99 protein-coding genes, 1 tRNA gene and 1 other RNA gene (2 of these 101 cut by a window edge) are annotated in these 115,343 nt (G+C 48.4%); 36 read left to right on the forward strand and 65 right to left on the reverse strand.

Features of this window, described 5'->3' with window-relative positions:
- The 8 genes from rlmB to OIR97_RS13365 form a co-directional block, all read left to right on the forward strand.
- On the forward strand, positions 1 to 196 hold the 3' end of the coding sequence (gene rlmB, locus OIR97_RS13330) for a 23S rRNA (guanosine(2251)-2'-O)-methyltransferase RlmB (RefSeq protein ID WP_169542759.1). It extends 656 nt beyond the left edge of the window; 196 of the gene's 852 nt are visible here — the last part of the coding sequence; its start codon lies off the left edge, out of view; its stop codon occupies positions 194 to 196.
- Positions 197 to 289: 93 nt separating this feature from the next.
- A tRNA-Thr gene (locus OIR97_RS13335) sits at positions 290 to 365 on the forward strand.
- A 253-nt stretch (positions 366 to 618) separates the two neighbouring features.
- Positions 619 to 1,137 (forward strand): molybdopterin-dependent oxidoreductase, encoded by a 519-nt coding sequence (locus tag OIR97_RS13340; RefSeq protein ID WP_169542760.1) that lies wholly within the window; start codon positions 619 to 621, stop codon positions 1,135 to 1,137.
- A gap of 22 nt (positions 1,138 to 1,159) precedes the next feature.
- Complete coding sequence (locus tag OIR97_RS13345; protein ID WP_169542761.1) at positions 1,160 to 3,046, forward strand: response regulator; 1,887 nt, start codon at positions 1,160 to 1,162, stop codon at positions 3,044 to 3,046.
- Between the two features lie 83 nt (positions 3,047 to 3,129).
- A complete protein-coding gene (locus tag OIR97_RS13350) occupies positions 3,130 to 5,499 on the forward strand; it encodes a heavy metal translocating P-type ATPase (protein WP_169542762.1) in 2,370 nt (789 codons plus the stop codon).
- On the forward strand, positions 5,496 to 5,894 hold the full coding sequence (cueR, locus tag OIR97_RS13355) for a Cu(I)-responsive transcriptional regulator (RefSeq protein WP_169542763.1): 399 nt from the start codon (positions 5,496 to 5,498) through the stop codon (positions 5,892 to 5,894). The genes OIR97_RS13350 and cueR overlap by 4 nt, the downstream gene beginning before the upstream one ends.
- Before the next feature lie 121 nt (positions 5,895 to 6,015).
- Positions 6,016 to 6,297 carry a hypothetical protein gene (locus OIR97_RS13360; RefSeq protein WP_169542764.1) on the forward strand — a complete coding sequence of 94 codons (282 nt, stop codon included), beginning with the start codon at positions 6,016 to 6,018 and terminating at the stop codon, positions 6,295 to 6,297.
- Between the two features lie 133 nt (positions 6,298 to 6,430).
- Complete coding sequence (locus OIR97_RS13365) at positions 6,431 to 7,339, forward strand: DMT family transporter (RefSeq protein WP_169542765.1); 909 nt, start codon at positions 6,431 to 6,433, stop codon at positions 7,337 to 7,339.
- Here OIR97_RS13365 and OIR97_RS13370 read toward each other — a convergent pair.
- Positions 7,332 to 8,045: a cell wall hydrolase gene (locus OIR97_RS13370; protein WP_169542766.1), complete on the reverse strand. Its 714-nt coding sequence runs from the start codon at positions 8,043 to 8,045 to the stop codon at positions 7,332 to 7,334. The two genes, OIR97_RS13365 and OIR97_RS13370, sit on opposite strands and share 8 nt — an antisense overlap.
- Before the next feature lie 750 nt (positions 8,046 to 8,795).
- Between OIR97_RS13370 and OIR97_RS13375 the strand changes: the two genes are divergently transcribed.
- A complete protein-coding gene (locus OIR97_RS13375) occupies positions 8,796 to 9,116 on the forward strand; it encodes an ArsR/SmtB family transcription factor (protein WP_169542767.1) in 321 nt (106 codons plus the stop codon).
- Between the two features lie 47 nt (positions 9,117 to 9,163).
- Here OIR97_RS13375 and OIR97_RS13380 read toward each other — a convergent pair whose 3' ends face one another.
- Positions 9,164 to 10,168 carry an NADPH:quinone oxidoreductase family protein gene (locus OIR97_RS13380; protein ID WP_169542768.1) on the reverse strand — a complete coding sequence of 335 codons (1,005 nt, stop codon included), beginning with the start codon at positions 10,166 to 10,168 and terminating at the stop codon, positions 9,164 to 9,166.
- Positions 10,169 to 10,313: 145 nt separating this feature from the next.
- On the opposite strand from OIR97_RS13380, the gene OIR97_RS13385 reads away from it, so the two are divergent.
- On the forward strand, positions 10,314 to 11,057 hold the full coding sequence (locus tag OIR97_RS13385; protein WP_169542769.1) for a cytochrome c biogenesis CcdA family protein: 744 nt from the start codon (positions 10,314 to 10,316) through the stop codon (positions 11,055 to 11,057).
- A gap of 6 nt (positions 11,058 to 11,063) precedes the next feature.
- Here the strand turns inward: OIR97_RS13385 and OIR97_RS13390 are convergent, their stop codons facing one another.
- A complete protein-coding gene (locus OIR97_RS13390) occupies positions 11,064 to 11,252 on the reverse strand; it encodes a hypothetical protein (protein ID WP_169542770.1) in 189 nt (62 codons plus the stop codon).
- Between the two features lie 303 nt (positions 11,253 to 11,555).
- Here OIR97_RS13390 and OIR97_RS13395 point away from each other — a divergent pair, with 303 nt between their 5' ends.
- A complete protein-coding gene (locus tag OIR97_RS13395; protein ID WP_169542771.1) occupies positions 11,556 to 12,212 on the forward strand; it encodes an SOS response-associated peptidase in 657 nt (218 codons plus the stop codon).
- A 4-nt stretch (positions 12,213 to 12,216) separates the two neighbouring features.
- Here OIR97_RS13395 and OIR97_RS13400 read toward each other — a convergent pair whose 3' ends face one another.
- A complete protein-coding gene (locus OIR97_RS13400; RefSeq protein ID WP_169542772.1) occupies positions 12,217 to 13,104 on the reverse strand; it encodes an RNA polymerase factor sigma-32 in 888 nt (295 codons plus the stop codon).
- 187 nt (positions 13,105 to 13,291) lie between these two features.
- A complete protein-coding gene (locus tag OIR97_RS13405) occupies positions 13,292 to 14,539 on the reverse strand; it encodes an MFS transporter (protein ID WP_169542773.1) in 1,248 nt (415 codons plus the stop codon).
- 184 nt (positions 14,540 to 14,723) lie between these two features.
- Here OIR97_RS13405 and OIR97_RS13410 point away from each other — a divergent pair, with 184 nt between their 5' ends.
- The 3 genes from OIR97_RS13410 (at position 14,724) to OIR97_RS13420 (ending at position 18,689) form a co-directional block, all read left to right on the forward strand.
- The gene (locus tag OIR97_RS13410) at positions 14,724 to 16,487 is read left to right on the forward strand and encodes a hypothetical protein (RefSeq protein ID WP_169542774.1); all 1,764 of its coding nucleotides are present in this window, start codon (positions 14,724 to 14,726) and stop codon (positions 16,485 to 16,487) included.
- Between the two features lie 162 nt (positions 16,488 to 16,649).
- On the forward strand, positions 16,650 to 17,495 hold the full coding sequence (locus OIR97_RS13415) for an AAA family ATPase (protein WP_169542775.1): 846 nt from the start codon (positions 16,650 to 16,652) through the stop codon (positions 17,493 to 17,495).
- Positions 17,496 to 17,510: 15 nt separating this feature from the next.
- Positions 17,511 to 18,689 (forward strand): vWA domain-containing protein, encoded by a 1,179-nt coding sequence (locus OIR97_RS13420; RefSeq protein ID WP_169542776.1) that lies wholly within the window; start codon positions 17,511 to 17,513, stop codon positions 18,687 to 18,689.
- A gap of 34 nt (positions 18,690 to 18,723) precedes the next feature.
- Here the strand turns inward: OIR97_RS13420 and OIR97_RS13425 are convergent, their stop codons facing one another.
- Together OIR97_RS13425 and OIR97_RS13430 are read right to left on the reverse strand one after the other, a co-directional pair.
- Entirely contained in the window at positions 18,724 to 19,275 is a 552-nt protein-coding gene (locus OIR97_RS13425) for a hypothetical protein (RefSeq protein ID WP_169542777.1), read from the reverse strand.
- A gap of 137 nt (positions 19,276 to 19,412) precedes the next feature.
- Positions 19,413 to 25,076 (reverse strand): RHS repeat-associated core domain-containing protein, encoded by a 5,664-nt coding sequence (locus OIR97_RS13430; protein ID WP_169542778.1) that lies wholly within the window; start codon positions 25,074 to 25,076, stop codon positions 19,413 to 19,415.
- A 251-nt stretch (positions 25,077 to 25,327) separates the two neighbouring features.
- Between OIR97_RS13430 and OIR97_RS13435 the strand changes: the two genes are divergently transcribed.
- The gene (locus OIR97_RS13435) at positions 25,328 to 28,303 is read left to right on the forward strand and encodes a penicillin acylase family protein (protein WP_169542779.1); all 2,976 of its coding nucleotides are present in this window, start codon (positions 25,328 to 25,330) and stop codon (positions 28,301 to 28,303) included.
- Between the two features lie 48 nt (positions 28,304 to 28,351).
- On the opposite strand, the gene OIR97_RS13440 is transcribed toward OIR97_RS13435, so the two are convergent.
- Positions 28,352 to 29,257 (reverse strand): LysR substrate-binding domain-containing protein, encoded by a 906-nt coding sequence (locus tag OIR97_RS13440; protein ID WP_169542780.1) that lies wholly within the window; start codon positions 29,255 to 29,257, stop codon positions 28,352 to 28,354.
- Positions 29,258 to 29,378: 121 nt separating this feature from the next.
- Between OIR97_RS13440 and argE the strand changes: the two genes are divergently transcribed.
- The 5 genes from argE (at position 29,379) to OIR97_RS13465 (ending at position 34,911) form a co-directional block, all read left to right on the forward strand.
- Positions 29,379 to 30,563 (forward strand): acetylornithine deacetylase, encoded by a 1,185-nt coding sequence (gene argE, locus OIR97_RS13445; RefSeq protein ID WP_169542781.1) that lies wholly within the window; start codon positions 29,379 to 29,381, stop codon positions 30,561 to 30,563.
- Entirely contained in the window at positions 30,556 to 31,944 is a 1,389-nt protein-coding gene (locus OIR97_RS13450; RefSeq protein ID WP_169542782.1) for an MmgE/PrpD family protein, read from the forward strand. The genes argE and OIR97_RS13450 overlap by 8 nt, the downstream gene beginning before the upstream one ends.
- A gap of 48 nt (positions 31,945 to 31,992) precedes the next feature.
- Entirely contained in the window at positions 31,993 to 33,018 is a 1,026-nt protein-coding gene (dctP, locus tag OIR97_RS13455) for a TRAP transporter substrate-binding protein DctP (protein ID WP_169542783.1), read from the forward strand.
- A 66-nt stretch (positions 33,019 to 33,084) separates the two neighbouring features.
- Complete coding sequence (locus OIR97_RS13460) at positions 33,085 to 33,609, forward strand: TRAP transporter small permease (RefSeq protein WP_169542784.1); 525 nt, start codon at positions 33,085 to 33,087, stop codon at positions 33,607 to 33,609.
- 21 nt (positions 33,610 to 33,630) lie between these two features.
- Positions 33,631 to 34,911: a TRAP transporter large permease gene (locus OIR97_RS13465; RefSeq protein WP_169542785.1), complete on the forward strand. Its 1,281-nt coding sequence runs from the start codon at positions 33,631 to 33,633 to the stop codon at positions 34,909 to 34,911.
- Positions 34,912 to 34,924: 13 nt separating this feature from the next.
- Here OIR97_RS13465 and OIR97_RS13470 read toward each other — a convergent pair whose 3' ends face one another.
- From OIR97_RS13470 to OIR97_RS13485, 4 genes are read right to left on the reverse strand one after another with little or no spacing between them, the layout of a single operon-like run.
- Complete coding sequence (locus tag OIR97_RS13470; RefSeq protein ID WP_169542786.1) at positions 34,925 to 35,425, reverse strand: hypothetical protein; 501 nt, start codon at positions 35,423 to 35,425, stop codon at positions 34,925 to 34,927.
- 8 nt (positions 35,426 to 35,433) lie between these two features.
- On the reverse strand, positions 35,434 to 35,985 hold the full coding sequence (locus tag OIR97_RS13475) for a response regulator (protein ID WP_169542787.1): 552 nt from the start codon (positions 35,983 to 35,985) through the stop codon (positions 35,434 to 35,436).
- 15 nt (positions 35,986 to 36,000) lie between these two features.
- Positions 36,001 to 36,453, reverse strand: a complete 453-nt coding sequence (locus OIR97_RS13480; protein ID WP_169542788.1) for a MarR family winged helix-turn-helix transcriptional regulator — start codon at positions 36,451 to 36,453, stop codon at positions 36,001 to 36,003.
- A gap of 50 nt (positions 36,454 to 36,503) precedes the next feature.
- A complete protein-coding gene (locus OIR97_RS13485; RefSeq protein ID WP_169542789.1) occupies positions 36,504 to 37,061 on the reverse strand; it encodes a histidine phosphatase family protein in 558 nt (185 codons plus the stop codon).
- Positions 37,062 to 37,314: 253 nt separating this feature from the next.
- Between OIR97_RS13485 and OIR97_RS13490 the strand changes: the two genes are divergently transcribed.
- The gene (locus OIR97_RS13490) at positions 37,315 to 38,202 is read left to right on the forward strand and encodes a LysR family transcriptional regulator (protein ID WP_169542790.1); all 888 of its coding nucleotides are present in this window, start codon (positions 37,315 to 37,317) and stop codon (positions 38,200 to 38,202) included.
- Here the strand turns inward: OIR97_RS13490 and OIR97_RS13495 are convergent.
- The 3 genes from OIR97_RS13495 to OIR97_RS13505 all read right to left on the reverse strand — a co-directional run bounded on the left by OIR97_RS13495 (position 38,199) and on the right by OIR97_RS13505 (position 41,206).
- Complete coding sequence (locus OIR97_RS13495) at positions 38,199 to 39,059, reverse strand: MBL fold metallo-hydrolase (protein WP_169542791.1); 861 nt, start codon at positions 39,057 to 39,059, stop codon at positions 38,199 to 38,201. The genes OIR97_RS13490 and OIR97_RS13495 overlap by 4 nt on opposite strands.
- Positions 39,060 to 39,217: 158 nt before the next feature.
- The gene (locus OIR97_RS13500; RefSeq protein ID WP_169542792.1) at positions 39,218 to 40,393 is read right to left on the reverse strand and encodes a M20 aminoacylase family protein; all 1,176 of its coding nucleotides are present in this window, start codon (positions 40,391 to 40,393) and stop codon (positions 39,218 to 39,220) included.
- Between the two features lie 348 nt (positions 40,394 to 40,741).
- Positions 40,742 to 41,206, reverse strand: a complete 465-nt coding sequence (locus tag OIR97_RS13505; RefSeq protein WP_169542793.1) for an Lrp/AsnC family transcriptional regulator — start codon at positions 41,204 to 41,206, stop codon at positions 40,742 to 40,744.
- 197 nt (positions 41,207 to 41,403) lie between these two features.
- Between OIR97_RS13505 and OIR97_RS13510 the strand changes: the two genes are divergently transcribed.
- On the forward strand, positions 41,404 to 42,897 hold the full coding sequence (locus OIR97_RS13510) for an inorganic phosphate transporter (RefSeq protein WP_219821508.1): 1,494 nt from the start codon (positions 41,404 to 41,406) through the stop codon (positions 42,895 to 42,897).
- A 6-nt stretch (positions 42,898 to 42,903) separates the two neighbouring features.
- Here OIR97_RS13510 and OIR97_RS13515 read toward each other — a convergent pair whose 3' ends face one another.
- On the reverse strand, positions 42,904 to 43,800 hold the full coding sequence (locus tag OIR97_RS13515; protein ID WP_169542795.1) for a LysR family transcriptional regulator: 897 nt from the start codon (positions 43,798 to 43,800) through the stop codon (positions 42,904 to 42,906).
- Between the two features lie 96 nt (positions 43,801 to 43,896).
- Here OIR97_RS13515 and OIR97_RS13520 point away from each other — a divergent pair, with 96 nt between their 5' ends.
- On the forward strand, positions 43,897 to 44,361 hold the full coding sequence (locus OIR97_RS13520) for a PaaI family thioesterase (protein ID WP_169542796.1): 465 nt from the start codon (positions 43,897 to 43,899) through the stop codon (positions 44,359 to 44,361).
- A 17-nt stretch (positions 44,362 to 44,378) separates the two neighbouring features.
- Here OIR97_RS13520 and OIR97_RS13525 read toward each other — a convergent pair whose 3' ends face one another.
- Positions 44,379 to 45,071, reverse strand: coding sequence for an NnrU family protein (locus tag OIR97_RS13525; protein ID WP_169542797.1), 693 nt, complete (start codon positions 45,069 to 45,071; stop codon positions 44,379 to 44,381).
- 101 nt (positions 45,072 to 45,172) lie between these two features.
- Entirely contained in the window at positions 45,173 to 45,424 is a 252-nt protein-coding gene (locus tag OIR97_RS13530) for a hypothetical protein (protein WP_169542798.1), read from the reverse strand.
- A gap of 125 nt (positions 45,425 to 45,549) precedes the next feature.
- On the opposite strand from OIR97_RS13530, the gene gpt reads away from it, so the two are divergent.
- From gpt to OIR97_RS13555, 5 genes are all read left to right on the forward strand, one after another.
- The gene (gene gpt, locus OIR97_RS13535) at positions 45,550 to 46,041 is read left to right on the forward strand and encodes a xanthine phosphoribosyltransferase (RefSeq protein ID WP_169542799.1); all 492 of its coding nucleotides are present in this window, start codon (positions 45,550 to 45,552) and stop codon (positions 46,039 to 46,041) included.
- Between the two features lie 42 nt (positions 46,042 to 46,083).
- Positions 46,084 to 46,845 (forward strand): hydroxypyruvate isomerase family protein, encoded by a 762-nt coding sequence (locus tag OIR97_RS13540; RefSeq protein WP_181017819.1) that lies wholly within the window; start codon positions 46,084 to 46,086, stop codon positions 46,843 to 46,845.
- A gap of 84 nt (positions 46,846 to 46,929) precedes the next feature.
- Positions 46,930 to 48,729: a chloride channel protein gene (locus tag OIR97_RS13545; RefSeq protein WP_169542800.1), complete on the forward strand. Its 1,800-nt coding sequence runs from the start codon at positions 46,930 to 46,932 to the stop codon at positions 48,727 to 48,729.
- A 7-nt stretch (positions 48,730 to 48,736) separates the two neighbouring features.
- Positions 48,737 to 51,034, forward strand: coding sequence for an ATP-dependent helicase (locus OIR97_RS13550; RefSeq protein WP_219821509.1), 2,298 nt, complete (start codon positions 48,737 to 48,739; stop codon positions 51,032 to 51,034).
- Positions 51,018 to 51,878 carry a 50S ribosomal protein L11 methyltransferase gene (locus OIR97_RS13555; RefSeq protein WP_169542801.1) on the forward strand — a complete coding sequence of 287 codons (861 nt, stop codon included), beginning with the start codon at positions 51,018 to 51,020 and terminating at the stop codon, positions 51,876 to 51,878. The genes OIR97_RS13550 and OIR97_RS13555 overlap by 17 nt, the downstream gene beginning before the upstream one ends.
- 54 nt (positions 51,879 to 51,932) lie before the next feature.
- On the opposite strand, the gene OIR97_RS13560 is transcribed toward OIR97_RS13555, so the two are convergent.
- Together OIR97_RS13560 and OIR97_RS13565 are read right to left on the reverse strand one after the other, a co-directional pair.
- Positions 51,933 to 52,454 carry a DUF1127 domain-containing protein gene (locus OIR97_RS13560; RefSeq protein WP_169542802.1) on the reverse strand — a complete coding sequence of 174 codons (522 nt, stop codon included), beginning with the start codon at positions 52,452 to 52,454 and terminating at the stop codon, positions 51,933 to 51,935.
- Positions 52,455 to 52,500: 46 nt separating this feature from the next.
- On the reverse strand, positions 52,501 to 52,785 hold the full coding sequence (locus OIR97_RS13565) for a hypothetical protein (RefSeq protein ID WP_169542803.1): 285 nt from the start codon (positions 52,783 to 52,785) through the stop codon (positions 52,501 to 52,503).
- Between the two features lie 193 nt (positions 52,786 to 52,978).
- On the opposite strand from OIR97_RS13565, the gene OIR97_RS13570 reads away from it, so the two are divergent.
- A complete protein-coding gene (locus tag OIR97_RS13570; RefSeq protein WP_219821510.1) occupies positions 52,979 to 55,000 on the forward strand; it encodes an aminopeptidase P family protein in 2,022 nt (673 codons plus the stop codon).
- An 8-nt stretch (positions 55,001 to 55,008) separates the two neighbouring features.
- Here the strand turns inward: OIR97_RS13570 and ligA are convergent, their stop codons facing one another.
- Genes ligA through OIR97_RS13585 form a run of 3 tightly spaced genes read right to left on the reverse strand, consistent with a single transcriptional unit; the run spans position 55,009 to position 59,621 of the window.
- Entirely contained in the window at positions 55,009 to 57,114 is a 2,106-nt protein-coding gene (gene ligA, locus OIR97_RS13575; RefSeq protein ID WP_169542804.1) for an NAD-dependent DNA ligase LigA, read from the reverse strand.
- 6 nt (positions 57,115 to 57,120) lie between these two features.
- Complete coding sequence (gene recN / locus OIR97_RS13580; protein WP_169542805.1) at positions 57,121 to 58,782, reverse strand: DNA repair protein RecN; 1,662 nt, start codon at positions 58,780 to 58,782, stop codon at positions 57,121 to 57,123.
- An 11-nt stretch (positions 58,783 to 58,793) separates the two neighbouring features.
- Positions 58,794 to 59,621, reverse strand: a complete 828-nt coding sequence (locus OIR97_RS13585; protein ID WP_169542806.1) for an outer membrane protein assembly factor BamD — start codon at positions 59,619 to 59,621, stop codon at positions 58,794 to 58,796.
- 374 nt (positions 59,622 to 59,995) lie between these two features.
- On the opposite strand from OIR97_RS13585, the gene OIR97_RS13590 reads away from it, so the two are divergent.
- Positions 59,996 to 60,382: a helix-turn-helix domain-containing protein gene (locus OIR97_RS13590; RefSeq protein WP_169542807.1), complete on the forward strand. Its 387-nt coding sequence runs from the start codon at positions 59,996 to 59,998 to the stop codon at positions 60,380 to 60,382.
- Between the two features lie 74 nt (positions 60,383 to 60,456).
- Here the strand turns inward: OIR97_RS13590 and lpxC are convergent, their stop codons facing one another.
- From lpxC to OIR97_RS13675, 17 genes are all read right to left on the reverse strand, one after another.
- Positions 60,457 to 61,392, reverse strand: coding sequence for a UDP-3-O-acyl-N-acetylglucosamine deacetylase (gene lpxC, locus OIR97_RS13595; protein WP_219821511.1), 936 nt, complete (start codon positions 61,390 to 61,392; stop codon positions 60,457 to 60,459).
- Between the two features lie 191 nt (positions 61,393 to 61,583).
- Complete coding sequence (ftsZ, locus tag OIR97_RS13600) at positions 61,584 to 63,266, reverse strand: cell division protein FtsZ (RefSeq protein WP_169542808.1); 1,683 nt, start codon at positions 63,264 to 63,266, stop codon at positions 61,584 to 61,586.
- Positions 63,267 to 63,375: 109 nt separating this feature from the next.
- Positions 63,376 to 64,617, reverse strand: coding sequence for a cell division protein FtsA (gene ftsA, locus OIR97_RS13605; protein WP_169542809.1), 1,242 nt, complete (start codon positions 64,615 to 64,617; stop codon positions 63,376 to 63,378).
- A gap of 5 nt (positions 64,618 to 64,622) precedes the next feature.
- Positions 64,623 to 65,663 (reverse strand): cell division protein FtsQ/DivIB, encoded by a 1,041-nt coding sequence (locus OIR97_RS13610; RefSeq protein WP_169542810.1) that lies wholly within the window; start codon positions 65,661 to 65,663, stop codon positions 64,623 to 64,625.
- Positions 65,651 to 66,562, reverse strand: coding sequence for a D-alanine--D-alanine ligase (locus OIR97_RS13615; protein WP_169542811.1), 912 nt, complete (start codon positions 66,560 to 66,562; stop codon positions 65,651 to 65,653). Before OIR97_RS13615 ends, OIR97_RS13610 begins: the two co-directional genes overlap by 13 nt.
- Complete coding sequence (gene murB, locus OIR97_RS13620; RefSeq protein WP_219821513.1) at positions 66,559 to 67,518, reverse strand: UDP-N-acetylmuramate dehydrogenase; 960 nt, start codon at positions 67,516 to 67,518, stop codon at positions 66,559 to 66,561. The genes OIR97_RS13615 and murB overlap by 4 nt, the downstream gene beginning before the upstream one ends.
- Positions 67,515 to 68,939, reverse strand: a complete 1,425-nt coding sequence (gene murC, locus OIR97_RS13625; RefSeq protein ID WP_169542812.1) for a UDP-N-acetylmuramate--L-alanine ligase — start codon at positions 68,937 to 68,939, stop codon at positions 67,515 to 67,517. Before murC ends, murB begins: the two co-directional genes overlap by 4 nt.
- The gene (gene murG / locus OIR97_RS13630; protein WP_169542813.1) at positions 68,936 to 70,081 is read right to left on the reverse strand and encodes an undecaprenyldiphospho-muramoylpentapeptide beta-N-acetylglucosaminyltransferase; all 1,146 of its coding nucleotides are present in this window, start codon (positions 70,079 to 70,081) and stop codon (positions 68,936 to 68,938) included. Before murG ends, murC begins: the two co-directional genes overlap by 4 nt.
- Entirely contained in the window at positions 70,081 to 71,202 is a 1,122-nt protein-coding gene (gene ftsW, locus OIR97_RS13635) for a putative lipid II flippase FtsW (protein ID WP_169542814.1), read from the reverse strand. Before ftsW ends, murG begins: the two co-directional genes overlap by 1 nt.
- Entirely contained in the window at positions 71,199 to 72,572 is a 1,374-nt protein-coding gene (murD, locus tag OIR97_RS13640; RefSeq protein ID WP_169542815.1) for a UDP-N-acetylmuramoyl-L-alanine--D-glutamate ligase, read from the reverse strand. Before murD ends, ftsW begins: the two co-directional genes overlap by 4 nt.
- A gap of 4 nt (positions 72,573 to 72,576) precedes the next feature.
- Positions 72,577 to 73,665 carry a phospho-N-acetylmuramoyl-pentapeptide-transferase gene (gene mraY / locus OIR97_RS13645; protein ID WP_169542816.1) on the reverse strand — a complete coding sequence of 363 codons (1,089 nt, stop codon included), beginning with the start codon at positions 73,663 to 73,665 and terminating at the stop codon, positions 72,577 to 72,579.
- A gap of 2 nt (positions 73,666 to 73,667) precedes the next feature.
- Positions 73,668 to 75,107: a UDP-N-acetylmuramoyl-tripeptide--D-alanyl-D-alanine ligase gene (locus OIR97_RS13650; protein ID WP_169542817.1), complete on the reverse strand. Its 1,440-nt coding sequence runs from the start codon at positions 75,105 to 75,107 to the stop codon at positions 73,668 to 73,670.
- Positions 75,104 to 76,558, reverse strand: a complete 1,455-nt coding sequence (locus tag OIR97_RS13655) for a UDP-N-acetylmuramoyl-L-alanyl-D-glutamate--2,6-diaminopimelate ligase (protein WP_169542818.1) — start codon at positions 76,556 to 76,558, stop codon at positions 75,104 to 75,106. The genes OIR97_RS13650 and OIR97_RS13655 overlap by 4 nt, the downstream gene beginning before the upstream one ends.
- Positions 76,545 to 78,329: a peptidoglycan D,D-transpeptidase FtsI family protein gene (locus OIR97_RS13660; RefSeq protein ID WP_219821514.1), complete on the reverse strand. Its 1,785-nt coding sequence runs from the start codon at positions 78,327 to 78,329 to the stop codon at positions 76,545 to 76,547. Before OIR97_RS13660 ends, OIR97_RS13655 begins: the two co-directional genes overlap by 14 nt.
- The gene (ftsL, locus tag OIR97_RS13665) at positions 78,326 to 78,751 is read right to left on the reverse strand and encodes a cell division protein FtsL (RefSeq protein ID WP_169542819.1); all 426 of its coding nucleotides are present in this window, start codon (positions 78,749 to 78,751) and stop codon (positions 78,326 to 78,328) included. The genes OIR97_RS13660 and ftsL overlap by 4 nt, the downstream gene beginning before the upstream one ends.
- Positions 78,748 to 79,701: a 16S rRNA (cytosine(1402)-N(4))-methyltransferase RsmH gene (gene rsmH, locus OIR97_RS13670; protein ID WP_169542820.1), complete on the reverse strand. Its 954-nt coding sequence runs from the start codon at positions 79,699 to 79,701 to the stop codon at positions 78,748 to 78,750. Before rsmH ends, ftsL begins: the two co-directional genes overlap by 4 nt.
- Positions 79,694 to 80,104, reverse strand: coding sequence for a division/cell wall cluster transcriptional repressor MraZ (locus OIR97_RS13675; protein WP_407696658.1), 411 nt, complete (start codon positions 80,102 to 80,104; stop codon positions 79,694 to 79,696). The genes rsmH and OIR97_RS13675 overlap by 8 nt, the downstream gene beginning before the upstream one ends.
- 476 nt (positions 80,105 to 80,580) lie before the next feature.
- On the opposite strand from OIR97_RS13675, the gene OIR97_RS13680 reads away from it, so the two are divergent.
- Both OIR97_RS13680 and OIR97_RS13685 read left to right on the forward strand, forming a co-directional pair.
- The gene (locus tag OIR97_RS13680; protein WP_169542821.1) at positions 80,581 to 81,051 is read left to right on the forward strand and encodes a Dps family protein; all 471 of its coding nucleotides are present in this window, start codon (positions 80,581 to 80,583) and stop codon (positions 81,049 to 81,051) included.
- Positions 81,052 to 81,120: 69 nt separating this feature from the next.
- Complete coding sequence (locus OIR97_RS13685) at positions 81,121 to 81,585, forward strand: YaiI/YqxD family protein (protein ID WP_169542822.1); 465 nt, start codon at positions 81,121 to 81,123, stop codon at positions 81,583 to 81,585.
- A 12-nt stretch (positions 81,586 to 81,597) separates the two neighbouring features.
- On the opposite strand, the gene OIR97_RS13690 is transcribed toward OIR97_RS13685, so the two are convergent.
- The 4 genes from OIR97_RS13690 to OIR97_RS13705 all read right to left on the reverse strand — a co-directional run bounded on the left by OIR97_RS13690 (position 81,598) and on the right by OIR97_RS13705 (position 85,408).
- Positions 81,598 to 83,472, reverse strand: coding sequence for a cation:proton antiporter (locus OIR97_RS13690; RefSeq protein WP_169542823.1), 1,875 nt, complete (start codon positions 83,470 to 83,472; stop codon positions 81,598 to 81,600).
- A 69-nt stretch (positions 83,473 to 83,541) separates the two neighbouring features.
- Positions 83,542 to 83,924: RNase P RNA component class A (rnpB, locus tag OIR97_RS13695), an RNA gene on the reverse strand.
- Between the two features lie 24 nt (positions 83,925 to 83,948).
- Entirely contained in the window at positions 83,949 to 84,662 is a 714-nt protein-coding gene (locus OIR97_RS13700) for an N-acetylmuramoyl-L-alanine amidase (RefSeq protein WP_169542824.1), read from the reverse strand.
- Positions 84,663 to 84,664: 2 nt separating this feature from the next.
- Positions 84,665 to 85,408, reverse strand: a complete 744-nt coding sequence (locus OIR97_RS13705; protein ID WP_169542825.1) for a TerB family tellurite resistance protein — start codon at positions 85,406 to 85,408, stop codon at positions 84,665 to 84,667.
- Positions 85,409 to 85,620: 212 nt separating this feature from the next.
- Here OIR97_RS13705 and OIR97_RS13710 point away from each other — a divergent pair, with 212 nt between their 5' ends.
- Complete coding sequence (locus OIR97_RS13710; protein WP_169542826.1) at positions 85,621 to 86,829, forward strand: MFS transporter; 1,209 nt, start codon at positions 85,621 to 85,623, stop codon at positions 86,827 to 86,829.
- On the opposite strand, the gene ccoS is transcribed toward OIR97_RS13710, so the two are convergent.
- From ccoS to OIR97_RS13770, 12 genes are all read right to left on the reverse strand, one after another.
- Positions 86,826 to 86,972: a cbb3-type cytochrome oxidase assembly protein CcoS gene (gene ccoS / locus OIR97_RS13715; RefSeq protein ID WP_169542827.1), complete on the reverse strand. Its 147-nt coding sequence runs from the start codon at positions 86,970 to 86,972 to the stop codon at positions 86,826 to 86,828. The genes OIR97_RS13710 and ccoS overlap by 4 nt on opposite strands.
- Entirely contained in the window at positions 86,969 to 89,287 is a 2,319-nt protein-coding gene (locus OIR97_RS13720) for a cation-translocating P-type ATPase (protein ID WP_169542828.1), read from the reverse strand. Before OIR97_RS13720 ends, ccoS begins: the two co-directional genes overlap by 4 nt.
- A complete protein-coding gene (locus OIR97_RS13725) occupies positions 89,275 to 89,769 on the reverse strand; it encodes a FixH family protein (RefSeq protein WP_169542829.1) in 495 nt (164 codons plus the stop codon). The genes OIR97_RS13720 and OIR97_RS13725 overlap by 13 nt, the downstream gene beginning before the upstream one ends.
- A complete protein-coding gene (gene ccoG, locus OIR97_RS13730) occupies positions 89,769 to 91,223 on the reverse strand; it encodes a cytochrome c oxidase accessory protein CcoG (RefSeq protein WP_169544238.1) in 1,455 nt (484 codons plus the stop codon). The genes OIR97_RS13725 and ccoG overlap by 1 nt, the downstream gene beginning before the upstream one ends.
- An 88-nt stretch (positions 91,224 to 91,311) precedes the next feature.
- Positions 91,312 to 92,178, reverse strand: coding sequence for a cytochrome-c oxidase, cbb3-type subunit III (ccoP, locus tag OIR97_RS13735; protein WP_169542830.1), 867 nt, complete (start codon positions 92,176 to 92,178; stop codon positions 91,312 to 91,314).
- Positions 92,179 to 92,180: 2 nt separating this feature from the next.
- The gene (locus OIR97_RS13740) at positions 92,181 to 92,333 is read right to left on the reverse strand and encodes a cbb3-type cytochrome oxidase subunit 3 (RefSeq protein ID WP_169542831.1); all 153 of its coding nucleotides are present in this window, start codon (positions 92,331 to 92,333) and stop codon (positions 92,181 to 92,183) included.
- Positions 92,334 to 92,342: 9 nt separating this feature from the next.
- Positions 92,343 to 93,068, reverse strand: coding sequence for a cytochrome-c oxidase, cbb3-type subunit II (gene ccoO, locus OIR97_RS13745; RefSeq protein WP_169542832.1), 726 nt, complete (start codon positions 93,066 to 93,068; stop codon positions 92,343 to 92,345).
- A gap of 4 nt (positions 93,069 to 93,072) precedes the next feature.
- Complete coding sequence (ccoN, locus tag OIR97_RS13750; RefSeq protein ID WP_246201876.1) at positions 93,073 to 94,695, reverse strand: cytochrome-c oxidase, cbb3-type subunit I; 1,623 nt, start codon at positions 94,693 to 94,695, stop codon at positions 93,073 to 93,075.
- Positions 94,696 to 94,911: 216 nt separating this feature from the next.
- Positions 94,912 to 96,261, reverse strand: coding sequence for an oxygen-independent coproporphyrinogen III oxidase (hemN, locus tag OIR97_RS13755; protein WP_169542834.1), 1,350 nt, complete (start codon positions 96,259 to 96,261; stop codon positions 94,912 to 94,914).
- A 13-nt stretch (positions 96,262 to 96,274) separates the two neighbouring features.
- Positions 96,275 to 97,105, reverse strand: coding sequence for a Crp/Fnr family transcriptional regulator (locus OIR97_RS13760; RefSeq protein ID WP_169542835.1), 831 nt, complete (start codon positions 97,103 to 97,105; stop codon positions 96,275 to 96,277).
- 262 nt (positions 97,106 to 97,367) lie between these two features.
- Positions 97,368 to 99,155, reverse strand: a complete 1,788-nt coding sequence (locus OIR97_RS13765) for an acyl-CoA dehydrogenase family protein (protein ID WP_169542836.1) — start codon at positions 99,153 to 99,155, stop codon at positions 97,368 to 97,370.
- A gap of 25 nt (positions 99,156 to 99,180) precedes the next feature.
- The gene (locus OIR97_RS13770) at positions 99,181 to 100,968 is read right to left on the reverse strand and encodes an acyl-CoA dehydrogenase family protein (RefSeq protein ID WP_169542837.1); all 1,788 of its coding nucleotides are present in this window, start codon (positions 100,966 to 100,968) and stop codon (positions 99,181 to 99,183) included.
- A 118-nt stretch (positions 100,969 to 101,086) separates the two neighbouring features.
- On the opposite strand from OIR97_RS13770, the gene gcvA reads away from it, so the two are divergent.
- On the forward strand, positions 101,087 to 101,974 hold the full coding sequence (gcvA, locus tag OIR97_RS13775; RefSeq protein ID WP_169542838.1) for a transcriptional regulator GcvA: 888 nt from the start codon (positions 101,087 to 101,089) through the stop codon (positions 101,972 to 101,974).
- 60 nt (positions 101,975 to 102,034) lie between these two features.
- Positions 102,035 to 102,679 carry an MBL fold metallo-hydrolase gene (locus tag OIR97_RS13780; RefSeq protein WP_169542839.1) on the forward strand — a complete coding sequence of 215 codons (645 nt, stop codon included), beginning with the start codon at positions 102,035 to 102,037 and terminating at the stop codon, positions 102,677 to 102,679.
- Between the two features lie 4 nt (positions 102,680 to 102,683).
- Here the strand turns inward: OIR97_RS13780 and OIR97_RS13785 are convergent, their stop codons facing one another.
- Positions 102,684 to 104,057, reverse strand: coding sequence for an adenylate/guanylate cyclase domain-containing protein (locus OIR97_RS13785; RefSeq protein WP_169542840.1), 1,374 nt, complete (start codon positions 104,055 to 104,057; stop codon positions 102,684 to 102,686).
- Between the two features lie 101 nt (positions 104,058 to 104,158).
- Positions 104,159 to 107,626: an indolepyruvate ferredoxin oxidoreductase family protein gene (locus tag OIR97_RS13790; protein ID WP_169542841.1), complete on the reverse strand. Its 3,468-nt coding sequence runs from the start codon at positions 107,624 to 107,626 to the stop codon at positions 104,159 to 104,161.
- Between the two features lie 157 nt (positions 107,627 to 107,783).
- Between OIR97_RS13790 and OIR97_RS13795 the strand changes: the two genes are divergently transcribed.
- A complete protein-coding gene (locus OIR97_RS13795; protein ID WP_169544240.1) occupies positions 107,784 to 108,245 on the forward strand; it encodes an Lrp/AsnC ligand binding domain-containing protein in 462 nt (153 codons plus the stop codon).
- On the opposite strand, the gene OIR97_RS13800 is transcribed toward OIR97_RS13795, so the two are convergent.
- The 7 genes from OIR97_RS13800 to OIR97_RS13830 form a co-directional block, all read right to left on the reverse strand.
- Positions 108,235 to 108,690, reverse strand: coding sequence for a D-Ala-D-Ala carboxypeptidase family metallohydrolase (locus tag OIR97_RS13800; protein ID WP_169542842.1), 456 nt, complete (start codon positions 108,688 to 108,690; stop codon positions 108,235 to 108,237). The two genes, OIR97_RS13795 and OIR97_RS13800, sit on opposite strands and share 11 nt — an antisense overlap.
- Before the next feature lie 27 nt (positions 108,691 to 108,717).
- Positions 108,718 to 109,554, reverse strand: a complete 837-nt coding sequence (locus tag OIR97_RS13805; protein WP_169542843.1) for a DUF3108 domain-containing protein — start codon at positions 109,552 to 109,554, stop codon at positions 108,718 to 108,720.
- Positions 109,555 to 109,626: 72 nt separating this feature from the next.
- The gene (locus OIR97_RS13810) at positions 109,627 to 110,430 is read right to left on the reverse strand and encodes an undecaprenyl-diphosphate phosphatase (RefSeq protein WP_169542844.1); all 804 of its coding nucleotides are present in this window, start codon (positions 110,428 to 110,430) and stop codon (positions 109,627 to 109,629) included.
- Between the two features lie 130 nt (positions 110,431 to 110,560).
- Complete coding sequence (locus OIR97_RS13815; protein WP_169542845.1) at positions 110,561 to 111,142, reverse strand: class GN sortase; 582 nt, start codon at positions 111,140 to 111,142, stop codon at positions 110,561 to 110,563.
- 2 nt (positions 111,143 to 111,144) lie between these two features.
- On the reverse strand, positions 111,145 to 113,187 hold the full coding sequence (locus tag OIR97_RS13820; protein ID WP_169542846.1) for a marine proteobacterial sortase target protein: 2,043 nt from the start codon (positions 113,185 to 113,187) through the stop codon (positions 111,145 to 111,147).
- Positions 113,188 to 113,379: 192 nt separating this feature from the next.
- Positions 113,380 to 114,333, reverse strand: a complete 954-nt coding sequence (locus tag OIR97_RS13825) for a helix-turn-helix transcriptional regulator (RefSeq protein ID WP_169542847.1) — start codon at positions 114,331 to 114,333, stop codon at positions 113,380 to 113,382.
- A 5-nt stretch (positions 114,334 to 114,338) separates the two neighbouring features.
- On the reverse strand, positions 114,339 to 115,343 hold the end of the coding sequence (locus OIR97_RS13830; protein WP_169542848.1) for a xanthine dehydrogenase family protein molybdopterin-binding subunit. Its footprint extends 1,155 nt past the window's final position; 1,005 of the gene's 2,160 nt are visible here — the last part of the coding sequence; its start codon lies off the right edge, out of view — the gene reads right to left on this strand; its stop codon occupies positions 114,339 to 114,341.

The raw sequence follows: 115,343 nt of genomic DNA on the forward strand, positions 1-115,343 counted from the left end.
GGAACAAGCGGTAAAAGGAACAGACCGCCTCGCCATTGTTTTGGGATCAGAGGGAAAGGGCCTTCGAAGACTAACGTCAGAAAAATGTGACCTCCTCGGCAAGCTTCCGATGAGCGACTCTATCGAAAGTTTGAATGTCTCGAACGCAGCAGCGATTGCTTTTTACGAAATAAACCGGGCTAATCAAGTCGATTAATGGCAGTTTTCTGCGCTTTAAAAAAAGTTCTGAAAAAAATGAATTTTTTACTTGCCCAATTGTAACAAGCTGACTATTTTCCGGCTCCACAACGCCGCTATAGCTCAGTTGGTAGAGCAGTTGATTTGTAATCATCAGGTCCCGGGTTCGACTCCTGGTGGCGGCACCAGAATTCAAAAAAACCTGCGCTGAAAAGTGCAGGTTTTTTTTGATCTGTTGGCCGAACCCAGTCTTTCTTTTGGGCATATGCCCCTCACGACCGAGGAAGCATCTCATGCAGCGCAGGTTTACAACAGCTCCCGTTCAATTTGCCTCACATTGCCTATTATCCGTTTTTATAATTGTCCCTCAGGCGCCCCTAGTGATAGCTTTCAAATTGATTAGGCGATTCTATGAGCCCCCGCTCAACAAAAAGGATTCACATGGTTCAGTTCGTTAAACCCCTTATTCTTTTGATTTCAGTCCTGACGGCTACTGTATTATTCAGTTCATCCGCCTCGTCTTTGGAAAAACCAGGCACCCCTGTTTTGCTGGAGATCAGCGGGAACATCTCCCAAAGCAACACTGATGGATCAAAAGCGCTTATTGACCGATCCCTGCTGACATCGCTGCCTCGAACAAAAATTGACACCATGACACCATGGACCGATGGGCGAACCGTTTTCGAAGGTGTTCTGGTCAGGGATTTACTTGATTTGGTGGGTGCCGACGGCACGACAGTACAAGCCATTGCCATTAACGATTACATGGTAGAAATTCCAATGGAGGATTTTGTCAAATATGATGTAATCCTTGCCGACCATAAAAACGGGGATACAATGTCTATCCGGGATAAAGGCCCCCTATGGATAATCTACCCGTGGAATACCAACCCCGAACTAGTCAACGAAGTTTATCACTCGCGATCGATCTGGCAGCTGAAAAAACTCATTATTAAGTAATCCCGCTACGTAGGCAGAATTCATGTCCCGTTTTCTCAAATTACTCTATGGATCGCTCATTATAGGAACGATCCTGATGGCGGGTGCAGCCTATTGGATGATTTCCTCTCTTGTTAGCGAGTCAAAACGTATTGAAAACAGCGCACGGGACACGTTGATCGGCATTACCTCGCAAACAGACTACGAGTTACTAAAATTCATCGATACACTTTATCGGATTGAACTAGGCGAGAACAGCGTAACCCGTGAGCAGCTCATCAACCAACAGGACATCTTGTGGAGTCGCCATTCGACCAATACTTCGGGCAAAGCCGGGGCAACCTATCTGGCGCTTCCCGGCGCAAGGAAAGCCATGTCGGACCTTCTAGCGATTCTGGAAGCCACCGAAAAAGAGATTGCGGATGTCCCTTTTACGGACAAAGCGCGCATTAAGCAGCTTATTTCTCAGTATCGACCGCTCATTCCGACCCTCCATAGTGTGACGACGGAAGCGATCCGATACCGCACCAGATCCATCGCCAGTCTTCACGATCACTTGCAACAGGTTGGCTTCTGGGCCCAGATTTTTCTGCCCGGAATGTTGTTGAGTGGCTTTCTTGTCAGTTTGATTCTTAGGCGGGAACACCGCAAACTGAATCGCCTTGCCAAAAATCTGGAAGAGACTATCCAATCCAGAACACAAGATCTGCAGGATGCCAATCAGGCTCTTGTTGAGGAAATTGACCAACGAAAGGAAATTGAACAAAAGCTCGTTCAGGCCCAGAAGATGGAAACAATTGGCCAACTGACCGGTGGTATTGCCCATGACTTCAATAATTTTTTGGCAATCATTCAGGGCAACGCTGAATTGTTGGAAGATGAACTCGATTCTGATCTGAAGAAAATGGTTAAATCCATTCTGAAAGCCACCGAACGAGGAGCAGAATTAACACAGAGGCTTCTGGCTTTTTCCCGGCAACAACCGCTTCGGCCCCAACAATTTAATTACAGCGACCTAATCTCCAATATTCACGTGCTGCTCAAACGTACTGTCGGGGAAACGATTTCTTTAGAAGTCTCGATTGAAGACGGGTTATGGGATGCCGTTGCCGACCCCGGTCAGGTCGAAAACGCCTTGATCAATATGTTGATTAACTCTCGTCACGCCATGCCCAAAGGGGGTAAAATTCGCCTGCAAACCAGAAATTTTGTCGCCGATGAACAGTTTCACAAGGCCAACCCGGAATTACCAGTAGGCGACTATGTCATTCTGTGTGTATCCGATACAGGAGCCGGCATACCCGAAGATATCCAGCCTCATGTTTTCGAACCGTTCTTTACAACCAAGAAAGTTGGGGAAGGCACGGGCCTCGGCTTATCGATGATATATGGTTTCGCACGCCAATCGGGTGGCATTGTCACTTTATATAGTGACGCGGGTAAAGGAACGACTGTTGAATTAATCCTCCCAAAAGGAGACTCCGCAAAAAACAATCAGCCTTTAGACAATAATGGCGAAGAAGCGATCACCGGAGACAATCAGCTTGTCCTTGTTGTTGAGGATGAACCCGATGTTCGTCTTCTGGCTGAAAATATTCTGACCTCTTTAAACTATCGAACACGGTCGGCCAAAGATGCAAATGAGGCAACTCAGATACTTGAAAAAGAAAAGAATATTTCGCTCATTCTGTGTGATGTCGTCCTGCCCGATGGCAAGAACGGACCGGAGTTTTTTGATTCTATTTCCATGATCTATCCGGACGTGAAGGTGGTTTTTATGTCTGGCTACCCCGCAGAAGTTGCCAAACGACGGAAACTGATATCTGCACATCACGATCTTTTATCAAAACCATTTCAACGGCACCGATTGGCGCACGCTATCCATAAAGCCCTAAACAAAGCACGTGTGGAATCACCTGCGGCAAATTAACCGTCGAATGAACAGCCTCTTGACCTTCCAGTGGATGGAAGCTTTATGTAAGAGACATCAGAATACTTAAAGGTAGAAAACCGATGTCTTCGAGTGAAAGTTGCTGTGGTGGCCATTCGGGCCCCACCGATGAAACGAATGTACAAATCGATCCAGTATGCGGGATGTCCGTTGCCGTCAATGCTGGCAAGCCGTTCTTGTCATTTGAGGGCAAGGATTTTCATTTTTGCAGCAATGGATGCCACGATAAATTCGATATTGATCCAGAATTTTACCTCACCGGGCGCCACAAACTAAAAGCGCAATATGCGCCCAAGGCTGCCCAGTACACCTGCCCCATGCACCCTGAAATCATCAGAGATGAATTCACCGACTGCCCGTTATGCGGTATGGCCCTGGAGCCTATTGGCGCACCGGTGGACGGACCTAATCCTGAACTGGTCGACTTTACAAGGCGTTTTCTAATCGCTGTTGCCTTTACTATTCCTATCCTCATTATAGCGATGGGGCCAATGCTCGGCCTGCCCGTCAAAAATCTTTTGGGACCTAAAGTCTCCTCTTGGGCCGAAATGCTGTTTTCGGTTCCGGTTGTGCTTTGGGCAGGACTACCGATCTTCAAACGTGGTTGGAGCTCAATCCAGAACAGAAGCCCGAATATGTGGACGCTGATTGCCATTGGCGTTGGCGCGGCTTTTCTCTATAGCGTGGTCGCCGTTGTTTTACCGAACCTGTTCCCTGTAACCTTGCAAAGCGCAGATGGAACGCTGCCTGTCTATTTTGAATCAGCGGCGGTGATTATTGCGCTTGTCTTTATCGGTCAGATTTTGGAGCTACGAGCCCGAACTCAAACGGGCGCCGCTATCAAAGCACTCGTCGAGCTTGCGCCCAAAACCGCTTGCCGTGTCAACGAAAACGGCACTGAACGGATCGTCCCACTGGACCATATTCTTCCTGATGATCACGTTCGCGTTCGGCCGGGCGAGAAAATTTCTGTCGATGGGGTCGTGATTGAGGGCCAGTCAGAAATTGATGAGAGCATGCTCACTGGCGAAGCAGTTCCCGTTCTCAAACAAGTAGGGGATCCTGTGATCGGTGGCACGCTTAACACCACAGGTACCCTCATCATGCGAACCGAAAAAGTTGGAACTGAAACGGTACTTGCATCCATCATCGATATGGTCTCCGCAGCGCAACGCTCACAGGCTCCCATACAAAAACTGGTTGATAAGGTCGCCGCTTTTTTTGTACCCGCCGTGATCCTGTCCGCCATTCTTGCGTTTGTGATCTGGTTTTTTATCGGCCCGGAACCCACTTTGGCTTTTGCGCTTATTGCCGCAGTTTCTGTTCTGATTATTGCCTGCCCGTGTGCCTTGGGACTAGCGACACCCATGTCGATCATGTCAGCAACCGGTCGCGGTGCGCTTGAGGGCATCCTGATACGAAATGCTGAAGCAATTGAAACTTTGTCAAAAGCCAACATTCTGGTCATTGACAAAACAGGCACGCTAACGGAAGGAAAACCCGTTGTAGAGACCATCGATCTCTATGATGCAGGTTCCGAGGACATATTGCTTGAAAAGGCCGCCAGTCTGGAAATCGGATCAGAGCATCCAATCGCCAAAGCCATCCTGAAAGAGGCCGAGACGCGCAACCTGCCCCTTAAAAAAGCGTCCCAATTTAATGCGGTATCCGGATTAGGTGCAAAAGGGTTCTTGAACGAACAAAAGATCGTTGTTGGAAATCAGACCTTTATGGAACAAGAGAAAATCGATCTTTCTGAATTCCTTAAAAAACTAAGCCAAACCGGGGGACAGAGACCTGCAAAAACGCTTATTTTTGTAGGGATAAATACCCGACTTGCCGGTGTTATTGCCCTTCAGGATCAGGTAAAGCCGCATGCCAAAGCAACCATTAAGCAGTTGCAAAACAATGGTATAAGAGTGCTGATGGCAACCGGAGACAATGAAGGGACAGCTGCTGCCGTCGCCACGACACTGGGGCTGAGCGATTATCGGGCAAATCTATTACCCGAAGACAAACAGACGATCATCTCTGAGCTGCAAAATGAAGGGTATATCGTCGCTATGGCTGGCGATGGCATCAACGATGCCCCGGCCCTTGCGCAAGCCGATATTGGGCTGGCAATGGGCACAGGCGCTGATGTTTCACTTGAAAGCGCGGATATCACACTGATGAAAGGTGATCTTCGGTCGATCAATAAAGCGCGGGCCCTTTCAACGGCAACCGTTGATAATATCAAACAGAATTTGTTCCTCGCCTTCGGCTATAATAGTATCTGTATTCCAATTGCCGCAGGTGTTTTGTACCCCCTGACAGGAACAATGCTGTCGCCCATGCTCGCGGCAGCGGCGATGAGCCTGTCTTCTGTTTCCGTCATTTCCAATGCATTAAGATTAAGGACATTAAACATCAAGGATCAGGAGGCCTCATGAATATCGGAAAAGCAGCGAAAGCATCGGGCCTGTCGCAAAAGACAATCCGCTATTACGAAGACATCAAACTCATAAAACCAGGGCGGGCAGAAAACGGCTACCGGGATTACTCAAACGAAGACGTACATTTTCTGGGCTTCATCAGGCGGGCAAGGGATCTTGGTTTTTCTATTGAAGAATGCAGGGTTTTACTGTCGCTGTATCTGGATAAAAACAGAAGCAGTGCAGAGGTAAAATCTCTGGCAATGAGCAAAATAACATCCATCGAAGAAAAAATTGCTGAACTGGAACTGATGAAAGGGCTTCTGAAACGGGTGGCAAACAATTGCCATGGCGACGCCCGCCCTGACTGTCCGATTTTGGATGAAATCGCTGGCCATTCTGTCGAGGTTTAAAAGCTGTAGATCCCTGAAGCCACTTAGCGAAACACAGAGGCGTGAGTTTGAAACAAGCCCGAAAATGCCAATCGGTGCCAAAGAAGATCCCATATGGCACAAGATCCGACAATTGCCATAAATGACTGCGGTTACAGGGTTGCTCGATCCGCTATTTCCAGCACCTCCAGTCCATGCCTTACCGTTCATAAAAATGGCTGCACCCGTTCCGATCTTTGTTGGTTCAAGAACCGTTTCGATGGCCGGAGGTCCGGATCGGATCCTTAAGCACCCCTTTTTAAACCTCCTGCGCGGCCTCTCTCGCCGCACCGATCAGATTTCCGCGAACAGTGAAATTAAGAGCCGAAACTATATTTCGTGCACCCTGAAACCGTTGATGTGGATGATCGATTTACCGGTCTAGCAAACAAGAGGCATACCTCCCCTGTTTATTGTTCCTTTACAGTGCTCCTCTAAATCAAGTGATCAGCCTTGCTCATGTAGCGGAATTCAGATACATGCGAGGAGTGCCTTCTTCTGAACTAATCGGATCCTTCATGAAAAGCCTGCCTCCTCAAATATTCGGAACACTCCTAACCGTTATTGGTGTTCTTATTCTGACTCCCGACGGGCTCCTGGTTCGATTGGTAAATCTGGACAGCTGGACTTTACTCTTTTGGCGCGGCTTACTTTTCGCCGCGGCGATATTGGGGTTTTATCTTCTTCGCTATCGCAGTCAATTTCCATTTATTCTTAAAAGGATGGGCTGGCGCGGTGGCCAGGCAGCAGCTTTCTTTACATCAAGCACCATCTTTTTTGTGTTGGCCATTCACAATACGACCGTCGCCAACACCCTGGTGATCATTGCGGCGGCGCCTCTTTGTTCTGCTGTTATCTCACGCATCTTTCTAAAAGAAACGGTATTAGGATCCACTTGGCTTGCCATTTTGATCAGTTGCGGTGGGATTAGTATTTTGTTTCTTGGGAACTTGTCGTCCGACAACAGGATTGGAGATTTTTTCGCGTTTTGCTGTGCCCTGTCAATCGCCAGTCAAATAACGACAGTCCGCCTTGCAAAAAATGTTGATATGGTCCCATCGCTCGGAATTAGCGGATTAATGATCGCTGCCATCGCATTACCCCTTGCTGCGACTCCTTTTGATATCACCAGCAGGGATTTTTCAATCCTGTTTCTATTGGCCTTCATTATCCTGCCAATTTCATTTGGGTTGATTACCATCGGGCCGCGCTACATTCCAGCAGCGGAAGTGAGCCTTATCATGCTTTTAGAGACTTTTCTTGGTCCCATCTGGGCTTGGCTCGTCATCGACGAAATGCCCGAAAAGGAAACAATCATCGGCGGAGCGCTGATCATTTCGACGTTGATATGCCATACGCTCTATACGGCGCGACGAGCCAAACAACGGATCAAGAAAAGTGAAGCAGTACCATCAAAAATTAAATGATGCGATCCCGATAGAAAATGTGACGTCCGATTTCACCGACTTTATTCAAACGCAATCGCCAGTTCGGGCTTACATAAGAAGCATGATAGTGTGTTGCCCGTTTCGCAACACCGCTTCTTTCACCTGCCATCACAAGCGCGACAATTTTCAGGGATTTTTCCCATGCGTTTAAATCACTAGGGCGATCTGGTTTGCCATCACAGGCGAACGAGAACTGGCATCGGTTGGGCATATGTTTGTTTTGAAACACAACCTTACAGGCATTATCCGGATATTTGCGATCAGCCACCCGGTTAAGGACAACCTCTGCGATAGCAACTTGCCCGATCAACGGCTCGCCGCGCGCTTCAAAATACACAGCCTGTGTCAAACAGAGTTCATCTTTGCTAAAAACCCGTTCAAACAAATCGACATTTTCCAACGTCGCCTCAACATTCCCAGCGACGGGCATATCCAGATCTTTCAGATATTTATGACCGCTGCCTTGAACCAGGTCCACCTCTGCAAGCTTGCGCTCCAACTCATAATTCGTAGAAGCGCTGTATTTTGCTACCAAATACTTATTCTGGATTTCACGATCGGCTGCGCCGAACTGGAACAAAAGAGAAAAGCTTGTCGCCGTCAAAAGCAGAACGGCCACAATACCAAGTGCCAATCCCGTCCTGTAAGAACGTACTGCTGGCCTCCTGTCAGAAAAATAGCTCATCCGTTTCATCCTGATTCTAAACTTGATACATTCCCATAAGACCGTGCAACGTAAAGTCTGTTCTTAAGGTTTCATTAACATATCAAAATTGAAGACACTCTTTCATCCCCCAAACATGGGGTAAAAAACACCTAATTGTCGTTTCGTGTTAACCAAAGTAACGGCCTGAACGGCTCGCATACTCATACATTTGACGCAGACTGTGTTGTTCAGTCATAAAAAAATCCAACAAATACAGAACCATAACGAAAACGCGGGCTACTTCTCTGTATCTCTTAGACAGTGCTTGGATTATACCGCATATAGGTAAGCAATGTTATCATACAATGGAAATGTGACTGCAAATTGGCAAAAAATGGCAATTTTCATTTCTTAAGATTGTATAAATTTTCCTCCAAATCTATCAGCACGATTTTTCAGAACTCGAATCAAATTTCAGAACACAATTTTGTTTTTTTGGCACTTTTTACGTTCCACTAACCAGTTAATGCCGTAACGGAAACAACATCTCGACGCCTCTGTTTGGACCGATCAAAGACCCCTTTTTCAAAAATAAAACAGTTTTTTAAAATATTAAAATAAACCTATATAAAGAATTCAGTCTGGTTAGAAAAACCTCACAAATCGTTATTCTGTAACGGATATTACGTTTTCTTCACTTTTTTCAATTGTTTTGCTTGCATCAATACGACGATTTGTTATATCAGCGGATAGAAATTTTCACTTATTTATTAGTAATTGGTTGAGTAAATGGACATCACATCACTTCAGGGCAAAGCACTCGAAGCTAGCCGTTTCCTAAAAGCAATGTCTAACAAACATCGGTTGTTGATTCTGTGCAATCTTGTAGACGCAGAGCGTTCTGTTGGCGAGCTCGAAAAAATCGTTGGTTTGAGTCAGTCAGCCTTGTCACAACATCTTGCGCGTCTTCGTAAAGAAGAAATCGTAAAAACTCGGCGTGAAGCACAGACTATCTATTATTCTCTCGACGATGAGAGCGTAATTGATGTTCTGGAAGTTCTGTACGATATCTTTTTAGGCGAAGAAGAGAATCTGGCAGACGTCGCTTAAGGCGTCTCTTCTTCTTACCTTATTTTATGCCAAGATGGGCGTCAGGGTTAATCTCCAGCGTCGCCCATCTTAATGATCTGCTTGCCCGTCACATGACGCTTTTCCATAGCCAGCAACGCCTTCCCCACTTCATTAAAATGCCAACTCCTCCCAATGTAGGGCTTTAGGCCGTGTTTTTCGGTTAGCGCCATCAATTCACTTTGGGCTGATAGACCAGCGGCGGGATTGCGTCGCCCATACTCCCCGGCTCGAACCCCTACAAGGGTCGCCCCTTTTTCGCGCAGCAAATCCAAGGGGACATGCCCAAACGAACCACTTGCAAATCCCACGGTCAACAGACGTCCCTGCCAGGCAAGACTGCGAACGCTTTCCTCTAAAAGATCTCCGCCCACTGGATCGAGGATGACACCGGCCCCCTGGCCATGCGTGATCCGCGACACCGTTTCGGCAAACCTATTTCCATCATATCTTATCAGATAGTCGGCCCCTGATGCCTTGGCAATTTCGAGCTTATCATCACTGCTCGCCGCTGCGATAACGCTGGCCCCAAGAGCCTTACCAACGGCAACACTGGCTTGCCCGACACCGCCTCCAGCGCCCAATACCAGAAGATATTCCCCGGCTTGTAACCGGGCCCTCCTCCTTAAAGCAATATAGGCCGTCGAAAATGTGACTGAAAAGGCTGCCCCCTCTTCAAAAGTAAGGCTCTTCGGAAGGAGGAGAACCTGAGCCATATCAACACAAATCATATGCCCGCACGCCCCTGTTTTTCCCTTAAACATCACCTTGTCACCAATTTGAAAAGGGCAATCAGACCTGCCAACTGCGGTAACGATGCCGGCGCCTTCCATTCCGACGACAAACGGAAGTGGCGGTTTGAATTGGTATTTCCCATAAGTCATAAGGAGGTCAGGAAAATTCAGGGCCGCCGCCCTAACATCAATCAGCACTTCGTTTTTCTGCAACGGCCCAGCTTCAATTGTTTCAAGGCGAACTTGTTTTGGGCCCTCCAGATGAGTGCATATCGCAGCAGTGAATTTTGTTGTTTTCATACTGAGCTTTTCTTGTTTTTAAATCAGTACCATTTGTCGCATGGATATAACATCAATTCTTTCCTACAATAATGTGACTGGCAAAGTTTCATAGGAACATATATTTCGTCGGTAGCGTACTATTTTTCCAAGGTTGGGTAATATCATGGCAGCATCTGAAATTTCATACCTGGTCGCCGCAGGTGGCGGTCTTGTCAGTTTTCTAAGCCCTTGTGTTTTGCCACTGGTCCCAGCCTATATCTGCTTGGTCGCGGGAACAAGTTTGGAAGAACTGGAAGCCGATACTGCCGAGCGGAAGGCGATTAACCTAAAAGTCCTGTCTATGGCTCTGTTATTTGTACTGGGTTTTTCGACCGTCTTTATTTTGCTCGGTGCCGGTGCGTCTTACATTAATCAGATCCTGCTGCAGCATTTGGACATACTGTCAAAAATCGCTGGTGCGGTGATTATGATTTTTGGCATTCATTTGAGCGGCCTGGTGAGGATACCGCTTTTGTATAGGGAAGCCAGATTTAACGACATTGACAAGCCTCAGAACTGGTTTGGTGCCTATGTCATCGGCCTCGCCTTTGGTTTTGGCTGGACCCCGTGTATCGGCCCTATTCTGGGGACAATCCTAGCTATTGCTGGCAGTGATAGTTCGCTGGCGCATGGTGTGAGCCTGCTAGGGGTGTATGCCCTGGGATTAGGCATTCCCTTTCTTCTGGCGGCGCTTGCCATCAATCCTTTCCTGAAATTCATGCAAGGCTTTAAACGGTATTTCAAAGCAATGGAAATTGGGACCGGCATTGTCATCTTTGCCACAGGGCTGCTGATTTTTACAGGTCAGTTTCAGGTTCTCGCCTATTGGTTCCTGGAACTCATTCCCGGATTAGCAACTCTGGGATAAACTGTGTCAGTTTGCTTCGATGGCCTTGGCTGCGCCTGCATCCGCCATATCATTTCCTTGAATAACATAATTGATCGAAGGGCTGACATCATCTTCTAAACTTGCGAGGCTAGGTTCGGTTACCAGAGATAAAACAACCAACAAACTAAACATAATGCCCGCGAGGATCCAAGTTGCTGTAAGTTTTGTATACATTGCTCTGTCGCTCTTTTTTTAATCAGGGGACGAAGATAGTTGCTTCGCTTGTTTATCGATCTAGGGTTTACCAGCGCCCTTTCAATAGCGCTTGATCACCCCTCACGTCGATTTTACCCGCTACATCTGTTGAATGTGCGGAGCGTCACAAAACTGGACACCATTTTCTCGTATCCCCTTCTTATATAAAGTTTAATCGTTCTAGTATGTAAGTAGAAAAGTGTGATATAGGTTCATCTAACCGATCGAGATTTTGGATGGAAAACCATGTGCGCACGCTTCAGCATAAGTAGCCCACTTGATATGCTCAGGACACTTTTCAGCTTCAGTCCTGATTTCCACTTCTCTCCCTCCTATAATATTGCGCCGGGATCACAGGTTCCGATCATCCGCAAGGACATCGCGACAGGTGAAGCCGTCGTATCAAATGCCCAATGGGGTTTAATCCCTGGCTGGTCAGGCACATCAAAGCCACGCTCGAACCTTATCAACGCACGACTTGAAACAATCGACATCAAACCATCGTTTAAACATGCGTTCGCTGGGCAGCGCTGCCTCATTCCCTGTACGGGTTACTATGAATGGAAAACAGATAGTCTTGGTGAAAAGCAGCCCTATTTGATTTTTTCAGCCTCCAATCCACTCTTCTTTCTTGCAGGCCTATGGGACACGGGATCAGCCCCACAGGAACATGATCTTGATTGCTGCACGATCGTTACAACGGAGGCAACCGGAACTCCAGCGGAAATCCATTCAAGAATGCCTCTAACCGTTACTCGAGATTATTTCACAGAATGGCTTGGAGGAATGGACAGAACAAGCGTTCCGTCGCCATCCTACCGTGAGACTTTCAGCTATTACCCCGTTCATAAAAAAGTCGGCAATGTCAGAAACAACACTGCCGACTTGATTGAAAAAATCAATTTGGATGAACAGCCCTCCCAAGGAAGCCTGTTTTAGAAGGTCAACTCAATCGATGAGGCGACATGCTCGCTTCGCGACTGATGCGTACCATGGAAAGCTTTAGCTTTTCGAAGGCTTTATGCTCGATTTGCCGGACCCGTTCTTTGGTAATTCCCAATCGGTCGCCCAAAGCTTCCAGGGTTACTTTATCCTCATTAAGCCGCCGTTCCCTGATAATCATTTGTTCCCGGTCTGATAATTCATCCAAAGCGGACACTAGCCAGCGCCCCCGGGTATCTCCATCACAGGTTCGGATTGTAATATCTTCAGGAGACGGTTTGTTATCGACAAGAAAGTCTTCCAAACTATCATCACCATCCTCACCAATGGGCGTACTTAAAGACTGATCCCGCGAGGCCAGCCGGTTCGACATCGCCTCTACCTCTTTGATCCCAACCCGAAGTTTTTTTGAGATGGTTTCAAGGGTATCTTCTGGAATGGTGCCGCTTTCGCTTGCCTGAATCTTGGCGCGAAGCCAACGTAGATTGAAAAACAGGGATTTTTGGGAGGCACTTGTACCGGATCGAACAATCGACCAGTTTCTCAAAATATAGTCCTGCATCGCGGATTTTATCCACCAGCTGGCATAGGTGGAAAATCGAATTTCGCGCTCGGGTTCAAATCTGAAGGCCGCCTGCATAAGACCGATATTGCCTTCTTGAACCAAATCCCCTTTCGGCAAGCCATAATTATTGAATTTTGACGCCATGGACACCACTAGTCTGACATAAGCCAATACAAGCTCATGAAGTGCAGCTTCATCTTCCGAGTATCGCCATCGTCTGGCAAGCTCAAATTCCCGTTCCCTCGTAAGCATTGGAACGGACATCGCAGATGAGATAAAGGCTCTGTTCCTTTTGACAGTAGCTGTCGCATCGTATGTTGCCATTTTACTCCACCCTTCTCAGTAGCTTTATTAGTTTCCTTCCCAGGTCGTGCTTCTTTTATTATAATATTTCTAAACTATGAATGTTTTTACTTGATATATCAAGATAATTTTTATTTCTCTAATATTAAAGAAATACTCATATGCACACAGTCATTTTCTTGCGATTTAAATCACAAATGTGTGAATACTATGATGTTGGAGTAACGGTCTGTTTCATTGGATCGACAGACGCAAGGTAAAGAAGAGCCGCGATTCCCAGAACGATGGCAATGCTGACAAAGGAAATTTGATACCCGGTAGTGGGATAGAAAGCTAATCCCCAGCCAAACATAGACTGCATGAAACCAACCCCTAAAATACTGGTCAGATTAAGGGTTGAGTTCGCCCGCCCTACCATATAATCGGGAAATGTTGCGCGGCAATGAGCTGCCAGAACGACATAATGCTGCTGCAAAAAACCGATTGAAGTAAATAAAATACAAATCGACCACAGTGGTAATCCATCCAAAAGGCCCAACAATAGAAAGGCCAGTATTTCGGCTAGCACCGACACGATAACGATCTTCTTGCGGCTTTCTGTATTTCTCTCAACCCAACCAAAGAACAAGGCACCAGCAGGAACTGCAAGAACCATTAAAAGTAGTATCTCGCCGCGTTGCACGCCGTCCAGACCATAAGCCTGCTCCAGAAACGGACCACCCCACATACCAAGAATGGCCGTGGCAGGCCCAAATGCAACAAAGCCCATTGCCAGCAAGAAAAAGAACCGGGGATAAACGATAACCGAAACATACCCCCTAACGCTCTCACCGATTGATGTCGGCTGCTGGGCGTCTCGTTCATAGCCTTCGGGTTCATCCTGAATGATCAGCATGCCGGCAACAACAGCAACTAGCGTAAATAACGCCACGATCAAATAGGCTGGACGCCATCCGAATTCTTCAATGAAAAATGCTAATGGATAGGACGCCAGAATGCTGCCAATGCTGGAGGCTGCCATCATCCATGAAGCCACCGTCGCAAATCGGTCAACCGGATACCATTTCGCAAACAGGACATAGGCTGACATCATTGTGATAGAGAACCCGCCCCCAAGCAGCATTCTGGAAATCAACAATTCTTCATAAGACGTGGCATAGGAAAGAATGACACATCCCAAAATCGCAAAACCAACATAAACAGGCATTACTTTCCGAGAACCGAACCTATCCAGAAGCATTCCGTTCGGCACCTGCAACACAGCGGATGTAAAAAATAACACCGCCGCAAGAAACCCCAAACTATCCACAGAGATTCCAAGGTCCGAAGCCACAGGAGGCAGAGTAACCGCTCCGGACAACCGGTGAAACTGGCCTAGACCAAAGAGGATCGCACTAATGATAAAAATATAAAAGGCGCGACGTCGCACAGACACTGAACGGTTATCATTGTTCATAGACAGAAATTCTTTCTTTTCTTTCCAGCTTCTGCCTGAACGGGCCAGTTGTCAACGGTCACAAAAACTTCCACTTCACGACCACCACCGAAAGTGTTATTAAATTGTAATATAAAAACCCTCAGGTTATCACTGAGCCTAAAACACACGATAAAGTAAAAAAATGCTAAGAAACGGCAATACGATGATTTTAAGAAACCTTTTTCCTTTCTGCGCCTTGTTGGTCCTTTCGTTTGGTCTTGGCGCCTGTTCGTCTGTTACAAAGGGAACCACTCAGGAGATTTACGTAGAAACCATTGATGTTGAAGATGCCAACTGCACCCTAACCAACGACAAAGGGAACTGGACAGTCAGCAATACACCTGGATTTGCGACCGTTACTCGCGGAGGCGGTAGCCTCCGTGTGGAATGTCAAAAAGCAAGCTACGAAAAAGCCGAAGAATTGATTTCCGAAAAATTTGAAGAAATGACTTTGGGCAATGTTCTGATTGGCGGACTCGTTGGCATCGCTGTTGATGCTGCATCCGGCGCTGCTTTTCGTTATCCAGAAACGATTTCAATACCAATGACCCTGCTGCCAGGCCACCAGATACCTCTATCACCCGGTCAAGTTCCGGTCGCAAATACTCTTGTTTCGCCATCAGGGATCCAACGAGCCGCTGTTTCTCCACCTTCCAACAACCCTGAGCTTAAAAAGCTTCAGGGTAACTGGATGGGGTATGCCGGTCATGGCTGTATTGATGTTTCTGGTCGCGCCTCTGAAGTTACCATTAAAGGTGAAATTGAAGCAGACAATCTCAAGATTGAAATCAACACGGCGTCTATTCAGGCTGGCAAGGCACCGCCCTACTATGCAGAAGCAAAGATACCTTCTTCAAAGACAATCACCTTTCTGGAACCCTATCAAACGATCCAGAAACTTGATATCAATATGAATAATTCAAGCCGTTGGATAAGCGCAGTGTTTGATAACAATTGCGAGGTCAAATTAAAGCGGTCCCCACGAACCAGAATTTCCAAGGAATTTGATCCCAGCAATGCCAAAATCAAGGCACAGCCAACGCCTGCATCGCTCACCTCTTTACAACCCGCCGATTTACAACCCGCCGAAAAAATCAGCGTTCAACAGACTATGCCGGCCTCCCCAACCATTTGGCGGGGACGCAGTCCCTATGGATGCGTTTATCACAATACACGCCCTGCCGAAATATTAGCGGACGCAAGCATTAAAGACGGTAAGATTTCTTTAGGACTACTTTTAAAAAACGTTGGTGACATGTCGCCAGAAGTTTTTAATGGGGAATTACCGATCCCTCCGACTGATTTAGTCGTCTTCGAACGCCCGTTTTCATCTGTTGAAAAAGCGTTTGTTTCTATTAACCGACAACAGAATAGTATTTTCATCAAATTAACTGAGCAATGTGAAATTAACCTTCAAACTGTCACGATTACAGCTCCAGGAACAGTTCCGCCGAAACAAACAACCCGTTCTTTCCAGCAAGCACCCGCTCATCAGGAGGCGGCCCCAAAGGTTCCAGGAATTCAACCTTTGAATGCCAAGGCTCTGAAACAGATGCAAGGATATTGGACAGGGTATGAAGGCCTTGGTTGCGTACATACAATTGGGAGTTGGCCGGCCTCGGTAACCGTTGGCGCCCACGTCAAAGACGAAAGGATCAAGTTGCTGTTTGAAATCAGAAATGTATTTGCAACCCAAAGCATGGGTGACTTCCAGGGGGAAGGCATTATTCCTGCCACTCAAAAGATGCGATTTGAAAAACCTATTGGAGACGCAAATTTCGCGCTAATCAACTTCTCAAAATCGGGGCAGTATATTTCGGTTGACTTGGACAATACCTGCACAATCCGGCTTAAAAAGACCAACAGACGAACGATACCAGCAGATTTTAAAGGCAAACCACCTGAAATCCAAAAAGCCGCCCTCTAATCTGAATTTTGTTTGAGGATAACAATGACCCCAAACTTTGGGGTCGTTGTTGACTTTTTGTCAATTTGCTTGATCATTCCAACCTGATTGCCTACTTTCCATAGCAAAGTCAGGCGCTATCGTTAGCGCTCAGAAAAACAAAAAGCAAACTGAGAGTACAAGATGAAATTCCAAGGTACAGACAATTACGTTGCGACTGAAGACCTTATGATTGCGGTCAATGCTGCTATTACTTTGCAGCGCCCCCTTCTTATTAAAGGAGAGCCGGGCACTGGTAAAACCGTTTTGGCTCAGGAAGTCGCAAAATCACTCGGCAAAAAATTTATTGAATGGAACATTAAATCCACAACTAAAGCCCAGCAGGGTCTGTACGAGTATGACGCAGTTTCCCGCTTAAGAGATTCTCAGTTAGGGGATGATAAAGTACATGATATTAAAAATTACATCCGCCCGGGCAAACTTTGGGAAGCCTTTACCGCTGATGAAAGCCCTGTCCTGCTGATTGACGAAATTGATAAAGCTGACATTGAATTTCCAAACGATCTGCTGCAGGAACTCGATCGGATGGAGTTCTTTGTTTATGAAACACAGGAAACGATCAAGGCGGAACAACGGCCTTTGGTGATCATCACATCCAATAATGAAAAAGAATTGCCAGACGCCTTTTTACGCCGCTGCTTCTTCCATTATATCAGCTTCCCGGATGCTGAAACCATGGAACGCATTGTTGATGTTCATCATCCGGATGCAAAACAGGAACTTGTGCGGGATGCACTGCAGGTATTCTTTGACGTACGCGAAACGCCTGGCCTGAAGAAAAAACCGTCAACAAGTGAATTGCTTGATTGGCTCAAACTTCTGATGAGCGAGGATCTGCCAGAAGACATTCTGAAATCAAAAGATCCATCGAAACTTATTCCGCCGCTTCATGGAGCATTGTTGAAAAACGAACAGGACGTTCACTTGTTCGAACGCCTGGCATTCCTTTCCCGGCGTGAGCAACGCTAAGCGGAGGTCGTTCCCATGTTTGTGAAATTCTTTTTCACTCTAAAGGACGCGAAAATTCCCGTCACCTTGCGGGAATACCTGACGTTGATCGAAGCATTAAAAGCGGGCTGCGCAGAATATTCTGTGAACGACTTTTATTTTCTGGCCCGGACAACCTTGGTGAAAGACGAAAAGAACCTGGACAAATTTGATCAGGTTTTTGGCCATTGTTTTAATGGCATTGAATTTATCGGCGATGATCAAACTGTTGAAATTCCTGATGAATGGCTGAAAAAACTGGCTGAACTCTCGCTAACAGACGAAGAGAAGGCACAGGTTGAAGCCCTTGGCGGGTGGGAAAAACTAATGGAAACCCTTCAGGAGCGCTTGAAGGAACAGGAAAAACGCCATCAGGGTGGCAACAAATGGATTGGAACGGCTGGTCGCTCCCCGTTTGGTGCTTATGGTTATAATCCTGAAGGGGTCCGTATCGGACAGAAGGAAAGCCGTCATCGTCGCGCGGTAAAGGTCTGGGATAAACGGGAATACAAAAACCTGGATGCGGATGTCGAACTGGGCACCCGAAATATTAAAGTCGCGATGAAACGACTGCGTCAATTTGCCCGCGAAGGCGCCGCTGACGAGCTGGATCTGGATGACACCATCCGGTCAACAGCTCGCAATGCAGGTTTTCTGGACCTCAAAATGCGCCCGGAACGCCACAATACGGTCAAGGTCCTTATCCTGTTTGATATCGGTGGTTCTATGGACGATCATATTAAAGCCTGCGAGGAACTGTTTTCTGCTGCCCGTACTGAGTTCAAGCACCTGGAATTTTATTACTTCCACAACTGCGTTTACGAAAAGCTTTGGAAAGATAACAAGCGTCGCCATGCAGACTTTAAAGCCACATGGGATGTCCTTCACACCTATCCGGCTGACTACAAACTGATTATCGTCGGCGACGCCACGATGTCCCCGTATGAAATCGCCTATGCCGGGGGCAGTGTTGAACATTGGAATGAAGAGCCTGGACAGGTCTGGATGGAAAGAATGCTTAACATCTATCATAAAGCGGTTTGGCTAAATCCGGTTCCTGAAAAATATTGGGACTACACACCTTCTGTGCAAATGGTCAAACAACTCATGACAGACCGCATGTACCCTCTGACCATCGGCGGGCTTGAAGATGCCATGAAAGAGTTGAGCCGCTAGGGCTTTTCAGACTTATAGGCCGCGTTCTCGCGGCCTAATCTTTTTCTTCAACAAACTTGATGGACGCAAGCAGTCTGGTGACCCGTGCCAAGGTTAGTTTTTGCAAAATAATGCTGATCAAAAGATAATATACAGCGACATGCAAAACTGTGTCGTTCAATAACGTTCTCGAATAATAGATGCCTGCAATCACTGCCATCATTACGAAGAACCATAACCGGCCACAGGTTTTCGCCCGTGGGATCAATTTTTGCAATTTATCACTATGAAGCTCATGCTTGTACCAAAGGTCAAAAACCGTCGAGATGCTTAAAACGGGAATAACAACAAACAACACCAGCAATCCGACACTATAGGCACCATGCCCGGTCTTAACCAATTCCATGGCAGCAATGACCAGAGAATACTGACCATCCAGCCCAAGATATCCGTTCAACGTGACCAGAGGGGCAGCCACGCCAAATCCCAAAAGCGCTGCTGCAAAAATCGTCAACAGCCCCACAAATCGATCGAACCCGACCGCATGCTTGGAAATGGTATTATATCCGGATCGACCGACCAATAGTCGCTCAAAAAACTGACGCATCTTTGTTGTCCCTGTCCTTTTCTTTTAGGTTTATCGTATTGACATAGCGAATGGCAACAAAAGTTCTTTATCATAAAAAAAGGGCGGCAAATTCGATGCCGCCCTTTTTATATTTAGACCAAAGAACAGAAGTCGGTTTAGTCAATGGTCCCCGGGACAGAAGGACGTTCTATCGCGGGCCCTTCCGCCCGATCCGACCATTCTGAAGAGTGCCGACTTTCGCTAACAGGCTGTGTGACCGATTCAGACTCCGAATTTTCACCGCTCCGTTCAACGCCAGGACCTTGGCCTCCATCCGAAGACACTTCCGCATCTGAACCGGCATCTGAGTGCCCATACTGTCCATCCCATTGCACTTCATGCTGCCTCAGGATTGCCATCCACTCATCCGTTGGCAAAAAGGCTCTGTCATCAAATTTTGCCAACCGCAGTCCCTGCACCGGTCCTAGAGCGCGGAACCAGAAGCCACTTGTTCTTGGATTTGCGGAACTACGCTGCTTAATGATCGTAAACGATTTTCGGCTCCAGGCGTTGATATAGGCCAATGGACTGGCCGCAGGCGCCAATATTATCAGCGCCAGGTTTCGCAACCAAGCCGTTCGAAAATCGGCCCAGTCATGATTGGGAAGTGCCGGAAAAATAGCCGCAAGGCCGCCATAATATCCTGCGGATCCAACAAGATACCACGCATACATCTGCATAACATAGGCAGGATACCATAGGGACTGCAAACGTGCATTCCATGAACCAGGCTCAAAATGCCTCGCAAAAAACCCACCTCTGGCATTAAATTTACGATAGGCGATCGAGGCTTTGATGATCGTCCGACGCCACCACGGCATTGCGGCGAGATCCTCCTCCGTCATATTCTGGTCGTAAGTTGGGTTTGGTGCCTTCGTCATAAGATAATAGGGCAGAAGAGCCGCAGAGCCGAGGAAACTAAACACAAAGGTGCGAAGCAGTCTCCAACCGATTTCTTCACCAAAATCATTCATTCCGTCCGAAACCATTGGGAACCCACGGGCCCAGCGCGCCAGATACGTGATTGCCGTGAAAGCAACCAATTGAACCGATACTTTCCAGAACATGCGACGCAGGGAGGCTGATAAGTAGTCTTTGCTTGTCGCACCTCGTTCAGCAATTCCTTTCCAATAGTACGCTTCGTTCGCTGTATACCCCTTTCCATATGCCGAGAAGGCCGTAACAGTCATCGCGTATAAGCCCAGATCCTTGAAAAAGCCTGGTGTCACCACGTTCCCATCGGAAAATGTATACGACGTCGGGAACCACCATGCGAGCAAGGCCGACCCAAGCAAACTTTGCAAATAGCCCCCCGTTCGCGTCCACCCTTGCATGTAACCCGATTGTGCAATTCGATCATAGGCAGCCTTATCCTGCGCGTCCGGCTCGTCACCCACGGGCGCAGGGCCCACTTCCGGTGCCTGTGCGCCCGGCAGGATGCCAAAGGTCCAACTCCAGAAACTTGGATAACGCACCCAATTTTCAGGTGCCGGCAAAACGTCACCTCCGTCATCACTAAGGGACACTTCTCTCAAGCGAACAATCTGCGGATCCGCCATAGCCTGTTCTTCAAGGGATCCATCGGACGCGTTGGATTTTACTTCAAGCTCTACGCCCTGAAGAATTGGATCAGGCCGGGATGGGAGTGCAGATCGTCCTGCCTCAATATCCATGGCATATGTTGGACTTTCCATCCGACCATCACGGTCAACAAAATTGACCGGGTCGCCACTGGTGTACGCATAGGCGTCTTTAGTCGCGCGGGCAGGATCAATGCTCAAATATTTACCGATCGTCGGGTCAAGCAAACGGGCGCCCCCATTTATCAGCTGGGTTTCCGTGTCATATTCGAGCCCCGCAAACTTGAACCGGAAATTATTATTACCGCCAGTCAGGCCGTTATCCTGGATCATTCCGTATGGATGATAAAAGACCGACGCAGTCTGATGACCTGCTTCGTCAGACACAGAAATCACACTGCCGCGAATATCATAGTGAAAATAAACCGAATGAGCTGCTTTAGGAGTTCCGTCCCCCCCTTCCAACGCCGCGTGGGCCGCTGGCGTTAAAATTGCCATGAGAAAGGACGCCATTACGAAAGAAGACACAATCGTCATAGCCGGGTTTCTACGGGATGAAGACATAGGGAAGACGACCCTGTTCGACCGATCGGTAACTCTTTCGAAAACTGCCAGAGAAAATATCGCAATTGAAAAAATGCCGAGCAACATCATCAATCCAGTGTTCAAATGGCTGCTTCCTGCTGCAATCGCTTTATCAATAAGGGTGCTCAACTGATGCTGAAAAGTCCCATGTGTTTCATTTCCAGAAGCAGGCGCAAAACCAGCAAAATCATCCTCTTCCAGTATTTTGGTAAAGGCCGCAACACGACCCATATAGTCCCAAACATACCGGGTCGCCTGCATACGACCCTCGTCTAAGAGCGATACCTCATAAAAAGGATCAACGTAAAAGGTAGTGGATCCTTCTTCAGCCCGTTTTTCTAACCGCTGTCCTGTATGATCATAAACGAACTCAGTCACCGCTGATACACCGCCAGAACGAAGGTTGCTTTTCAGAAGATTATTTTCAATATCGAATAGAAATTCTCTGACTTCACCGCGTCGCGTAAGTTGATTGATATTGCCAAATTTGTCATAATTTATGCCGGTTTCCTGCCCAGACACATTGACGCTTTCAGGGTCCCGCTGACGGATTTCGGTGCGATGGTTAAACCGGTCGAACGATTGACGTGCAACGACGCGCCCATCGATTGTGTCCTTATAGGTCTTTAGACGTTGATCTTCTGTATAGGTATAGTCCCGTTTGGCATGACGAACGGTCTTGCGTTCTTTCAAGTAACGATTTTCTTCGGATACCAAATCCGTGCCGGGCTTGAAATCATACGCGAGCCGCGAAAAAACCTGTTCCGGGTCCTGTTCACCGCGGTATGTAACAATTTCCGTTATTTTACCGTCGTTCCCCCACTGATAAGTTTCGACAACCTCATTGCCAAGAAAACGGCTTAGCTTCTTTGTCCCGTCTTCAGAAATTTCAGGACGATATTCAATGATCGGTTTATCCAGGCGTCCCCATCCATCCGGCGCCTGCTCCAACCAGTTGATCCGGGCAAGACGGCTTCCCTCATAGGTGTAACTAATTTTAGAACCATCGGGATAGGTTACTGTCTTCAACTGATCATTCTGATAGTCATAAAGCAGTGTAAAGCTCAGAAACTCTTCATCAGAAACAGGAAAGCGTACGGTTTTTTCCGTTACAAGGCCTTTGGTCGAGTATAAGAACTCAACTTCATGCCCCTCAGGTAAAATGGCCTTTCCAATTTTCTGCGGGTGTTGGTTTGAATAGGTAAATTCATAGAATTTCCGATTGGGTAGGGTTTTGCGTTTAAGTCTGTTCTGGTCGTCATACTCCAAAAAGAGAGTTTCATCCGCCCGGCTTATCTCGGAAACAAGGCCCTGTTTGTTATAGTCAAAAGACGTATCGCCATACCCTTCCTTAACCTCACGTATAATTTTCCCTTCCCGATTATACGTTATCTCCTGAAAGCGACCGGCTTCATCCATTACTCTGGTGACCTGCCCTTGCGGAGAATAGGCATTCTCAAGGTAGCTTTCGGAGCGCTGTGTCCCGTCCGGCCCGATCTCCTGACCCGATATTTTCACAACACGTCCCAAACTGTCTGTTACTTTTTCAGCCCGTTTGGTAAGCAGGAGTTGATCATCCTCAGAGAACATTTTGACATTATTCAGAACACGCAAATAACCGTTTGCCAGGGTCTCTTTCGTGACTTCCTTTACAATTGACACCTTTGAAGACGATGCTTTTCGCGGGTCCGCGATGTCAACGCGCTGCCCGACCTCAAGGCCCGCCGCATCCAGGATCAGCTGAGTTCTAGACCCATTGGGCAAGACCTCTTTGATAACCCGTCCCGTCCCTGCATCATATTCCAAGAACGCCGATGTTAATGTTTTCCCTTCCTGCATTTCCACGGAAACCGGAAATGTTTTAAAAGCATCATCATATTTAATGCGTGTTTCAGTATTTCCCTGACGGGCAACAATAATATTTCCGTGTCTGTCCAGCTCTTGAGAGGATGTCTTATTTTCCAATACTTGCCCCGCACGGGTTCCGGTAATGGTTGACCCGGTTAACAGATCACCGTCGAAGCGGTAAGCCCATTCCTTGGTTGAAACCTCTGAAGTCTCAGCGGATTTGAACTGGCGTGACACCAACAGATTGCCTGCATCTTCCGCCACAGGACGAAGTGCGACCTGATCCAGATAGGTGAAAGAATGCTCTCCCTCCTCTGTCGTGATTGAAACGATCCTGCCTTTGGCATCATACTTACGTTTGTGAGTAAGCATCGTTGTTATCTGCCCTGACGGATTGTATTGCTGCGCAATCGTTTCCTTCAGGAGTGTACTGGTTACATGTGCCGCTTTGTGCGGTGCATAGACATAAGTTTCATCAGATAAGGGCTGGAAAACAGGGGCTGGGTCACCGTCTTCAAAAGTAACATCAGCAACTGTTTCTTTCACAAGTATGCCCGCAGTTTCCCCTTCTCCAAACTCCGTTAAGGACCCAATCCCGCCATCAGCCGGATAGCTTTTGGCCAAACCAAACCCTACTCTTTTTCCCTCCTTAATCTGAGGCTTTTCAAACAGATAATTTTCTACCCCCATAAAACGTCCCTGATCTTTCAGAACAAGGGAAGAAAGAACTGGGCCGGACTTGGTTTTGCCATAAGTAAACTCTGTTTCCCCGCCCCGGCCATTTTGAACGGCTGACAAAAGGCCCCCTTCTTTGGTCCAGGAAAATTCATAAGGCGCGAAGCAAGAAAGCGATTTACCTTCTCCCTGGGCGCATTCACTGAGTGTGGAAAGCATCCCTGACCGGGAATATGTCAATTGATAGGCCCGCACCAGTTTTTCAGCGACAGAACTTGTAAGGCCAATAAGCCGCTCTGGATTTTTGTCATCATAGGTTAAATGAACCGCACGCAGGTTCCGCTTTTCGGCCTTATCCTGACCATAGTAAATTGTACTGATGGCACCTGTTTTTGCGTCATACCGGTATAAAACAAAATTTTCAAACCGGTCAAAAATAGTGTTAATTTCCCACGGCCCTGTTTCCAGCGTATCCATAGTTGGTGCCGTATAATATTGACGCAGCCCATTCCCATCCTTCAGCAGAAAACCCACATCAGATTTCTGCAAGAGAATACGCGGATCATTGGGTAAAGAATACAAAGTCCCAGACTTCGCCCCGGTTACTGGTATCAATGGCACGTTGCCAAGACAGTATTTTCCCCCCTGACCACACTGAGTAATGCTTTCAGGATGGGTCAGTGCAACTTCAAATCCGGCGTTCTGATCGACTTCGGATTTCGCAATACGGATCTTTAGATCCGGTTGCAGGCCGTTGGTGCCCGGTGCGATACCGATTGGAAAACGAGCTTCTGGCATTCCACGATACCGGTCGACAGTCACATAAAACTGGGCGTCTTCTCGCTCAAGGGTAGAGCCTTGTTCAGGCGGTAATTTAATGTGTGGGCGAAGTTTTAAGATCAGCGAGAGTTCTTCATCAAGCTTTTTTCCGATGAGACTGGGTTCAAAATCCAAAATTGTTTCGGCAGTCACCGTTTGGGTTGTGTTTGCATAAACCCCAGTACCCATCACCAGACAGGAAAGGCCAGCTGACAACAGCATTGCCTTGATCAGAGCTTTAAATCTGCAGGGCAGAGTTTCCGTTCGTTTCATTATACGTGCACCTTTTTCAAGCTGAATGTAGTTCGCTCGCGTCTCAAAAGACGGCTTTCATTAAAAGGAGAACGCAGGAAGAGCAGAGTCTGTGAGGAACCCATTTAAAAATCATACGATTTCACGAAAGGCCTGGTTGCGCTGTCTTAGTAAACATCAACAAAATTAGATTGTTACAGACAAAGGTATCTCAAATGAAAAAAAACTTGCTAAAAAGGAGCATATTAGCGTGCACTGCATTGGCTATATTAATGGGCTGGAATTCCGCCGCGACAGCATCCTACAAAGTCTCCCGAGATGAATTTGGTGTCCCGGCGATTGAAACTGACGACACATTGGAAATGTGGTTCTCTTATGGTTTCATGCAGGCACGCGATCGCCTGCTTCAACTTGAAATTCTAAGACAGGAAGCCTACGGAAATCTGCTTACGGATGAAAAATTTCTGGCAGAATCCGATACACTGGTTAGCCGGCAAACGCGCAACTGGCGCAGAAAACATTTATTTCCAGACTTACGCAACACTTTAAAGCAGGAACTCTCAGATCTGCCCGGTGGCTATGGAATGCAGGAAAAGCTGACCTGTTTTGCCAAGGGCATCGAAGCTTTCAAATCCCTTCTGTTACCTACAAGCGCCCAACAGGATGATCTCAGTGCAGATTGTATTACGTCAGAGAACCTCAGCAACCTGCTCGTCGCGGAGTTTGGTCCGGACAAACAAGTACCGCCCCAAGAGGTGGCGTTTTTAAACGGCAAATTCCAGTCAGTATTGTTTGGAAAAGACGAAAAAAAACATGCCGATTTTTATACCCCCTGGTCAGCGATCGACAGCATGGCACTTTTCCAGCTTCGGGTAATGCATGAATTTTCACTTCGTAACACCGAGATGAAAAACCTCACTTTGCTAAAGTCTCTTATCGACCAGAACAATCAAAATACGCAGGTTGCGGTTCAAAAGTTCAACTCTGTGAAGTGGGCCCTTCTTGAAACAGCAAAGACAACCCTGCCGACAACCGCTGATCATGTTGAGATAGCAGCGAAGCAGAGGCGCCAGTATCATCAGGCGCTAATTGAAAACACCCGGGTGATTGGCAAAGGCTATTCGATAAATGGCTGTGAAATTCAAAATCCGGAAACTTTAAATGGTCGGCTTGAGGAAGCCGTAAGATTGGCTTCTCATAAGACCGAAGCGCCCTTTGCCATGAACGCGAGCAACTGGTGGGTCATTTCTCAGGAAAACTCCGGTAATATAAACAGCCTCCTGTATAACGGGCCCCAAGTACCGGCACCAGATCCAAGCCACACCTATCAAGTCTCGTTGACCAGCAATCAGGAAGATGATCCGTTTCGATTTTCCGGAAGCGGTTTTGTCGGGACATTGAATTTTTGGCAGGGTCACAACGAGACAATGGCGTTTGGTTTGACAGCAGGAAACGCAGACGTTTCAGATGTCTTCTGTGTGTCACTTGAAAGAAAGAGAAGCGATGAAAACTGGTCTTTTCAAGGACATCCCTTCCTTCCAATTCTGGAAGGAAACGACCTCAAAGAATTCCAAAAGGTCGCCAGTACATATCAGAGGTTGTTTAAAAAGGAACTGCAAAATATTTACACACTCGGGAATACAGGCTGGCCCGTTCTTACGGTCGATGAAAATGCTGGTGGGAAAACCGCAACGGCATACATTCTACGTTATAACTGGCAAGGGCTTACCGCAAAAACAATCCAAAATTGGTTAAAAGCGACACAGGCGAAAAACCTCAACGAGTGGAACCGTTCTCTAGATGGTGTCGCTGGCAATTTCAACCTGTCTGCCGCCCACAAGGATGGTAGCATCGGATATCGGCTTGTCGGTGCGCTTCCCCAAAAAAAAGGGACATCCTTCAAGAGCCACGATCCGAAAGAATGGCAATATTATCCAGACTACGATCCGCGCCTGCCCGCACCGTTTTCGCCCTTTGATGGTTGGGAAAATGATGGCGGCTGGATCCTGCATGGGAAATATAATCCCGTAACGACGTTCCATAAGCTTTCATTGGATCAGGATCAAGCTCCGACAGCAAGCAACGCGCGTATTCAGTATATTGCCAACTGGAACCAAAAGCCGTTTATCAATATGCCGGACACGGATCTGGATTACGACAGCTACACGCCCTACGATCGCGTCTTCATTCTGGAGCAGGAAATGCAGGGCCGGGCGGAGCCATGGACGTTGGAAGCATTATTGGATTTTAACGGCCGCTTACAACGGATGGACGTCAATTACTTTGCGTTCAAACCATTTCTTACATACCTTGAGGTTCAATCGCAAAGGCTTGATGAACAGACAATAAAGGCGATCAGTCTTATCAATAGCTGGAACGGGATGAGAGGTAACTATCGCGGCAACGATTTACGGGGCCTGCATAAAGGTCATGTTCTTTTTTACCATTGGCTGGAAAGCCTGAACCGGCATATCGCCGCAAGACTTTCTGATGACAACCTTGATGTTAGCCTGGCTGAAAGCGATACCTTTCTCTTAGGTCTTCATGAAGAGAAAAAGGACGACGGTGATGCGGATCCCTCAAAAATTCAAAAGGAAAACCTGAAAAAGTGGTCGAAAACTTTTATAGGCCAGCTTGAAGCGGGCCAGATGAAATTGAAACAACCCAAACTCAATCATCCTGGCACGGAAATTCCAACAATTGAAACCAGTCATAATATTCATCTGGCAAGCCGGATTATTCTTCAAAGCCTGCACGCGGCCTTTGCCGATGAACGCTTGACGATATCCGGCATGAGTGAATTCCCGGAATTCTCATATGACAAATATCAGTTCTTTCTCTTGAAAGACGCCGCCGATGCCAAGTCAGTTATGCAGTCTGCCTTGTCGTATGCATTGAAAAAAACGGCCGAAGACTGGCCTGAGTATGATAGCCCTTCGGCCTATATGGAACGCGAATCTGCTACCTATACAGGCCTAACGAAAACGCTGGGGGCCAAGGATACCCAAATCGGTTTTAGACCTGAAGCCCTTAACACCCGGCATTTCCGAAACCGGGGAGCCTTCAACATGGGGGCCGCGCTGGGTTGGTATGGCGTCGACGCAAAGAATATCAGTTCACCCGGCATTCGTGAATATCGCAATGCGCCGGGAGCAGGTCATCCAACGCCTGGTAATGGAATTGAAACCGACAATAGCGTCAATCAGCTCCCGCTCTATCAGGAAAATGACTATCGGGATATGAAATAAACGAAAGATCATGTTTGAAAGCCCGCCGTAATTTGGTGGGCTTTCAACTTACAAAGCTGCGACTGTTTTCTCGATCCAACGATAAAAACTTTTTATAATAGGATCGTTCGCATTTTCCGGAAGTGTCAGTAAATAGTACCCGGAATTGAGGGATAACTGCTGAGCACCAATGGCAACCAGTTTTCCTGATGCAATATCAGTATGCACCAGACACTTTTTGGCAAGAGCAACACCTTCACCATTTATCGCCGCTTCAATGACCATCCACTGCTGAGAGAATTCTCTCAAGTTCAAATGGCTTGTATCCTCAACACCCTGATTTTTCAAAAACTCCTGCCAGGAGGGATAATCCTGAATAACAGAAGGGTGTTTATCCATGAGCAACGGAAAATCGGTAAAGTTTTCAAGCGACAGCGGGCGACCATCCACTCCCTGCAAAGTAGCGGAGGCCACCAGCATAAGTTCGTCCCGTAGGATTTCTCGTGTCCACATATTAGCCTGATGGGCATGCCCATACCGAATGCCCACATCACCATCGGAAGGATTGAATTCATTCACTAATTCGACTGTTGATACAGAAATATCCAAATCGGGCCACAAGGAACGAAAGTCGGTTAGCCGAGGGAGTAGAAACTTCATCGCAAAAGATGCCGTTACCGAGATGATCAGGTTTTTCCGGATCTCAGGCCGTCCCACCGAACGGGTGGCACCCCGAATTTCATCCATCGCCTTTGAGATTGCTTCAAAATACAGTTGACCGGCCTCTGTGAAAGACAGCCCCCGGTTACTGCGTTGGAATAAACGACAGCCAATCCATTTTTCCAGCGCATGCACCTGCTGACTGATCGCACCAGAGGACACCCCTAATTCTTGTGCCGCTCGGGCAATATTCAAATGCCGTCCGGCCATTTCGAACGAACGCAACGCATTTAGGGGGGGTAGAGACTCAGCCACCGGCTCACCATTAGTTTATCTAAACACAAAAACAGAGTTACTAAATTCCATAAAACTAATTAATTAAATATTCTATCCATAGTTTAGGGAAAAAGTCGACCATTCAATTGGATAACAAAAAATGACCAGACACAATTCAAGCGTAACTCTATCAATTCTTAAGGATCTGGTTTCCTTTGATACGACCAGTTACAAATCTAATCTCCAATTGATTGACTATGTTCACAATCTCCTTTCAACCTATGGTATTGAAGCAACGATCATAAAAGATGCGTCAGACCAAAAAGCAAATCTATACGCAGTAATCGGCCCAACCGACAAACCTGCTGTGGCACTGTCAGGGCACACGGATATTGTCCCTGTTGACGGTCAGGATTGGACCGTAGACCCCTTTTCCCTTTCAATTAAAAATAACAGGGCCTATGGCCGTGGAACGTGTGACATGAAGGGCTTCATTGCATCTGTGTTAAGCGCGTTGCCAGCCCTCACTGAGAGGGAACTGAAACGCCCTGTCGCAATTGTCCTTTCCTATGATGAAGAGATTGGGTGCACGGGCGTTCGTCCTATGATTGAGGACCTGCTGGCAAAGAACATACAAATCGGCGGCTGTATCGTCGGCGAACCGTCTGCCATGAAAGCCGTGACAGCCCATACGGGCAAGCAGGTCTACCGCTGTTCTTTTAACGGGACCGCCATGCATTCTTCATTATCACCGGGCGGCATCAATGCAATTTCATATGCAGGGCAGGTCATCAACGAGATCAGCCGTATTGAAAAAATTCTTAAGGAAGAAAAAACCGACGACACCCGGTTTGCCTATCCCCATCCCACCATCAATATCGGAATGATTCAAGGCGGGAAAGCTGTCAATATTGTTGCCGAGCATTGTCAGTTTGATGTGGAATGCCGCTATCCGCCTGGGTGCGACCATCGCTTGTTTACCGATGGCCTGCCTCATTTCATCGAAACACGCACGCATCCTTTAATGGCGAAAGAAGCCGATCGGGCAGGTGCATCCTGCCAAAAAATCGTCGATTATCCAGCGTTCACAATTCCGGACGATGCTGAAGTTGTCCAACTTGCCCGGCGACTTTCTGGCTCGAACGATGATATCGCTGTGAATTACGGCACCGAAGCCGGACTGTTTAAGGCCGCCGGTTTTGAAACTGTCGTCTGTGGTCCTGGCGACATAGCGCAGGCTCATCAGGCAGACGAATTTATCGAATTAGAGCAGCTTTCATTGTGCGACAGCTTCATCCAAAACCTGGTCGGAGAACTGGTTCATGATGGAGGGGCTCATGGTTGATTTGTTACCCGGCTTCGACTCGGCACGATCCATCGCAAACTGGATTTCAGAGTCGCCCATCATTACCGACCCAATGGCGAAGGAACGCGCGAAGGCTGCATTTATCGACACAATCGCCTGCATGCTTGCGGCCTGTGATGACATTGCCACCCAAACAGTTTTCAAGGCCGTTAAATATAGTGGTCAAGGGGCCTGCTCGGCCATCGGTCGCACCGAAACCTTGTCCGCTGAAAGTGCTGCCTTACTAAATGGCACCGCCGCTCACGCTCTGGATTATGATGACAACTTTCTCCCTGCGGTTACCCACGCATCTGCCGTTCTCGTACCTTCCCTTCTTTCTTTAGGAGAAGAGGTGGGTGCGTCGGGTAACCAACTTCTTGATGCCTATATTGTCGGGCTGGAGGTGCAGGCGTGGCTTGGTCGTTTCATGATCCCGGCGCATTATGCAGCCGGTTGGCATGCGACCTCGACGATCGGAACAATCGGGGCCGCAGCGGCCTGCGTACGGGTTCTTACACTAGATGACCAAAGTGCGCTGGGCGCCGTCAGTCTCGCCACCAGTATGGCGAGCGGATCCAAATTGCAGTTTGGAAGCATGGCAAAACCATTGCATGCTGGCTTGGCTGCGCGCGCTGGAATTACGGCCGCCCGGCTCGCCGCAGCAGGCGTTAATGCAAACGAAGATCCGTTTCACGGGCCTTGGGGTTTCATCAGTCTTCATCACGCCTCGCAAACCCCGACGAATGCGCCGTCGGGCCAGCTTGCTATAATTGAGGCCGGGTTGGCTCAGAAAAGGTGGCCATGCTGCGCCAGTGCGCACCGGACATTGGATGCCATTTTTCAACTTCGTCAGGAAAATGATCTCGACCCTCATCAGATTGACTATATCGAAACGACCATACCGGACTCCAACGTCAAAAATCTTCGTTTTGATAATCCTGAGAATGAAAACGAGGCCCGGTTTTCCATGCCCTATTGTGCAGCTTTAGTTGCCCTGAACGGCAAAATGTCACTTTCAGATTTCACACCTTCGGCGGTTCGACGTCCTGAAGTAAAGGCGTTTTTACCGAAAATCAGAATGAACAGCGCCGGGCCCCAATCAGATTTTGGGACCGGTATTTGGGACATACCGGCTGAGACCAGAATTACAACAAAGCAGGGGGATGTTTTCGAAAAAATCATATCTCACCCTGTTGGCACTATTCATCATCCAATGGGTGAAAATGAACTGTATCAGAAATTTTCAGAATGTGCGGCCTCACTCCTCTCACCAGAACAAACAGACGAATTCTATACCCGTCTACTGAACTTTGAGAATGAGCCAGTCCGTCATATTGCTTCGCATCTAAGACGCCGCGAAGTGCCATCAACCGTAAACTAAAAACCATAAACGGTCACACTACTAACAGGGTTAAACTAGGAGGACATTATGACATCAAGACGTATTCTACTTAAATCAATTGCCGCTCTCTCAGCGGGGGTTATGCTAGCAAGCACGGCAGCCGCTGCAGAAACATATAAAATTGATGTTTCACTTGAAACCGGCCCAAATCACATCCGTAACATCAGTGTCAAAAAATGGGCTGATGCGCTAAACGAACAGTCCAACGGACGCCTAAAAATCAATGTCTTTGAAGGAGCATCAAAATTCAAAGGCTCATCCGTCCCGACAGCATTGGCCCAAGGAACGCTCGACATGGGTGTGCCCGGCACCTGGCATCTAACAAAATTCATTCCTGACTTCGGTGTGATCTTCCTTCCCATGTTCTTTGGCCATGATCGTCAAGTCAGTTATGCCGTAATGGACGGCGAGATTGGGAACGAACTGCGTAATAAAGTTGAAGAAAAACTGAATGTTAAAATCGTTGGCCGTTTCATTGATATTGGCGGGGCGATCACCTTTATGAAAAGCCAGAAAATTTCTGGTCCTGACGGATACAAATCTCAGCGGATCCGCATTGCCGGTAGTGCTGCGCATGCCCGTCGGTATGAAGCTCTTGGTGCCAATGCGGTTAAAATCTCTTGGCCCGATGTGCCACAGGCTCTGCAAACCGGTATGGTTGATGGTGTGATGACCGCGTTTGAATCCGTTCGCAGTGCAAAACTCTGGGATTCTGGCATTAAATACGCGTATGTCGATCAGCATGCCTTTCACCAGTATGTTCCAATGATTAATCGCCAGCTTTGGGATTCTCTTCCTGCTGATCTGCAGGCACTTGTGGAAACAACATGGGAGAAAGCCGTGGACCCACAACGGGAATTCACAGCCCAACGGGATGCAGATGCACGGGCAGAAGCCATCAAAAATGGTATTATTGTCGTCGATGCCTCAGCAACAGATGTTGAAAAACTCCGCTCCCGGCTCATGCCTATTCAGGCGGATGTCATTAAGGAACTCCGGATTGACCCGAGCTTCGCGGACCGTGTCCAAAAGGCGATCAAATCCTCTTTATAATATCGTTACGTATGCACTTACGGGAAAGCAGGAACCTGCTTTCCCGTTATAGGCAGGGGAAGTCCAATGGCTTATGCAATGAAAATCATAAAAAAAATTGAACATTTTCTAATGGCAACACTCGCAACAATTTCGCTTATCCTCGCAGTCTGGGAAATGTTTATGCGATATTATTTTCCAAGTTCGTTACCTGACTGGACCTCCGAAGTCGTTATCTATCTTATCACGGCATCTGTGATGCTTTCTGGCGGACTTCTTGTTTCTGAAAACAGGCATGTACATGCCGATTTTTTCTTGCGCATGATCCCGGCAAACCAGCAACGGTATATGGAAATCGCCTTTTGCCTTCTCGGTATGGGGGTTTGCTACATCATCATGGAACGCGGCTTTGGCATCGTTGATTTTGCGTATCGGCTGGATGAAAGAAGCGACAGCTCCCTGCAATTCCCGGTCTACCTTTATTACGCCTTTGTACCGGCCGCTTTCGGCTTGATGCTGCTCCATTATACCCATCGGCTGTTTAGCTATATTTTCACTTTCGACATCGCGACCATGACAACGACAGAAGTTGATCTGGAAAACGCTGACTAACCGGCCTGAACGGAGATTACCATGTTTTTCCCATCTGTATTTACGGGCCTGTTTGCGCTTCTGGCGACAGGCATGCCCATTTTTCTTGCTTTGGGTGTGATGAGCATCCTGCTTTTTTATCATGAGGGCGTTCCGTTAATTGGCATGCCCCAACTGATCGTCGATCATCTTAATTCAATCACCTTCCTTGCGATCCCGTTTTTTGTTATGGCAGCGACCTTTATGCAAAAAGGTGGCGTCGCAAAAGCACTCGTCGACTGCGCCTATGCCTGGGTTGGCAGCGCACAAGGGGGCATTGCGATAGTTTGCGTTGTTGCCACGGCTATCTTTGCCGCCATCTGCGGTTCCTCCGTCGCGACGGCTATGGCCATGGGGACAATTTTGGTTCCTGCGATGATGGAGCGAAATTACGAACGCAAATTTGCAGTCGGGATCGTCGGTTCTTCGGGAACATTGGGCATCCTTATTCCGCCCAGCATGGCGTTCATTGTCTATGCCATCATTGCCGAACAATCGGTTCCCAGACTATTTCTGGCAGGCGTTGTGCCGGGCCTGTTGCAAGCAGGTCTTTTTATTGCATGGAGCCTCTACTACACCCGCAAGAAAAAATACGAGAGGGGGGTCCGGTTGCCACGTGATGAGTTTATCCGTGTGAATGTAAGGGCACTGCCGGCGCTTTCTTTGCCCGTTATTGTTTTGGGCGGCATTTATGGTGGATTTGTAACCGTAACAGAGGCTGCGGCTTTATCAGCCCTGGTGGCCATCCTGATCAGTGTCTTCTTCTATAAAGGATGCACACCACAGGAGGTAATCCCCACCATTGCTGAGGCCATCAAGCGGGCAGGCACTATTGTCTTTATTATCATGATGGCTTTAGCCTTTGGTCACTGGATTACAGGGTCAGGCTTTACGCAATCGCTCACCAATATGGTGATCGAGTATGATATTGACGGATGGCAGTTCTTGTTGCTCATCAATGTTCTCATGATTTTTCTGGGAATGTTTCTAGAGAATTTTGCCGTGCTACTGGTGGTGGTTCCCTTGGTTCTTCCACTCTTGAAACCATTAGGGATTGACCCTGTTCACTTTGCTGTAGTTGTCACGGTCAATCTGGAACTGGGTTTGTTGACACCACCAGTTGGGTTGAACCTCTTTGTTCTGACCTCTATTACCAAGGCACCAATCAAAGAGGTAATCCAGGGTACATTACCGTTCATTCTTCTGATGTTGGTTTTCTTGATGCTGGTTACCTATATTCCAGAAATTTCTCTGTGGCTGCCCAATCTGGTCTACGGCAGTTAATAGAGATCGGCGGCTATTGAAAACGTTTGATAGCCGCCGACAACATGGCTTTGAGTTCGATGCCCACCTGACCACCGTCCCCATGTATGCGCCCATTAATCGTCGCCTTCATTGCATCCGTATGCGCCTTAATGATTTGAACATGGTTATCCGAGACACCCGCATTTGAGCCGGTGAAGTCATATAAACTATCGCCGAAAGTGGAAACGAGTGGATAGCCAAAAGTGCCCCCCTGCCCCTTCATTTCATGGGCAATTTCCTGAATTTTGCGATAGGAATTTACCCGTTTGTCCGGAAAATTCACACAGACTTCGACAAGAGCCGTCATTTTGTTCAAGGTCCCTTGAACCCAATCAGGATAATCGGAAATTACTTCCTGAAACTGGGCTTCCGTTTCTTCAATCAATTCGGGAGGGAATGAGATATTTTCCGCCGTTGCACCTATCCCCCCTGCTTTTTCCAACAAGCGGTTTCGAATACGGTAAAACCTGACACTGACTTGCGGTTTTTCCACGATGGCTCCTATTCGTAAATAATCTTAACTTCTGGGCTTTTTTCATTCAAAAGACGCTTATCGTCACCTTTAAACGGTAAGTTTTTTCGCCTGCGATCAGGTCCAAAATACGTCTGGTTTTGAACAAATTGCCGTTGACTGGTAATAATCTGCATTACCTTTTCAGCAACGCTATTAACGGAAAACGGTTTGGCCATCACTTCACTGACGCCCAAATCCCTCGCCTCTTCGACTTTTTCCTTATCGCCGAAACCTGTCACCATCAAAAACGGTATAAACCGGTTAAAGCTTTCCTTGTGAGTTCGAACCCATCTTAAGAACATAAGACCGTCAATCGGAGCCATCTGCCAGTTAGAAACGATAAAATCTACCTGCATAGCACCGGCTTTGACTGGATTTTCTTTCACAAGTTTCAGAAACTCGATCGCGTCCTTAGCTTCGCCAAATGTTTTTACAGTTCCAACGCCCAACCCCAGAAGCGTGGATTTAATCAAGGAAACCATGTAGGAATTGTCGTCAACAACGATAATTGTGAACCCGGACAGATCAAAATCGGACACTTGTAAACCCTTGTATTATGCCAACTTAGACAGCAGTTCTAATATTTTACGCTGTTCTTCATCATTTAGGGAAGCTAAAGTTTTTCGAGTCACCAAAGCGGCTGTATCGAAAAGGCTATCGGTAAGTCTTTCCCCTTCTTCGGTCAACCGAAGGAGCATTCGCCTCTTATCATTGTCATCCGCACGCGTTTGAACCAATCCCCGGTCAATCAACCGCCGCGTCACACCTTGAATAGTCGCGGGATCCATCGCTGTCAGGCGCCCCAGATGATTTTGCGACAACTCTTTTTCATCCTTGAGTTTTGCAAGAGCCGCAAATTGCGTCGGGGTTAATTGAACATCCCCAAAATGACTTTGAAAAATAGAACTGGCCCGCTGATGCGCGCGGCGCAATAAGTGTCCTATTTGTGCCTCTACACGATATTCATGAGAGGTGTCCTCTTCAGAGGAGGTTCGTTTCTCGATCATTTTCTGTTCCCGACCCTGGCCTTACCTAAGGTAAAGCCAATCAATTCTATTTAACTGACAACTGTAATAGCCTCACGCCCTCTCTCAATCAACGACAACTGACCATCATTAACTGAAATTGACGTTATTGACCCATTATCCGGCTTAAAGACCAGAATCTGGTCCTTTTGTTCCAATTCTCCAACCAGTGCATTGATCACCATAAAATGTGAAAACAGAACGGCATCCTCGATCTGGCCGGAAAGGTAATCGATAATTCGTTGCCGCCAACGCAAAAGAACCTCTTCCTGCTCGGACCACGACCCTTTCATAATTTCTGACAGCCAAGCCCGTCTGCCTGAAAATGGAACATGAGCTGACGGTATTTCTGCAATCGCCGGAACAATTTCAATTGTGCGCTTCCAAGAGGCCCGAAAAGGACTAGCTGTTTCCTGCGCTCTTTTCAATGGGCTGCTAATCAGTTTCCTAGGGCCCCCGGTCATCGCCTGAATTTCCTGAAAGGCCTGTTCCGCCTGCTGGTGTCCCAATTCGCTCAGCCCGGGATCCGGATCTTTATCCCAACTACTTGCAGCCTCGCCGTGTCGCACGACATGGAGCGTCACTGACATACGATACCTCTTTTTTTTTGTTTTTTCTGGCGTTCTTGCCAATATCCCTTTTTCGCATCATTTTCATGAATTGCAAAGCCTGCCTAAGAAAATCAGTAAGAAGCTGCTGACAAACACCATCTTAATGATTTATTTTTTCATGATATACAATTAACAGTTACTTTGAAAGTATTAGGCTGGCTTTTCAATTTTTGCCATTTCAGCTAACTTCTGCTGAACAACATTATTTTGTATAACGGAAATATATCCTGCAATGAACCATGCACAGCTAAAAGCCTTTCACGCTGTCGCCGAGCACGGCCGTATCACCGCTGCAGCCAAATCACTAGGAATTACGCAACCTGCTGTCACACTTCAAATTCAGGCATTAGAGAAAAAATATAAAATTCCGCTTTTTGATCGCAAGGGTCATTCGATTACTTTGACAAAGGCAGGCGCCCTTCTTCACAATCTTTCATCCCAGTATTTTTCATTGGAAAAAGAAGCGAATACACTTCTGACATCCATTAAGACAAAGAAATCAGCCCGCCTGACCATTTCCAGTGATCTTCCACACCGGATTTTCCCCCTTACAGAGAATTTTCGGCAGAACAGCCCCAATATTGAAATTTCTGTGACGATTTGCAACGAACGTACAATTCAGCAGAATCTTGAAGAAAGGCAATCTGATATCGGGATTTCACAATCAGAGATAAGAAGTCCCAATATCGATTGTCTTGAAATCGGTCAGGAAGACATGACCGTAACTTTTTCCAGGGAACATCCCTTCGCAACCCGCGCGGAATTGACCCTGAACGACCTTAAAGCCAGTAATTTTCTTGTAAATAGTAGTGAAATTGGCGGAAACGCAGTGGATCAACAGATCCTGAAAACGAGTGAATGGCCAGAACTTCTGATAAAAACTTATGATAACCAGCGGCTCATACAAGAAGCCGTTGCAAACCTGCAAGGATTTGCATTTCTGTCTCCGGAAGAAGTCAAGCATGACCAAAGACTGGTATCGATCCCTGTGGTCGGATGTCCTGTAAAAAGAAAAGAATTCCTGGTTTTCCTGAAACAGAAAACAAACTTTCCGATTGTTACGGAATTTAAAAGGTCAGTGCTCGAAACGACCGTATCTCAAAGCTCTGCAGCTTATTAGCATGCCATTGTTATGAGCGCAGGCTTTTCACTTTTACTAAGTTCTAAAGACAGGCCTTCTTTTGCAACGATGGTACCGTCCCATTCTTTTCTCGCGTCTTCCGCGACCTTATCCATAAACGCATCATCATGGGAAGGATCATGATGGAATATAACCATTTGTTTTACATTTCCAGCCCGGCAGAGCCGAACACCTTCCTGCCAGGTCGAATGTCCCCAGCCGGCAAATTGTGGATATTCTTCATCTGTATAGGTGCTGTCATAAATAACCAGATCCGCCCCTTCGATTAATCCCGCAACATTTTCATCGGTTCGACCAGGCACATGCTCCGTATCTGTAACATAACAGACAGAGACGCCTTCATACTCAACCCGATACCCTGTACCACCATCGGGGTGGTTCAAAGGAGCCGTGCGCACATTGATACCGTCGCCAAGAGAAAACGATTCTCCTGCCTGAAAGTCGCGGAAACTAATATTTGCGGCTAATTCGGCAAACGGAACCGGAAAAGTGGGCTGACACATCTGAGAGGATAAGACCTGATGAATGCCACAGGAATGAGCCAGATGCCCCGCGTGAATTTCAATATTCACATCTTCCCGATAGACAGGAGCAAAAAACGGGAAACCATTAATATGATCCCAATGAGTGTGAGATTGAAGAAATAGGTAATCTTTAATGCCGCGGTTAATCAAGCAGTTACCAAGCATGCGGACGCCCGTCCCCGCATCGAAAATAATAATTCGATCATTGAGAACCAATTCGACGCACGAGGTATTACCGCCATATTTCATATGATCAGCAGAAGGCGTCGCAATCGAACCTCGCACACCCCAAAATTTTACCTGTACACTCATTAAGAACAAATACTCCTGAACATTAGAAGGTCAGTATACTCGATTTAGGAACACAAAACGACGATTGCAAATCGATAACTCACAGTTTTGTGTTCACCATCACGCCGAAAATACCCATATTTCCGCTGAGATTTGACCAGCCACTGTTTCCTGAAAGACTATGCTGCTTCCTTAGGTAGAACGCGTTCTGTCAAACGTGCCCAGTAACTGGCACCAAGTGGCAGAATTGTATCGTTGAAATCATAATTAGGGTTATGCACATGACAGCTGCCTTCTCCGGCTCCATTTGCAATCATGATGTAACAACCGGGGCGCTCCTGTAGCATCCAGGAAAAATCCTCAGCGCCCATGACGGGAACGACATCCGTATCAACACAGGCCTCACCCACCAGCTCCTGTGCAGCTGCAATCGCCTCATCCGTCTCGTCTGGTGTATTTATGGTCGGCGCATATCGACGATCATATTCAAATTCTGCAGTTGCACCATGTGCTGCACAAATGCCGTCAAGCACTTGCGCCATCCGACGTTCAATCATGTTCTGGACTTCCAGATCAAACGCCCGCGTGGTACCCCGGATTACGACATCCTCGGGTATAACATTTGTCGTATGGCCGCCGTGAATTTCGCCAACTGTAATGACTGCGGATTTCAATGGATCAACATTCCGGCTTACAATTTTTTGCCAGCCGCTGACTACGTCACAGGCGACCGTGACCGGATCCACAGTCAAATGTGGAAATGCGCCATGCCCGCCAACGCCCGTTATTCTTGCTTCAAAGAAATCAGCAGAAGCCATCATCGGTCCTTTGCGCACGGCAAATTCCCCGACATTGAAACCGGGCATATTATGCATGCCATAAACACTATCAACCGGGAATTTTTCAAACAGGCCATCACTGATCATGACCCGTCCACCAGCAACATTTTCTTCAGCAGGTTGGAAGATAAACTGAACCGTACCATCAAAATTCTTTGTCTCAGACAGGTATTTAGCGGCTCCGAGCAGCATAACCGTGTGCCCGTCATGCCCACAGCCATGCATTTTACCGTCCACTTGAGAGCGATGAGCAAACTCGTTCAGCTCTTGCAAATCCAATGCATCCATATCCGCCCGAAGGCCAATCGCCCGGTTACCGGAACCGGACTTCAACGTCCCGACAACCCCTGTTTTCGCCAGTCCGCGGTGGACCTCAATGCCAAAACTTTCCAGTTTTTCTGCCACAAAATCAGAAGTTTGATATTCTTCGAACGCTGTCTCAGGATGCATATGAATCCTGTGGCGCCATTCTGTCATTTCTTCGTGAATCTCTTTGATTTGTGGCAAAATCTTCATTCTTTACTCCTTGACTAGCAATGCGGCGCCCCTTCACTGCTATAAATTTTACGATTTTCTGAAAATTAGAGAGGTAGGCTAACCAACGGCGACGCGCCAAACAAGGCAATAATTACGGTTGATACAAAAATTTAATAAAGATGAGAATTTGTGATCGGACTTTTGCGCCGCACCAGCACCCGTTTAACGGACCCCTTTGTCATTTACATATGAAAGACCCGCAAAACCGGCCCCTCATAGAGCCTGTAGTCCGGTACAGTCTCACAAGTCTCGATTTTCACCACCGCCAATGCGACATTCAGTTCTCCTTGAAAGGCAGACGGAAGAGAGAGAGAGAGAGAATAAGACTCATTCCACTTCAGCAGAGACACAATCGACAAAACCAGTGTTCTTTACACTCGACAAAACCACGGTTGTTTCTGTTCGGCTCACGATCCCCGGCATCTTAATCCGCGTAATTAACAGGTCCTCCAAATGATCCAGATCTCTTGCCAGAACCTTGAGTGAATAATTGAAGTTCCCCGTAACATGGTGGCACTCCTGAACATACGGGATCTCGATCATTGATTTTTCAAAACCTTCAAAGGATTGCACATCGTCAATTGCCACAAAGACATATGCCAAAACCGAATAGCCCACATTCTGCGGGGCAACAACAACCGAATAATGCTGCAAGACACCTTTTGACGACAGTTTATCCAGTCGATCCTTTACGGCCGTTATCGACAAACCAACTTGTCTACCGATCTCCGCATACGCAATTCGACCATCTTTCTGGGCAATATTTAGAATCTTTCGATCAAGGCGATCCATTCCAACACTCATTTTAACGTATAAATTTCTGTGAATCTTTATGATTTAAGAAAAAATATACTACAAAACTCATATTTACAGAAAGTATAACTTATAATTCAAAATTATAATTCTTCCATTGCCTTTCTGGAGCTTTCTTTCTAATACTCTGCCAATTGCGAATAATGACAAATCCGAGACAGTCGATAGGCGGGCCCGTGGTTAAAAAGACGCTGGATAAAGATCTAGAACGCATTGTTCAGATCGAGACACAAACGCTTCAAGCAACCCAAACATATAAATCGCTTGCGATTGCCCTTTTATTCTTACTGGGCGTCTGGCTGTTTGCCGCAAGTATCATTGGAACGGGTGAACATTCGACCCTGATTATCATCGCGGCGATCATTGGCGGATATATGGCCCTGAATATTGGTGCCAATGACGTTGCCAATAATGTGGGGCCGGCCGTCGGTTCAAAAGCTCTGTCGATGTTTGGCGCGCTGATAATTGCTGCTATTTTTGAAGCTGCAGGTGCTATTCTGGCCGGTGGCGATGTGGTTTCTACCATTAAAAAAGGGATCATCGATCCTGCGGGCGTGGATAACAGCCAGATCTTCATCTGGGCGATGATGTCTGCTCTATTTGCGGCCGCCGCGTGGGTTAATATTGCAACATGGGTTGGCGCCCCTGTCAGCACCACACATGCTGTCGTAGGCGGCGTTATGGGGGCAGGTATTGCCGCCGCTGGCTTTGGCATCGTCAATTGGCCGACCATGTACAAGATTGCTGCAAGCTGGGTTATTTCGCCGGTCATGGGTGGCGTGATCGCCGCTTTCTTTCTGGCAATCATAAAATACAACATCATTTATCAAGAAGACAAAGTCGCGGCGTCGAAAAGATGGGTTCCAATCCTTGTTGCAATCATGGCCGCTGTATTTTCTTCCTATTTGATCATGAAGGGCCTGAAACGGATCTGGAAGCCCGATTTTCTTGTCATTTGCGGGTTGGCGCTGGGAGTTCTTGTCGCCACCTATTTGATCGTTCGCCCGATCATTGCAAAAGCCGCGGTCGGTATGGAAAACCGGAATAAATCCGTCAGAACCCTGTTCACAATCCCTTTGATTTTGGCCGCCGCGCTCTTGAGCTTTGCCCATGGTGCAAACGATGTCGCCAATGCGGTTGGCCCGTTGGCGGCTATTGTTGACGCATCTGTTAGTGGTGAGATATCGGGCAAGGTCGGTATTCCACTATGGGTCATGGTTATCGGGGCCGTGGGCATCAGCGCCGGGCTTTTCCTTTTCGGACCCAAACTTATTCGTACCGTTGGTGAGCAAATCACCAAGATGAACCCGATGCGCGCTTTTTGCGTCGCACTGTCGGCTGGCATTACAGTTCTTATCGCCTCTGCTTTGGGACTGCCTGTGAGCTCCACTCATATTGCCGTGGGTGCCGTTTTTGGCGTTGGCTTTTTTCGGGAATGGATAACCGAAAGACGGGCGCAACGTCTTCGCAGCGAAATCCGAAAAAACAAAATCCATCCGGAAAGTAACTTGCCGGGAACAGCGGAAGATAAAGCAATTTCCAAACGGAAAAAGCTGGTTCGCCGATCTCATCTTATGACAATCGCGGCCGCCTGGGTGATTACTGTGCCGTGCGCGGCGCTCCTTTCAGCCGGTATCTTCCTGCTCATTTCAAATTTCACATTAAACTAACCCGGTTTAAGGCAGACCATGGGCCAGAAATTCCTGGTCTGCCTTTATTGCATCGAACAGAAAATCCAGTACCGCCCTTACCTTGGGGGTATTCTGCAACTCTTTATATGTAAGCACCCACAAATCGGCGCTACCAGAGAGCGTTTCATTAAACAAAAGATGCGTATCCGGGAATTGTGACACCATATAGTGCGGTGCAAACAGAATACCGGCACCACTTCGCACTGCCTGAATTTGAGCCGCGACCGTATCCGTTTTCAGAACCACATCTGCAGGGCCGACAATTTGTCGTAACGTTGACGTCAAGATAAAGCCGTTCCCATTGTGGTTCCAATCGATGAATTTGTGATATTTCAGCCTGTCCGGTGTTTCAGGACACCCAAACCGGTCGATATAGGCAGTGGACAGGTAAAATCCAAAACCAACCTGTCCTGCGACCCTACCGATCATTGTGTCGTGCTTAGGATCGTTAATGCGAACCGCGATATCAGCTTCACGCCGCCGGGGATCCAACGGTTGAACATCCAGAAGAAGTTCAAAGACGATTTGCGGGTACTGGGTTTGAAATTCAGTTAACTTCCGGGTTAGCCAATACGCACCAAAGCCTTCTGTCGTAGATATCCGGATGCGGCCAGAAAATTCTTTATCAAGACCTTCCAACCGCTGCTCTACCGCTGCGAACTCTGAGGAAATACTCTGAACATTCTGAAGAATCTGCGTGCCTGCATCTGTCAGGAAATACCCATGTGAAGCACGATTGAACAGAACGGTTCCGGTGCGTTGTTCCAGTTCCGCGATTTGCCGGCCCACTGTCGGTTGACTGACGGATAGCCTTCGCGCAGCCTTAGAAAGGCTACCCTCTTCTGCAACAGCCAGAAAATAACGATATGTATCCCAATTCATATTTATACATTTTTGTATGAAGATTATTCAGATTTAGCATATTTTCGTTTAAACGAAAATGACTATATTCTTTGGAGTTCTCTTGAGTAGGAAAATATGATGCCCAGTACCCCGGACAAAAAACCATTCCCCAGTGACTTCAGTCAAATGACTGGTCTTGAACAGATGCAACTGGCATTCATGAGTGGAAAACGGCCACCAATTGCCGAAACTATGAGCATCGATTTGGACAGTATTGAACATGGCAAAGTTGTCTTCTCAGGGGAGCCGGCGGAAAAACACCTGAACCCGATCGGCTCTATCCATGGCGGATATGCTGCAACGATCCTCGATTCCGCGTTGGGATGCTCAATCCATACGACACTGGAGCCCGGTGAAAAATATACGACTGTCGACCTGAATGTAAAATATGTCCGCGGCATGAAACCGGGGATGGGCCGGGTAACCTGTACCGCCGAAGTTATTCACAAGGGCCGCAAAATTGCAACTGCTGACGCGAAGCTTGTGGGCGAAGACGGTAAAATCTACGCCCACGGAAATACCACCTGCATCATTCTCTGAATTCAGGTTCTAAACTCTTACATTGGGAACGGGGAAACGCCGATCACCATCGTGTGGAGGTGGAAAAAGGCGAAAAAGACAAAAACGCCAAGCAAAACTTTCCACCAAAGCGCCTTCACCGATAGGCTGGCACGCCCGCGAATGACGGCCAAGAACGGAACATTTGACGTATGAGCAATAAAGTCTTTCCAGTCGGCCCCGACTTCCCGTGCGCGCTTTGCATCAATGAGAAAGGTTCCGGCAAGCGCGAGGCCGCCCATCCCGCCAAAGAAAATCAGGGATTTGAGGTCGCCGTTATTTAACAGATGCACCCCCGCCCAAAGGGTCAAAGACCACATCAGCGGATGGCGTGTAATGGCGTTCAGACCACCACGCGTTTTTTGGTCATTGATTTTTTTCTGCCCGCCGATCGCTGTTGCACTGGCACCTGTATAAGGACCAACAAACAAAATGGACGCAAGAAGCATGACAGCAATTGCGACATACCGCGCCCAATTCCCCACTTCCCAATAAACCGGGCCGTACGGGGCCTCAAAATAGGCCCAGATCATCCAGATCAGAGACAGGGCTGACAGAAGACTGTACCCTCCCAAATATCCGTTTAAACCAATTTTTTGAATGATTTCTTGTCTTAAAAAACTTGACGGCAAAATATGTATTACAAGGAAAAGAGCAGTGGCAAAAGCCAACGCTTCTATCGTACCGGTCATGGAGCCCCCCATTTATCAACATTGATATCGCGCAAGCTTGGCACAGTGCTAAAACAAGAACCAGTCTGAATTTTATCAATCTCGAAAAAGTGCGATCCCGCTCACTTTTTTAAAGCGATAGCCTCATTTTCAAGGACATTAAAGCCTTTGTCCGTCAATTTACAAACAAGCCAGTCCTTCTTAATGGGATTGACAAACCAGGGTTCTGCCCACCCCGCCTTAATACAGCTTCGAATGGTAGCCGGGTTGATTTGCTGACCATTTCTGTCAAACAGAGGAAGTTTTCCTCCTGCTTGGGAGTGGCCTAGCTTTAGATAGCGCAATTGCGCCTCTGATGGAGATTTTGTACCCATGCGCTTATATTAACCGGTTTTAGAAAAAAAATACACAAAATGGGGAACTGACGTCATTCTAGCCCTTTTCAAAAATACCTAGTCGGTCTAAAGAACAGAAACGTTATCAAATGAGGTCTGAAGAGATGTCCGAAGAAGCTGATTATACAAAATATTTCCCCGTCTCGTGGGAAGAGTTGCATCGCAATGGTCGAGCATTGGCATGGCGGTTGATGGAATTGGCACCATTTAAAGGGATCGTTGCGGTTACACGGGGCGGTCTGGTGCCTGCTGCGATTGTCGCCCGGGAACTCGACGTTCGCAATATTGAAACTGTTTGTATCGCGGCTTATCGCGACGATAAAACAGTAGGCGAAGTGAATATTATCAAAGGGCTGGACATTCCAGACAATGGAAAAGGTTGGTTGATTGTCGACGACCTCGTCGATAGCGGGATTACGGCTAAATATGTCAGAGACATGATCCCGGAAGCTCATTTCGCAACCATATATGCCAAGCCGAAAGGCCGCCAGCGCGTTGATACATTTATAACAGAAGTCAGTCAGGATACCTGGATCCTGTTTCCCTGGGATCAAGCGCCGTCTTTTGCAAAACCGATTGTAGAAGAAACCCGCTAACGTTTCATCAGGAGACATCTCATTCCGCACTTTGCCGCAAATTTGAGTTTCTTGTTTCAGGATGTTCCATTTCTGGATCGGTTTTCTCATGCTGCAAATGCGGGATTTAAAGGGGTTGAGTATTTATTCCCGTATGATTGGCCAGCTGATACACTGAAAGAGGAACTGGATCGCCTCCAATTGACGCAAGTACTTTTCAATCTATCGCCCGGTGACTGGTCCGCAGGTGATAGAGGTCTTGCGGCCCTTCCCGCGCGGCAAAGCGAATATCAGGCCTCTGTCGAACAGGCTTATCGTTATGCTTCGGCACTAAATTGCCAAAAATTGCATGTCATGTCCGGGCTTAGAGATACCACGCTCTCTCAAAGTCAACAACTCGATTACTTTCAACAATCCCTTGAGAAGGCAATTTCCTTTGCCCCCTCTCAGACCCTCACATTCCTGATCGAGCCCATTAACAACCATGACATTCCGGGCTATTTACTAAACGACTTTGATTTGGGATTAAGGCTGGTGAAAGAGCTCGACACTCCAAGAATTCGGCTTCAGTTTGACATGTATCATTGCCAGAGAATTCATGGCGATGTGAGCCGCCGTCTTGCGGAAGCCCTTCCCTATGTCCAGCACATTCAAATTGCCAACACACCCGGCAGAACCGACCCTGATATCGGAGAGTTAAACTATCCCTACCTTTTTGATATGCTCGACAGGGAAGGCTATGTCGGTTGGGTTGGCTGTGAGTACAAACCGATCCAGCGGTTCGACGCTCAACCGTTTCGATGGATGAGCCCGTATCTTGAATAATGCATCGGCAACCGCGCCAGTTCCGATCATCAAACAGCACCGTACGCTTGCGGAGCAATAAAAATAAGTGATAACAGTAAGCATATGGCTTTATTTGGACACAACCTAAAACAAAAAGATCTGATTACCTCGTTCAAATCTTTGCGCAGTAATCTCTCGTTAAAACTAACGATCGCGTCATTGCTTGTTGGTCTTCTAGCCGGATATGGCGCTCTGCTTTTCAGATTACTCATCAATAACGTTCAAGAAATTTTTTATGGTTTTGATAGTGAACTTGTCGTTACCAATGCTCAGAACCTGCCTTGGTGGCAATTTCTTATTGTCCCTGTCCTCGGCGGTTTGATTATCGGTATTTTCCTGAAATATTGCATGCCCGACAGACGTCCGGAAGGCGTTGCGGATATTATCGAGTCTGTCTTGGTTAAAAGAGGGAAGATGAAGTTAATACCGGGCATTGGAACCTTTCTGACAAGTGCCGTCTCGCTCGGCACCGGTGGGTCGGGCGGTCGAGAAGGGCCAATTGCACATTTTGGTGCAATGTTGGGCAGCCAGCTCGGTCAAAGAATGCGCATTCCTTCAGCCTACTACACAACCCTTATCGGGTGCGGTGTTGCCTCTGCTGTTGCCGCATCTTTCAACGCCCCCATTGCCGGTATGTTCTTTGCCCTTGAAGTCGTGATTGGCTCTTTCGCTACCCAGGCAGTCGCCCCTATCGTTCTGGCATCCGTCATCGGCACTGTCGTCAGTCGCGTTCATCTTGGTGACTTTCCTGCATTCATCATCCCCAATTACCAGATCGTTTCCTGGTGGGAAATTCCGGCGATCGGTCTGCTTGGCGTCGTCTCTGCCGTTGTTGGCCTCTTGTTTATCTGGAGTATTGGCTTCTCAGAACGGACCATTGACCGCTTTAAGATTCCCGAGATTTTGCGCCCGGCCTCAGGCGGACTGGTTCTCGGCGTGATCGCATTGATGTTTCCGCAGATAATTGGAGCAGGTTATGAGGCGACCGATAGCGCCCTTAAGGAAGAATATGACCTGATACTTCTTCTGTCGCTGATTGTTGTAAAAACGATCGCCGTTGGAATTACGACGGGCAGTCGATTTGGGGGCGGCTTTTTCTCACCCTCTCTCTTTGTTGGGGCCATGACCGGCGGCGCATTTGGCATCATCGCGGCGTCAGCATTTCCTGAATTGGCCGCCAGCAATGGGTTATATGCAATCATTGGGATGACGGCAGTAGCCTCTTCTGTTCTGGGCGCGCCCATTTCAACAATCCTCATCGTGTTTGAGCTAACCGGTGATTATAAGATCGCCATCGCGGTTATGCTGGCAGTTGCCGTTTCAACGCTCATTAGCAAACAGTTGATCGGGCGCAGCATTTTCCAGACCCAGCTTGCCGGCCGAAACATTGATATTAAGGAAAACAAAGCACTTCGATATCTGCAGAACAGGCAAGTCAGAGGGATCATGGACCGAGAGTTTGTGGAAATTTCACCCGATGCGCATATGCCGGAACTGCGTAGCATCGCCAAAAACACTCGCCACGATAAACTGATCGTCGTTGACCCGGAAACCAAGGCCTTTGTTGGGCGTTTGGAGTTTGCTGATTTAAAGCCCCATGTTTTCGCCGATGAACTGGATCAGGACCTGACGGCAAGCGACCTTGCTCAGCAGAACAGTCCTGTTCTCTTCGCAGAATCAAGCCTCAAATCCGCGTTGCTTATTTTGACAAAGTCCGGGGCGGATATCCTACCCGTAATCGATACGGCCAAGGACAGCAGACTTATCGGACTTTTGCACTCCTCGGATGTATTGCGCGAATATAATGACGCCCTTCTCCACATGCAGGACGAAAAACCAACCCGAAAGAACACTGAAATTTGATAGCCTGATGGATGTTCATGGTTTATACCATGCCATTATGGATGACAGTTTTGATATCGCAAATTTTGACGCTGCACCTGCACCGCAGGCGCCAGACCTTTCTTATCTCGATGGGCTGAATGACGGACAACGCTCAGCAGTTGAAGCCGTTGATGGACCTGTCCTTGTCCTAGCGGGCGCAGGAACCGGTAAAACCCGAGTCCTGATAACGCGTCTTGCCCATATTCTAAACACCCGCCCTATCAAACCATGGGAAATTCTTGCTGTCACCTTCACCAACAAAGCAGCAGCAGAAATGCGGGAAAGAACCGCCAATATAGTAGGCCCGGCTGCCATCGAAATTAAACTGGGTACCTTTCATTCAATTGGTGTCTGGCTTCTTCGGCGCCATGCTGAACTCGTTGGATTGGGGCAGAATTACACGATTCTGGATACGGATGATCAACTTCGCCTGCTGAAACAAATCCTCACCGATAACAGTGTCGATATCAAAAAATGGCCCCCGCGCGGTTTGGCCTCTGTTATTGATCGGTGGAAGGACAAGGGGTTGCGGCCCGATCAGGTTGGACGGCAGGACAGCGAGGGTTTTGCCCATGGTAAGGCTGCCACGTTATACAAAGAATATCAGGATCGCCTGAAAGCCCAAAATGCATGCGACTTTGGTGACCTTCTGCTGCATCCGCTTGGTATTTTCCAAGCCCATCCGGACATACTCCAACAATATCAGAACCGGTTTAAATATATTCTGGTGGACGAATATCAGGATACAAACGTTGCGCAATATCTGTTGCTACGGATGCTTGCACAAAAGCACAAGAACATTTGCTGCGTTGGGGATGACGATCAATCAATCTACGGCTGGCGCGGTGCCGAAGTTGGAAATATCCTGAAATTTGAAGATGATTTCCCCGGTGCGACTGTTGTCAGACTGGAACGGAATTACCGGTCTACGTCTCATATTCTAGGGGCTGCATCAGGCCTGATCGCCAAAAACGAAGGACGTTTGGGGAAAACCTTATGGACTGAAGACAATCCAGGCGAAAAGGTCGTCCTCAAAGGGCTTTGGGATGGCAATGCGGAAGCCCGATGGGTAGCTGACGAAATTGAAAACCACCAAAGAAAAGGCACGTCGCTGGCTGACATGGCTATTCTTGTGCGGGCCAGTTTCCAAACCCGTGCCTTTGAAGAATGCTTTATTTCAATGGGCATCCGGTATCGTGTTATTGGCGGGCTGCGCTTTTACGAACGCCGTGAGATCCGAGATGTTCTCGCCTATTTGCGTGTTATCAATCAGGCAAATGACGACCTCGCCTTTGAACGCATATACAACCTTCCCAAACGGGGATTGGGCGCAAAGGCACTTGATAAGTTAAGAGAGATCAGCCACGAACAAGGGCTCGCCCTCTCACGAAGTGCTGCTTATGCGGCGGAAAACGCCCTGTTCAAAGGCAAAGCAAATGCCGGATTGTCCGAGCTATGCCATAACCTTACCAAATGGCGCGAATTGAAAGACGTTGTCTCCCCGTCAGAGCTTGTCGAGACCGTTCTGGAAGACAGTGGTTACTTTGCCATGTGGAAGCAGGACAAGGCCCCGGAATCTGAAGGTAAGGTGGAAAACCTGAAGGAGTTGAGCAAAGCGCTTTCCGATTATGAGGATTTAGGTGAATTTCTGGAACATGTCGCGCTTGTCATGGAAAATAATGAAGACAAATCTTCGGATATGGTCAGCATTATGACACTGCATGCCGCCAAGGGTCTGGAATATGACACCGTTTTTCTTCCCGGTTGGGAAGAAGGTTTGTTTCCGCATCAACGGGCCTTGGACGAAAACGGCATAAAAGCGTTGGAAGAAGAACGCCGGCTTGCCTATGTCGGTATCACCCGTGCAAAAGTCCGCTGTTATGTCAGCCATGCAAGCAACAGAACAATTCACGGGCAATGGCAATCGTCCTTGCCGAGCCGTTTTGTCGACGAGTTACCACCAGAGCATATTGCATCTGAGAGTGACCAAGGTGTTTATGGAAGCCGTTCTCAATCAAATGAGATAGAAAGTTCGTGGCGCGCCAACACCGCTCAGCAACTTTCCCATGTGCTGGAACGGCGCGCCGCACAAAATCGAAGTTTAAAAGATAACAGTACCAAGCCTGTTAATTCAGGCGATACGGGCCTTGCAATCGGTGATCGCGTTTTTCATCAAAAATTTGGTTATGGACGGGTCCTTAAAAAAGATGGCCCAAAAATGGAAGTTGCCTTCGATAAAGCAGGCACCAAGAAAGTGATGGAAAATTTTGTCGAACCAGCCTGACCCGACTCTCTGGCAGTTATCAATAAACCTGCCTCTCCCGGAGTCTGATGCAATTGAACAGATATTTGAAGAACATTTCCTGACAACCTCTCTTGCAGAAATTGTATCGGATGGCAGCCTTTGGCGACTGGACATTCTTTTCGACCATCAACCAGATCAGACCCTGCTAGATCAAGTTCCGGATGAATATGTTTTCGAAATTGCGCCCCTTATTCAGCGGGACTGGGTTTCAGAAAGCCAGAAACAATTACCGCCTGTTTCCGCGGGCCGATTTTACATTCATGGATCTCATGACCCCAAACATACATCCAGCTCGGTTCATGATCTGACCATTGATGCCGGGCGCGCCTTTGGTACTGGGCTCCATGAAACCACGTTTGGGTGTTTATTAGCGCTGGACGATATCCACAAGGAACGCACCATTTTCAATGCTCTGGATCTGGGGTGCGGGTCTGGTGTTTTGGCGTTAGCCATTGCAAAAGCGTGGGGCCGCCCAGTTCTCGCCAGTGATATTGATCCGGATGCAGTGATCACCACAAAAGAAAATGCCCGGTTAAACTGTCTTTCACCTCTCGTTCGTGTAGAAGAGGCAACTGGCTTGAATAACAGGCTTTTAGCGAAATCAGCCCCATACGACCTGATCACAGCAAATATTCTGGCATGGCCCCTCGTTGCATTGGCCCCGAAAATCACGGCCGCACTTTCCACAGGTGGCGTTCTGGTTCTATCCGGATTGCTAGGCAAGCAGGAAAATATGGTCCGAAACGCTTATCGGTTGCAGGGATTGCACCTTCATAAGCGCTACAAAATTGGCGACTGGCATAGCCTGATCCTGAAAACATAAAAAAAGCCCGGTATTATAATACCGGGCTTTTTGGTCACTTGGGCTTTTGCGTCGTTAGCTAACCTGGCGACCGTCGTTTCTTTTGGCTGTGTTATCGTTAGCCAATGGCACTTTGCCGGAGACAGCTGCGGCAACATCACCCCGTGTCAGCCCAATGTCACTTAGTTGACGGGCATCCATTGCCATCAATTGAGCAAAACCATTGCGGTGGTCGCGCCACTGCGCATAACGGCTTGCAAGAGAAGCAACAACGCCAGAGACTTTTTTCAGCAAACCGCCGTTGGACACCTGCTTACCATAAATCACTTGATCGATTTCAGCGCGGGTAATTCCGATATCACGGAGTTCCCGATTGCTCATACCGCGAAGAATAGAAGCTGCTTTGCTGTTTTCACGTCTTGTCCAAATTGCAGCGCTCAATTTTTCAGAAACTGCCGAGATCATGATCCGCAAATGTTCACTTCTCTGACGGTGCGCTTTCGCAATCAACGTATCCACATCAATCATGTTATTGTTTGCAGATACTGGGTTTAATAAAGCAAGAGCTTCAATGTCTTTGTTTGTAAAGCTAATCATTTTTCATCTCCAACACACATCGCCACTCGGTCCGGGCGCGGTGAAATCAGGCAATTTTGCCGTTAAATAATTCCTGCTGGTTTTCATTCGCAGCAGCGTCAATATTCCGAAGTTCGCTTTTTACAGCTTGCTCAATTGTTGTGCGGTCCAGATCAACTTCCACGTTCCCCGTTGAGGGCTGTGTTGTCTCTGCCGAATTGTTCATATGGAAAAACGTCTTGAGCAGTGCCCAAAGTCCAGATTTAGTCTTAGTCTGAGAATCCTGAGCGACAAAATCGAAGCCATACTGCAGGTGCAGGGCTTGACCGTATTTTTCATTCCGACTAAACATTTTTTTCTCCATACCAAACTTACGTGATGGATCTTATATTGCACCGCACACAATAAAAAACAATACCTTAAAGGCCAAATTTGACCGCTAAGATCGAAATGGTGCATTGCAAAAAATGCATAGCTTGGATTGTATTCCCCGTGCAGATAAGCCATATTCCATGAGTAAATGATTGGAATTTCAGGGAAAGCCGGTGTCGGAACAGACTATGACAGCCTATTCAAAACTAGAGCAGTATATACAGGACAACAGGCGCGATTTAGATTTCGCCTCTCTTATTTCTTCCTTAAAAGCAGCGGCAGCCGCACCAGACCGGCCGGACAATGACCGTGTCTTCTCGCATCTTGTTGGAGAACTCAACGATGATTTTCAGGATCTGATGCGTCAGGTCCGCAATGAATTCCGTCAAAATATTCAAGCCACCATTCTGTCACCGGAAGATACCGCAGACCGCTTGGAACGATTGCGAGAAGCATTATCCCAGCAAGGGGTCGACGGTTTCCTGGTTCCTTTAAGTGATGAGTTCCATGGAGAAGCCGCACCAGCGGCATCAGAAAGATTGAAATGGCTAACCGGTTTTACTGGATCCGCCGGAATGGCGGCTGTCTTAAAAGACAAAGCCGCTATCTTTGTGGATGGTCGTTATACCTTGCAGGTACGTCAAGAGGTTGATACCGCCTTGTTCACACCTCGTCATGTCTCTGACGAGCCTTTAACAGAATGGCTCTCCGAGAACTTACAACCCGGTGACATATTAGCGTTTGATCCCTGGCTTCATACCGAGACCAATGCCAATGCCCTAAAGGCATTAGCCCAGAAGCTCGATATAACGGTCAAAGAGATAACCCAAAATCCCATCGACACAATTTGGGAAGACAGGCCGAAAGAACCTTTGGCGCTTGTTGTTCCGCACCCTGACGAATATTCAGGTCTTTCCTCGGCGAAGAAACGTGAAGAACTTGCCCAAACTCTCAAGGCGAACGGTCAGGATGCGGCCATTCATACCCTACCAGATGTGTCTGCGTGGTTGCTGAATATCAGGGGCGCTGACCTTCCCAGCACACCGTTCCCGCTTGGCTTCTCTATCTCGCATAGGGACAGTACGGTTGATTACTTCATTTCTCAGGAAAAGGTATCTGATGATTTACAAGGCCATCTTGGTAATGCCGTGCGCCTTCATGATCGGGCTGAATTTGGGAACGCCCTTACGGCATTAAAGGGCAAAAATGTACAGATTGATCCAAGTTCTACCAGTCAATGGATTGCGTCCGCCCTTATCAAAGCGGGAGCTCATATTCACCGAGCAGATGATCCTTGCATGTTGCCGAAAGCTATCAAGAACGCAACTGAGCTTGAGGGTACGCGAAACGCGCATATTAGGGATGGCGCAGCGATCGCTAAATTTCTTCATTGGTTATCAGTAGAGGCCCCCACCGGTACGATTGACGAATTGAAGGCCGAAGCGAAACTAAGATCTTTCCGTGAGGAAGGGGACCTCTTCAAGGATTTGAGCTTCTCGACGATTTCAGGGGCCGGACCAAATGGTGCGATTGTTCACTACCGGGCGACAAAAGCGAGTAATAGACCGCTTGAAAACGGTAATCTTTATTTGGTGGATAGTGGCGGTCAATATCTTGACGGAACCACCGATATAACAAGAACGATTGCTGTTGGTTCACCGTCAAAAGAAATGATGAACCGCTTTACACTGGTCTTGAAGGGTCATATTGCGCTGGCTCAAGCCATTTTTCCAACGGGTACGACCGGTAGTCAACTGGACGCACTCGCCCGACTGCCCTTATGGTCGCAAGGACTGGACTATGACCACGGAACAGGGCATGGGGTTGGAAGTTATCTCTCTGTACATGAGGGTCCGCAGCGCATTTCAAAAATGCCAAACACCGTAGCGCTTCAACCGGGCATGATTTTATCGAACGAGCCCGGATACTATAAAACCAACGCGTATGGCATACGGATTGAAAATCTGGTTGCTGTCCAGCCGGCTCCTGAATTGAAAGGCGCAGAACGCAACATGCTGGCCTTTGAAACACTGACTTTCGCGCCAATAGACAAACATCTGATTGACCAAACTCTATTGACTGACACTGAAAAAGCCTGGCTGAACACTTATCACCAAAATGTCTGGGACAAGATTTCACCGCTGGTTGACGGCGACGTTAAGCGCTGGCTGAAAACCGCAACCGAGACCCTGTAATCTTTCGCCTAACCGCCGATCAGGTCCAGCCATTCCTGTTCGGTTACAACAGCGACACCAAGGTCTTCGGCTTTTTTAAGCTTAGATCCGGCCTTGGCCCCCGCCACCACATAGTCTGTTTTGGCGGACACAGATCCGCTGACTTTAGCGCCGAGCCCCTCTGCCTTGACCTTGGCTTCTGCACGGGTCATTAGCTCCAATGAGCCGGTAAAAACGACGGTTTTTCCAGCAACCGGGCTATCGTTGGACGGTGCTTCAAAATCAATAACGACTAATTGGTTTTGCAGCGCCTTCAGAATTTCACGGTTCTTTTCTTCTGTGAAGAACTCTTTGACCGCATCTGCTACGGCCGCACCGATCCCATCAATGTTTAATAAATCCACATAGACTTTTCCAGGATCCGCCTGTTCAGCAGAAAAGGCGTTTAGAAGATTTTCCAGAGTGAGATAATTTTTTGCGAGAAGCCGGGCGTTTCCTTGCCCGACATGACGAATACCCAACGCGAAAATAAACCGGTCCAGCTCTATCTCTCTGCGTTGATTGATCGCCTCAAATAGATTTTTAACGGCCTTTTCCCCGAAGCCTTCAAGATTTTTAATTTTTTGCAGCCGTGTCTTGTCAGCCTCTTCAAGGGCAAAGATATCAACGGGACTTTTCACCCAACCCAACGTAAAGAAAAGCTCTATTTGTTTTGCCCCCAAGCCATCGATATCAAACGCATTTCGAGAGACGAAATGTTTCAGACGCTCCATCGCTTGTGCGTCACATATAAGACCGCCGGTACAGCGACGAACCACATCCACTTTGCCCGAAAGCGCATTTACTTCTCGCACAGCATGGCTACCGCATACGGGACAAACAGTCGGATATTGGAACGGCTCGCTGGTACTTTCATCCCGTTTGTCGACCTGCACTTCAACGACTTGTGGAATAACATCACCGGCGCGTTGTATGACAACCGTATCACCAATTCTGATGTCTTTACGTTCTATTTCTTCTTCATTATGGAGCGTGGCGTTAGAAACAACCACTCCGCCAACGCTGACAGGCGCCAGACGGGCGACAGGTGTCAACGCACCCGTGCGCCCGACTTGTATTTCAATATCCTTTACAAGCGTTGTCGCCTTTTCCGCCGGGAATTTATGGGCAATGGCCCAGCGAGGGCTACGGCTGACAAAGCCAAGCCTGCTTTGCCAATCCAAACGGTTTACCTTAAACACCACGCCGTCAATGTCGTAGTCCAGAGTTGCCCTCAGTTCTTCGATTTTACGGTAGGCGTCTATGGCCTCTTCCATATTGTGACACACCTTGGACAACGGATTGACAGAAAACCCCCATTGAGAAAACTGCTCTAGCACTTCCGATTGTGTCAGCCCCGGAACCTCCGACGCGTCCCCCCAGGCATAGGCAAACAATCTTAGTTTCCGGGATGCGGTAATCTTTTTATCCAGTTGCCGAAGCGACCCCGCCGCGGCGTTACGAGGATTTGCGAATATCTTTTGGCCCGCTTTCGCCTGATTTTCATTCAATATCTGAAAATCAGAAATAGACATATAAACTTCGCCGCGCACTTCAAAAACGTCTGGATGCAGGTTTTTGTCGCCCTTCAGACGCAGTGGAAGATCCTGTAATGTTTTCAGATTCTCCGTTATATCCTCGCCTTCCTGACCATCACCGCGCGTTGCTCCCTGCACAAATCGCGCATTTTCATAGCGTAAGGACGCCGAAAGTCCGTCAATTTTAGGTTCCGCGAAAAAGGCAACATCTTCTGTATGTGGCAGCCCTAAAAACCGCCGAACGCGCCCCTCGAATTCTCGTAAATCCTCACTATTGAAGGCATTGTCCAAAGAAAGCATTGGTACGGAATGGCGAACCTTGCCGAACCCTTTCGCAGGTGCGGCCCCAACCCGTTGAGTAGGGCTTTCATCACTCACAAGTTCAGGAAAAGCGACTTCGATTTCCTGAAGCTTCCTGAACAGTACATCATATTCAGCGTCGTCAACCCTCGGCGCGTCTTCCTGATAATAGGCCGCACTGAGGGCTTTCAGTGTTTCTGACAACTCTCTATGTTCTTCCGCCGCTTCTTCAAGTGACAGGTTCGAGGCATCCTGCATCGTGCCTTATCCTTCCATCAAACTTTTGGCTGCTGCCCTTGCTTCACTTGTGACAGTGGCTCCGGACAACATGCGCGCAATCTCCTCAGCACGTTGTGTCTCATCCAATCGATCAACTGACGTTCTGGTTGATCCGTCGGAGCCCGATTTTCGGATATTCCAATGGGCGGCGCCAGCCGCTGCAACTTGAGGTGAATGTGTTATAACCAACACCTGCAATTCATCGGATAAACGTGACAGCCGCTCCCCCACAGCATCGGCTGTTGCTCCGCCAACACCGCGATCTACTTCATCAAAAACCAACGTAGGCGCAGATCCTGAACGCGCAAGAACGACCTTCAAGGCGAGCATAAAGCGAGATAATTCACCGCCAGATGCAATTTTAATCAAGGGCCCGGGCAAACTTCCCGGGTTGGTCGCGATTTGAAACTCCACCCGATCCATACCGGCAGACGACCAGTTTTCTTCCGGCAATTCAAAAACAAGGGACTCAAACCGGGCGCTTCCCAGCTTCAAAGGCTCTAGCTCCGCCATCACCGCCTTATCCATCCGCTTCGCAGCTTTGATCCGTTTCTCTCGCAAATTGGACGCTGCGGCAATGAACGCTTCCCGGGCTTGTCGGGATAATTCTGTCAGACGAACGATTTCGGCATCCCCATGCTCGACCGCCTCCAATCGTTCTTGAAAGGCCTTCTGTACGACCGGGAGCTGAGACACTTCGCATTTATGCTTTCTCGCGGCGGCCCGTAGCGCAAAAAGCCGTTCTTCTACATGCTCAAGCCCTGAAGGGTCGATCTCAAGGTCCCGTCCGACCGTATCGATAATCATGGCCGCTTCCGCCATTTCAATCGCCGCACGTTCCAAGCCGTCCAATACTGGATCCAGCTTGCCCGCTGACTTTTCCACAACCCGTTCAATTGCCCGTGTCGCAGTTCTGATTTTTCCTTCGACGCCACCATGTTCGTTCAGTGCTTTTTCAGCGTCCTTAAGGGCGTCTGCAATTTTCTCGGCATGCATCAGTTCGGACCGTGCTTCCGCCAATTCTTCTTCCTCACCCTCGCGGGGCGAAAGTTCCTCCAGCTCGGCGACAACGTGGCGCAAGTATTCTTCATCTACTTTTGCCTGATTTACAGCCTCGATTGCCTCCTGAAGTGCCGTGTTTGCGGCATGCATGTCACCATAAAGGCTTGATACGTTTTTCCGTACATTGTCCAGTTGACCGTATAGATCGAGGATTTTCCGATGTCCTCGCGCATCCAGAAGCCCACGCTCGGCATTTTGCCCATGGATTTCGACCAGTTGTTCGCCCACCGCCTTCAGTAACGAGGCACTTACGGATTGATCATTGATGCTGGCCCGGTTTCGGCCATCGGCGCTGATGATCCGACGAAGAACCAAAGCGTCTCCATGATCAATATCAAGATCCGTGAGCAACTCAAAAACTGGATGATTACCGGGTAACAGGAACTCAGCGCTCACCGTTCCTTTTTCCTCTCCAGCCCTGATGAGGCCCGTATCGGCGCGACTGCCGAGTGCCAACGCCAGACTATCGAGGAGGATTGATTTACCTGCACCTGTTTCACCCGTTAGAACGCACAACCCTTCTTCAAACGACAAATCCAGCTTGTCGATAAGGACGATGTTGCGAATATTAAGGGAGGAAAGCATCTGCTACGGATTTAAAAAACGGATTTCCAGGCTTTGGTAATCCAGGAATCTTCCTTTACCTCCGGCCTGAGATAATTGTCGTCAAGTAACGCATAGCTATCCTGATACCATTCGCTTCCGGGAAAGTTATATCCCAAAACTGCAGCGGCTGTTTTTGCCTCGTCTTCAATTCCAAGCGACAAATAAGCTTCTGTAATCCTGTGTAAAGCTTCGGGAACATGCGACGTTGTCTGATACCGTTCAACAACCTGACGGAACCGGTTGATCGCCGCGATGTATTTATTAGTCTTCAAATAATAACGACCAATCTCCATCTCTTTACCCGCAAGGTGATCCAGTGTCAGGTCAATCTTCAGCTGTGCATCCCGCGCATATTCTGTATTTGGAAAACGACGGACCAATGTTTGCAAAGCATCCAATGCCTGTCGTGTCACTTTCTGATCCCGGCCCACACCTGTAATCTGTTCATAATAGGAAATGGCGATAAGATAGTAAGCATAAGGGACATCTTTGTTGCCTGGATGCAGTTCAATAAACCGTTCAGCCGCAAGAATAGCCTGATCGTATTTATTACTCTGATAATAGGCAAATGACGACATCACCTGCGCTTTACTGGACCAGATAGAATACGGATGCTGCCGCTCCACCTCATCAAACCCTTTTGCAGCCGCTGCATATTCTTCATTATTCAGGGCAGCCAAGGCTTCGTTATACAGTTTCTGAACAGGCTGTTCCTGATAGGTATCCACCTCATCAGAACTACACCCACCCAGCAATACGATCGCTGTTGCGCCAATTATCAACGCATTGCGAACTGTCGAATTCAAAAATTTGACCATACCCACTTTCCAGGCTTTGGAAGAAAATTAGCGCCATTTTAGACAATATCAAACCGGATGGAAAGCGATGCTTCATCTTTTCTAAAGACGTGAAACAGATTCACGATAATTCAATCTTAATGGGCCTAAAAATAAAATGATATCAGAATTAACTTTTATAATACAGAATGTTAGCTTAGGTAGAATTTTAGTAGATTTTCTTTTTACAGTCCGTGTGCTACATTACCAATAAGGGTAATTAGTATTTTCTGATCTTCTTCTGATAAGAAGTGATCCAAAGGATTGGAATTTGCGCCGTTCCCCTTACCCTTTTTATCGAAGTAGTAGTAATTTGGGTGGTCCAGACGCCCAAAGAAAGAGAAAGGTACCAGCTTATGAGCAAACTCGCAAAACGAGTTGACGATCACGTGGGCGAACGCATCAGGGAAAGAAGAACCATGATGGGCCTAACTCAGGAACATCTAGCCCAAGCGCTTGAAATTTCCTATCAGCAGGTGCAGAAATATGAAACTGGCGCGAACCGCGTTAGTGCCGGAAGACTGTACGAGATCGCACAACGACTAGAAGTAGACGTTGCATTCTTTTTTGAACAGCTCGAACCCCTCACAACAAGCTCCCCCCTTGAACATGGTGGCAAGAACCGCTCAACAATTGAATTGGTGCGTAATTATGGTGAAATCAATGAACCTGCGGTACGCTCTGCTGTCAGCGGCTTGATAAAAAGCCTGGCCGGCAAAGAACGCAAGAGGAAATCAGCCTGACGTCAGTCAGCCTCCATTAAAAAAGGCACGGTCATCAACCGTGCCTTTTTTTTGCATTAGTAATACTTGGTAATTCAGGCTGTTGCAGGCGCCGCAGCTTGCTGCATTGGCCAATGAGCCCCGCCTATTGTAGACGCTCTCACTGGAGCTTCGGTCGTATAGCACCAGGCACGATCATCTGCCAGAAACGCATGCAGCAATTTATTGTTAAGCGCATGACCCGACCGATATCCATGGAACTGCCCGATAATTGGAGAGCCCGCCAAATACAGATCACCAATTGCATCCAAAGCCTTATGACGAACAAATTCGTCATTATACCGCAAGCCCTCTTCATTCAGAATGTCTTGACCGCTCAATACAATTGCGTTTTCTAAAGAGCCGCCTTTCGCCAATCCCATTTCTTTCAATTGTTCAAGTTCACTTAAAAAACCAAAAGTCCGTGCCCGGCTCAGTTCGTTCTTAAAGGTGCCATTGCGCAAATTGAAACTGCAATTCTGTTTACCGATACGTTGATTGTCAAAGTCAATCTCGAAGGCAACTGACACATTATCGCCGGGAGACAAAACCGCCCGTGCATCCCCTTCAGTGACGCTGACTTCCTTCAAAACCTTGATAAACCGGCGGGGTGCAGCAAGATCTACAATGTCTGCACATTCGATCAGAAAAACAAACGGTGCGGAGGAGCCATCCATCACTGGAACTTCAGAGCCGTTCAGCTCGACAATTGCATTATCAACACCTGTGCCGGAAAACGCTGCCATCAAATGCTCAATGGTTGCCACTTTGACACCCGCGTCATTTTGAATGGTTGTGCACATTATGAGATCAGAGACCATATTATAGCGCGCAGGGATAACCGCCACCTCTTCAGCAACATCTGTACGCTTGAAAACGATACCAGTATTGGCGGGCGCGGGCTTGATCGTCATGTTAATCAGCTCACCGCTATGAACACCAACGCCTGTGCAGCTTATATTATTCCGTAAGGTCTTCTGATAAGTCACCATAATATTGTGGCTTTTCCTGCTAATTTTCGACAGCTTATTTCTACTTAATTTGCTGGAGCAAGACAAATCACTCTTTGTTACTAAATATTTCCTGATTGAAACAAAAGAATTTCAGCAGGTCACCAGCACAAAAAAACCGGAAGCACAGACATGCTTCCGGTTTTAAAATTCAGGGCAAATCCCGTTTATGCTTAGTTGGCCTGACGGCGCAAGAAAGCAGGAATATCAAGAAGGTCTTCATCTTCTTTCTTTTGCTCAATTCGAACAGAAGGAGAAAGCGCTTCCTGCCTCACTGTCTCTTCAACCGGCTTGGAGGGTTGAGACGCAACAGGTTCCTGCTTTGCCTGTGCCGCGGCCTGCTCTTCTCTTGCCGCGCGCTCAGCCTCAGCTTTACGATTTACACGACCCACCCCTGTCATACGCTCAAACAGACTTGGCCCCTTGCGTTTACGGCGTGGCTCGGAAGCCTCTTCAGCACTTCGACGCGCGTCAGGATTAATTAAATCCTCTTGACGCTTTTCAACCTTGATCACCGGCGGTGCTTTAAACGGTGCGTTATGTCCGTCTGCATTTTGACTGACAGCATCGCTCTCTTCCATTTCCACATCGATGCCGGCCAAAAGGTCAGGCTCAGTATCCAATGCAAGACTGCTCTCTGAAACAAGACCCTCGACAGATCCTGCGTGCAGGTCAGAAGAAACATTGTCTGCATCCGCACTCATCATTGGGTGACCGGCAGACGCACTATCCGGAACAATTGCACCAAATCCGGATGACGCGAAATTTTCAGCGTTCTGCGCAGGTGTCGGCGCTGGTGAAGAATTGCTACCGCCCCAGCCTGTCCGCTTGGTATCGCCAGACACTTTCAGCAAAGATGTGACATTTGGTGCCACTGGCTGCATCTGCTCAGCCGCATCAATTCCGGTTGCCACGACGGAAACACGCATGGTGCCTTCCATGTCTTTGTCAAAAGTAGAACCAACAATAATATTGGCTTCCGGATCGACTTCACTGCGGATCCGGTTCGCAGCTTCATCCAATTCATAAAGCGTCAAATCCATACCACCCGTGATATTGATCAGAACGCCACGCGCTCCCTTCATGGAAACATCATCCAGAAGCGGGTTGGAAATAGCGGCTTCAGCGGCTTCAATGGCCCGGTTTTCGCCTTCAGCTTCACCAGTTCCCATCATCGCCTTACCCATTTCGCTCATAACGGTGTTGACGTCCGCAAAATCAAGATTGATAAGCCCAGGCATAACCATCAGGTCAGTGACGCCCCGAACGCCTGAATGCAGAACATCATCGGCCATGTTAAAAGCATCAGCGAAAGTGGTTTTTTCGTTAGCAATACGGAATAGGTTCTGATTGGGGATAATAATCAGGGTATCAACATACTGCTGCAATTCTTCGATACCAGCTTCGGCAATCCGCATACGGTGATTGCCTTCAAACTGAAATGGCTTGGTAACCACGCCAACGGTCAAAATACCGAGTTCACGCGCCGCTTTTGCGACAATCGGGCCCGCGCCTGTTCCGGTACCACCGCCCATTCCGGCAGTGATAAAGCACATGTGACAGCCTTTCAGATGCGAGACGATTTCGTCGATCGCTTCTTCCGCGGCCTCTGCGCCAACCTGTGGCTTGGAACCAGCACCCAATCCTTCTGTAAGCTCAGCTCCCAGTTGAATTCGGTCTTTCGCCAAATTTTGTTTTAAAGCCTGCGCATCCGTGTTGGCAACGACGAATTCCACCCCTTGAAGTTCGGAATTGATCATATTGTTTACGGCATTGCCACCGGCACCGCCGACACCCAACACTAGGATTTTTGGCTTCAGTTCTGTTTGGTCTGGTACTGACAAATTAATCCCCACAGTACTACCCTCCTTCTCCAAGCAACCTGATAGTTAATTAATACCAAATATTGTGGGTAATGGAACCCTACTTCTTACATATTGATGATTTTTGATCATTTTTTTTCATTTAAAAATTCTCTTTAAACCAATTTCCGATTCGCAAAAGGCGGTTTTTCGGGGTTTTATCACCGATTAACAGGTTTGCGTGATCGTCAAAATTTTCTTTCACCGCAAAGGATAAAAGTCCCGCGGCAGTTGCAAACGCTGGACCACCAGTTGCATCGGCTAGTGACTTAACACGCATAGGTTTACCCATGCGGACTTGTTTATCCAATATTCGACTTGCCAGCTCCTGCACTCCTGCCAGTTGAGAGCCGCCTCCGACCAACACTGCACGTCGTCCAGCGACCTTTTCAAATCCGGATTGGGAGAGCCGATCTCTGACAAGTTCAAGAATTTCTTCAATTCTGGGCTTGATAATACCGACCAACATGGAGCGGGGAACATGGTTCGCAACTTCATGATCCGCTTCACCAATCAACGGCACATCAATCAACTCTTTTTCATCAGCAGGACTGGAAATCGCACTACCATAAAGAGTCTTCATGCGTTCCGCATTGCTGAGGGTCGTGGAAAGTCCGCGGGCAATATCATTACTAACATGCGCACTTCCGACCGGGATAACCTCATTGAAAACCATTTCACCATCGTAAAAAACGGCGAACGATGTCGAACCACCACCAAGATCAATTACCGTAACCCCAAGATCCATTTCATCCTGAACCAGACTGGCAAGTCCCGACGCATAGGGTGCAGACACCACTTTCGCCACACTCAAGTGACAGCGCTCCACGCAATTGATCATATTGCGATACTGGCTGTTCAGGATGGAAACCATATGCATGCTGACGCCAAGATTTTCACCATACATTCCGCGCGGATCTCGTATACCCCGGTTTCCATCAACATTGTAACCGACAGGCAGCGCATGGATCACAGTCCGGTTTTCCGGGTTATAACTCGCCTTTGCCTCTTTTAGCGTTCTTTGCAAATCCCGCTCGCCTATTTCCTGACCGGCAAGCGACATTTCAACTTCGACTGTCTGAGAGGCCGGCTGGCCAGCAGAAACGCTCAAATACACTTCCCGAATGGTTTCCCCAGCCATTCGCTCGGCAGCATCCACAGCAGATCGAATGGACTCCTCAGCCATCTCCATATTGGTAATACTGCCGGCCCTCAATCCACGGGCGACCTGATGACCAATACCTTTCACACGAAGACCCGAGGTTTCTTCAACCGCCACAAAACAACAAATTTTTGTTGTTCCTATATCCAGTGCCGCTAAAGGCCCATTTCGTCCAGCTGCCATTGCCCTTATGTTTCCTTGCCTGCATTCGCTGCCACACGGCGGAAATCTGCATCATCCGATTTCAGTCGCACATACATTTTCTGGGCCGATCTCATATCAATCGATAAAACCGCCTTGTTCAAGATGGCCTCCTCATCATGCATCCGGGCCAAACGCTGCCAGGCCTGTGCGGCGTGCTCCTCAGGGAGAAAAACCGAGACACCGTTATCAAACTCCAGGTTCCAACGACGACCGCGGATCCGGACCGCATTTTGCAAACGGGTAAATAATTCAGGAGATCCCGCCAGAACATCGAACAGCGCTGCGGCATCCATATTCGCATCTTTCCCCACGACCTTTGGCAAATACCGGAATTCTTTACTGTCCCGCGTTGACACCACAGCCCCTTTTCGATCAATAACCACCGTTTTATTATTCGATTGCCAACGGGCAAAGGGGCGCCTTTCCGTTACACGAATAAACACTTCATCAGGAAAACGCCGCATTACTGAGGCATGCTCAACCCAGCCAAGGCTTTCAACCCGGCGCCGGGCCTCTTCGGGATTAAAGGTTAGAATATTGTCGCCACGAACAACGCCCAGCGCCTTCATCATGTCGCGCGTTGACGTTCTTTCGCGCCCGGCAACAGTCACTTCCTGCACCGTCAAGCCAGACGATGTCACCAATGCGTTCGTTGTTTCAGAGATCCATGCTGTCGTTCTGTCTATGACGGAATTCTGAACGATATAGTATCCCAGACCGCCAATGGGAAGCGTGACTGTAAGAATTAACAGCGCCGGAACACCATATTTTCGGAGTCCATTCGGTGCCCCCCTTCGTTTTCCTTTGCGCCCCTGTTTTGGCGTCTTCCGACTCATGGAAAGCAGACTTACCGACAGATTGCGAAGGCCTGCAAAGAAACGACCAACAGGGTGGAAAACGGAGAAGAACGACGGTGAAGAAGCCGTCTTTTTCCGTTGCTTTTTAGGCCCTGCAGTTTTCTTTTTACGCACTTTGGGCGGCACCTTAACCGGCCGGTCCTGCGCGGAAACCTTTATCTCTCGCATGACGCATCCTCTACCATCCAACGAACCAGTTCTTCAAAAGAAATACCCATATGCGCGGCAATTTCAGGAACCAGACTTAATTCGGTCATTCCCGGCTGGGTATTCGTTTCAAGAATATAGAAATCCCCTTGCCCATCCCCGTTCAGATCATCCAGTCGAAAGTCCGACCTGCTAACCCCTTTGCATCCCAAAACCTGATGGGCCGTCACAGCCATTTGAAGAACTTCGTTATACCGATCCTGAGGCAATGGTGCAGGCATTAAATGTTCTGCTTTTCCGGCCGTATATTTGGCTTCATAATCGTAAAACCGCCCGAGAGGCTTGATTTCGACTGCCCCCAAAGCCTGATCTCCCATGACCGCAACCTGAATTTCCCGCCCCGGAATGTAGGTTTCAATCAGAACTTCATTCCCAAATGTCCACGGAATATCTTGTAAGGTTCGGTTTTCATTATCCAGAATAATGGTAACACCGACACTAGACCCTTCATTTAATGGCTTGATAACAAAAGGCTTTTCATAATCTGCGCCGTCCAAAACCTCTTTTCGCGTAACAATCCGGCCTTCTGCACATCGAAGACCTGCCGCTTCAAAAAGCGTTTTCGCCTTTGGCTTATCCATGGCAATTGCAGAGGCCATTACACCGGAATGCGTATACGGAATACCCAGGACTTCAAGAACTCCCTGAACGGTTCCATCCTCGCCATAACGACCATGCAAGGCATTGAAACAAACGTCAGGCGCCATCATTTCCAGAACAGACGCAATATTCCGTTCTACATCAATTGGGATCACCTCATATCCACACCGTTCAAGCGCAGCGGCGCAGGCGCGCCCACTATCCAAAGAAACTTCCCGTTCAGCGGACCACCCGCCCATTAAAACAGCTACTTTTTTCATGAACGGTCCTCTTTTTCATTGATCATCGCACCCGTCTCTTTTTCACCCAGGCGCACAATCTCCCATCGCAGCAGCGTGTCGAATTCCTTGAAGACCCGGCGGCGGGCTTCTTCGGCAACGCTTTCGATATCAGCAGCCGTTGCCCCGCCGTTATTGATCAGGAAATTACAGTGCTTTTCTGAAATCTGCGCCGCCCCCTTCGACAAACCACGCGCACCGACAGCATCGATCAACTCCCATGCCTTCTTACCCGGTGGATTGGCAAAGGTGGATCCACCTGTTCGACTTCTGACAGGTTGGCTATCTTCACGGCTTTTGGCAATTTCTGCCATTTTCCGGGAAATACTCGACACTTCTCCCGCGGACAGTTTAAAAACGGCTTCTGTAAAGATCCAGTCGCAGGGCAATTCGCAGTGACGGTATGAAAAACCGAAATCTTCCGCCGACACCTCATGTCGGATACCCTGACGATCATACGCGGTTGCTGATACCAGAATATCACTTATTTCATTACCATATGCGCCCGCATTCATTCGCAGAGCCCCACCAATACTTCCCGGAATACCACTCAGGAATTCCGCCTCGGTTAATCCCTTTTCTTCTGCATAGCGCGCCACCTGTAAATCACTTGCCCCGGCGCCAACACGCAACAGGTTCTCACCGATCTGTTCAATCTTGGAAAATTCACGCCCCAGCCGGATCACAACACCCCGAAAACCACTATCGCGAACCAACAGGTTCGACCCAACACCAAGAACAAAAACCGGGATATCTTCAGATGTACTTTTCAGAAAACCGGCCAAATCAGTTTCGTCAGCGGGCTTGAACAAAACATCCGCCGGACCGCCTACCTGAAACCAGGTAACCTTACTCAAAGGCACATCTCTTTTAATCCGCCCTTTTACCTCAGGCAGTGCCTCCGCCAATGATTGTATGTTCACAGCCATTGGGTTCATTCTGCCTCCTCTATATCCTGACGGGCAGCAAGTTCAGAGGGCAATTTGTTTGCCCACAAAGAAATTGACCCGGCACCAAGACAAACGACAACATCACCACTGTTCGTTTCTTCGCGCACCATATCGGCAAGATGTTCCGGCCCTTCCAATGCCAGGACCCTGCGGTGACCGCGTGTTTTCAGTCCTTCTACATAACTATCCTGACTGATGCCTTCCAATGGCTCTTCACCGGCCGCGTAAATATCTGCCACGATGACAACATCAGCATCATTGAAACAGGTGCAGAAATCTTCAAAAAGATCCTTCAAACGGGAATATCGGTGCGGCTGAACCACGGCAATAATTTTACCCGTATAGGCCTGGCGGGCCGCATTCAAAACAGATGAAATCTCGACGGGGTGATGTCCGTAATCATCGATAATCGTGACACCGTCAACCTCGCCCGTTTTCGTAAATCGGCGTTTCACACCGCTGAATTCGCGCAGTGATTTTTTGAGAGTAACCTCGTCAAATCCCATTTCATGGCCCACAGCCACAGCCGCCATGGCATTTTGAACGTTATGCGCGCCGGGCATCGGCAGCTCGAACCCTTTCATAACACGGGCGTTGCCACCTGCCCGGTCACTGATGGATACGCTAAACCTTGCGCCGCCAGCTTCATAGCGAACGTCAACCGCCCGATAATCAGCCTGCGGAGACAAGCCATAACTAATCAGTCGACGATCGGAAACCCTTCCGATTAACGCCTGGACCTCGGGATGATCAATACACAAGGCGGCAAATCCATAGAACGGGATATTTTCAACAAACGTAAGAAAGGCATCTCTTACGCCGTCAAAATCACCATAAAAATCGAGATGTTCCGGATCAATATTGGTAACGATGGCGATAGTGGCTGGAAGTTTTACAAAACTACCATCAGACTCGTCCGCTTCAACAACCATCCAGTCGCCTTTTCCAAGGCGCGCATTTGTACCATATGCATTAATAATACCGCCATTGATAACCGTCGGTTCCATTTTCGCTGTATCAAGCATCCCTGCAAGCAAGGAAGTTGTTGTTGTTTTTCCGTGGGTACCGCCAACAGCAATGGCCCAGCGAAGACGCATGAGTTCTGCCAGCATTTCCGCACGGCGGACAACCGGAATAAGGTTCGCCCGCGCTTCCTTGACTTCAGGGTTGTCGCTTTTAACCGCTGACGAAATAACAACAACGCGGCTTTCTCCGAGATTCTCTTCGCGGTGCCCAATAGACACCTTGATCCCCAGCGCCTCAAGACGCTCAACATTCGGGTTACGGGACAGGTCGGACCCTTGGACGCTATAACCAAGATTGTGCATCACTTCTGCAATGCCGCTCATTCCAATTCCGCCGATACCAACGAAATGCACCAGGCCAATATCAAGGGGAAGCGCTCTCATGCCGCGACCTTTCCGTTCGAGCGAGAGGTCCCGCTTTTAGTCGATTTGTTTAATTTTGCTACCATGTCTGCCAATTTCTGCGCGGCGTTAATTTCGCCAAGTTGGGCAGATGCTCTTGCCATACAGGTCAGTTTGTCCGGATGGCTGAAAAGATCCTCTAAATGACCTTTTAGCGAGGTCACAGAAAACTCATCCTGAAGGATCAATCGGGCGGCCCCTTTTGCAACTTCATTCTCAGCATTTTTAAGCTGATGGTTATCCATTGCAAACTTGTAGGGCACCAAAATCGCGGGCCGACCAGACACCGTAAGTTCAGCAATTGTGGAAGCCCCAGAGCGGGTAATCGCCAGATGACAGTCGTTTAGTAATTCAGGAACATTATCAAAAAAGGCCGCGAGGGTCGTTGTCACTGATGTTTTCTGATAGGCCGCCTCGACACGGGCAAGATCTTCTGGCCGGCATTGCTGAATGACATGAAGCCGTGATTGCAAACTGTCTGGAAGATCAGCGATCGCCGCTGGTACAACATCTGAAAGCACTGTCGCCCCTTGACTGCCGCCCAGGATCAAAAGCTTGATCGGATCTTTGACGGTGGGTTCAGCGTATCCGCGCCCATGCAATGCAATAATTTCCTGGCGAACCGGATTTCCTGTAAAACTCATTTTTGAGGCAATCTCACGCGCACCGCTTTCTGTATGATGGAACGATGTCGCAATCTTCTTCGCCATACCGGACAGCAACCGGTTGACCCGGCCAAGGACAGCATTTTGCTCGTGCAAGATCAATGGCACACCCAAAAAGGATGCCGCTGCAGCGGGGGGCATGGATGGGTACCCACCGAAACCTACAACCACGTCCGGCTTTAACTTTCTTAGAATAAAAATCGATTGAAGCGTTCCAAGCAACAGCTTGAACCCTGCCACCAGCTTGCCCAACACGCCTCCAACAGAGGGGGACGCTGAAGTGACAGGCACAATCTTAACCCCGGGGAAAAGCTGTTCGTATTTTTCGCCCCGCTGATCAGTCATCAGTGTAACGTCCATATTGCGGGAGATTAACTCCTCGGCGAGCGCGCGCGCAGGGAAGATATGTCCACCGGTTCCGCCACTGGCCAGAACGATATGTTTGCGTTTTTCAGTCATTACACATCACCTGAACCCACACGGCGCCGGCTGAATGCCAGCAACATTCCCATCAGAAACGCCAATGCCAGCATGGAGGAACCGCCATAAGAAATAAAAGGTAGGGTCATGCCTTTCGTTGGCATCAGACGAAGGTTCACCCCCATATTGATAATAGCCTGCAATCCAAACTGCGTTAGCAACCCGGCCGCGGCCAACACGACGAAGAAGTTTTTCTCGGCGAGCAGCCGGCTTAAGCCTCTCAGAATGACAAAAGCAAACAGTGCAACAAGAACCAGACAGAATAGAACGCCGAACTCTTCACCAACCACGGCAAAAATAAAGTCTGTATGCGCATCAGGAAGAACCGTTTTCACCGATCCGTCCCCGGGCCCCACTCCAAAAAAACCGCCCGTTTGAAAGGCTTCCATTGCGCGCTCGATTTGATAATTTCCGCCGCCAGAAGGGTCCATAAAACGATCAACGCGGCTGGCAACATGTGGAAACAGGGTATAGGCCATTGCGGCACTGACTATGCCGATGCCAAGGAACATGACAACCCAGATAATTGGCAGGCCTGCGAGAAAGAACTGTGCAAACCAGACCGCTGAAATAACCAGCGTCATCCCGACATCCGGTTGGGCGAGCAGCAAGCCGACAACCATAACGAAAAGCCCCATCGAGATCAGGTTGCCAGGAATTTCGTCGCTTTTACGTTGCTGAGCAAACATCCAGGCAGCAACGACCGCAAAGGAAGGCTTTAAAAACTCGGTAGGTTGCAATGTAAAACTTCCAAAATGCAGCCAGCGCTTTGCGCCTTTCACTTCTGGGCCAACCAGCAAAGTCGCCACTGTCAGCAGAACACAAACGCCGAAAACAATAACCGCAAGCCGTCTCACCCATAAGGGGGACATCAAGGAAATTGAAAAAATAATGCCAATGGCCACAGGCAGATAAAAGAACTGACGTTTCACAAAGTGAAAACTATCCAGACCGATACGTTCGGCCACTGCCGGACTGGCAGCCAGCACCATCATTCCGCCCATTGCGAGCAACAGGCCCACGGCCAGCAACGTCCAACGATCGACAGTCCACCACCACCGACCAACAACCGATCTATCCAGCCGCGTAAATGTCGTCATGAACGCTCCCCTTCCACCAAAGTGCGAAACGCATCACCGCGCGCTTCGAAGCTTGGAAACTGATCGAAACTGGCCGTCGCGGGAGATAACAGGATCACGCATTCCTCATCAAAGGCCTTGGCATCGGACAATGCCGACTGGAAAGCGGCTTTCAACTCTTTACATTTTTCAAGCTTTACATGCCCCGCCAAGGTGGTTTCAAACTGGTCCGCGCATTCACCAATCAGATAGGCTTTTTGAATTCTGGAAAAATAGGGAGAAAGGCTCTCAATCCCTCCCGATTTTGCACGTCCGCCGCAAATCCAGAAGATATTCTCAAATGACGACAATGCCTTTTCCGCAGCTTCCGCATTGGTGGCTTTCGAGTCATTTACAAATCGAATTTTTCCTTTTTTGTCGATCTGTTCCATCCGATGGACCAGGCCGCCAAAACTTCGCAAGCCTTTTTCAATCTGCTCATTATCCAGCCCCAAGGAACGAACAACACTAACAGCCGCCGCTGCGTTCTGCCAGTTGTGGACACCTCTCAAGCTATCGACATTGCTTATATCAATGGACCAGCCCATGCCCCGTTCAGTCTTATCCGTCAAAATACCGTTCAGCACATAAATGCCGGTTTGCAAAGGACGTTTGGTTGAAATGGGAAGCACACGCTGAGCACCATTTTTAAGGATATCCTCTGCCATGAGCTGGCAGAACGGATCATCTGAATTTATGACCGCCACTCCCTCTGAGGTCTGTTTCTGGAAAATACGCTGTTTGACAGACGCGTAGTGCTGAATATCGCCATGCCGATCAAGATGATCCGGCGTAACATTCAGAATAACCGCAATATCGGCCTGCCATGAAGGTGTCAGATCCAGTTGATAGGAAGATAATTCAAGAACATAGACCCCGTCTTGCCCCAACTGCGGCAAATCCATAACCGGCGTACCAATATTTCCGCCCATTGCAGTCTCGCAATTATTCACAGCCAGGATATGATTGATCAGCGCGGTTGTTGTTGATTTACCATTGGTTCCTGTAATTCCAACAACTCTACCCGCCTCTTTTTCCTGCATAAATATTTCCACATCGCCGACGATTGGAATGTGGTTCTTCTGGGCTTTTTTAACAACAGGGTGGGGTTCAGGATGCGTCAGGGGAACACCAGGACTCAGAACCAGGGCATCGACAGAAGACGTTTCAGTGCCACCGAAGTTCTGAACAGAAAGGCCCATTTCCTGAGCCGCACTCCGCCGTCCTTCATTATCATCCCAAACAAAGACACGCGCCTGTCCCTCTTGCAACCGCAAAGCTGTTGCAAATCCGCTTTTACCAAGACCAAAAACGGCTATTTCTTTATTTTCAAACGCGTGACTTTTCATCATTCCTTTATCTCAGTTTCAACGACGCGAGGCCGATCAATGCCAGGATCACGGCAATAATCCAGAACCGAATAACGATTGTGGGTTCAGCCCAACCTTTCTTTTCATAGTGATGATGCAAGGGTGCCATCCTGAAAACACGTTTCCCTGTTAATTTGAACGAGGCAACCTGAACAATCACTGACACGGTTTCCAGAACGAACAAACCACCAATAACCGCAAGAACAATCTCATGCCGGGTTACAACGCTGATCGCGCCTAAGGCGCCCCCCATCGCAAGAGATCCCGTGTCCCCCATAAAGACCATCGCCGGCGGGGCGTTAAACCACAGAAACCCAAGGCCCGCACCGATCAAGGCACCGCAAAAAACGAGCAATTCTCCCGCTCCCGGCACCGTCCTGATCTGCAGATAATCTGAGAAAACCGTATTACCCACCAGATAGGCAATCAGACCAAACGAGGTTCCAGCAATCATGACCGGCACAATGGCAAGACCGTCCAGCCCGTCTGTTAAATTAACAGCATTGGACGCACCGACCATAACCAGCATGCCAAAAGGGATATAAAACCAGCCCAGATCAATCAGGACGTTCTTCAGGAAGGGAATGGTCAACCCCATCGCAATATCGGGATTACTTGTTTTAACAATCCACATCGTTGCAGCAAACGAAATGAGGATCTCCATCAATAGTTTGACTTTACCGGGGACGCCTTTTGGATTGTGCCGACTAACCTTCAGATAGTCATCGGCAAAACCAATTGCGCCGAACCCTAACGTCACCAGCAAAACCGACCAAACATAGGCATTTGTCAAATCGGCCCACAAAAGTGTAGCAGTACCAAGCGCAAGCAGAATCAAAAAGCCGCCCATCGTTGGTGTGCCCTGCTTTGCAATAATATGGGACTCTGGTCCATCATCCCGGATGGGTTGTCCTCTATGCTGCTTGCTTTTCAGCCAGTTAATGACCATTGGCCCGAAGATGAAACTGATCATCAGGGCAGTCATAATGGCGCCGCCAGTCCGAAATGTCAGATACCGGAACAGATTAAAAATTGCGAAGTCGTCTGCTAATGGATAAAGAAAATTATATAACATCCCTACACCCCTTTATCCGCGACTGCCGATACGTCTTTGGACCTTGCCTGAACGGCATCCAACACTACTTTCATTTTACTTCCCAAAGAACCCTTGATCAAAACGATGTCCCCAGCTGAAATATCGTGTAACAGCGGTGCCACCAGATCATTGGAACTGGTGCCATAACCGGCTTGTTTAGTGTTCGGAAGAACGTCAAATAAATACCGCATATTGGGACCGCACGCATATACCATATCAATGCCGTTCGCCAAGATATCATTTGCCAACTCAGCATGAATTTCAGGAGATTTTTCGCCCAATTCTCTCATATCTCCCAAAACCGCTATTTTTCTCCCGCCATGGGGGATTGTATGGCGCCCCAACACACGAAAGGCCGCTTGCATAGCGACAGGACTGGCATTGTAACTCTCATCAATAACCTTGAACGAACCACCATCACAGGGAACCTCAATTACCACCCCTCTGCCGCTCGGTGCGACCATCGTTCCCAAAGAGTGGCAGGCCTGCTGCAAATCTCCACCCAAGGATTTCACAATCCCTAAAACGCCCAAAATATTTTGCACCCAGTGACGTCCCGGAACGGACAGTGTAAATGCATGTCGTTCACCAGAGACATCTGCTGTAATACTGCTGCTAGTGGGCAATAATTCGACTTCTTCAAGGTGAATTGTGGCAGAAGGTGACTCGCCGAAATAAACGATGTCAAAACCGCCTGTTTTTTCCGCTTCTTTTGTCAAGACAGGACAATGGGTATCGTCAGCGTTAAGCAGAAGAAGCCCGTTCTCTTCGATACCCTCGCAGATTTCGGCTTTAGCCAGAGCGATTTCATCTGTGCTTTTAAAAAATTCTGTATGGGCGGCGGCAATTGCTGTGATCATCGCAATATGAGGGCGAACCATGCGCGATAACGGCCCAATTTCGCCTGGATGGTTCATACCCAGCTCGAATATGCCATATTCAGCGTCGGCAGGCATCCTTGACAACGACAAAGGGACGCCCCAATGATTGTTGAAACTGCCCACGCTGCAATGGGTCCGGCCCTGCTGCTTCAGAATATGCGCAAGTGTTTCCTTGGTACTTGTTTTACCCACACTGCCCGTAATCGCAACGATTTTTGCCCGGCTCCGCTGCCGAGACGCGCGCGCAAGATCTTCCATGCCGGCCTGAGTATCAGGAACCAATACAAGCCTGCGGCAGTACTTCGCTGACAATCCTTCTGGAATATGATCAACGATCGCGGCACTGGCGCCGTTTGCAAGCGCCTGCTCGACATAATCATGGCCATCGTTATTCGGGCCTACAATAGCAATGAACAAGTCTTCCTTTTGTACAGAACGGCTATCAATTGTCACGCCGTTTGCAAGCCAGGAAGTATCGTCACAGGCACCTTTCGTGGCGGCAAGTATTTCAGATGCTGACCAAAGGGGTTCTGCCGTCATTTTCCCGCCTCCAATCGGCTTGTGATCCGCTGGGCGACTTCTTTATCGTTAAAAGAAATAACCGTATCCCCAATAATTTGGCCGCTTTCATGTCCTTTTCCGGCAATCAGGACGATATCATCATTGGCCGCACGGCTTAGCGCTTCATGAATGGCCTGTTCCCGGTCAGCAAATTCTTTGGCTTGCGGACATGCGGCGAGTATCTCAGATCGGATCTGGGCTGCATTTTCAGTTCTTGGATTATCGTCAGTCACATAGACGATGTCTGCAAATTCTGCGGCCACTCGCCCCATTACAGGGCGTTTGGTTTTATCCCGGTCACCACCGCATCCAATTATTGCATGGATAGCGCCATGCGCATGCGGTCGCAATGCTTTCAGGACCGTTTCCAATGCGTCCGGTGTATGGGCAAAATCAACATAGACGTCAGCTCCGGCAGGTGTTTTAGCCACCAGCTCCATTCGGCCCGGCACATTCCCGATTGTTGGCAACACAGACAATGCGCTTGCGAACCCGCCCCCGGCACTTATCACCAAACCTAGCGCACAAAGCATGTTCATTGCCTGAAATTCACCAGCGACTTTAAGTTCAACCACGCAGCGGTTCCCAAAAGCTTCCAAAGTAATATCCTGCCCGGCGCCGTGTGACGTTACATCCAGTATTTTTAACTGATCGCCTGAACGACCGTAGCTGAGGACGGACAGACCGCGCATTTCGGCGGCATCCTTAAATCGGAAATATTCAGGAACATCCGCGTTAAGAACTGCTGTTCCACCAACAGCAACAACACGATCGACCAAGCCCAGCTTGGCTTTCAGATACCCTTCTTTGCTTTCATGGTAATCAAGATGATCATGAGTAAGGTTTGTAAACCCTCCCGCACAAATATCGATCCCATCAAGCCGGTTTTGATCGAGCCCATGGCTGGACGCCTCAATTGCAAGATGCGTTACCCCTTCATCAACTAAATAGGCCAACTTTTTGTGGAGTAAAACAGGCTCTGGCGTCGTGTAAATTAAGGGCAACGTCTGCTGTGCTGTAACAACGCCCAATGTCCCCAGGCTCGCCGCCTGTAATCCAAGCCCCTGCCAAATCTCCCGAACAAAATGCGCGACAGATGTTTTGCCGTTTGTTCCGGTCACTGCTACGACCGTTTGGGGCACCTTTTTGTAAAACCGTGCAGCAAGAAACGCGAGCTCCCGCCGGGGGTTATCAACCTGGTGACAATATAAGGGGCAATCCGACGGGTCATATCCGCTATCCGTCAGGATGGCAATGGCACCCTGCTCAACCGCGGATTTGATATAATTTCGACCATCCAGCCCCGTGCCAACGAGGGCGGCGAAAATATAGCCAGGGGCAACCTCACGGCTGTCTGCGGTCAATCCCTTTACGTCAACGTCATTTGCCAGATGGCTCGGATCTATTTGCAGGAGATCAGAAAGTTTCATGTTTCTTCTCCCGTGAGTAAATTGGAATATGCAAGGCTTTCTGGACAGAAGGGCTTTCTTCATCCATCGGCTTAATCTTCAAAATAGGGGCGATCCGGGTGATTACCCGACTGACAATAGGGGCCGTCGTCCAACCTGCGCTTCTGAAGCCATAAGTGGAGGAATTACCCTTGGGCTCATCCAACATAGCGAACACGACATAACGGGGGTCATTCATTGGAAACGCACTGACAAAAGACGTAATCAAAGCATCTCTCTTATATCGCCCATTAACCGCTTTTTCCGCAGTACCTGTCTTCCCGCCGACCAGATACCCAGTTGCAGCCGCTTTTTTACCGGTTCCTTTTTCCACAACAAGTCTCATCAACCGGCGGACAACATCTGAAACCTGTTTGCGAATAACCTGCTTGCTTTCCACCGAAGCGTCACTGTTCTTTTTCAAGATTGTTGGCTGTATCAATTGCCCGCCATTTACGATCGCACCAATCGCGGCACTAAGTTGAAGCGGGCTCACCGACAGGCCATGTCCATACGAAATAGTCATGGTCTCAAGCCTATTCCAACGAGGCGGCAAAATTGGGGCACCAACTTCAGGAAGTTCAATCACCGGTTTGTCCAACAGTCCTAATCGGCGCAAGAATGCCTTATGTCTCTTAGGGCCGATAGCCTCTGCCATTTTTGCTGTCCCGATATTGGACGAGTACATGTAAATTTCCGGAACGGACAACCATCTTTTCTTGGCGTGGTCATCCCGAATCCTGAATCCGGCGATCCGAATAGGATTGGTCGCATCATATCCATCGCGCAGGGAAACCGATCGGTGCTCCAGCGCCATCGCTGTTGTAAAAGTCTTAAACGTGGACCCCATCTCGTAAACACCAAGGGTCGTTTTGTTAAACTTACTATCAACCGGATAGTCTTTTGGCCGATTGGGATCGAAGTCCGGCAGGGATGCCATCGCCACCACTTCACCGGTTGTAACATCCAAAACCATGCCCGACGCCCCGATCGCCCGGAATACGGACATATACTGAGCAAGTTCATCTCGAAGGGCATGCTGTACACGCACGTCAACGGACAAGTTTATTCCGGCCTGCTTCGTGCCATTTTTGCCAGCCAGCTGATCGTCAAAATATTTCTCAGCGCCAGCGATGCCGTTATTGTCAATATCGGTATAGCCGATCATATGAGATACAAGTGAACCAAGTGGATAGAACCGTTTTTCCTCATCTTCAAAAAACAGCCCGGGAATACCCAAATCATTAACGGCCCGGTGTTGTGCAGGTGTCAAATGACGCTTGATCCAGACGAAATTCCGTTTTGCCGATAATTTTGTGGAGAGTGATGCTTCATTCAAATCATCAAATACGCCGCGCAGCTTTTGGACGGCATAATCAACATTTAGAATTTTCCGGGGATCCGCATACAAAGAAACTGTATTCAGGGTCGTTGCCAGCAAAACCCCATTTCGATCATAGATTTCCGCGCGCGCGCCCAAGGGTTGGGTAAGTCCTGATTTTTTCGGGGCAATATTGGCAACCTCTTCCTCAGTGCCAATCCCGCTCCAGGCAAGACCCACCAACCGTCCGGCAAGCACGACAAAGCAAAAAGCGAATAGAAAGCCCGCCACAACCAAACGGTTACGGCCCTGCTCCAACGTTTCTTTTGCACTGCCTTCCAAATGAATGGAGGGTTTGGTGCGGCTTACGGTGAAACGGCCATCCGCATCCATATTGCCATGGGTTAAAACGGGAAAAGGATCGCCGCTCATTTGACGATCCTCGCTGCCTGATTGTTTTTCTTAAATGACGCCAAATGCATAGGCCCCCGGACAGGTGGCTTGGACTGCCATTTTTTCAGGCCGGGGCGTTTACGTGGCACCGGTATCGCTTTCGTCGAAACCATATAAGGATCAATAGCTCTTCGCGGGACCTCTCCCAAGGTCGCCACCTGATGAGGCGATACGAGTAACAACGGCAGATACTTGGCCGCTAAGGCCTGTAATTTTTCCGGCCTGTTTTCATAAGCCCATTCAGCTTTCAAAATACGGATTGCCTGCTTGTTCTTGGAAATATCTCTCCGCAACTCGCTCAAATCCTTCTCAAGCTGCTGTGTTTCGTAATACAGCTGATAAGGAATGTAAGATACGATGGCGATGGCGATAACCATGGCAAGTGTAATTGTTCTTTTCATGCCACATCTCCCCAGACAGGAGCCTCGGTACGCACAGCGCCACGCAAGCGGGCCGACCGTGACCGGGGATTTTGTGACGCCTCAACTTCACGCGCCTTGATTGCACCGCGCTTCACCAATTTAAAAGACGGGGCAGGCCCATCTTCCCCTGGCGGCAAATGGCGAGAGGGATTTGCCCGCGCTGAAGACCGTTCCGTCAGGAATTTCTTCACCCGGCGATCTTCCAGACTGTGAAAAGACACAACAGCCAAACGACCACCCGGCGCCAGCAATTTCTCTGCCGCGGCCAACCCCTGATCAAGCTGGCCCAACTCATCATTTACAAATATTCTCAGGGCCTGAAACGTCCGGGTTGCAGGGTTAATACCCTTCCCCGTAGGACGCACCACTGTTGCGACCGCGTCGGCCAGCTCCAATGTAGTGGAAAAAGGCTTCTCCTGCCGTTGAGCAACCAGAACCTTGGCGATTGCACGGGACCGGCGCTCTTCACCATAGTGGAAAATAATGCGGGCCAGCTCGGCTTCTGATTCAGAATTCACCACATCAGCGGCCGTTGGCCCATCTGCAGACATTCGCATATCAAGAGGCCCATCCCGCATAAACGAGAACCCGCGTTCTGCTTCATCGATCTGCATGGAAGAAACACCAATATCCAACGCAATTCCGTCAACCGCAGAGACACCTACCTTTGCCAAAAGCGCCTGCATATCGGCGTAACAGCCCTCCAGCACTTGCAGTCGACCCGGAAACTCCTTTTCCATCACACGCCCCATAGCAATGGCGCGGGGATCCCGATCAATGCCGTAGACCTTACAGTCTGATGCTTCGAGGATCGCGCGACTGTAACCACCAGCCCCGAAAGTACCATCAACGATGACCTCACCGGAGGCCGGCTTCAAAACGTCAAGAACCTCATCTAAAAGAACAGAAATATGTGGATGGTCAGTCATTTGCACCCTCCGCCATCCGGGCTGACTTACGGGCTCTTTTTGCCCGGGCGCGTTCTTTCGCGGCCGCGATATTCGCCTCGTAAGCCTTTGGCTCCCATATGCGGAAACTGTCACCCCGTCCGGCGAAAACACAGGCATCCTGAATACCAACGGCACGCAACATTTCCAGAGGAATAACAATTCGCCCATCGCCATCGATCGGCAATTCGACAGACTCGGCCATCAACACATCCGCGTCAGAATCCTGCTCTTCTGAATACAGATCCAAACGGCCAAGACTCTCCAGCAGACCCTCCATGACGTCCATGCCACAAGCGTTGATCGCGTCGCCCCCAATAGTCGGAAACAGGATGACGGTCGTATAGCCTTTTTCTGCCAAGGTCGCACGAAAGCGGGCTGGCACGGACACCCTCCCCTTCTTATCAACCTTGTTTAAATATTTAGACAGAAACAGGGCCATTAAGCCTCACCCTCAAAAAACTCCCTCTCCCACCGGTCAAAACCGAAATATATGGTGCTGACATGGTATAATATGGAATATCATGGAATTATATGTCCGTCAATGGAGATATGCCGAAAAACCTTGGATTTACAGGCATTTCAAATAATCAACGAAGTAACGATTTTAAGTTTTTCTTAACCATTATTTTCACCACACAAGAACTTGTGCCGAATAATTACGTTTTCTCTAATTGACCACTATGTTCATCTTTTGTTCTTTTTAAATTGAGTGAAAAATGGAGTCCAAGTAGAAAGACGTTTCTTGACGCAAGATGTGAAATTTATTTTTTAGTGAGGGTTTAAAAACGAAAAAAAGACCCTAAATCTAGAATCATTCTAAACTAATTTTCTATAAGGAAAGCCAAAAAGGGGAACAGAATGAGCAAAATCGATATTGGCATTAATTCAAACGATATGGATAAGATTGCAGATGGTTTGAAACATTTGCTCGCGGATTCCTACACCCTGTATCTGCAAACCCATAATTTCCACTGGAACGTAACAGGGCCGAAATTCCGGGATTTGCATTTGATGTTTGAGGAACATTACACGGAACTGGCTATCGCCGTGGACGATATTGCCGAGAGAATTCGCACTTTGGGGGTCGCCGCCCCGGGCACCTACAAAGCCTTTAACGAACTCAGTGCAATCGAAGAAATAGACGGCGTCCCTGACGCCGAGGAAATGGTTTCAATCCTCACCAAAGGTCACGAACAAGTTGTACGAACCTGCCGGAAGGTTTTGGCCGTCGCGCAAGAGGCGGACGACGAGTCGACTGCGGCTCTGGTGTCGGATCGCATGAGGATCCATGAGAAAACCGCCTGGATGCTTCGCTCACTGCTAAAATAAGGGAAAAGGGCGCAGCACAACCGCTGCGCCCCTTCCTTTCTTTCTGGGCCAAACCTGATATAAGCAGTCATGACTGAAATTTATATCGACGCAGATGCGTGTCCTGTCAAAGACGAAATCTACCGCGTAGCCGGCCGCCACAACCTGAAAACGTTTGTTGTCAGCAACAGCTGGATGCGGATCCCTCCGAGTGAATTGATCGAGCAAATTGTTGTCGATGATGGTTTTGATGCCGCTGACAACTGGATCGCTGAGAAAGTAACGGATCAGGATGTGGTTATCACCTCCGACATTCCGTTGGCGGACCGGTGTTTGAAGAAATCAGCGATCGTCCTCAATTCATCAGGTAAACCTTTTACAAATCAGTCTATTGGCATGTCTTTGGCAATGCGTGACCTGAACGCACATTTGCGGGAAACTGGTGAAATCTCAGGATATAATGCCGCTTTCACGAAAAAAGACAGATCCAGTTTCCTGAACAATCTGGAGAATATACTGCAAAAACTGAAAAAAGGTCAGCGCCCCCGGTTTTAACGGTCAGGAGTTCTAATGGAGGATTTCAGACCTCTCATGGGATTTCCCATGCTTTTCTTCCTGTTCCTGTCGATAATCGCTTAACGTACCATCCAGGGTTCGTTCGATTATCTCTTCCAGCGCACGGGCAGTATTGACCCGCCCCATGTAAACATAATCAGCCCCCGCCTCGTAAATATCTTTGGCGTTCAGTGGTTGCTCGGCATTGGAAATAACAATAGCGTCCGGATTGATCTGGCGAATGGTTTGAACAAGTTTATGGTTGCTTGTGCCACGCAGAATATCGTCAGAAATCGTTGCGACAACGACCTTTGCTTTTTCAATGCCTGAATGACTGAGTGTTTGTTCACTAGCAAGATCACCATATCGCACCCCGACCCCCAGTCGCCGAATTGCAGCATGAATTTGCACATTAAAATCAATTACCAGGATTTTTTTCAGAAGCTCAGGCCTGTGTTCACTGATTTCATGCAATAACGACGAAGCGACACGATGAAACCCTAACAGCACGATCTCAGGATTAGCCTCAAGCTCATTCGATGAAACAGGCGGTTCTTTGAAACCCAGACGATGTAGAACAGGCGCCATATGGCCATAAAATCGATGGGCGTTTCGGTATAGAACAGGGGTCAACAACGCTGTCATAACAAACCCGAATATAATTGCACCCGACATATCACTTGAGATATGGCCAAGCTGGCTCCCCAAATATGCAATGACAAGACCAAATTCCGAAAGTTGCGCCAACCTTAATGATGTAACCTGAGCCAGTCGCTGGTCACCGCCAGTGATGTAGAACAAAGGGAAGAAAACAATTTGCCGGCTTAACAGTGAAAATACAGCGAGAACAACAGCCAGAGCCGGAACTATAAAGTTGTCCAGGACAGGTACACTCATACCCAAACCAACAAAAAACAACACGATAAAGAAATCGCGAACAATACCCACCTTGGCGATAATGTCCCGGCTGTACGGGAGAGCCGCAATTGTCATACCTGCAATCAGAGCACTCATCCCTGACCCCACCGACAATGTCACGTCCAGGTCGAAAATTGCCCCTGCCATAAGATCCAGGCTACTACCAATAAAAACGACGGAGAAACACCATCCAATAGAGGCGACAAAAATCATTTGGGGCTCTTTCGCAAGCCACTTAAAAGTCTGCGCAATAAAGCCCTTTGCCAACAGATAGGAAATAGCGACCAGCAAAAACATACCAAGAAACGAGATGAGGACAGTCGTTAGCTCAGGAGAGTTAAACGTTGGCTGCAACGTCAGAACAATAACCGCCCAGATATCCTGAAAGACCAGAAGGCCCAAAGAAAGATGACCGGATTCAGTATCCAATTCATAATTTTCCTGAAACATCTTAACAACCAGGAGAGTCGACGATCCGGCGATAAAGATTCCAAAGTAAAGCGCATCATAATCACCGGGGAATGCATTTGAAAAACCCAGCCATATAAGAGCTTTAACCACCAGAACACCAAATAAAACCGTCAGCGGATACTGCAATATTCCCGAAGTGATGATGACTTTTCCGCTCTTTGCAATTTTGCGGATATCAATCTCAACACCGATCATGAACAATAACAGGATGAAGCCCAGCTCCGCGATGGTCTCAATATTCCGCGGATCCGTGATTAACTTAAAACCAACCGGGCCCACAAGAATGCCCGCCAGCAGGAAAGCGGCAATACTTGGAATTTTAAATCGGGCAAAAAGGATGGCGAGTAGACTGGCTGAAAACAGGCAAATTCCAATATCATACACCAATGGTTCCAGATGACCGCCAGCGGCGTTAGCCGTCGACGTTCCAACCAGAGAGAATACCAGCACTTGGAAAAAATGCCGGAAACTGGTTTTCAATGGCGCGCTGATATTCACATTCTTCCCCGTCTTTTCTACCCTTATAAATCTGTCCCTGAAAGGCATCAAGTGTATCAAGACATGATAAAGACCAGATGGCCTGTAAGCCGGGTTTTGTCCTCGATTTCTCGATGGATGATCATTCGTCTAGGGTGCCTGTTACCAAACACCTCAAGCAACCAACCCGGACAGCAGCTCGGAAAACCAGCTTACGTAGCAGACATACATCCCTACATCGGCCGTCCCTATTTGGTTTTGCTCCCGGTGGGGTTTACCGTGCCGCCTCTGTTACCAGACGCGCGGTGCGCTCTTACCGCACCCTTTCACCCTTACCTGTAAAAACAGGCGGTTTGCTTTCTGTGGCACTTTCCCTAAGGTCACCCCCGCCGGCCATTAACCGGCACCGTATTTCCGTGGAGCCCGGACTTTCCTCTCCCCCATATCGGGGCAGCGATCATCCAGCCATCTGGTATGCCCTGCTTACCCCTGTCTGCTCAATTGGTCAAGCGAAGGACGCAGTTTTGTATGGATTTGGCCATTATACGGGTTTCCGCATCAGCAATACCGTCCACTTTCTCCTGTCGCCAGTGACGCTGAAACGCAGCTGTCACATCCTGTAGATTTTCACTTCCTACCTCATATCCGATAACATCCAGAGCATGCCGAAAGTCGTCGTCGGAAACGGGCCCTTCGCTTTGAACCGCTTCAGGCCACAATCCGACCCCGTTTTCAGCCAAGCGCTTCCAGTCAAACAATTCTCCGGGATCCTGTTTTCGTCCCGGGGCAAGGTCAGAATGTCCAATGACATTAAAACTGGCAATCTGATGCCGCTCAACAATCGATTTGGAAAGCGAAATAACCGATTGCATCTGTCTCTCAGAAAACTGACGATACCCGAATTCGTGCCCCGGATTAACGATTTCAATCCCGATGGAGGCTGAATTGATATCCGTTTCGCCCCGCCAACTCCCAAGACCAGCATGCCAGGCCCGCTTCTTTTCATCCACTAATTGATAAACGGCACCCTCTTCATCGATGAGATAATGCGCACTTACCTCAACCTTTGGATCACATAATCGTGCGAGCGCTTCCTGCGTATTTTTCATGCCCGTATAATGCTGCACCAGGATGGTCGGCGTTTTTTTATCGCGCCTTTGATTGAAGTTAGGAGAGGGGTGCCAGAGGATGTTAATGTCTGTGTCCGCCATCTCTAAATATTGCGATGCTTGCAAAGCTCGTCATAAGCGCTATTTATAATTGCCAATTTTTCATTGGCCACATCGACAAATTCCTGCGGCAACCCCTGTGCCATGACTTTGTCCGGATGATTATCCCTGATTAACGCCCGATAGGCTTTCTTCAGATCCGCGTCCGAGATATCTTTGGTCACCCCGAGGATTTGATAAGGGTCCCGGACGTCTTCACCCACATGATATCCCCGGAAACGATCAAAATCGTCATCGCTAAAACCGAAAATTAGGGCAATATTTTTCAAGTAAGCATATTCATCTGGATGAAGAACCCCATCGGCCATTGCAATGGAAAACAAACCATGTAGCAAATCTTCCATAACCTGAGGCGTGTCACGGAACATCTTTTCGACCTGCTGGGCATACCCCTCGTAGCCAGCTGTGCTTTGCCGCGCCCGATCGAAGACCTTTGCAAAATTTTTCTGTTCTTCCGGCGGGATACGAAAAACGCGCTTGAACGCGTCAACCTCGTCCCGGGTCACAACACCATCAGCTTTTGCAAGCTTGGCGCCAAGCGCGATAACAGCAATTGTGAAGGCGACCTGCTTTAGCCCCCCACCATCTGCAACACTGTCTCCCTCTGAATCAGGGCCTTCTCTATATTTATCAACGACATGTCCAGCAATACCGCCCACGAGAGCGCCCAAAGGGCCACCGAGCAAAAGACCTGCTGCACCGCCGAATATCTTTCCCCAAACCGCCATAAACTCACTTTCCAAACAACATGTTCTCACCATACTAACAGTGCAGGAATGAAACGGCTAGTCGACATCACTGTGATTATTTAGCGAACAGATCAGCAATAAGGCGCTTCAATTTGTCCGTTTTAAGGCATAAATTGACTTTTTGTCGAAAGATAGACGGTCACAGAATTTGATACACTTTCTGTCACAACTTTTAATCCCGGATAAAATGCATGACAGTAAAACAATGGCAAAAACCAGAATATCTTCTCATGGTCACCGCTGCGGGGTGGGGCGCGGGCTTTGCAACGTGGCTTGCTTTGCTCAACAATTTCGCCGTTGACGCCATCAATTTCACTGGCCGTGAAATCGGCATCCTGCAATCCTTACGTGAAGTTCCGGGATTATTGGCCTTTACCGTTATCTTTGTCCTTTTGATTATTGCTGAACAGCGCCTGCTGATGATTTCGTTGCTCGTTTTCGGGATTGGTGTCGCAATTACAGGGCTGTTTCCGTCAGAGATAGGCTTCTACCTGACCACAATTCTCATGTCTGTTGGTTTTCACTATCACGAAACCCTACGGCAATCCCTGACCTTACAACTTGTTTCAAAAGAACGTACGCCACTTGTTATGGGCCGTCAAATATCGGCACAGGCATTTGCCTCACTTGCCGTTTACGGCTTGATTTATTGTGCGACAAAATTTGCTGGACTGGATTTTGCCATCATTTATGCGTTAGGCGGTGGTGTTGCTGTCTTTACCGCTTTGATCACCTGGTCGGCCTACCCGTTATTTGAAACCAAAGTGCATCAAACCAAAACCATTGTGTTGAGAAAACGCTATTGGCTATATTACGCCCTGACCTTCCTGTCTGGTGCGCGGCGGCAGATATTTATGGTTTTTGCAGGCTTTATGATGGTCGAAAAATTTGGATACGCCATATCCACCATTACGGCCCTTTACCTTTTGAACCATGCCATCAATATTTTTCTAGCACCTAAAATTGGTCGCCTGATTTCCCATTGGGGTGAAAGAAAGGCTCTTATTTTTGAATATGTTGGTCTCATGATGGTGTTTACTGGCTACGCGTTTGTAGAAGATAGCAATCTGGCGGCCGGACTGTATGTCGTTGACCATTTATTCTTTGCTTTTGCGATCGGCATCAAAAGCTATTTCCAGAAGATCGCCGACCCGAAAGACATGGCTTCCACGGCGAGTGTCAGCTTTACCATCAACCACATCGCCGCGGTGGTCATACCGGTTCTGTTTGGTATTTTGTGGTTGACGTCACCCGCCAGTGTTTTTCTGGCCGGGACAGCAATGGCCGCGTTCTCTTTGATATGTTCATTTAACATTCCCAGGCAGCCAGCACCAGGGAACGAAACAATCAAAGGCCCACGCTTCCCGCAGGACGATGTTTTGATCGCCGAAAAAATCTAGTCTTCGTCTTCATCAAATAAAATCCGGTTGGCGGCGCCATCCAGATCATCATACTGACCGGATTTTAAGCTCCATAAGAAGGCTGCCAAGCCAAGCCCCCCCATGAATAACGCAATCGGGATCAGGTAAATCAGGGCACTCATACCATATCCTTTTTATCCGACAATTTCAGACGCATGGAATTGAACACAACAACCAAAGAGGACGCTGACATTGCGATAGAGGCAAACAAGGGGGTTACAAAACCCATCACGGCCAATGGAACCGCAATAGCGTTATACAGAAAGGCCAAACCGAAATTCTGAATCACGAGGCGATGCGATAGCCGGGCAACTTTAACTGCCTCTACAACCGCCCCAAGATAGCGCCCCTGAAACACAAAGTCTGCAGCAGTTTGGCTGATATCTGAGGCCGTTGACGGCGACATGGAAACGTGGGCCGCCGCCAGGGCAGGCGCGTCATTCAGGCCATCACCCACCATCATTACTATGGATCCCTGCTCTTTCAAGGCTTCCAGATGCGCAACTTTACCTTCAGGCTTTATCCCCGCTTTCCAATAATCAATACCGGCGGCATGGGCAATTTCCGAGGCTACTTCATTTCTGTCACCGGACAAAAGCTCGATCCGTAACCCCATCGATTTAAGTTGTGAAATCGTTTTTCGAGCATCCTCACGCAAGCGATCTGAAAAAGAAAACTGAACCGCGTCAGAACATGGGCGCTTCAGCCACATTTCAGGCCCGGTAGGGATCGGTGCATTTTCACCATCGACACCACACCATTCACGGCTTCCCAGCCGAATTTCCCCGTCACCGAAATCAACCGCCAATCCGGCGCCCGGATGTTCTGTAACACCTTCGCATCCAGTTGCACCGCCCGCGGCACGAACCACGGCCTGCGCCAAAGGGTGGCGACTGGTCAGCGCTATATCAGCGGCGAGTTTCAAATCCTCATCGGTGACAGTGCCGCCATTAATAAATTCGAGTCGCCCTTCCGTCAGCGTCCCTGTTTTATCAAAAACAATGGTATCAACCTTGGCCAGCTTTTCCAGGCCATCTGCGGCCTTTACCAAAATACCTTTTCCCAGCAAACGGCCACTGGCAACGACCTGTACGACAGGAACAGCCAGCCCCAAAGCGCAAGGACAGGTAATGATCAGAACCGCGACCGCCTGCAACAGCGACAATTGCCAGTCATTTCCAAGCAACCACCATCCCGCAAATGTCAGGGCAGCCAGAATATGAACAACAGGGGCATAATATTCTGCGACCCGGTCGGCAAGCCGTACATATTTCGCCCGGCCCTGTTCGGCATTTTCCATAAGTCGGACAATATCCCCAAGAAGGGTATTATCGCCGGTTTTCGTGGCCTTCACCTGAACGGGTCCCGTCAGGTTTAAGGTGCCTGCAAAAACAGAAGCGCCAATCCCGGCCTCTTCAGGAAGACTTTCGCCGGTCACCAGACTATTATCAATACTGGTTCGGCCCAGAATGATATCTCCATCAATCGGGAACCGGTCACCAACAGCCACATGAACACAGGTCCCCGGCGTCACTGCGTCTACTGGTATGGATTTATGGGAACCGTCTTCCTCTACAACAGTGGCGGCAACCGCTTTCATTAACAATAGGCGCTCCGCTGCTGAGCGGGCTTTACTTCGCGCCCGGTTATCCAGGAAACGTCCAATCAGCAGGAAGAACAGAAGGGTTACAGCAGCATCAAAATAGGCATATTCACCGCTTTGAATTGTCTCCGCCAGGCTCATTCCAGTGGCCAATATAACTGCCAGGGAAATAGGGACATCCATATTAAGGCGACCCGCCCGCAATGCACCGATTGCAGACTGAAAGAAGACCTGACCAGAATATGCAACGGCGGGCATCGCAATCAGTGCGGAAATCCAATGCATAAAATCACGGGTTGCGACCCCCATATCCTCAGAAAACAGCCCCGCCCAAACCGAAACAGACAAAAGCATAACGTTCATGGCGGCGAAGCCAGCGACACCCAGTGCTTTTAAAAGGCGGCGATCCTCATCCTCAGAGGCCGACTGCATCATTTCTGCGTTATAGGGGGTCAGTGGATACCCAAGATCAATAACGGGCTTGACGATATCAGCCGCTTCCGCGGCGTTTTCATCCCAGCGCACCAGCAAGCGTCGAGTAGAGAAATTAACCCGACCATCGAGAACCGCTTCCTGACGGTTCAAGGCCTTTTCAATACTGCGAATACAATTGGCGCAATGCATATTTTCCACAAGAAGATGCAACATCGCATACCCATCTTCATCATGGGTCACAAAAGCCTTGGGATCTGCCGATACGAAATCCAAGTAATCGGCTTGCGGACCCGATGAACGGGCCAAGGCAATTGCCCCGCCAGCACAACAGTTTCCACCCCCGTCCCGAAAGACGTTTGAGGATAAGAGGCTTTGGGAAGGCTGCGTTACTTCACCCATATCCGTTTCTCCACACGGTAAGGTTTGTCAAATCCGCCACCTTTCAGCGTAATCAGCAGATCCCATTGGCCCGGCTCAGCAAACGTGGTTTCCAACTCAAACCCTGAACGGGTCGGAACCATAGTAAAAACCTGATCCTTGTCTTCTCTTGCAGGTCGGCTGACCAACAGGAACGCTCCGATATCGTTGACCTTCTGATTTTGCTTGTCGGAAACAGTTAAAGAAAGGAATACTTTTTTGTCTTCCAGAATGTCAACGACCAGATCAGTCTTCCAGCCGCGTGCTTGTTGATCCTCAAAGCGGGAAATCTCTTCATTATAAGACAGACCTTTTTTATAGGCATCCTGCACAGAAATACCGGAAAAACTGGTCAGTGCGAAATAAACGAAGACACCGTTCACCGCGAACATGACGCCAAAAAATCCAGCCAACATGTAAAAAACATGAATGCCTTTGAGTTTACGAGGGATCGCTGACTCCATTATTTCGGTCCTTTAAAGGTTGTTTTCTGAATTTCAGTCAGTCCATTCATGAGGTCTTTTACAACGATCGAAATATCCTGACTGCTGTCCGTCAAATCACTGTCAGGGGCTGAAACAAACAGTTTCACACTGGACAAAGCATCACCCGGCACAGGGACAATCATTTCAGGGTGTCTTGGGCCTTCTACCTGTAACCAGGCCGATGAATTGGGTAGCCCTTCAATGGTTATCTGAAACCGCCGGTCTTCATGTATTTTGTTTAAAATCTTGACCGTATATCCGTTTCGAATTTGCCCGTCCGAAAGGGTAACAAACAGTGGGTTCCGATCGCGGATCACGTTCACATCCAAAACCGACCGGTTCAGCAATGTAAACAGCATAACCCCGCCCACAACAGACAACAGAGCAACATAGGCAAGCGTCCGGGGACGGATCAGACGAACCTTTAGCTTTTTATCCGGCGTCTTATCGAATTGCCCTTCATGGGTATCATAACTGATTAACCCTTTTGGAAGGCCAACCTTTTCCATCACACTATCACATGCATCAATACATAGGGCGCAAGTAATACATTCCAACTGGGCACCGTCGCGGATATCAATCCCCATCGGGCAGACCGCAACACACTGGTTACAGTCGATACAGTGTCCGCGGCCTTCCCATGTATCATTTTTCTTATGAGGGCCGCGAGGTTCACCGCGGGGTGCATGATAGGTAACCGTCAGGGTTTCCTCATCAACCATAGCCCCCTGGATACGCGGCCAAGGGCACATATAGGTGCATACCTGTTCGCGCATCAATCCGCCAAAAACATAAGTCGTGGCTGTCAGGACTGCCACACTGGAGTAAGCGATAACCTGCGCTTCTCCTACCAGAAGTTCTTTTAACAGGGTCGGCGCATCTGCAAAATAAAAAACCCATGCACCGCCTGTCAGCAACCCAATAAGCAACCAGACGCTATGTTTGACAAACCGTTTTGCAAATTTGCCACCGGTCATTTTTGCCTTATCAAGCTTCAGACGCGCATTTCGATCACCCTCGATTGCCCGTTCGACGAAAATAAACAAATCTGTCCAGACAGTTTGTGGACAGGAGTAACCGCACCATGCGCGGCCAAATAACGACGTAACCAGAAAAAGGGCCAGTGCGGAAAGGATCAATATCCCCGTGATATAATAGACTTCCTGTGGCCACAGCTCGATAAAGAAGAAGTAAAACCGGTTATGATGAAAATCAACCAGGACGGCCTGATCAGGGGCGCCAACACCCCGATCCCAACGGATCCAAGGGGTGATATAGTAAATTGCCAGAGTAATCCCCATAATAATCCACTTAAGACGCCGAAATTTACCGGTCGCCCGTTTGGGTTGGATTTTCTCGCGTTTCTTGTAAAGGGACCGGTTTTCTTTTTTATTGACGGCTTGAACGTCAACTTTTTCCACGGGTGTGTGCACCACGGTTTTACTCCAGTCGGTGTGCGTCTCACAGGAGACGCACACACTTATCTAGCATCAGATAGTCGGACTTCTTTCAAAGGGCGGCTTATTGACCACCGCCCAATGAGTGTACGTAAAGGGTAATCTGGCGGATAACCGTATCATCCAGTCGATCTGCCCAAGCGGGCATAACATTTGCCCGACCCTTTGCGATTGTTCTGGCAATCGTGTTTTTATCACCACCATAAAACCAGATAGCGTCTGTCAGATTAGGCGCACCCAATTCAGTTGAGCCTTTTGCGTTCTCTCCATGGCAGCTTGCACATTCCTCGGCAAAAATCGCCTTGCCGCGCTCAGCGCTCTCCATGTCACGCCCTTCCTGAGAAAGGGACAGAACATATTCTGTGACATCATTAATCTGGTCTTTCTCCAGAATTTCATCCGTCAAGAAAGCTGGCATTTCACCAGAACGCGTGTCTTCATGGTTAGAACGGATACCGTATTGAATAGTTTGATAGATATCTTCAACACGTCCTCCCCATAACCAATCGTCATCGTTCAGATTTGGAAAACCAGCGGCTCCTTGGGCTCCGGATCCATGGCACTGTGAGCAATTCACAGCGTAATGGGACCGCCCACCAGACAACGCAAACTGATACAGTTCAGGATTTGTTTTTACATCCGTAATCTCTGTATCCTGGAGGGTCTGAACAATATCGGCACGACCTTCCTCGATTGCCGCTATTTCTTTTTCCAGATTATCCCGGGAAGAATAATTCAGATAACCCTTCGTGTAATCGCTGACCATCGGCCATGCGGGCATAACGATCCAGTACCCGATCGCCCACAAAATTGTGGCATAGAATGTCCACAACCACCAACGCGGCATTGGCGTATCCAGCTCCCGAATACCATCCCACTCATGACCGGTGGTATCAGTGCCCGACACTTCATCTCTTTCAATTTTGGACATTGTTACTCCTTCTCATCAAGCGGAATCTTGGCTGCATGATCGAACTTTTCTTTGTTCTTCGGCCAAAGTGCGTAAACAACCACGATCAAAAACAACACAAACAAATAGACCAGCCCATATGTTTGCGCGAAGACTGAAACCTCTTGAAAACTCATATCGGCCCCCTATCTCTTGCCAGCTTCTGCATCATAAGATGTAAAATCGACCAGTGTGCCAAGCATCTGCAGGTACGCAATCAGTGCGTCCAGTTCAGAAATTTTACTTGGATCCCCATCAAAGTCGCGCACTTGCGCTTTGGGGTAACGGGCCAAAAGATCATCGACTTCATCCGCGTCAGGATTAACCTGTGTCCGCAAATCAAGTTCCGCGACAGCAATCATTTCATCGGTGTAAGGTACACCAACTCGACGGTTAGCAATCAAATCTCCAGCAATATCAGGAACATTCAGCTCTGTTTTTGCGAGGAAAGAATAAGCTGGCATGACAGACTCAGGCACCACATCCCGCGGGTTTTTCATGTGGGTGACATGCCATTCATCAGAATAGCGGCCCCCGACACGGGCAAGATCGGGTCCTGTCCGCTTTGATCCCCACTGGAAAGGATGGTCATACATACTTTCCGCTGCCAGGCTGTAATGACCATAGCGTTCTGCCTCATCCCGAAGAGGACGGATCATCTGACTATGACAGTTATAACATCCTTCCCGGATATAGATGTTACGACCCGCCAGTTCCAATGGACTATAGGGTCGCATTCCCTTTACTTTTTCAATGGTACTTTCCAGATAAAAAAGTGGAGCAATCTCGATCAAACCACCGATGGAGACAACCACAAGGGTCAAAACCAGCATAAGGATGGAGTTTTTCTCAATGACTTTATGACTAATCATTTACTTATCTCCCCGCTGCGAATTCGGCATTTGGAACAAGCTGTTCCGCTTCAGATTGCCGTACATCGCCACGTGCAGTCCGCCACAGATTATATGCCATGATCAACGCGCCAATGAGGAACAATACGCCGCCCATCGCCCGAATAACATAGAATGGATGCATTGCTTCCACTGTTTCACTGAACGAATATTCAAGGAAACCGAAGGCATCATACGCACGCCACATCAAGCCTTGCAGGATACCTGAAACCCACATGGAGGTGATGTAAAGAAGGATACCAATCGTGGAAATCCAGAAATGCATATTGACCAGTTTGTCGGAATAAAGCGACTTGCGGTTCCAAACAACAGGAACGAGGAAGTAAAGCGCACCAAAACTGACATAAGCAACCCAGCCAAGGGCACCGGAATGCACATGACCAACCGTCCAGTCCGTGTAGTGGCTGAGCGCATTCACCGCTTTGATCGACATTAATGGGCCTTCAAATGTACTCATACCGTAGAAGGCAACCGATGTTACCAGGAAGCGAACAACCGGATCGGTTCTTAGCTTGTCCCATGCCCCGGACAACGTCATCAAACCATTAATCATGCCACCCCATGAAGGCATCCAGAGGATAATGGAAAATGTCATTCCCAGTGTCTGCGACCAGTCAGGCAATGCTGTATAATGCAAGTGGTGAGGTCCGGCCCAGATATATAAGAAAATCAGAGCCCAGAAGTGAATGATCGACAACCGGTATGAATAGACCGGACGGTTCACCCGCTTCGGAATGAAGTAGTACATGATGCCAAGGAAGCCGGCGGTCAGGAAGAAGCCAACCGCATTATGGCCATACCACCACTGCGTCAACGCGTCCTGAACTCCTGAGAACAAGGAGTAACTCTTAACCCCTGTAAGGCTAACCGGCATGGACAGGTTGTTCACCAGATGAAGCATCGCGACAGTGACGATGAACGCAAGGTAGAACCAGTTCGCCACATAAATATGCTTTTCTTCACGTTTCCAAAGGGTTGCGAGGAAAACAAACAAATAGGTAACCCAGACGGCGGTGAGCCAGATATCAACATACCATTCTGGTTCAGCATATTCTTTGGACTGAGTCACACCCAGAACGTAACCAGAGGCCGCCAGCACGATAAACAGCTGATAACCCCAGAAAACAAACCAAGGTGCGATGTCCCCAGCAAGTCTTGCTTTACAAGTCCGCTGCACAACATGGAAAGAGGTCATCAACAGGATATTGCCGCCAAAGGCAAAAATCACGCCGGACGTATGCAATGGCCGCAGGCGCCCAAAACTTGTCCAAGGCAAATCCAGATTTAGTTCAGGAAAAGCAAGCTGGAGGGCGATTACAACCCCGACCAAAAAGCCGACTATTCCCCAGAATGTAGAAGCAATAACACCGGCTTTTACGATCTCGATGTTATAATTTACGCCTCCGGTTTCTACGACAGTTTTATTGCCAGTGCTGTAGTGCCTTGAAATCAAGGCATACGCGGCAAGAACTGACGCCAGCGCGAATATTGCGCCATGGATCATCATACCTTGGTCCTGTGCTTTGGCAGAAAGCAGAAGTCCCAAGATTGCCCCAATGATCGACAAGGCTATCCATAACAGGTTCATACCAGTCATCCGTTTGTTTTTCATTTAATGCTAGATTAAAGAAGCCGCAATTTGCCAGACGCTCGCCTGAAAAACACAAACTCCCCCACTCTTTACTATGTCCCTCAGGCGCTCCGTGCATTGATTTGGGTCAAGAGTGTGCACTCCGTCTACAAACCGCGTGAATTGCCCGCATGGTTAATCTTAGCACAATTTGTTATATTCGTTAGAATTTTGCTAAACTGCCCGCGAGTGTTTCCCGGGCCCGTTTCCAAGATAGGTATCAAAAACCGCACAAATCGTACGAACCAAATACCGCCCTTCTTCCAGAACAAGAATTTTTCGCCCCGAAATATCTATCAAGCCATCCTCTTCAAAAGACCGAAGCCGCAGAAGTTCATCGTCCAGATACTCAGGCGTTACGTTATACCGGTTGGCGACCTCAGCCAGATCAACAGCCAGATCACACATCAGTCTTTCAATAATCTCACGGCGCATTTTATCATCCGTTGACACCGCGACCCCTTTGCTAATTGCAAAGCCATTATTAAGAACGCGCCGCTCATAATCCGGTATACTGGTAATATTCTGAACATATCCCTGAGGCAGTTTTCCAATTGACGACGCTCCAATTCCAATCAAGGCATCAGAGGAATCCGTTGTGTAGCCTTGGAAATTGCGCTGTAATTCCCCGTTTTTCAAGGCAAGGCTCATGTCATCATCCGCCCGGGCGAAATGGTCCAGTCCAATTTGAACGTATCCCAGCTCAAGAAGAGCATCAGCAGCGGCTTTCGCCTGTGCGATCCGTTCTGAGGTTCCAGGTAGATCAGCGTCATTAATCAGACGCATATGTTTCTTCATCCACGGCACATGGGCATACCCGAAGAGCGCTATACGATCTGGTTCAAGTGAATGAGACAAGGCAACTGTCTTGCGAACATCTTCGACGGTTTGTAAGGGCAAGCCATACATAAGATCAAAATTCAAACGTTCGATACCATTAACCCGAAGACTATCCACTGCCGCTTTTGTGGTTTCAAACGACTGGACGCGATTAATCGCTCTTTGAACATTAATGTTAAAATCCTGCACTCCAAGGCTCGCACGATTGATGCCGCCCGCAACCATCGCCTCAACAACAGAGGCATCAAGTGTACGAGGGTCAATCTCAATGGCCCGTTCAGCGTTTTCCGAATAATCAAAATAGGTATTGATCATGTTCATGATGCTGGTGAAATCATCAGGCGCGAGAATACTTGGCGTGCCGCCCCCCCAATGGACATGGGATACTTTAAAACGTCCGGGCAATGCCTTAATGACCGTTGCCAATTCAGCCCTCAACGCGGCTGCATATTGGGCAATTGGCTCATCTTTTTGCGAAATTTTGGTATTACAACCGCAATACCAGCACATCTGCCGACAAAAAGGAACGTGCAGATACAGTGATAACGCTGTATCCCTGTTCAACGTTTGCAACCACCCCCCGTATTCTTCGCCGTCCTCCATTGGCTGAAAATGCGGAGCCGTTGGATAGCTTGTATAACGCGGCACAGGGGCGTCATATTTTCTGGCCAGATTATCAGTCATTCCCTTTTCCCGCTTAGCCTTCGCCGTCCGCAAGCAAATGAAGCTCGCTAAGATCATGAATTTCGATTTCCTGAGATGAGATTAAAGAGATAACCCCTTGCTTACGCAGCTTGGTAATGGTCCGGCTCACAGTTTCAATTGTCAGACCAAGAAAGTCTGCAATATCTGTGCGGCTCATAGGCAATTTAAGAACGACCGAATTTGTTTCTTCAATCTTACCAATGCGTTTAAATTTCTTTTGCGCCCGTTCGTATAAAAAATTAGCGATCTTCTCAACAGGCGTTTTGCGTCCAAGCAGAAGCATATGATCCTGCAGACTGATCACCTCCGCCTGCATCATCTGCATAAGGCGAGATTGAATTTCCACATGCTCCTTCATGGACCGGTTCAACCGGCCAACGTTAAACTGACAAACAACCACTTCATCGATCGCTTCAGCATCAACCGTGTATTGCTTGCCTGCACTAAGACCTACAAAATCACCGATTGATTTAAAGCCGGTAATCTGACGCCTGCCATCATCAAGCATTCTGGATAATCTGATTTCACCAGAAACGACGGTATAGAAATTATTTGCTTCGTCATATTCGCTAAATAGCATTTGACCGGGCTTGAGGGTCTTGTGGGTGCTGTCATTTCCAAATTCAATGAGTTCTTCACCTTGAAGAGCGGAACAAAGGGCCAATTCATGAGCCGCACAGTTAGAACAATAATCAGTCTTTGGCTGATTGCCCTGCCCTGCCGTAAACTTAAACTTCGTGCATCCGTCAGATACAGAAGCATCAAAAGCCTGACCTGTTACTTTTTTACGCTCGATTGTATTTTCTGGGGCCATAATATCCATCCTTATCTCCCGCTCATCTCCACACCCCGATCATCGACCCGTCCCCTTAATGCCTCAATGCGGTAGGATGTCGCAGGGATCAATTATCGCTGGGCGCTAAAGGTAACGCCTCCCAGGAAGCCCGGTTTTCCTCACCTTTTTCAAGAAAAACAAAAATCATCAAATCAGCGCGACAAATTGACACGTTAGAAAAAACAGCGCCATTCAGGCGCTGTTTTCCTCGGATATTATTCCTCAGTTCTGTTCTGTTTGTATCTTCGAATTACAGTGACAGTAAGTCAGATGCTCGTTCCAACGTCACCTTTTCTCCGGACAACAGGCAATTTCCTGCCTCTACTTCAAACCGGCCTTCCCCCTGGCGCAATGGATCGAAGGGTTTTAATTTGCTGTCAATGACCAGACGGGAAAGCAGCAGTCGGCGCGCGTCCTTACCGGCCGCCCCCAAAGCGGCGCCTTCAATTGCAAAAAGCGTTGCCGTTGTTGCATGATACAGGGCATTTGACGCCTGACGGGCCAATGTTTCATTTTGGGTATCCGCAACTTCCTCGGCAAAATCCCGTGCCCGGTCTATCAGGCCCGACAGTTCTCCCGCATATTGCCCCGGCACCCCGTCAGCTTTATCAAGACGGGCTTTCAGATCCTCAGCTAATGGCAGATGAGCCCGGGCCTTTGCTACGGCTCGGGTTGTAATATCAAGGGCATTTATATTGGATGTTCCTTCCCACAGAAGCCCCGTGTAAGCATCGCGAACAAGCTTTGGATTAACCCAGTCTTCAATAAAGCCACATCCCCCCCGCACTTCCAGGGCACCGCCAGCAACCTCAACATTGTCCCGGCAGGTTCTGAATTTCAATAAAGGTGTCAAAATACGGTTAAGTGCTTCAGCCTCCTTATCCCCCTGATCAGATTTGTAAAGCTGGGTCGCAACATGCATCATCATGGACAATGCTTGCTCGGTTGGCAGCATGAGCTTCAATAACTGCCGACGCATCAACGGTTTTTTCAGAATTTCCTCGTCAAATACTTCCCGATTTTGTGCAACCATCAGGGCCTCGTTCAGGCAGCGCCGCATCATACCTGCCGCCCGCACCCCATGGGAAAGTCGGGACATAACGACCTGATCCATCATTTGCCGCAGCCCCGGGTTGGGTTTGGCCCCCACATCCCCAAAGGGGTAACCAATCGCTCCATCAAAAATGATTTCACCCGACGCCATGGATTTGGTTCCCATTTTATCCTTTAACCGAACAATCCTGTAACCGTTCCTATCCCCACTTTCCAAATGCCGCGGTACCGCAAAAATCGCTAAACCACGGTTGCCTGCGGGAGCCCCTTCCGGGCGAGCAAGAACCAGTGCAACTTCCGCATCGGCGCAGGAACAGAACCATTTGTCTCCATACAAGCGCCAAACCCCATCTTCATTTTTGGCTGTCACTTCAAGATTGGCAACTTCTGATCCGCCTACCTTTTCCGTCATGAATTGGGCGCCCATATGGATTTCATCCATATCCTGACTAAGCATCTGCCAGCCAAACTTGTCGATCGCTTCTTTTGGTCCATGCTTTGCAAGCAACCCATAGGATGTATCCGTCACCGAAATGGGACACATCAGGCCAAATTCCGCCTGAGTGAACAAATAGGTGAAAATATACTTGGCCATGGGGGGCATTTTTTCAGGCCAGCCGTGGACACCTGCCTTATGGGACATGCAATGAATACCAAAATCCCCATAGGCGATTTTCTCCATTTCACGATAGGCAGGATGAAACTCGATCCATTCTCGGTCCCGTCCCCGGGCATCCCGCGGATGTAAAACCGGGATATGACGATCCGCTATTCTTGATAACTCGTCCAAACGATTGCCTGCAATTTCCCCCAGATTGTGAAACACCGGTCGCATATGCTCCCGAAGATCTTCAGGAAGATAAATTTCCATGACATCCTGCAGGCTCTGATCAATTTCAAAGAAATTCAGACCATGGCAATCTTCAGGCACCCAATCTTCCAGAGTGCGTTCTTCCCGCTTTTTCAGTCGGCTTTGCTGTAGCATTATTGATCCTCAAAATATCCAAGAATTAGAGTGTCAGAATTTGACGGGCATCTTCAAGTAAAACCGGCGCATCATTCAGAAGACAATCAGTTGCCTGCTCATCAAACTGTCCTGCCTCGGCCGACAAAGGACTTGCTTGTCCCAACTTATGATCTGTAATCATCCGCGACAGAAGCAACCGACGCGCATCTCCGCCCTCTGCGCCCAAACGCGCGCCTTCAGACGCCATCAAAGTGGCTGTTGTCACATGAAACAAGGCAGTCGACGCTTTACGCGCAAGCGTTTCCCGCCCTTCCTTTGCGACCGTTTCAGCCAGATTGATCGCTTGATCCACCAGCCCCTTGAGCTGCCCTGCGAACTGACCCGGTATTTCTTTAGTGCCATCGATCAGATCCGACAGCCCCTCCCCTAAGTCAACATGGGCTCCGACTTTGGCGACGGCCCGATTAACCACATCCAGCGAGTTGATGTTGGAAGTCCCCTCCCACAAAACGCCGAGATGAGCGTCTCTTACAAGACGCGGATTTACCCAGTCTTCAATATATCCGTTTCCACCGCGGATCTCCATTGCGCCTGTCGCCACACGCACGTTGTCTCTGGCGGTCCGGTACTTCAGCAATGGGGTCAGAATACGGGTCATCCGTGCCGCCTTCTTATCACCAGCGTCCCCTGCCTCCATCATCTTTGCGGTGTACAGATAAAGCGAGAGCGCCTGCTCGGTCGGCACCATTAGCTTCATTAACTGTCGCCGCAACAGGGGTTTTTCAATCAACTTTCCGCCAAAAGCGCGGCGATATCCTGCCACCGCCAGAGACTCGTTCAAACAACGCCGCATCATTGATGCAGCCCGGACACCATGGGACAGCCGGGACATATTCACCTGATCCATCATCATTTTTAACCCACGATTTTCGTGAGCCCCAACGTCCCCCAATGGATAAACAGTTGCGCCCTCAAAGATGATTTCGGCTGATGCCATGGATTTACTGCCCATTTTATTCTTCAACCGCACAAGCCGATATCGATTGCGGCTGCCATCTTCAAGATGCCGCGGAAGCGCGAACAATCCAATACCAGCGTTGCCAGAAGGCGCGCCTTCTGGACGGGCAAGCATCAAGATCACATCAGCATCCGCGCAAGAGCAAAACCACTTCTCACCATAAACGCGCCACTCTCCATCTTCAAAACGAGCCTGCAGCGCTGTGTTCGACACATCGGAACCGCCCGGCTTTTCTGTCATGAATTGCCCCCCTTTCAGGAGTTGATCCATATCCTGCGACACCATTTTATTGAAGAACAGCTCCCGTATTTTTTCGTCGCCATACCGGTTAATCAACATGGCTGTTGTTTCCGTGGCCGAGATTGGACATAACTGGCCAAATTCCGATTGCCCAAAAAGATACTGGAACACATATTTGGCGACCGGTGGCACCTTGTCCTGCCAGCCCAATACACCGCTGCGATTACTCATGGCATGTAGCCCAAAATCTTCGAACGCGACCTGTTCCATCTTACGGTAGGACGGGTGAAATTCGACCCAGTCTTCGTTTCTTCCACGGGCATCGCGAGTATGAAGCTGTGGACTATGTCGATCAGCATCACGGGACCAAATGTCCATTTCGTTGCCCGCCAAAGCGCCAAGACGTCGAAAATGTGACTCCATGTGAGCCTGCAAATCCTTTGGCATATACAGGTTCAATAACTGCCGAAGCGATAGATCAATGTCATAGAAATTGAGACCGTGACAATCAGGAGCGACCCAATCGGACAACTCAATTGGATTGAAGGTTTCATCAGTTTTGTAAAAGTTCATTTCGCAGCCACCTTCTAGTGAGTTTTATTTTCTTTGATAGTGCCTGTATCTGCTTTTATCGACAAACGAATAAAAGGCTGTTTATAATTGAGAAAAACTCAATCTAAAGGAAGATGAAGTGCTGACCATACCATCAATATCAGGGCTTAGAGCCTTTGAAGCGTCATGCCGGTATTTGAGTTTCAATCAAGCTGCGGAAGAACTGAACGTTACTCCGGGTGCGGTCAGCAGGCAAATACACAGCCTTGAACAGTTTCTCGGCAAAACCCTCTTTCACAGACACCATAAACGCATCGAATTAACCGCCGTTGGGCGTCAGTATCTGGCGGAGATAAATCTGCCATTGGAAAAAATATCTGCGGCAACCAATCGATTAAGAAGCGAGCCCAGGCGCAACGTTATTTCGATTTGCGCCTATCCGACTTTTGCTATTCGGTGGCTAATCCCCAGATGGGCGGCTTTGTATGACGCCTTCCCTGATTTGGATATTCAACTGACAACATCGCTAAATCCTGCAGATTTTGATGAACAGAATTTTGATATTTCGATCGATGTCATGACGATGGGCAGCAGCCGAAAAGGCTGTCAGATTGATAAATTACTGGATGTTGAGACCTATCCTGTCTGCAGCCCGGAACTGGCAAAGGAAATTACAAGCTTTAACGATCTGAACAAGGTTACATTGCTTCATGAAAGCCCGCGCCCCACAGATTGGCAACGGTGGGCGGCGGCGGCAGATATATCCGGCCTTGACACCTCGCGAGGCATGAATTTTGAAAGTGCCAATATGGCGCTTCATGCAGCCATTGAAGGACTTGGTGTTGTTATTGGCATTGACGCACTTGTTCAGGAAGACATTAAAAAGGGGCGGCTGGTCAAGTTATTCTCGGTCACACGGGTTTCCCATTTTCCGTTCCAATTAGTAACTCAAAACCGCACAGCGATGCACCCGAAATTACAGGCCGTGCGTCAGTGGCTCCTTGAACAGGCTGGCGTGAAAAATTGAACTTTGCTATAACGGCGCAAACAAACAGTTAAGGAAAAGCCTGATCAGGCTGGATTTAGTATGAAAGCAGTCATCATTCCGGTAACCCCGTTCGCCCAGAATTGTAGCCTTATTTGGTGCGAAGAGACAATGAAAGGGGCCGTTGTCGACCCTGGCGGTGATCTCGACCATATTTTACAGGTTGCTGAGAAACAGGGTGTAGAGATTGAAAAAATCCTGATTACACACGGCCATCTTGATCACGCAGGCGGCACTAAAGAATTAAAAGACAAGCTAAATGTGCCCATCGAAGGCCCTCATAAAGACGACAAATTCTGGATTGACCAATTACCGGAACAATGTGCGCGCTACAATTTCCCTGAAAGCCATGCCTTCACACCAGAACGTTGGCTAAACGACGGCGACACAGTAACTGTTGGTAATGAGACCCTGGATGTTATTCATTGCCCCGGCCATACTCCGGGGCATGTTGTTTTCATAAGCCAGAAAGAACATGTGGCTATCGTCGGGGATGTTCTCTTTCAAGGCTCCATCGGGCGAACAGATTTCCCGCGGGGCAATCATACAGACCTGATCCATTCCATCCGGGAAAAATTATGGCCATTGGGTGATCATATCGCCTTTATTCCCGGTCATGGGGATATGTCTACCTTCGGTCAGGAGAGAAAGACAAACCCTTTTGTAGCTGATATGAACTTCGGATAAGGCGTTAAGAAGGAACAGCCCAAACCGATACGGTTGCTTCACGGCCTCTGATTTCCTGCAGGCCACAGCTTTCAAAGCCTGCTTTTTGGGCGACTTCCGGGCCGCCCGCTGCCTCAATAACGGCATCACTCGCAATAATTTTGGCCCCTACTATTCGGGTGAGTGCTTCCAGACGGCTTGCAACATTAACAACGTCGCCAAGAACGGCAAATTCAAGGCGGCGTTCTGACCCGATATCGCCCAGAACCACATCTCCAAAATGCAACCCAACGGACAGCTTAATCTCAGGCTGTCCCATGGCTTTACGAACCTGGTTCCACTCATCCATCGTTTGCTGCATGGCCACAGAACAATTCAAGGCATTGATCGCATCTTTATCAGATACATCAGGCGTCCCAAACGTAACCATCAGCCCATCGCCTAGGAATTTATCCAACGTCCCATTATGATCAAAAACGGCTGTTTCCATTCGGGAATGAAACTCCCGCAAAACAGATACAACCCTTTCAGGAGAGCTTTGCTCAGCCATTTGAGTAAACCCGACAATGTCGACAAACATAACAACAATGGGTTGGGATCTCACTTCGCCCAGCGGCTGATCACGGCCTGCCAGATGGTCGACAATATTAGGCGCGAAATGACGTGCAAGATTTGCCCGCTCCCGCGCGGCCGCGGCCTGACGAATTAATAACCTCCGGGAACGCCAACTGTTCAACGCCAAAATGCCGGCGACAATTGCAAAAATCAGTACTTCCTGTATCCGCCCTTCAATTGAAATATGGTTCGGATCAATAAATTCCAGAATTTCAGCATAGTTCGTATAGTTACCCTGCAGCCATTGGGAAATTTCTGGCACGACAGCAGGTTGTGAGGAGGCCCAAAAATAACCAAGCGTCCAAAGACCAGTTGTCCAGGTCGCGAAAGCAAAAAGAGTTCGCCATGAATAGGCTAATGTCGCGCTGGCCAGCAAAATGTAAAAATATGGGAAATTAGCATATTTGTACTGCATGGACGCAGACCAGATTTCATCCGATAGCGGATTAGGAAAGACACAGACGATTGTCATCAATGCCAAATCCATAAACAGCAACAGAAGCTCCATCCTGGATTTGCCAACGCGCCCGACCCGTATCTGCGCAAATCCAATGGCCATAAACCCAAGAACAAGAACTTCATAGTATAAAACGCTGATATCCGGGATAAGGAAGACCAAGAAAACCGCGATGATGGACAATGCAACAAATCGTGCTTTGGCTGCAAGCAACAGGCCTTCTCGTTTATCTATCTCCAGTGCTTCATCCAAATACTTGTTGGACGGGCCCTCATCTTCGGTAAAAGGTCGCAACTTTGTCGAAACAGGCACGGAAATATCAGCCATCTTACCCCACTCTGTATGGTCATTTCCCTATATTGGCTATCGCCTCACCTTATATAAAGATCAGCGGTGCAAATTGCTATTAGATTTCAAAAATATGCATTTCACAATTTGGGCGTATCAAGCTTCTTCAGCAAATGCGCCATATTCTCTTTCGCCTTTTCAACAGATGCTTCTTTAACCGGCCCGTATCCACGAATAGCAGCCGGGATGTCAAAAATTTCCTGCGCAACCCTCATGTTTTCAGCATCAATTTCTGGCGCGATCTTTTTAAGCGTCGTGGCATACCAGTCGATCAGGGCACGTTCCATCTTTCGCTCAGCCGTGTATCCAAACGGATCCAATGCTGTTCCGCGCAATTTTTTGAAAGACCGCAATCCTTTAAACGCGGTGTTCATCCAAGGACCGAAATTTTTCTTTTTCGGGCGCCCTCTTTCATCTTTTTTCCCGGACAACAATGGCGGTGCCAGATGATAGTGAATACGGAAGTCCCCCTCAAATTCTGAGGCGATTTTTTCCAAAAAAGCAGGATCACTATGCAATCGGGCAACCTCATACTCGTCCTTATAACTCATTAATTTGAAAAGATTTTTTGCAACAGAACGGTTTAAAACCTCTTTTTCGTCGGGGCCTATCTGTACTTTGCTCATAATATCCTGAACGGTCACGCGATACATCTGTGCCCATGAGTCATCTTGATATTGAGTCAGGAATTCTGCATTTCGGTCTATCAACTGCGATACCGATGGGGCCGTCTCTTTTATACTTTCCAGTCGATCCATCATTTGCGTCTCTGGCCGTGCAAAGAGAATACGCCCCCAGTTAAAGGCCTTTTTATTTTGCTCAATTGCGACACCGTTCAATTCAATAGCTCTCAGCAACGCATTTTTGGACACCGGAACAAGCCCCTGCTGCCAGGCAAACCCTAACAACAGAACATTTGCAAAAACGCTGTCGCCAAGGAACTGTTCCGCAGCCGTATTTGCGTTGACCGTTGAAAGATGCTTCTGGCCAAAAAGATGAGAAAGATGTGAAAGACGGGTGTCAATTTTCACATCAGTGTCTGGATTGAGAGTAAAATCACCAGTGGGCATGACCGACATATTCACTGCCGCTTTCGTATGACCCTCAGCGTATGTGGCAGAGGCTTTAGGGGACGTGCTGACCACGAGATCACACCCGATCAATGCGTCTGCCTGCCCCGTGTCAATTCGCACCTGATTTATCTGGTCTGGTTGACTGGCGATCCTCACATAACTGATAACCGGCCCGAATTTCTGCGCAAATCCCATGAAGTCAAGAACAGATGCCCCTTTTCCTTCCAAATGCGCAGCCATTGTTATCAACTGCCCAACCGTGATGACCCCTGTTCCGCCGACCCCTGTTACAATGACATTAAACGGGGTATCAACCGACGCCAGAACCGGATCCTTAATCGATGCTAACGCTTGGCTATAGGTTTCTTCATTACCGGTCGCAGAAGGTCGGCGCCTTTGCCCACCTTCAATTGTAACGAAACTTGGGCAAAATCCGTCAAGGCAGGAAAAATCCTTGTTACACGCATTTTGATTAATCCGGCGTTTGCGGCCAAATTCGGTTTCCAACGGTTCGACAGACAGACAGTTTGAAGCAACAGAGCAGTCCCCGCATCCTTCGCATACGGCTGGATTTATATAAGCAAAGCGCGGGACATCCTCCATAAGGCCCCTCTTCCGACGGCGGCGCTTTTCTGTGGCGCAGGTCTGTTCATAAATCAGTGCCGTGACCCCTGATATATCGCGTAGTTCCCGCTGAACATTGTCCAACTGGCTGCGATCATCAAACGTCACTCCTGCTGGAAATTCTTTTGGATCAAATTTGTCAATTGCATCAGAAAGAAGCGCAATCCTCTGAATACCTTCGGCCCGCAAAGAGTGAGCAATGGACTGCACACTCATCGGTCCGTCGAAGGGCTGGCCTCCGGTCATCGCTGTGGCGTCATTATAGAGGATTTTAAAGGTGATATTGGTTTGCGCGGCAATCGCCTGACGGATCGCAAGACTACCGGAATGATAATAAGTTCCGTCGCCCAAGTTCTGGAAAATATGACGACCCTTGTTAAACCGGGATTTCGCAACCCAGTTAACGCCTTCACCGCCCATCTGGATAAGATAGTTTGTATCCCGATCCATCCAGCTTGCCATAAAATGACAGCCGATGCCTGCCAGCGCTTCCGAACCTTCCGGCACCTTTGTCGATCTATTATGCGGACATCCGGAACAAAAATAGGGCGTTCGGGTCGCCCCTTCAACGTTAAGCGATATCACTCCCTTTTGTAGAATTTTCTCTGCTTTTTCAGAGAGGTTCAATCCTTCAAAAACAGAGTCTATTCGCCGGGCGACGATGACCGCCAGCTGTTTTGGAGAGAGTTCACCCGTCCAGGGGATTAGCCGCTGTCCATATTCATCATTTTTCCCGACCATTCTTTCCGGTTTTGCGCCGGGAATGTCATAAAAATATTCTTTGAACTGGCTTTCAATAATGCCCCGTTTCTCTTCGATCACGAGAACTTCTTTCTTGCCCCGCACAAAATCGAGCGATGACTTTTTAGCCAGAGGCCATACCAACCCGATTTTATAAATATCAATCCCGATTGCCCGCGCCTCAGCTTCACCAATACCAAGCAGGCGCAAGGCCTCCATCAAATCAAGATGCGCCTTACCTGTTGTAACGATGCCGTAAGTGGCATCCGGCACCTCATAGATATGCCGGTCAATGGGGTTGGCATCGGCAAACGCTAGAACCGCGTGCTTTTTCGCTTCAAGGCGCTCTTCAATCTGCGGGCCGGGAAAATCTGGCCACCGATAATGAAGTCCGGTTGGCGGCACATCAAAATCAGGGGTAACAAATTCTCTAGGGGGCAGCAGGTCAACCGTCATGCCACTTTCGACCGCTTCAGTCGCCGCCTTAAAACCAACCCACATTCCACTAAAGCGGGACAATGCATAGCCATATTCACCGTAACTGAGATATTCAGCCACATTCGAAGGGTTCAATATGGGCATAAAAAAAGTCAGGAAGGCAGCATCGGATTGATGCGGCATGGAAGAAGATACACTGCCGTGATCATCACCCGCGACCACCAGCACACCCCCGGTCGGGGAGGCTCCATAGGCGTTACCATGTTTCAACGCATCGCCCGCCCGATCAACACCGGGGCCTTTTCCATACCAGAGGCCGAACACGCCCTCAAACTGGCGGTGAGGATCTGTCTCAACCTGTTGGGACCCCAAAACGGCTGTTGCCGCAAGCTCTTCATTTACCGCTGGAATAAATTCGATATTTTTCTCATCGAGAACATCTTTAATATTCCACAATTCCTGATCAAAAACAGCCAGAGGTGATCCTCTATACCCGCTAATAAAGCCCGCCGTCTTTAATCCCGCCCGCTCATCCCGTAATTTTTGCATCAGCGGAATGCGCACCAGTGCCTGCGTCCCTGTGAGGAATACCCGACCTTCTTCCTGCGTATAACGATCGGACAGGGAATAGTCTGAAATTTTGGTGATTTTGAGATTGTTTTCCTGTTTCATTCAACGTCTCCGCGCGGGTCATTCATACCCTATCAATGTACCAGCACCCCAGTGAAAACTCTTTTCAATCCAGCCAATATTTGCAGCTATTTCGGTTGTTTGTTTCAAATGAACTAAATTGATGGTTAAATATTCCGATATCCTCTATAATTATAAGATGATTGATGAAACTGACCGAATAATCCTGAGCCTTCTTCAAGAAGATAGCCGAATTACCAATTCTCAGCTTGCGCAACTGGCCGGACTTTCTGCATCTTCCTGTTGGCGGCGCATCAAGAGCCTGGAAGAGATTGGTTTAATAAAAGGATATACAGCAACACTGGATCGAACGATTGCCGGCTTTGGATTTGCCGCTATCATACATGTCGGTTTATCCCGCCAATCTGAAAATTCGGTTGCTGAATTCTGCAGAGCGATCGAGGAGCGACCCGAGATTCTTGACTGTTACGCAACAACGGGGGATTCAGATTATCACCTTCGTGTCGTTGCACGGGACATTGCTGACTATAATGACTTCCTGGATAATTTTTTATTCAAATTAAAGGGTGTTGCCCATGTTCGGTCCAACATCATTCTAAAAGATATAAAATCCGGTCTTCAGCTCCCTCTTAACCAATAAGCCCTTGGCTAAAGGATCCGTCTGAAAAGGTAAGACATTCCTGACGGCACTGGTCAGCGACAAAAGAACAATGCACCCATCCGCTATTTGGATCGCCCGGTTTATAACATTCTAAAATAAGCTGATCAAACTGAAGGTTTTGATACATCCATTCCGCTAAATCAAAATTGCTGACCCCAGGCACCTCAATATCAACGGCCTGCCCTTTTACATGTTGCGAGCTGTCTTTCGATTTAAGGGCACGGTTAAGCGCAAGGCACCGATAGCCGCTATTAGGCCTGAACGGTTTATTATAATGCTTCCGGACGGGCTCCAGAATATTTTCCGCCAGTTGTTTTAGGCAGGCAATTTCCTGCGGTCCCGGGGTATTATCAATCTGCAGCCGTGCTGCAAGATCACTGCGTGTCAGTTCACTTAATGAAAAATGTTCACTTAACTGCATCATCCCCTCCTGAGATTGCGATAAACACATCTACCGGGCTGATTTGCTCGCCAACTGTACACGTCCATCTGTATATTTTTCCAGATGCATTTCCATACTGCCAAGGTCGGTCTGAACCTGCATGCGCACCGGAACCGGACGTCCGTCTTCAACAGGCTTGGCAACCCACACAATAAGTTCTTCGTCTTCATCAAGTTTATAGTCTGCGTCGCGTTTGAACCCGCCCTTCTCAATAATATTGATACGACAGCCTGAAGCTTTTCCTGAAAAAACTGAATATTTTGAGGGTTTGAAGACTTTTTCTCCGGCATCCGTCAATTTTACATCATACCGCCGCCGACCATCAAAAACCGGATAATATCCGTCGCATCGATTATCCGTTTCATAAGACAAGACCGCCGACAGGATCATCGACATGGGATCCACACTGTTTCGAAGACCATCTTTTGGAAGCGGCGTGTATTTTTGAAGATTGGTATTCTTCTTGCCAACCAGCTCAGCTTTCACATCGCCGTCAGCGTCGAATGTAAGCGTCGCCCCTCTTTTCTTATCATTCCACGCACTTTGGTGAAAATGATAGTCAGGGACGACTTTGTTTTTGAAAACCGTGCCACTGGACGTCGCATTCGCAATCCATTCAAACATCCAGGTAAGGGAACTGTTAGATCGGGCTTCGCTCATGATGGCGTAGGTATTTCCTGCCTCGCGAACGTCTGTTTTTACACTTCCAAGATACAGCCCCCCCAGATAAACCGAGTGCTTTAACCGCAAAGGCTCATTTGCACTTGTTTCTGTTGCAAAACTCATCGTCAGCATCGAAAAAATGAATACGGGTAGAGAACCTGTCGCAACCAGCCTTCTGACCATTTTGCCCCCAAATGACTGTTTGATGATCCTAATATATGGGGAGTTTGTGATAAATATTCAACGGACGGGTTGTTACGTCAGCAAATAAAAACCAAATAGTCCGCAGGCCAAAACAACCCGATAAATAACAAAAGGCATAAAGCCTATTCTGCCAATCCAGTTCATCAGCAAACCGATAACCAGATAGGCAACACCAAAAGAAACCACACCGGTTATGAGCGCATCCAGACCAAGGTCAACATTTTCTGCCTTCAGCAAATCAAAGGTCAAAACAACACCGGCACCCAATATTACGGGTATAGAGAGCAGCATGGAAAATCGCGCGGCTCCTTTTCGGTCCACCCCACAAAAGCGGGCGGCTGTCATCGTAACGCCAGAACGGCTTGTCCCCGGAAGAAGGGCCAGAATTTGAAACAGACCAATTACTAGCGCATCCCAATTGGACATCCCGCTCACAGTTTTTTTGTCTTTACAGAATTTATCAGAGATACCGAGCAAGACACCAAATATCAACGTCGTCGAGGCGATCATTAACAGGGATCGCATGTCCGTTTGTAGAATGTAGAAAAGCGCCCCCCCTGCCAGAATCGCAGGAACCGAAGCGATCACCAGATGGCGAAACAACAAGCGGGCTTCCTTTACCTCCGTTTCAGTGCCGATCTTAAAGACACCTTGAAGGATCTCGATCAGGTCGGTCCGGAAGTAGGCGATAACGGCCAACAGACTACCGACATGGGTTGCAACATCCAGCATCAGCCCTTGATCGGGCCATCCCGTTAGCAGCGGCACCAGAACCAGATGTCCACTTGACGATATCGGGAGAAATTCAGTTACTCCTTGTACAATCGCCAGAACCAGTATTTGCAATATTTCCACGGGATGCCTTCTAACCGAACTGTTAGTAAGTAAAGTGTTGAATTGAAAGAAACATACTCACCAATAACGTCAGAAAAGTGACACTCTTTTTAGTGTTAATCCATTAAAAAATTATTGATATTTCATATTCTTATGACCGTGCCACCGCTGGTGCCGGGTTTGAGTGCGCCTCCAGAATAACGACATACCGTCGATCTGTATCAGGATTTAACCCATCAAAAGGATAGCAAGTTACCAAAACCAGCAATGACCTTTCGGAAAGATGCGGAACCGACAAATTTTCGGCCGGTATGATGTGGGTCTGCATGACCTTATAGATTTCTGCTTTCCCCGATTGGCGTTCCACCGTTGCAGTGTCACCAATAACCAGATCCTGTAGAAACTGGAAATGTGTGTCTCGATGCCCAAACAAGATAGTTTGATTGTCGTTGGGGTATAGGACTGGGCCAAATGCCAGATTACGTGCGTTATCACCCGCCAGAACAAATCTTTCGATCTGCAATGCGGGAACTGCGAGACGCGCCACAGGAAAGCTGTCCGCCCATGGCCACGGTTTTTCAGACCGTCCAGTCTCGCGTTGCTGTTCCCAAGCCTGCTTGATCAACACAGGGGCTGCCCACGCTTTCGCTGCCAGAAGACCTGCCTGTCCCAATTGCCACATCGCCAGAAGCAATAATCCGCCGAACAAACAGGTTGTTAACAACCGTTTCATGATCACACTCCCTCCCTTTTTCGCCAAAAAAGTAAGGACACGGCTGCGAGGAACGACATCAATCCACCGATCAACAAAAGGTTCATAGGGGTCGCAGTCTGAGGTCCATAAATCTTTTCCCAGGAGGTTCCTTTGGGAAGGTTCCCGGCAATCTTCATCTTGCTCATAAAATCTTCCTTAATCCGGGCAGGGGTCTTATCGATAGCAATAAAACTTGTAAAAGGACTCATGATTTGATGTTCCAGAGCAACATCCAGAACGGCTGTTCGAACAATTTCCGGATCCATTCCACGGGCGGAGGCATCCATCAGGCTTTCCACTTTATGGGACGCCCATAGCTTTCCAATATCCGTTGAACCTTTCTGCTGGGCATTGGGTAAAACGAAAGAGGTTCTTTCTCCATTTGGCAAGGTCCCCGAAACTGTCTTAGGACGATCACCACCTGTTGTTTTTGCAACATACACAATTGGCCGCCGCCCAAATAAATCTGGTAAAATCTTTGGGTAGATTTCGACATCTGGTCCAAGATCCAGTCCAACGTCTTGTAATGTTGGCTGAGACATATCTTCAAACAGGGAAACCAACTCGGCTCGGGCTTCATTCAGGTTTGAAATCTGCACATATGTACCCCGCCCGAATTCGGCGGCTTTGCGCATGAACCAACCATTTGGCGCACTGCCAACACCCACCGTAAACAGTCTCCTGCCGTCCAGTTTATCGTTCACAAGCTGAAACATATCGGCTTCATTCGTGACAGCACCATCAGTTAAAAACATAATCTGCTTTTGAAAGCCTTCAATTGCTTGATCAGATAACGCACTGGCCAATGCCGGATACATTTCCGTACCGTGTTCTGCCATCAGCTGGCCGACAAATTCCTTGGCGACGACGATGTTTTGAGGTGTGGCGGGTCGACTATTCCCGAACAGACGGAAATATTCACTATTAAAGGCGATAATTTCAAACCGATCAGCCGGTTTTAACAAGTCCAGCGCGGTGGACAATCCCGCCTTGGCCTGATCCATTGCCGTGCCGTGCATCGAGCCGGATATGTCAAGAATAAAGGTTACATCCCGCGGCTGCTGATGAAATACTTTTCCCTTTTTAGGCGGCAGTATAAACCCCATACTATATTCAACATTCCCATACTGCTCCTGAAAAACAACCGGACGAACCTGATCCCCCAAGGCGAATGACCAATTGAGAATGAAATCCCGATCGGCAGGCACGCCCCCTTTTTCAAGGGCAATGCGTGCGTCCCCTTTTTTGTCAGGGGAACTGACAATTGCGTGTGAGGGACTGGTAATTTCCTGATATCGATCAGCCTGTGCAACAACAATGTCAAAGCCGGTTACATTTTCGTTGCCGCTAGCACTGAAATAGTCCTGACTTGGAAATACATTCGTTTCAACATTTTGAGCCCCCGGCTCGGCGTCTGTACCAACCGTTTGAACAGAGGCACCGGAGACAGGACTGTAACGGGGAACGATCGCTTGCGGCATGCGCCAAGAAAAGTGAGTGCCGGATTGCCTGGCCAATGACTGAAACGAAATATCGACTTGAACCTGCCCACCCGGCTCTATATTGGCCACCCGCGTTGAGAACATGTTTGGCCTGTATTGAGTGAGCAAGGCACTTACTTTTCCTTGAGACGCAGCTTTGACATATGCCCGCCTTGCAACTTCTTTTTCTTTAATCTCTGACACAATGGTGCGTTCGCCAATCGTGAGTTTCATCTGATCGACGGCAGCATCGTCAGGAAGCGGGAAAAAATACATTCCTTCCACCCAATCATTCGTGGGGTTTCGATATGTCTGCTGAACTGTTGTTCTGACAACATGCCCCGTAATACGGCTTGTGATGTGGGATGTCAGAAGAGAGGCTGAAACCGGTGCAGCCCTTTTTTCAGTAAGTTTCGCATTAAACCCGTTCATGGGTTGCAACAAGAGCTTAGCACCTTCCTGTTCCGCCGAGGCCGCAGAGGCCCAGATGCCCAACAGCCCGACAATATTCAGCAACAGCAACGTTCGGATAATACCGCTCATTCCCAAGAAATTTTTTCTCAGGAACGGTATGAATATATCAGTTTCAGCGTGTTCTCTGAACCTTGGATTGCTATTGTTCATTGTTTTTACCCCGCATTTCGAATAGGGGCATAATCACAAGCAAATGCGGCCGGACTGAACCGGGAACAAGGAATTATTGTGGAAAGATTAAGGCGGGTCCAGACTGGCTTATCACAAGGATGCCTTGAATTCAGATGGCAGCATACCAATCGCTTTTTTAAATTCTCGGGAAAAATGGGCGGCGTCACTAAAACCGGCAAGAAAGCCAACTGCGGCAAGATTGTCAATTTTCTCAGTCATATAAAATATGGCCATTTGGCACCGGACAGCCATGATACAATCACCGAACCCTGAGCCTTCCTCTGATAAGCGGCGCTGTAACGTCCGCTCTGTCATATTCAACTCAAGAGCGATCTGCCGAACAGTCCAGCGCCTGCCCAGATCACGTATTAGCACGCCCCCAACTTTGCGCGAATAAGGCCCCTGTCCGGCTTTGGTGAGGCTACCTAACAGCGTCTCTTCTCCCTCAAATGCTGGAAGATTAACTTTCTGAATACCCCGCCAGCTAAAATGAAAATCCGTGGTTTTCTCACTAATCTCGATTGCCTTGACCAATTGGCCGTCTTCAAGGATCTGACTACCATCAATTGCCAACGACAGCGAGAGACAGCCATAAAGCTTTAACAGACCTGCCAGCAGCCCCGCGATAAATAGATCTTCAGAAGACAAAGGCGCTTCAGGCGTTTTTGAAAAATGCCTTACCGTCAATTCATTGGCGGATTTTGCAAGGATTTCAGTCCCGTGCCTTGAATGAAAATAACGTTCAAAACGAGAAAAACGATCTAACAATTCATCAACAGACTTGGCCCTCAACAAAAAATAGGCAAACGGGCTGTCATAAAGCGTACAAATGCTTAGGCCTGCTTCTAACACGCAGTTCACACCATGACGGGAAAACCCGTTTTCTAGAAGCCTTCGTTTCAACTGGAGGCCGACTTTGGGCCCTAAAGAGTTGTCTGGGCTGAAACCATTTTGAACATCATCCAAAATTCTTTGACGAGCAAATGACCTGGTAATCAATTGCACCAGAATACCACTGCTAAAATCCTCAACTTCAGAATTCATTTGGCTCATGTTACCGGCAATGAAAGAATGGTTTCACCTCTAAGGAGAGACATCGCATTTGTGATGGCCGCAGCCCCGGAAACAATTGCTGTCTCTCCGGCTCCTGTCGGTGGTTCATTCGACTTGATCAGATCAATTGTCATTGCCGGTGCCTCCTCGTAACTGGCCCAAGTGTAACTATCAAAATTGACAGATGAAACTGAATTTCCATCTCTGCCGGCGTCTTCATGCAAGACGGACCCCAGACACCACATTAAATTGCCCTCGACCTGTGCTACAACCTGATCCGGATTAACGACAATACCACAGTCATGAACAGACCAGAGCTGGACAACCGAAAGCTCACCACTTTCTCGTTTGCGTACTTTTGCGACAGTTGCAGAATACGACATATCTTTGTAGATACCGCACGCAACGCCATAGGCCGTATCTTCACTCTCAGATCGGTTATTCCAGCTGGACAAAGCTGCAGCCCGTTGCAATACCTTCTGCAATCGCAGGTGCCTTCCAGACAGTTGATCCATCCTGAATGCCAAAGGGTCCTTGCCCGCCAGAACGGCCAGACGATCCAACGCTGTTTCAATCGCCCAACAATTTGGCATGGCCCCTAAACCTCGCCACGGACCGGTGTCTATCGGCAATCGAACATCTTCGAATTCGATCATCTGATTTGGAACATCATAAGGCAGGAGCGCGCCCCGCGCGGCTCCTTTATCGGCAATCAGGCTGGTCACAGACTGCATCCAGTCTGGCAGGAAAGCGGAACTGAAAATAACATGACCAGACTTGAATGCATGCCACCAGCTTTCAATCCGCCCCTGATCGTTGAGCGTTGCCCGAATTCGATGCTGCGAAGGTGGCCGGAAATATGTTTTTCGAAACTCATCCTCGCGTGTCCATTGAAGTTTAACCGGCTTATTTACGTGTTTCGCCAAACGCGCGGCGTCCAATTCGATACCGCTGAAAACCTTTCCACCAAATCCGCCGCCGATCCGCTGATTATGAATAAT

The organism is Sneathiella aquimaris (genome assembly GCF_026409565.1).
GTDB lineage: Bacteria > Pseudomonadota > Alphaproteobacteria > Sneathiellales > Sneathiellaceae > Sneathiella > Sneathiella aquimaris.

Excerpts from the sequence above, each read along its gene's own strand:
- OIR97_RS13340 (WP_169542760.1), top strand. The coding sequence starts at position 619 with ATGGTTCAGTTCGTTAAACCCCTTATTCTTTTGATTTCAGTCCTGACG.
- OIR97_RS13345 (WP_169542761.1), top strand. The coding sequence starts at position 1,160 with ATGTCCCGTTTTCTCAAATTACTCTATGGATCGCTCATTATAGGAACG.
- OIR97_RS13350 (WP_169542762.1), top strand. The coding sequence starts at position 3,130 with ATGTCTTCGAGTGAAAGTTGCTGTGGTGGCCATTCGGGCCCCACCGAT.
- cueR (WP_169542763.1), top strand. The coding sequence starts at position 5,496 with ATGAATATCGGAAAAGCAGCGAAAGCATCGGGCCTGTCGCAAAAGACA.
- OIR97_RS13360 (WP_169542764.1), top strand. The coding sequence starts at position 6,016 with ATGACTGCGGTTACAGGGTTGCTCGATCCGCTATTTCCAGCACCTCCA.
- OIR97_RS13365 (WP_169542765.1), top strand. The coding sequence starts at position 6,431 with ATGAAAAGCCTGCCTCCTCAAATATTCGGAACACTCCTAACCGTTATT.
- OIR97_RS13370 (WP_169542766.1), bottom strand. The coding sequence starts at position 8,045 with ATGAGCTATTTTTCTGACAGGAGGCCAGCAGTACGTTCTTACAGGACG.
- OIR97_RS13375 (WP_169542767.1), top strand. The coding sequence starts at position 8,796 with ATGGACATCACATCACTTCAGGGCAAAGCACTCGAAGCTAGCCGTTTC.
- OIR97_RS13380 (WP_169542768.1), bottom strand. The coding sequence starts at position 10,168 with ATGAAAACAACAAAATTCACTGCTGCGATATGCACTCATCTGGAGGGC.
- OIR97_RS13385 (WP_169542769.1), top strand. The coding sequence starts at position 10,314 with ATGGCAGCATCTGAAATTTCATACCTGGTCGCCGCAGGTGGCGGTCTT.
- OIR97_RS13390 (WP_169542770.1), bottom strand. The coding sequence starts at position 11,252 with ATGTATACAAAACTTACAGCAACTTGGATCCTCGCGGGCATTATGTTT.
- OIR97_RS13395 (WP_169542771.1), top strand. The coding sequence starts at position 11,556 with ATGCTCAGGACACTTTTCAGCTTCAGTCCTGATTTCCACTTCTCTCCC.
- OIR97_RS13400 (WP_169542772.1), bottom strand. The coding sequence starts at position 13,104 with ATGGCAACATACGATGCGACAGCTACTGTCAAAAGGAACAGAGCCTTT.
- OIR97_RS13405 (WP_169542773.1), bottom strand. The coding sequence starts at position 14,539 with ATGAACAATGATAACCGTTCAGTGTCTGTGCGACGTCGCGCCTTTTAT.
- OIR97_RS13410 (WP_169542774.1), top strand. The coding sequence starts at position 14,724 with ATGATTTTAAGAAACCTTTTTCCTTTCTGCGCCTTGTTGGTCCTTTCG.
- OIR97_RS13415 (WP_169542775.1), top strand. The coding sequence starts at position 16,650 with ATGAAATTCCAAGGTACAGACAATTACGTTGCGACTGAAGACCTTATG.
- OIR97_RS13420 (WP_169542776.1), top strand. The coding sequence starts at position 17,511 with ATGTTTGTGAAATTCTTTTTCACTCTAAAGGACGCGAAAATTCCCGTC.
- OIR97_RS13425 (WP_169542777.1), bottom strand. The coding sequence starts at position 19,275 with ATGCGTCAGTTTTTTGAGCGACTATTGGTCGGTCGATCCGGATATAAT.
- OIR97_RS13430 (WP_169542778.1), bottom strand. The coding sequence starts at position 25,076 with ATGAAACGAACGGAAACTCTGCCCTGCAGATTTAAAGCTCTGATCAAG.
- OIR97_RS13435 (WP_169542779.1), top strand. The coding sequence starts at position 25,328 with ATGGGCTGGAATTCCGCCGCGACAGCATCCTACAAAGTCTCCCGAGAT.
- argE (WP_169542781.1), top strand. The coding sequence starts at position 29,379 with ATGACCAGACACAATTCAAGCGTAACTCTATCAATTCTTAAGGATCTG.
- OIR97_RS13450 (WP_169542782.1), top strand. The coding sequence starts at position 30,556 with ATGGTTGATTTGTTACCCGGCTTCGACTCGGCACGATCCATCGCAAAC.
- dctP (WP_169542783.1), top strand. The coding sequence starts at position 31,993 with ATGACATCAAGACGTATTCTACTTAAATCAATTGCCGCTCTCTCAGCG.
- OIR97_RS13460 (WP_169542784.1), top strand. The coding sequence starts at position 33,085 with ATGGCTTATGCAATGAAAATCATAAAAAAAATTGAACATTTTCTAATG.
- OIR97_RS13465 (WP_169542785.1), top strand. The coding sequence starts at position 33,631 with ATGTTTTTCCCATCTGTATTTACGGGCCTGTTTGCGCTTCTGGCGACA.
- OIR97_RS13480 (WP_169542788.1), bottom strand. The coding sequence starts at position 36,453 with ATGATCGAGAAACGAACCTCCTCTGAAGAGGACACCTCTCATGAATAT.
- OIR97_RS13485 (WP_169542789.1), bottom strand. The coding sequence starts at position 37,061 with ATGTCAGTGACGCTCCATGTCGTGCGACACGGCGAGGCTGCAAGTAGT.
- OIR97_RS13490 (WP_169542790.1), top strand. The coding sequence starts at position 37,315 with ATGAACCATGCACAGCTAAAAGCCTTTCACGCTGTCGCCGAGCACGGC.
- OIR97_RS13495 (WP_169542791.1), bottom strand. The coding sequence starts at position 39,059 with ATGAGTGTACAGGTAAAATTTTGGGGTGTGCGAGGTTCGATTGCGACG.
- OIR97_RS13500 (WP_169542792.1), bottom strand. The coding sequence starts at position 40,393 with ATGAAGATTTTGCCACAAATCAAAGAGATTCACGAAGAAATGACAGAA.
- OIR97_RS13505 (WP_169542793.1), bottom strand. The coding sequence starts at position 41,206 with ATGGATCGCCTTGATCGAAAGATTCTAAATATTGCCCAGAAAGATGGT.
- OIR97_RS13515 (WP_169542795.1), bottom strand. The coding sequence starts at position 43,800 with ATGAATTGGGATACATATCGTTATTTTCTGGCTGTTGCAGAAGAGGGT.
- OIR97_RS13520 (WP_169542796.1), top strand. The coding sequence starts at position 43,897 with ATGATGCCCAGTACCCCGGACAAAAAACCATTCCCCAGTGACTTCAGT.
- OIR97_RS13525 (WP_169542797.1), bottom strand. The coding sequence starts at position 45,071 with ATGACCGGTACGATAGAAGCGTTGGCTTTTGCCACTGCTCTTTTCCTT.
- OIR97_RS13530 (WP_169542798.1), bottom strand. The coding sequence starts at position 45,424 with ATGGGTACAAAATCTCCATCAGAGGCGCAATTGCGCTATCTAAAGCTA.
- gpt (WP_169542799.1), top strand. The coding sequence starts at position 45,550 with ATGTCCGAAGAAGCTGATTATACAAAATATTTCCCCGTCTCGTGGGAA.
- OIR97_RS13545 (WP_169542800.1), top strand. The coding sequence starts at position 46,930 with ATGGCTTTATTTGGACACAACCTAAAACAAAAAGATCTGATTACCTCG.
- OIR97_RS13550 (WP_219821509.1), top strand. The coding sequence starts at position 48,737 with ATGGATGTTCATGGTTTATACCATGCCATTATGGATGACAGTTTTGAT.
- OIR97_RS13560 (WP_169542802.1), bottom strand. The coding sequence starts at position 52,454 with ATGATTAGCTTTACAAACAAAGACATTGAAGCTCTTGCTTTATTAAAC.
- OIR97_RS13565 (WP_169542803.1), bottom strand. The coding sequence starts at position 52,785 with ATGTTTAGTCGGAATGAAAAATACGGTCAAGCCCTGCACCTGCAGTAT.
- ligA (WP_169542804.1), bottom strand. The coding sequence starts at position 57,114 with ATGCAGGATGCCTCGAACCTGTCACTTGAAGAAGCGGCGGAAGAACAT.
- recN (WP_169542805.1), bottom strand. The coding sequence starts at position 58,782 with ATGCTTTCCTCCCTTAATATTCGCAACATCGTCCTTATCGACAAGCTG.
- OIR97_RS13585 (WP_169542806.1), bottom strand. The coding sequence starts at position 59,621 with ATGGTCAAATTTTTGAATTCGACAGTTCGCAATGCGTTGATAATTGGC.
- OIR97_RS13590 (WP_169542807.1), top strand. The coding sequence starts at position 59,996 with ATGAGCAAACTCGCAAAACGAGTTGACGATCACGTGGGCGAACGCATC.
- lpxC (WP_219821511.1), bottom strand. The coding sequence starts at position 61,392 with ATGGTGACTTATCAGAAGACCTTACGGAATAATATAAGCTGCACAGGC.
- ftsA (WP_169542809.1), bottom strand. The coding sequence starts at position 64,617 with ATGGCAGCTGGACGAAATGGGCCTTTAGCGGCACTGGATATAGGAACA.
- OIR97_RS13610 (WP_169542810.1), bottom strand. The coding sequence starts at position 65,663 with ATGCGAGAGATAAAGGTTTCCGCGCAGGACCGGCCGGTTAAGGTGCCG.
- OIR97_RS13615 (WP_169542811.1), bottom strand. The coding sequence starts at position 66,562 with ATGAAAAAAGTAGCTGTTTTAATGGGCGGGTGGTCCGCTGAACGGGAA.
- murB (WP_219821513.1), bottom strand. The coding sequence starts at position 67,518 with ATGAACCCAATGGCTGTGAACATACAATCATTGGCGGAGGCACTGCCT.
- murC (WP_169542812.1), bottom strand. The coding sequence starts at position 68,939 with ATGAGAGCGCTTCCCCTTGATATTGGCCTGGTGCATTTCGTTGGTATC.
- murG (WP_169542813.1), bottom strand. The coding sequence starts at position 70,081 with ATGACTGAAAAACGCAAACATATCGTTCTGGCCAGTGGCGGAACCGGT.
- ftsW (WP_169542814.1), bottom strand. The coding sequence starts at position 71,202 with ATGACGACATTTACGCGGCTGGATAGATCGGTTGTTGGTCGGTGGTGG.
- murD (WP_169542815.1), bottom strand. The coding sequence starts at position 72,572 with ATGATGAAAAGTCACGCGTTTGAAAATAAAGAAATAGCCGTTTTTGGT.
- mraY (WP_169542816.1), bottom strand. The coding sequence starts at position 73,665 with ATGTTATATAATTTTCTTTATCCATTAGCAGACGACTTCGCAATTTTT.
- OIR97_RS13650 (WP_169542817.1), bottom strand. The coding sequence starts at position 75,107 with ATGACGGCAGAACCCCTTTGGTCAGCATCTGAAATACTTGCCGCCACG.
- OIR97_RS13655 (WP_169542818.1), bottom strand. The coding sequence starts at position 76,558 with ATGAAACTTTCTGATCTCCTGCAAATAGATCCGAGCCATCTGGCAAAT.
- OIR97_RS13660 (WP_219821514.1), bottom strand. The coding sequence starts at position 78,329 with ATGAGCGGCGATCCTTTTCCCGTTTTAACCCATGGCAATATGGATGCG.
- ftsL (WP_169542819.1), bottom strand. The coding sequence starts at position 78,751 with ATGAAAAGAACAATTACACTTGCCATGGTTATCGCCATCGCCATCGTA.
- rsmH (WP_169542820.1), bottom strand. The coding sequence starts at position 79,701 with ATGACTGACCATCCACATATTTCTGTTCTTTTAGATGAGGTTCTTGAC.
- OIR97_RS13680 (WP_169542821.1), top strand. The coding sequence starts at position 80,581 with ATGAGCAAAATCGATATTGGCATTAATTCAAACGATATGGATAAGATT.
- OIR97_RS13685 (WP_169542822.1), top strand. The coding sequence starts at position 81,121 with ATGACTGAAATTTATATCGACGCAGATGCGTGTCCTGTCAAAGACGAA.
- OIR97_RS13700 (WP_169542824.1), bottom strand. The coding sequence starts at position 84,662 with ATGGCGGACACAGACATTAACATCCTCTGGCACCCCTCTCCTAACTTC.
- OIR97_RS13705 (WP_169542825.1), bottom strand. The coding sequence starts at position 85,408 with ATGGCGGTTTGGGGAAAGATATTCGGCGGTGCAGCAGGTCTTTTGCTC.
- OIR97_RS13710 (WP_169542826.1), top strand. The coding sequence starts at position 85,621 with ATGACAGTAAAACAATGGCAAAAACCAGAATATCTTCTCATGGTCACC.
- ccoS (WP_169542827.1), bottom strand. The coding sequence starts at position 86,972 with ATGAGTGCCCTGATTTACCTGATCCCGATTGCGTTATTCATGGGGGGG.
- OIR97_RS13720 (WP_169542828.1), bottom strand. The coding sequence starts at position 89,287 with ATGGGTGAAGTAACGCAGCCTTCCCAAAGCCTCTTATCCTCAAACGTC.
- OIR97_RS13725 (WP_169542829.1), bottom strand. The coding sequence starts at position 89,769 with ATGGAGTCAGCGATCCCTCGTAAACTCAAAGGCATTCATGTTTTTTAC.
- ccoP (WP_169542830.1), bottom strand. The coding sequence starts at position 92,178 with ATGTCCAAAATTGAAAGAGATGAAGTGTCGGGCACTGATACCACCGGT.
- OIR97_RS13740 (WP_169542831.1), bottom strand. The coding sequence starts at position 92,333 with ATGAGTTTTCAAGAGGTTTCAGTCTTCGCGCAAACATATGGGCTGGTC.
- ccoO (WP_169542832.1), bottom strand. The coding sequence starts at position 93,068 with ATGATTAGTCATAAAGTCATTGAGAAAAACTCCATCCTTATGCTGGTT.
- ccoN (WP_246201876.1), bottom strand. The coding sequence starts at position 94,695 with ATGAACCTGTTATGGATAGCCTTGTCGATCATTGGGGCAATCTTGGGA.
- hemN (WP_169542834.1), bottom strand. The coding sequence starts at position 96,261 with ATGACTGATAATCTGGCCAGAAAATATGACGCCCCTGTGCCGCGTTAT.
- OIR97_RS13760 (WP_169542835.1), bottom strand. The coding sequence starts at position 97,105 with ATGGATATTATGGCCCCAGAAAATACAATCGAGCGTAAAAAAGTAACA.
- OIR97_RS13765 (WP_169542836.1), bottom strand. The coding sequence starts at position 99,155 with ATGCTACAGCAAAGCCGACTGAAAAAGCGGGAAGAACGCACTCTGGAA.
- OIR97_RS13770 (WP_169542837.1), bottom strand. The coding sequence starts at position 100,968 with ATGAACTTTTACAAAACTGATGAAACCTTCAATCCAATTGAGTTGTCC.
- OIR97_RS13780 (WP_169542839.1), top strand. The coding sequence starts at position 102,035 with ATGAAAGCAGTCATCATTCCGGTAACCCCGTTCGCCCAGAATTGTAGC.
- OIR97_RS13785 (WP_169542840.1), bottom strand. The coding sequence starts at position 104,057 with ATGGCTGATATTTCCGTGCCTGTTTCGACAAAGTTGCGACCTTTTACC.
- OIR97_RS13790 (WP_169542841.1), bottom strand. The coding sequence starts at position 107,626 with ATGAAACAGGAAAACAATCTCAAAATCACCAAAATTTCAGACTATTCC.
- OIR97_RS13795 (WP_169544240.1), top strand. The coding sequence starts at position 107,784 with ATGATTGATGAAACTGACCGAATAATCCTGAGCCTTCTTCAAGAAGAT.
- OIR97_RS13800 (WP_169542842.1), bottom strand. The coding sequence starts at position 108,690 with ATGATGCAGTTAAGTGAACATTTTTCATTAAGTGAACTGACACGCAGT.
- OIR97_RS13805 (WP_169542843.1), bottom strand. The coding sequence starts at position 109,554 with ATGGTCAGAAGGCTGGTTGCGACAGGTTCTCTACCCGTATTCATTTTT.
- OIR97_RS13815 (WP_169542845.1), bottom strand. The coding sequence starts at position 111,142 with ATGAAACGGTTGTTAACAACCTGTTTGTTCGGCGGATTATTGCTTCTG.
- OIR97_RS13820 (WP_169542846.1), bottom strand. The coding sequence starts at position 113,187 with ATGAGCGGTATTATCCGAACGTTGCTGTTGCTGAATATTGTCGGGCTG.
- OIR97_RS13825 (WP_169542847.1), bottom strand. The coding sequence starts at position 114,333 with ATGAATTCTGAAGTTGAGGATTTTAGCAGTGGTATTCTGGTGCAATTG.